Here is a 90869-nt window from a genome sequence, read left to right as displayed (position 1 = left end):
TGCTTTGCACGGTGATTTCACCCTGGTTCAAATCCACAATCTTTTTTACTATAGAAAGACCGAGACCACTACCGATGATGTTGCGGGTTTTTGGATTTTTTATCCTTACAAAATCCTTGAACAAATCCTGTTGGTCGTCGGGGTGGATTCCAATGCCGGTGTCTGCCACTTCGATGATTGTTTTGCCGCCGCTTTCCGAAATGGTCAGGTCAACCCTCCCACCACGGTTGTTGTATTTGATGGCATTTGAGATCAGGTTGTTGAACACAATCTCCATCTCCTCAGGGTCGATGTACTTGTTGAGCTTTTCGGGTGAATGGAGTTTTATTTCAACCTCCTTTTGAATGGCGTAGGGCATCATCACATCAATGGAACTGCGCACCACATCCACAAAGTTGGTATTCTGAATTTTCTGGGTTGGTTTCCCTGATTCGATTTTGGTAAGGTCGAGCAGGTTGAGGATCAGATGCCGCATCCCGTGCAGCCGCTGTATAGAGCGTTCGACCACCTGGTCGTAATCCTGAAGGGTTGTCCCCAGCTGGCGCTCTTTGATGATGTTCAGATATCCTTCAACTGCAGTAAGGGGTGCTTTGAGTTCGTGTGACAGTACCGAAAGAAACTGGAACCTGACCTGTTTGCCCTGTTCTTTCATATGACGCGCCATCCGCTTCAGGAAGAGCTGTTTGGTAATATTTTCGAATGAGGATTTCAATTCCTGCGGCGTGAAGGGTTTTGGGATAAAATCAACTGCGCCGTCGTTGGTGGCTTTCACGGCAATTTCGATGGAAGCGTAGGAGGTAATCATCACCACAACAATATCGAGGTTGTTGCTCTTGATATATTCCAACACTTCAATTCCCTGTATTCCGGGCAATTTATTGTCGAGTAAAGCAATGTCGGGTTGATCAGCATTTATCAAATCAATCGCATCTTCGCCTGTTCCTGCTTCGATAACCCTGAAATCATACATCTCATCCATGAAAGGGTAGTCCACCCTGAAGTTCCGCAGAATCCGCTCTATCCCTGATCTGATGCCGGGTTCGTCGTCAACAACCAAAACTTTTAAAGTAGCCATTTTTTAAAGTTTTAGCAGTTTCTTTATCTCCATTTCCAACTGGTCGGCTCTGATTCCCTTGTCGAGAATCAGGTCGGCCTTGATCCAGGATTTGTTGCTGTCGCGACTCATATCGAACATGATTCCGGTTTCGGCAGTAACTCCGGTTGCAAGAATGACCGGCACATCGGGATATTTCTTTTTGATTTTGTAGCTAAGGATAAAACCGCTGTCTTCGTTTTCCATCATCAGGTCGAAGATGGCAAGGTCAGGCTTTAGTGTTTCGATGATTTTTTCACCCTCGCGTTGACTATCTGCAGAGATCACCTCAAATCCGAATTTTTCGATTTTCAGCCTGAGTTGGAACAATACATCAACATCATCATCAACGATTAGGATTGTCTTTTTCATGCTTTATCAGTTGTTTATATAAAATAACGAGTTAATTGAAGAGATGGTTCGCTGACTAAAGCAAAACATCCCTTTTTTGATAGGTAGTTTTGAATTTCTCGAAAAAGGAATCTTTTTCTTTTCCGGTGTATTTGCCATACAACTCCATTACTGAGAGGTTTTTATAAGAAACTTTAATCGATTCCTTTTCATCGATATCATAGAGTGTTTTTACACGGGCTTTTACTGCTTCTTTGTCACAACCAATGGGTTGGCCTGCGCCATTGATGCAACTTCCGGGGCAGGCCATCACTTCGATGAACTGCAGGTCACTGTGACCGGATTTAATCTGTCTGATCAGTTCATGCACGTTGCCTAAACCATTCACTGCGGCAATTCCCAGCTTGTATTTCCCCAATTTAGTGCTGAACTCCTTGATATTTTTGTTGTTACGCATTGGCGCCACTTTAAAGTTAACCAAATGTTTGCCTGATAATTTATAATACAACGACCGGTAAACAGCCTCTGCCACCCCCCCGCTGGCGCCAATGATCTTGGCTGCAGAACTTCTGATGGCAAAAGGCATGTCGGCCATTTCGGGAGCAGTTTGCTGAATGTCGAGTCCGTAAAGGCGGATCATGCGGGCAAGTTCGCGTGTGGTCAACACAACGTCCACGTCAGAAATGCCTTTATTCGTAAATTCCTCCCTGCTGGCTTCAAACTTCCTGGCGGTACAGGGCATCAATGAAACGGAGAATATTTTTTCAGCTTTAATTTTCTGATCCCTCGCAAAATGATGCTTTACCAGGCTTCCCATGATCTGCTGTGGCGATTTGCACATGGAAAGGTTGGGCAGCAGATCAGGATGATATTCTTCCATAAACTTGACAAATGCAGGGCAATCGCTGGAAAACATGGGCAAAACCTCATTTTTTTCCAATCTTTCCGTCAATTCATCCACCAGTTGAAGGAGCATGATGTCAGCGGCAAAAGCGGTTTTAAACACACGGTCAAAACCCATTTTGCGCAAGGTTGCTACCAGCAATCCATCCAACTCTTTACCCGAACGTATATTAAATTCCTCAGCCAGCGAAACTGATACTGTTGGTGAAATTTGTACGATCACAAATTTATCAGGATTCTGGAGTGCTTCCTGCACCTGGCTGATGTTATCCTTTTCATGCAGGGCGCCGGTTGGGCAAGTCATAATACACTGACCGCAGGCGATGCAGTTGGAAACATTCAGCTGGTTATTGAAGGTAGGACCAACGATGGTTTTCATCCCTTTACCAATGAAATCGAATGTTGAAATTCCAATCAGGTCCTTGCAAACGCGCACACAACGGCCACAAAGAATGCATTTGGCCGGGTCGCGCACAATACTTGCGGAAGATGGATCTTTTTTAACCTTTTTCCTGACAACCGGCAATCGACGCTCGCGAATACCCAATTCTTCGGCCAGGTTCTGCAACTCGCAGTTCTTATTGCGGATACAATAGAGGCAATCGTCGGGGTGGCTCGAAAGCAGCAGTTCAACAATGGTACGGCGCGCATTGATCACACGTGGAGAGTGGGTGTGAATTTTCATCCACTCCTCCACCGGATGCGAACATGAAGGGACAAGATCGTCTGTTCCTTCCACTTCAACCACACACATTCGACATGCTCCGGTTGGGGTAAAACCCTCCATACTGCATAACGTCGGGACAGTAATCCCGTTTCGCCGCAGGGTCTCAAGGATTGTGTCGCCGCGCTTTGCCTTGATGGTTTTGTTATTTATTTCGATGTTGAAAATCATTCTGGGTCGAAATTATAAAATTTGAATATCAGATAATGTCAATGGCTGAAAACCTGCATACATCATAGCAAATACCACAGTCGTTACATTTTTGGGGGATGATAAAATGTGGTTCCCGAGCCGCTCCTACTATAGCATCAACCGGGCACTTTTTGAGGCAAACCATACAACCGGTGCAACGCTCGGCACTGATCACAAAAGTGCGCAGGTTCCTGCAGACATTCGCCCGGCATTTGCGCTCAAACACATGCTCTTCAAATTCATCACGAAAATATTCCAGGGCGCTCAGCACAGGATTGGGAGCAGTTTTGCCCAGGCCACATAAGGAGGTCTCCTTAATCACTTTTGCCAGATTCTCCAGTTGCAGCACTCCCTGAAATCTCGACAAACTCTTGTGTTCATCCGTTTGAGCCGGTCTTTGGGTGATCTCATTCAGGATCTCATACATCCTGTTGGTTCCTTCTCGGCAAGGGATGCACTTTCCGCAGCTTTCGTTTTGCAGGAAGTTGATGAAATATTTCACCATATCAATAATGCAGGTATCCTCATCCATCACCACCATGCCTCCTGAACCCATGATCAGGTGCTGATCCTGGAAAGTACCGAAATCAATCTGCAGGTCTCTTTTTTCAGCAGGCACCAATGTTCCTGAGGGTCCGCCAATCTGAACAGCCTTTAGCGATTTCTGATTTTTAATCCCACCTCCGATTTCGAAAATTATCTCTTCGAGGGTGATTCCAAATGGAACCTCAACAAGCCCTGTATTGACAATATCACCGGTTAAAGCAAAAAGTTTTGTTCCACTGCTGGATTTAGTTCCAATACTTTTAAACCAGTGAGGACCATGAAGCAGGATGAGCGGCACGTTGGTTAATGTCTCCACGTTGTTCACTACTGTTGGCTTACCGAAAAGTCCCTTTTCATAAGGGAAAGGAGGTTTAGTTCTTGGCATTCCCCGGCGCCCTTCTATGCTCTTAATCAATGCCGTTTCCTCACCACAAACAAAAGCGCCCGGCCCCTCCCGAAGGATGATCTGCAAGTTAAATCCGCTATTAAAAATATTCTCGCCCAGAAATCCAAACTCACGTGCCATTTCCAGCGCTTCATTCAATCTTTTCACCGCCAGTGCATATTCTGACCGAATGTAAATGTATGCCTTGCTCGAACCGATGGCATAAGCAGCTATGGAAAGTCCTTCGATCAACCGGAAAGGGTTTCCTTCAACCAGTGCCCGATCCATATATGCACCGGGGTCACTCTCATCGGCATTGCAAATGATATATTTCTGGTCACTGGCAGCCATCCGGACGCTGTTCCATTTGGTTGAAGTAAGAAATCCACCACCACCTCTGCCACGTAAACCACTTTGCCCGATAATGCTGCAAACCTCATCGGGAGGGTAATTCATCAACGCTTTTAAAAAAGCCTTATACCCATCGCGGGCCAAATATTCATCAAGGCTTGATGGCGAAATCTCACCACAATCAAAGAGCAAAATCCGTTGCTGCTTCTTAAAAAAAGGAAGCTCCTGAATATTGGGAACACCTTCCCACGATTCATGCATCTTGTTAGCCACCTGTCCCAAAATATCCTGTCCCGAAATGTGATTGTGAAAACATTCATCAAGGATATCGTCCACTTTATTAGCCGTGGCTTTCTGAAAACTAACCCTGGCCTTTCCCGGAACCTGAAAATCAAGCAATGGCTCTGCACTGCAAAGCCCAACGCATCCCACTTCGACCACGTCTGCATCCAGCTGATTTCGTTCGAGGTATGCATGCACAGCCTGAAGCGTTGATCCAGCACCTGCTGCAATACCACAGGTACCAGTGCCAACATAAATCAAAGGCTTTACCAGGTGCCTGCGTAAAAGCAGGTCAATCTCTTTCTGGGTTTCAGGGTTGTATTCACCGGAAAAATTCTTCAGTACATTGTCGATCAGGAAATGCGTTCTGCCAATGGCTTGTTCAGTTAGTTTCATTTAATTTCCTCCCTGGCTTTTATTGCAGCAATTAACTCAGGAACCATATCGGGGGTCACGTTTGAATAAAACACATCATTGATTTTGATCACCGGTGCATTGCCACATGCGCCAAGACATTGCACAACCTCAAGGCTGAACAACTCATTCTTTAATTCAGCTCCGGGCTCAAGTCCCATCAGTCTTTTAAACGCTTCCAACAGGTTGCCCGATCCTTCGATATGACATCCTGTACCATTGCAGACACTGATGCGATATTTTGCTTTTGGTAAAAACCTGAAACGTTCATAAAATGTAGCAACGGCATACACCTTGCTGGTTGGAATTTTTAAATGAGCCGCCACCGAAATAACGGCTTGTCGGGATAGAAAACCGCTGACACTTTGAATATCCTGCAAAATCGGTAGCAAATATTCGCGGTCACGATTTTGATATTTCTGCAAAATAGCTTCTATTTCAGTCATTCAAGTATGGATTGATAGTAAATCAACAGGTGAACAAAATTACTATATTTTTTTGTTATTCAGTTCACACTGTTATTTTAATAACGTAAAAAGTACTATGTAATTTATTTTTCAGACCTTTGTACATGCAATCTTGAGATAGAATTATAAATGACAGATCAATTGGAAGTTGTTATTTGTTTAGGAAGTTCATGTTTTGCCCGTGGCAATAAGCAGATGGTTCAGGTTGTAAAAAAGTTCATGGAAGACAACAATCTTATGCACAAACTGAAGTTCCGGGGAAAGCACTGTTTTGGAAATTGCGAAAACGGTCCCAGCATGATGATCGGGGAAAAGCGCCACGAGCATCTTAATCAGCAGTCAGTGCTGGAAATCCTGGAACGAGAATTATTATAAGAAGACAATTCATTATGCATTTGTTAACTATAAATCCTGAGAAGTGTACAAATTGCCACAACTGTGTGCGGGTTTGCCCTGTTCATGCCATCCGGATCCAGGTAGGTATGGAACATCCGGAAATCATTGACGAAAGGTGCATCGGCTGTGGGTCGTGTCTGAGCGCATGCACTTTCGGTGCAATCACCTACCAAAGTTCAACCGAACAGGTGATTGGCCTTCTGCAATCAGCCGATAAGGTGGCTGCAATTGTTGATCCGAGCATCTCCGGTGAGTTTCCGGACATTACCGATTACCGGAAATTTGTGGAGATGATCCGGTCGTTGGGTTTTGAATACGTGAATGAGGTTTCGTTCGGGGTCGATCTCGTTGCTTTGGCTTACAAAAGGTTATTCAGCGAAAAAAAAGGGAAGTACTATATCACAGCCAACTGCCCGGCAATAGTATATTACATCGAAAAATTCGTTCCTTCGCTGATCGGCAATCTTGCTCCCATCATTTCGCCAATGATGGCCACAGCCAATGCCGTAAAGCATTTATTCGGCGATGATGTCCGCATTGTGTATATCGGCCCCTGTATTGCCGCAAAACGTGAAATTGAACGTACCGGCGAACATGCCCGTCTGGATGCCGTTCTTACTTTTGAGGAATTAAGGAAGTTATTTGCTGATCAGGACATCCATGAAAGTCAGCTTGAATATTCCGATTTTGACCCACCTATAGGAAGGCTGGGGTCATTGTACCCCATCAGTTCCGGCATCCTTGAAGCCGCAAATATCGATCAAACAATAATTGATGGTGATGTTATTACTTCAGAAGGAAGTTCTCCGTCGCTGAAAGCCATCGGGACTTTCGAAAATCATATTGATAAGATCAGGAAAAATTTCAATATCTTCTACAACGAAGGCTGTGTGATGGGGCCGGGCATGACGACCGGCGATGATAAACACCGGCGCAATGCCCTTGTAGTTGATTATTCGAAAAAGCGGCTGAAAGATTTCGATCAGAAAAAGTGGGAAGCTTTCGTTGAAATGTTCAGTAAAATGGACATGAAACGATCTTACAATGCAGATGACCAGCGTTTACCTGTGCCCGATGAAGCCAAAATCAGGGAAATTCTTCAACTGATAGGTAAAGATGAAACCAATGCTTCCCAATGTGGTAATTGCGGTTTTGAATCCTGCAAGGCGTTTGCAGTTGCCGTTGGACAAGGCCTCACCCGCACAGATATCTGCTACGATTTTGCCATCAGCAGTAAAAACAAATACATTGGCACCCTGCGCGAATCCAACAAAAAATACCATGACGAGTTGCAGGCACTAAAGGAGGAATTAAAAAAACTGAGAGACGAATACTCACTGGTGAATGATAAACTGGAAACCTCCCGAGAAATCATGAACCAGATCCCTTCGGGTGTAGTGATAGTGGATGAAAAGCTAAAGGTGACTTCATCAAACAGAAGTTTTATCGAACTGCTGGGAGATGAAATCAGGGAAATTGATGAGATTATTCCCGGTTTGCGTGGCGCCGACCTTAAAACATTGGTGCCGGTGCAATTTTACAAATTGTTCCAGAACACCCTGTCCACAGGCGAAAACATCATCAGCCGCGATGTGCAGATTGAAGACGCGCTGCTCAATGTCAGCGTATTTTCGATCAAAAAGAACAAAGTTGTCGGCGGTATTGTCAGGGATATGTTTTCGCCCGAAGTACGCAACGAACAGATTATTCACCGCATTACCGAAGTGATAGACCAAAACCTGGAAATGGTTCAGCAGATCGGCTTCCTGCTCGGTGAAGGCGCCAGCAAAACTGAGGCAATGCTTAACTCCATCATTCAGTTGCATCGGACAAAAAAGAAAAGGTAAGACTTGGATAAAAATTTTTACATAGAACTTAACTGTCAGCAACGCAACCAAGACGGCGAGCGGATTTGCGGCGATGTGTTCATGCACCGTCGGGTGAAGGAGGAAAACCGCATTGTGGCAGTCCTTTCGGACGGCATGGGACATGGCGTCAAAGCGAATATGCTGGCTACACTCACCGCTACCATGGCATTGAATTTTACCGAAGAACATAAAGATTTTGGTAAAATTGCCGAGATCATCATGAAAACGTTGCCGGTTTGCAGTGTGCGGAAAATCAGCTATGCCACTTTTACTATTGTAGATATTGAAGTGGGTGGGGTGGTAAATATCCTCGAATATGATAACCCTGAAACATTTATTGTCAGAAATAATGAGGTTTTTGAACCTGGTTGGCAGTGTATAATCCTTGACTCAGAAAAAGGCAGGGGGAAGGAATTGCGCAGTTGTTCTTTTACCCCCGAAAAAGAAGACAGGATCGTTTTTTGTTCCGACGGGATCACCCAATCAGGTATGGGTAGCGAAAGTTTGCCATTTGGATGGGAACGCGAACACCTGATTGAATTTGTGCTGAACGAAACCAAACAAAATAAGTTTATCTCTGCCCGGGATCTTGGCGAACGGGTTGTGAAAAAGGCCATCCAGAACGACAACTTCATGCCCAAGGACGACACAAGTTGCGCTGTGATATATTTCAGAGAACCCCGAAAAATGCTCATTTGCACAGGGCCTCCATTCGAGGAGGAAAATGACAAGGTGTATGCCCGCAAGGTAGCCGGATTTGAAGGTAAAAAAGTGCTTTGCGGCGCTACCACCGGCGACATCATCTCCCGTGAATGGGGGAAAGAAATTGAAGACACTTTCGACTTTATTGATCCTGACCTGCCGCCGGTTTCACATATGGAGGGCGTTGACCTGGTCACCGAAGGCATTCTGACTTTGACAAAAGTCAGCAACCTGTTGAAAGATTACAATCAAAACACAGTTCTTGACAAAGGGCCGGCCGGACTGATCGTCAACATGATTTTAAAGAGCGACGAGATTGACTTTATTGTTGGAACACGCATCAACATTGCCCACCAGGACCCCAGCCTGCCGGTTGAACTTGAAATCCGCCGGACTGTAGTCAAGCGGATTGCAACAACCCTGGAGGAAAAATTTCTTAAAGAAGTTAAGATCGAATTTATCTGATTCCTTCGAAAGGCAATCAGATGCCCCGTGAATGCCATCATGAGGTTGAGACGGTCCCCAGAAGGATTCACGGGGTGATTGCATCATTCAATTATTCATTCACTTATTCATGCAACTTTATAAAGTTTATTCAAACTTGTATTGATTTGCTGGTCGCTGGTGCAAAAGTTCTTCATACTACCGCTCAGGTAGCTGTCATATGCTGCCAAATCCACTAATCCATGTCCTGAAAGATTGAAAAGTATGGATTTAGTAACCCCTTCTTCGCGGCAGCGTTCAGCTTCTCTGATTGCCTGAGCAATGGCATGGGTTGACTCAGGAGCGGGGATAATTCCTTCGGCCCTGGCAAATTTTAACCCTGCATCAAAGCACTCGAACTGATCAACTGAGGCTGCTTCGATCAAACCGTCCTTGAGCAACTGACTGACTATTGCCCCGGCGCCATGATACCGCAGTCCTCCGGCATGGATTTCCGGTGGAATAAAGTCATGACCAAGTGTGTACATCGGGATTAGTGGAGTTAGACCGGCAGTGTCGCCAAAGTCGTACTTAAACTCACCGCGTGTAAGTTTCGGGCAGGATGAAGGCTCCACTGCAATAAACCTGGTTTTGTTACCATCCAGCAAATTACCCCTTAAGAACGGGAATGTAATCCCGGCGAAGTTGGAACCACCCCCAAAGCATCCAATCACAATGTCTGGGTAATCGTTGGCTTTTTCCATCTGCAGAATGGCTTCTTCTCCGATTATTGTCTGGTGTAAAAGCACATGATTGAGCACACTGCCCAATGAATACTTGGTTTCCGGATCTCCTGCGGCCATTTCGACCGCTTCTGAAATTGCAATGCCCAGGCTTCCGGGTGAATCAGGATTGGCGGCAAGGATTTGACGTCCTGAGTTGGTGAGCATGCTCGGCGATGGAGTCACATCAGCACCCCATACGTTCATCATCGATTTGCGATAGGGCTTTTGATCGTAACTTACCCTAACCATGAACACCTTTAGTTTAATTCCGAAAAACCCGGTTGCAAAGGCAAGCGCACTGCCCCATTGTCCTGCGCCGGTTTCGGTAGTCAGTTGTTTTACCCCTTCTTTGTAATTGTAATAAGCTTGAGCCACGGCGGTGTTTGGTTTGTGTGAGCCGGAAGGACTGACACTTTCGTTTTTGTAATAAATCCTGGCGGGTGTGCCAAGAAGTTTTTCGAGATTGTGGGCTCGAACCAGGGGTGTTGATCTCCAGATTCTGTAAATATCCTGCACTTCTTCCGGAATTTCGATGAATTGTTCCATCGAAACTTCCTGCTTGATCAGTTCCATCGGGAAAAGTCCCGCGAGATCTTCCGGACCAATAGGGTTGAGGGTTCCGGGGTGCAGTGGCGGCATGGTTTTGTTGACCATATCGGCATGAACATTATACCACCTGGTTGGCATTTCGTTTTCGTTCAGGATGAATTTGTTCTGTTGTTTCATGTGTGTAAATGTTTAAAAGTTTGACAAAAAAAAGAGGCATGTTGCCGTAACAACATGCCTCTCTGGGTTTTAAATTATCTTTTACCTTAACTTACATCACACCACGGCAGCATACGGCGACTTCGTTTGTTGAAGTGCCACCACCATGTTGCTATGTTTGTAAGGTTGATCATCTGTGTTTTTCTGTGTTTTTTCGAGCGTCAAAAATAACAATAATCTGAATTGACCAAATTTTTTGTGATTTTTTTTTATGATTATTTCATGCTTGCCTGTAGTCCAGCTTCACGTTCTTTACCCTCTTTTATCCATTGCGGCAATAATTCCTCGAGGAATTGCTGCTTTTTCACCCTGAGGTCATCCATCGGCAGATTGATGTATTGCTGGGCTTTTTCCTTAGTGCTGATATCGGGCATTTCGATTGGGATTGGAACGTTGTTTTTAGTAAGAATTTCAGCCAAAAGTACCCGAGCTTCCTGGGATTTCTGAATGGAGGTACCAAGAACCCTAAGGCTTTCCACAGGTGAGTGAATCCCCATTCCATTGGCTGCAGCTACCCAGTCCCAACGCCATTGTGCATGACGGATCAGCGTGAGTACGGGTTCCATTTCCTTTTCACTGGCGCCTGCATCCCAGGCGGTTTTTGCTTCAATATGAACCCGCGCAAGGTTTGCCTCAGTGATATGACGCAGTTCGGCCACTTTATCCTGGCGGTCGTAAACATTCTGGCGCAGTTTCTCTTCGCTTTCCCGATGGCACACCTGACAGGAGCCAGAGATGTTGTTCAACGGGCTGCTGATGTGATGGTTGGTAAATTTCAAACCACCTTCTCTCATATAGGGCATGTGGCAATCAGCGCAGGAAACGCCACGATCGGCATGTACACCGGTCATATACAATTCAAAATCGGGGTGCTGAGCTTTGATCATCGGCGTGCGGCTCAAAGCATGTTTCCAATCGAAAAAAGCATATTCATCGTAATAACTTTCCATATCGTCGGCACTAAACCCTTTGTCCCATGGGAATGTAAGGTATTTTCCATCTCCTTTGAAATAATATTCCACGTGACATTGTGCACAAACCAGTGAACGCATTTCCTGGTGCGTAGCATCATTTATATTTTTTCCCTGTCGCTCATAAGCTTCCACAAGTCCAGGTCTTGTTATTCGTAGGTTCATGGTTTTAGGATCATGACAATCCTGACAACCGATATGATTCATGATTTGAGGTCCCATGTCCATCCAGGTGGATTTATAAAATTCAGCTACGCCAATTTTATTCATCACACGGGGGACATCAGTACTTTTGCATGTCCAGCAAGTAGAAGGCATTGGCTGAACTGTCCTGAGTGTATTATGTGCATCATCAACTGCATAATAGTGACCTCTTCCCTGATTATAGTCTCGCGAAAATGCGTATCCTGCCCACATGACAACCATTTCAGGATGCTTATCGAGGTAGTCGATCATCATGGAACCAAAATACTTGCTCTTGAAATCGGTCTCCGAAGTGCGTAAATAGGATTCATACTGACGCGGGAAGTTCTTGCCCCAAACTTCATTGCGCGGTTCCCAGTCAGGTATTTCGCTCACCATCTGAAAATAAAGTTGCGACTCGCTGCGCCGCTCTATAATAGAAGAGGCAAAAAGCCCTATTACAAAAACAACAATAATAGTTACAAAGAAAATCAGCCAATTTACCCACGGCTTCCGAGCCGATGTTTCAGCATTGTTTTTCATTGGATCAATTATTTAATGATTAATTATTTAAATTTTTATTTTTACCCAAATAACCTGAAAGCCAGTCTGGCAAAACCGATGGCATGCGTGGAACCAGTGAGAAAGGTGCTGAAGACAGGCTGTTTACACTGCCATGAGGCACCTCCCGGTGGCACTCCCAGCAGAGTTTCCCCTGGTCCATTCTTGCGGTTTTTCCTGTATGTTCAGCCAGTTGTGACATCTCGATCAGATCATGGTGGCACCGTTTACAATTTTCCTGTACCACATTTACCCCGGCTTGTTTGATCCGGATTACCTGCGGTTCGGCACGGGCGGTAAAAATGGTAGCATGTCGGGCGCCATCGCTGGCTTTGAAAAAGTATTTCCTGACGAAATTATCCTGCGGCACATGACAATCGCTGCAAGTAGCCCACTGACGATGACTACTGTGATTCCACGAAGCATATTGAGGGTACATCACATGACAATTGATGCAGGTTTCAGGGTTGTCGGACAAATAGGAAGTCGCTTTGCTGGTGTGAAAAATAAACAACCCCAGTCCAACCATTATACCCATCACAATTGTTGCGGCTAACCGCCATGTTGGAGGTGGAAGAAGAAAGAGAAACAGTCTTTTCATATTCTTTAATATTATAAGTAATGAATTACTTAATCGCAAAAATAAATCTTTTTTCAATTCGACCTGGCCTGGAATGAAATTTTTATTGATTCTAAATTACTCTCGTTTTATGAGCTATAATTAGCGAAAGGTTTTTAGCTTTGCACCATGAATGTAGAAGACCTTCGCACCTATTGTTTATCAAAAAAAGCTGTCACCGAATGTACTCCATTTGATGATGTTACGCTGGTTTTCAAGGTAGCCGGTAAGATGTTTGCCCTTTTACCAATAGATGAAATCGAATTGTCCATTAACCTGAAATGCGATCCCGAACGTGCCATTGTTTTACGTGAACGATATCCGGCTGTCTTGCCAGGGTATCACATGAGCAAGACACATTGGAACACAGTAATGATTGATGGAACTTTCAGCAGAGATGAAATTTTCGAAATGATTGACCACTCCTATGACCTCATCGTAAAAAGCCTGAACCGCAGGCAAAGGGAGTTGTTGGAAGGTTTCAACAGCTGATAATCTGTATTTTTAATGACTGACCGGAATTGACCCTGAGAATGGCAGGTATTGTTAATATGGACAGGACGTTTGCGTTACTTCACACGAGTTAAATTTTCTCTTTCTTTTTTTATTCTCCCTGCCCAAGTGAGTAAGCCCTTTTTCCGCCAATATTATATAGGTTTTCGGTTTTAATGAAATCCAGACCCTCCTCTTTCATTTCCTGCAGAAGTACAATAATGTCGCTGGAAGTGGCTTGGATGGCATTAGTATTCTGGTGTTCTGATTTTGGAATGAGAAAACGGCAGCGCCAGTGATCGGAACACCAGGTTTCGGGCAGGCCGCCGGGATAAACCTTCAGACCCCGATTGGTGACCATTTTCAGCCGAAGGTTGGAACGTGTAAGTTGCTCCAGTCTTTTACCAAGGATTTCAGGATTCCGGTCGTTTTCTAACCAGTCGAGGAAAATATCGACGCCAATCAGTTCCTTTTCAACCGGAATGGTTGGTGATGGTTTCACACTGATTTGTCCTTTGTTCTCACTTAATTTGGCGGGTTTAAGATCGAGGGGTTTGTGGCCAAGCCGCTTGATGATTTCATCAGCAAATTCATTGGTGCTGACCCGTTTAAAGCTAAAATCCTTCCGGAAAATATCCGCTGTATGAAATCCGTCTTCGATGGTCTTGAGCCATGCATTTTCTATGGTTTCAGCCTCCTTGTATTTGCCAATATGCAACAACATCATGATGGCTGCATTTAACAAACCGGAGGGATTCGCCAATTGTTTTCCGGCGATATCGGGAGCCGAACCATGAATGGCTTCAAACATCGCAAAGTCTTCACCGATGTTGGCTGATCCGCTTAACCCGACCGAACCAGCCACCTGCGCGGCAATGTCTGAAATAATATCACCGTAAAGGTTCATCGTAACAATCACATCAAAGGTTTCAGGTCGTTCAGCAAGCAGTGCAGAGCCGATATCAATAATCTTGTGATCGGTCTGAATTTCCGGGTACTCTTTTGAGACCTGGGTAAAAACATCGTGAAACATACCATCAGTGAGTTTCATGATATTGTCCTTGGTCATACAGGTCACCTTTTTGCGGCCATAAAGACGGGCATATTCGAAAGCATAGCGGACAATCCGCTCACTGCCAGGTCGCGAAACCAATTTAAGACACTGAATCACCTCCTGGGTTTGCTGGTGTTCTATACCGGCATAAAGGTCCTCCTCGTTTTCCCTGACGATTACCAGATCCATTTCAGGGAAATTACTTTTAATATAAGGTGTGATGGCCTTAACCGGGCGGACATTTGAAAATAGTCCAAGCGATTTCCTGATGGTCACATTTAAACTTTTGTATCCACCACCCTGGGGTGTAGTGATTGGAGCTTTCAGGAAAACTTTGTTTCGGCGTAACATTTCCCATGACTCAGGTGTAATTCCCGATTCATGTCCGGCCATATAAACTTTTTCACCGATGTCGATGATGTCGTACTCAAGGCCGACGTCAGCTGCGTCTAAGACTTTAATCACAGCATCCATGATTTCTGGACCAATACCGTCGCCTTTAGCTATTGTGATTCGATTGGAAGTTTGCATAAGAAAATGGGATTATTTACCCTTAAACAAATTTAAAAGAGAAATGGTTTCTTTGGCTGTGATTTTCTTCTACCCGAGAATTGTCCCGATGATAGTTGCCGAAAGTAGTGAAGCCAGCGTGCCGCCGATCAGCGCTTTCATTCCGTATTTTGAGAGGAACCATCGTTTGTTGGGCGCCAGGCCGCCAATGCCGCCAATCTGAATACCAATGGAGGCAAAGTTAGCGAAGCCGCAAAGCATGTATGTTGCCATAATCACCGATTTCTGGTGTGCAAATATGCCGGCTTCTTTCATCCCGGCAAGGCTGGTGTAGCCAACAAACTCGCTGGCGATCAGCTTTTCGCCAAGTAATTGTCCAACCAGGGTAATATCCTGAACATTTACACCGATGGCCCACATAAGGGGAGCAAAAGTATATCCGAGAATAAACTCCAGCGAAATGCTGCTATATTGTCCGCTGGTCCATGAACTGACGAGTTCATTCATACTTGTCCATCCGCCCAATTTCATCAGGATAAAGTTGATCATGGCAATAAAGGCAAAAAACACCAACAGCATGGCGCCAACATTGGCTGCCAGTTTCAGTCCTTCAGTGGTGCCATTGGAGAGTGCATCAAGGAAGTTTTTTCCAATTTTTTCCTGGCTGACTTCCACTTTCATATCAATTTCTTCGGTTTGTGGAATTAAAATTTTGGACATCACCACGGCTCCCGGAGCGGCCATCACAGAAGCAGTGAGCAGGTGCTTGGCAAAAAGTAAACGTTGTACCGGGTCATCTCCTCCCAGGAAACTGATATAGGCCGCCATCACACCCCCTGCAACAGTGGCCATTCCGCCAATCATCACCAGCAGCATTTCAGAATCATTCATTTTAGGTAAATAAGCTTTGATCATTAATGGAGACTCCGTTTGCCCAAGAAAAATATTTCCGGCTACCGAAAGGCTCTCGGCGCCCGAAATCTTCAATGCTTTAGTCATTAGCCAGGCAAGCGCCCAAACAACTTTTTGAATAACTCCCAAATAAAAAAGTACACTGGTTAATGCAGAAAAGAAAATGATTGTTGGGAGGATCTGCAGGGCAAAAATAAAACCAAAACTCTGGACATTCATCAGATCATTGAACAGGAAAGTGCTTCCTGTTTTTGTAAAATCGAGGATAACGACAAATATTTTCCCGATAAATTCAAACGTATGCTCAACAAAAGGGATAAAAAGTACGCCGAAAGCTAAGCCAACCTGGATGATGAGTCCGGTAAAAACCACCTTCCATGCAACCGCCCTGCGGTTTGAACTAAAAAGCCACGCCAACAGGATTAAAGAAAAAATTCCAAACAATCCACGCAACAATCCAATCAAGGAAAAACCAAGACTGCCTTTTTGCACAAATGGCTTTGTCGCCGGCTGCTGGTCAGAGGTCGTTTTTGCAGATACGCTGCTATCTGTGATGAGTTGCCCGTCAGTGGGTTCAGTTGTATATTCCGACGCTGACAGAAGGGACGAAGTATCATTGGATGGCTGATTGAAAGCAAAAAATGGGATAACAAGCAGAAAGGCAAGCAGGAAAAGAAAATTTTTCATACCGAAATTTTGATTAAAAAATCATGAATTAAAACTTCGGTGCAAATATCATTATTTTGTGCGTTCTCGGCGTTTAATCTCGTCTCTTATTTTTGAAGCTTTTTCGTATTCTTCCAATTCTACAGCTTTTTGGATCATATCTTCTAGTTCTGCAATAGAAAATCGTTCGTAAGGGCTATCCTCCTTCTCGCCAAACCACTCTTCGGCTTCCTGCTTTTCGTCTTTGTTGTCCTGAACCACAATTCCGGCTTGCGACATGATATTCTCGAAAGTATAAATCGGGCAGTTGAAGCGCAATGCAATGGCCACTGCATCCGATGTGCGCGAGTCAATTTCCATTACCTGTTTGCCATCATCGCAAATGAGCTGTGCATAAAAAACACCTTCAAAAAATTTATTGATGATCACCTCATTTACCCTGACTCCGTATGCATCAGCCACTCTTTTGAGTAAATCGTGTGTGAGCGGCCTGGCAGGTTTCATTTTTTCCAATTCGATAGCAATGGCCTGTGCTTCAAACCCACCGATAATGATCGGAAGCCGGCGTTTTCCATCCACTTCCCCCAGGATCAGTGCATAAGCGCCACTCTGTGACTGGCTGTATGACATTCCAAGAATCTCAAGTTTGATTTTATCCATAGTAATCCGGTTTTTCTTTGAAGAATACGAAAGCACAAAATTAAAATTAATGAATGAGCCCGCAAATTTTCCTTTGGCTTATGCTTCACTTAACAAACTTGCATGCTAAATCTTTGTTCAAAAGTCAGGGAATTTGTTTTTTCAGATGACCAATATTGCCGTGATGAGGAAATAAATCTGTATACTTACAATCCCAGCGCTTTGAACTTTCTATGATGCACAAATGAAATTTCTTCAAACGAAATCGAACAACCAAAAATGTGATAGCCGCTATCAAGCAATTGCTTTACAATATTCCTGGATTTGGGTGTAGTCTGTTCAAAACTGCGATCATGAAATTCAATAATGAGCTGATCAACGATGACCGGTGAGTTTAAAACATGCTTTAAAGCTACATATTCTGCACCCTCAATATCCATTTTTAATACATCAATATGCCGGTGATCCAGTTCATTTGTAATATCGCTGAATGATTTCATCAGGACAGAAATGGGTTTATCTTTTGCAACATCATTTTGCAACACAAGGCTTCCTGACACGCCTTTTTCATGTTTAGGCAGGTAAAATTCAAAATAACCTGTGTCTGCAGAGCTGATTCCAAAAGGGAAAAATCTGAAATTTACCGGTAACTTCTGCCTTTTGATCCATTCAATAGATTTTGGCGTGGGGTCAAAAGCAAACACTTTGCAATTGTGCTTTTTGATACAGGCTTTGTCGAACGAAATATCTTTCCCGACACCGATCGAGTAGATGATGGAATTTTCGTTGAGCAGTTCAGGCAGCACATAAAAACCGCCATAGCTTGTTCCATACCATGCCGGTTTGCATTCAACATCAATGTTGAAATGAGCAACAAATTCAGGATCAATTTCCTTTGCGATTGACTTCTTCCTTTTTCCGGAATGATAATTCAACAGAATTTCACTAAACTTATCCTTAAATCGTGTGATCATATACAGCTGTTCTAACCAAAAACATTGAAGTGCTTCTTAACGAATGATGAACCGAAAAATGTTGTAAGATAATATGCCAGGGTCTTAATGCTACATTCAGACCTGGCAAAAAAGAACCTGGCTAACTTCATGTTGCCCATCAGGTAATAATACCTTGCTCTTGAGCCATGAATTCTTTTGTAAGCAATGTTGACTTCTTTTGGGTACAAAGCACGATAATCTTCAATAATCATCAATGAATAATAAAAGTCTTTTCGTCGATAAGACTCATTCAGGGATAAATTCGAACTTTCGACCCACCGGTTATACAATGGTCTGCTGATTTCAACTGATCGTTGTTTATGAAAAAGTCTCAGGATCCAATCGAAATCAACCACTCCAAAAGATTCTTCAAAAAGAATGTTTTTCAGGTTGCTGTGAAAAATAAGGCTGCCGAGGTAGGCTTTCTGACCTTTATTGGTTTTTTTCAGCTTGTTCAGAAAGGTTTCATTTTCGGCATAAAAGACAGCACCATCAGGGCTTTCATCATATCGCAGAAGTTTCTTATTCGTATGAATATCAGTTACTGTGTAACCCGATGAAACAATGGGGGCTTGTTGAAGATAGGGAAGTTGATTTAATATTTTGTCCTCAACCCATTCATCATCATGGTCGGCAATGCAAAGATAATCGCCGGTAGCTGCCTTGATCCCAATATTTCTTCCGCGGTTTGGACCACCGGAATTGTAATTTGTAGATATAATTTTAATGTTGTAAGCCTTTAAAATATCCAGTGTTCTGTCATTCGAAAAATCATCAACGACAATCACTTCAAGGTTGAAATCTGTTCCAACTCCTTTTTGGTTCAGGATTGAGTTGAGCGTCCTGGCGATGAACCTTTCTGAATTAAAAGTGGTCAGAATAACGGAAACAGTTTTCATGATCACATGGTTTGATTGCTTGTGTATAAAAATTAAAATTGAACATTTACTAAAGCAACTTGCCTGTAAGCATCAGCGCAGCGACTGAAAAGTAGATCACAATCCCGGTTACATCAACAAGGGTAGCAACCAGTGGGGAAGAGGATGTTGCAGGATCTAATTTGAATTTTTTCAGGAAGATGGGAATCATCGAGCCGCTAAAAGTACCCCACATCACCACCCCGATCAATGAAAAGAAAATCGTTAGTCCAAGGAAAAGCCAGTGTTCTCCATAATCGGCAATTTCAAAATATTGCCAGGCGATTATTTTCAATAATCCAACCGAACCGAGGATCATTCCAAGGAGAAATCCCGAGAATATTTCTTTTTTCAACACGTAAAACCAGTCTTTAAACGAAAGTTCCTTCAATGCCATAGCCCTCACGATCAGTGTCGCTGCCTGCGATCCGGAGTTACCACCACTGGAAATGATAAGCGGTATGAACAATACGAGCACAACGGCAGCGGCAATTTCGCTTTCAAAAAATCCCAGCGCACTTGCGGTAAACATTTCGCCAACAAACAGGATGATAAGCCAAAAAGCACGTTTTCGCACCATACTCAGCAGCGGAGTCTCGGTGTATGACAGGTCAAGTGCTTCCACACCGCCAAGTTTCTGGAAGTCCTCGGTGTCGCGCTTTTCGATCTCGTCCATGATATCGTCGAAGGTCACAATCCCCACCAATGTTCCGTCAACAGTAGTAACCGGCAGGGCCGCACGGTCGTATTTGTCGAAATAGTGAATGGCGTCTTCTTTTGACATGGTAGTGACCAGGTTTTTGAACTCGTAGTCCATCACTGAGTCAAGGGTTTGTCTTTCATCGGCCATCAGCAAAATCCCAATCCTGATGTCATCAATCAGCTTATTGTTATCATCCACCACATAAACGAAGTTGAGCGTTTCAGCCTTCTTGCCAAATTTCTTAATATGGTCGAAAGTTTTTTTGATTGTCCAATCCTTTTTTGCCTGAACATAATACGGAGTCATCAGCCTGGCAACGCACCCTTCGGGGTAGCCCAACAGGCTAAGGGCAATATTTTTTTCTTTATCCGAAAGCAGATTGATGCTCTCTTTAATCAGTGTATCAGGGATGTTTTCGAGGATTTCGGTGCGATCGTCAGGCGCCATATTTTCAAGGATCTCAGCGGTTTGGCTTGATCCAAGTTTCTGAATCATCTCCTCCTGCATCGAAGGAGAAAAATAGGTGAACACCTCTGCTTTCAAATCCTTCGGAAGCATCAGGAAAGTGATCAGCTGTTCGTTGTCTTTTTGCGATTCAATTACCGCGGCTATATCAGTCGGGTGGAGTTTCGACAGTACGGTATGATTGGTCATGGCGCTAAATCTATGCGATGAATAAGACGGTAAAAGTAAACAAAAATAGGCACAGGCTTCATTTTACTCATCAAACAGAAAAGTGTATTTTTGAAAAAATGTAACCTTTGCTTTTTTATCACGTCAAAGAACTCGAATGACATTCAGGGACGACAACTTTTATATCGGGCAGGTACTGGAAGGCAACGCTGCAGCATACAAAATGCTGGTTGAGAAGCATAAGGATATGGTATTTACGATTGTAAATAAAATTGTGAGAAATCATCATGAGGCCGAAGAACTGGCGCAGGATGTCTTTATCAAAGCTTACCAGGCATTGCAAGGCTTTGAAGGTAAATCACGTTTTTCGACATGGCTCTACCGAATAGCCTATAACACATCCATTTCGCGGGTTCGAAGACCAAAAACCGAATTTGCAGCTATCGATGATGCGCTAATAGATAATTATACAACAGATCATGTGAGCAGAGGCATGGAAGAACTGGACAAAGAAGAGCAGATCGAAGCGCTGAACGCCGTGATGGAAAAGTTACCCGAAGAAGACAATTTGTTACTGAATTTGTTTTACAAAAACGAATGTCCCGTGGATGAGATCAGTGAAATTACAGGATTATCGCAATCCAATGTCAAAGTGAGGCTTTACAGAATTCGTAAACGTATGTACGATGAATTGAAAAAACAACTTGAACTATGAATTTACAAAATACAGAGCATATCAAAGATGATTTTCTTAAAAATCTGCTGAATAACATTGACGATGACAAACCTTCTGAGGGTTTTACCGACAAAGTGATGGCCGCCATTCCTGTGATAAAAGTGGAGAAGGAAACCGTTGAAAAATTGCCATTCAATTGGTGGCAGTGGACATTAATAGCAGCCGCATTTGTTGGAGTGGGCTACATGATTTTTTCGTTTGATGTATTTGGCCGGTTCAGCCATACCGATGTTCAGCCGGGGATTAGCCTGATGAATTATGTCAATATGTTTTCATCAATCGTCAGTATGTTTACCAATGGTTTTGCAAACATTAAGTTTTCTTCCATGCCATTGATGATCATACTAGCCTCCATAGTGTTGTTTTTGGGGGATAAATTGTTGAGAAAAAAGATAAACACCCACGTTGTGATGCTTTAATTCTGCAAACAGTGATTTCAACCTATGCTTCCTGACGAAATTAAGAAATCCCTCATCTCTCATTTGGCATTATCAGATTCGTCTGATTATAACCTGATTGCTACAACAATATCAGGAGGATCGATAAACCAGGCATTCAAAATCAAAACAGCCAGCGGTATATATTTTCTAAAATACAATAATGCCGGTCGCTATCCGGGCATGTTCGAAAAAGAGGCAGCCGGATTAAAACTATTGAAAAATCTCAATGAGATTAATGTGCCGGATGTGCTTCATTATGGAAGCAGCGGAAATTTTTCGTTTCTCTTGTTGAAATTTATCGTATCAGCAACAGAAAGAAGTGATTTCTGGGAGGATTTCGGGATTAAGCTTGCTGCCCTGCATCGTCACAAAGCCGGGCAGTTCGGGCTTGATCACGACAATTTTATGGGTTCACTATATCAAAGCAATACATTTCACGATGAATGGACAGATTTTTTTATTGAAGAAAGATTAGAGCCCCTGGTTAAAATGGCACGGGAAGAAGGAAAGATCGGCAGAGAGGATGTTTCAGCTTTCGGGCGTCTTTATTTGCGGCTTGGTGAAATTTTCCCTGAAACCAGGCCGTCACTGGTTCACGGTGATCTTTGGAGCGGTAATTATATGGTGACTGAAGATGGTCGGGTATGTTTAATTGATCCTGCAATTTACTATGGCCATCCGGAGGTAGATATTGCCATGTCAACACTTTTTGGAGGATTTTCAGGAAAGTTTTATGATGCTTACACCAGTTACAATACACTGGAAAAAGGCTGGCAACAGAGGTTGGAATATTACAATTTGTACCCGCTCATGGTTCACGTTATTCTCTTTGGTGGCGGATACCTGGGTTCAGTTCAACGTATTTTACAAAAATTCTGAGCCTCTAAAAAAGTCCGTGCAGCTCCGCGTTGATCTGATCAATTACATAACCCAGCGCCTCCGGTTTTTCTTCAAAGTCAAGCTGATCCACGTTAAAAATCAGTTTTTTTCCCTCCGTGTAATTCTCCATCCATGCTTCATAGCGATCGTTCAGGCTCTTCAGGTAATCGAGCCGGATGGATTCCTCGTAATCGCGGCCACGTTTCTGTATCTGCCTGACCAGGGTAGGCACCGAACCCCGAAGGTAAATCAGCAGGTCCGGGGGCTTTATGAAACTGATCATCAGCTCGAACAACGACCGGTAATTGTCATAGTCTCGTGTGGTCATCAGGTTCATTTCGTGTAGGTTAGGAGCAAATATGTAGGCATCTTCATAAATTGTCCTGTCCTGGATCACATTTTTCCCACTTTCCCTAATTTTGATGATCTGCCTGAAACGACTGTTGAGAAAGTAAATCTGGAGGTTGAATGACCAGCGACGCATGTCTTCATAAAAACTGTGAAGGTAGGGATTATCGTCCACAGATTCGAAGTGAGGCTCCCATTTAAAATGCCTGGAAAGCAACGTGGTGAGTGTGGTTTTTCCTGAACCAATATTTCCTGCAACTGCGATATGCATAACTCTTGCTTTTTTTGAAATTAATGTCGATAAACTGAGTGGTAAAAATACAAATAATGCACTCCCGTAAACTGAAAACATGGAATAAATTTTTCAACTGCAACCCAGCAGCGATCTGTCTGGCTTTTTAAAAGGATGCATTTTGCCTGTTCGCAAAATGAATTACTTATCATGTGATATCAATCTTTTACTGCCGAAATTTTAATCCATTCTCCGCATTGGCCTGATTTAATGAAATAGATATCATTTCAACTAAAATAATGTCGGTAATCAAATCGTTTCATCGCACAATTTGAAATTTAAAACTTTTTATTAATTATTTTAAAATTAGGAATTATGAGATTTTGGAGATTTTTTTCATTTGCCATGTTGATTTTGACTGGAGTAGCTATCGCAGGATGCAGTAAAGACGAGGATGAACCAGTGGTGGACATGGGGCCAGCACTAACCCTGAAAACCGGCGAAGGTTACACATCTGCTGATTTTGAAGTCATTGAAGGCACAACCGTGAAGTTTGGAGTAACTGCCTCGAAAAGTACAACCCACGAACATAATTTGGTAAGGTTCAACATCTTGTACAACACCTTGACACTTGTTGACACGGTATTCGATGCACCTGATTTTAATGCTGATTTCGAAATCCAGTTTGTAGGTGTGGGTGTGGGCAAGGTTACCTTTAAAATCACTGCTCATGGAGGGTTGACAGATGAAAAGGAATTGAATGCTACCGTTACAGAGCCACCTTATTTGGGTGAAGCAGTAAAAAAAGTAACCAACATTGAATTGGGTTCATTCAATGATCCTATTGGCAGTTTCTACAACACTGTTGATGATCTTGTTTATATAGTACCAGAAGCAAAACTAAACCAGGCTAAGGTTGACTTCCTATTCTTTAAAGGAGTGACTTTTATCAATTCCATCGCAGCGCCTGATGATGAAGATGCCAACACCATTCCGTCGTTTGAACTGGGTGACTGGACAACGAAAAACCAAACCCGTTTTAATGCAAGTACCATGACGGCCGCCGAGTTTGATGCAATTGGCGATTTGCATATTTTCCCTGATTACAATACTACCGATGCCACATCAAAAGTAAGTGAACTGGAAGTTGGCCAGGTGTTTATGTTCAGGACAGTTGGCGAGAAACTGGGTTACATCAAGGTTGTGGACACTTATGAAAAAGGTGATAAAATCAAAATTGACGTGATTGTAATGGAATAACGATCATTTGATAAAATTCCAGCCGGCTTAGAGGCAATAATCAGCTTCTAAGCCGGTATTTATTTACCTTTGCAGCCAAATTTTAAAAAAAATTATCTGATGGCAAAAGACAACATTTTGAGAGGTGGCGAATTTCTGATCAGAGAATCGGAAGCCAAAGATGTATTCATACCTGAAGAATTTACTGAAGAACAAAAAATGATCGCTCAAACCTGCAGCGATTTTCTGGAATCCTTTGTTTATCCCAATCTCGACCGCATTGACAGTCAGGAAGAGGGGTTGATGAAACACCTGTTGCAGAAATCCGGTGAACTGGGGTTGCTTGGTATTTCTGTACCTGCAGAATACGAGGGGTTTGACCAGTCGTTTGTAACATCCATGCTCGCCAGCGAATACATGGGCGCCGGATATTCTTTTTCAGTCGCCTATTCAGCTCATACTGGAATCGGCTCTTTGCCTATCGTTTATTATGGTAACGACGAGCAAAAACAAAAATATCTCCCCAGTCTTGCTACCGGTGCACTTACATCAGCTTATTGCCTCACTGAACCCAACTCCGGCTCGGATGCCAACTCCGGAAAAACACGTGCTGTCCTTTCGGAAGATGGTAAATTCTACATCCTTAATGGCCAGAAGATGTGGATCACTAATGGCGGTTTTGCTGATATTATGACTGTGTTTGCAAAAATCGATAACGACCGCGTATTGAGTGCATTCATCGTCGAGCGCGCTTTCCCGGGCATTGTTTTCAATCCCGAAGAGAAAAAGATGGGGATCAAGGGCTCATCAACCGTTCAGATTTTCTTCAACGACTGCAGGGTACCGGTGGAAAACCTGCTCGGAGCCAGAGGTGAAGGGTTCCGTATTGCCCTCAACATTCTTCACATGGGAAGGATAAAGCTGGGGGGAACAGTGCTCGGAGCAGCAAAACGTGCCATTACACAATCGGTGAACTATGCCAACGAGCGCAAGCAGTTCGGCAAATCAATCTCAGAATTTGGCGCTATCAAGCACAAGATGGCCGAACAGGTTATTAAAACCTGGGTAACAGAAGCATCGGTTTACCGCGTTGGCCAACTGATTGACGACACGATCGAGAAACTGCTCGAAGAAGGATACCCAAAAAGTAAAGCATCAATTGAAGGGATTGCTCAGTATGCCATCGAAGCTGCTTTCCTCAAAGTATTTGGCTCCGAAGCGTTGAGCTTCATCGTTGACGAAGCCGTTCAGATTTTCGGTGGAATGGGCTTTTCGTCCGAAACTCCGGTAGACCGGGCTTATCGCGATTCAAGGATCAACCGTATTTTTGAAGGTACCAATGAGATTAACCGAATGCTGGTAGTGGATACCACCATCAAGAAATCACTGAAAGAAGGTTTTGATGTCAGCAGGTACTCCAAATCTATACTTAAAGGTATGGAGGAACCAAAAACGGAGGTGGTTCCTGTAGACTATTTCGGAGAGAAACGGCATTTTATCATGAACTTCAAAAAAGCAGCTTTAATTCTCCTTGGCGAAGTTTCAGAAGTTTTCCAGCGCAGCTTAACCAACGAGCAGGAAATCCTGTTCAATATTTCGGACATGATCATGCAGGTTTATGCTTCAGAATCAGCGATGCTCCGCCTTGAAAAGCTTGAAAGTCTTAAAGGCGCCGGAGCTTTGAGTATTTATAAAGATATTGTGGATGTTTTCATTTACGACGCTGCCGATATCATTCACAAATGTGGGAAAGATGCCATAAACTCTTTTGCTGAAAACCAGGACTACCGCGAGAAGCTGATGTGCCATATTAGCAAACTGACATCTGTAAAACCTGTGAACACCAAAGAAGCACGCCGGCGGATTGCCAATTACCTGATCGAAGAAAACGCTTACAAATTTTAAGGAGAAGCACATTCGATACATTTACTTAACCGGGTTTACCAACCATCCTTTAAAAAATACTGGGTAATTTGTTTACAGCAAATCCAAAGCAATGACAAACTATATGCCTCCTTACCGTAAAGGTTTTGCAAGCGACAATTGGTCGGGAGTGTCGCCCGAAGTGATGCAGGCTTTATCCACCGTTAATTATGGTCATCATCCTGCCTATGGCGAAAATGATCCCCTGATGGGGCTGGCACAGCAACGGTTTCAGGAAATTTTTGGTGACGAGATCCAGGTTTTTTTCGTTTACAATGGCACCGGCGCAAACGTACTTTCGGTGCAGCAATTGCTCCGCTCTTGGGAAGCAGTGGTAACGCCTCATTCGGCACATCTGAATGAAGATGAAGCTGGTGCTCCGGAAAAATTCACAGGCGGGAAATTATTGACTGTTCACTGCGAAGACGGTAAGATTAAACCATCGCAGGTTGAGCCGTTTCTTAACAGTTTTGGCTTCCAGCACCATGTTCAGCCAAGGTTGATCAGTATCTCACAGGCGACCGAAATGGGAACACTTTACAACCTTAAAGAAATCAAAGCACTTGCTGATTTTGCACATACCAACAATATGTACCTGCATATGGACGGCGCACGTATTGCTAATGCAGCCGTAGCATTGGGTTGCAGCTTTGGCGAAATGACCGCTGATTGCGGGGTGGATGTCCTCTCATTTGGAGGCACCAAGAACGGACTGATGTTCGGAGAAGCCGTCGTTTTCCTGAACAAATCACTGGCTGAGGGATTTCAGTACAACCGCAAACAAGGCATGCAACTGGCCAGCAAAATGAGGTTTATCATCGTTCAATTCCTGGCCTATCTCGAAAACGACCTGTGGAAACGCAACGCCGAAAATGCAAACCGGATGGCAAAATTACTTGGAGAACGCCTGCCCGCAGTAAGTGGCATCACATTGAGCAGACCGGTTGAGGCCAATGGTGTATTCGCTATCATGCCCGGGGATTTGATTCCAAAATTGCAGGAAGCATATTTTTTTCATGTTTGGAACGAAGCTGAAAACGAAGTTCGTCTGATGTGTTCTTTTGACACAACCCTGCAAGATGTGGAGGGGTTTGTTCAAGCAGCGCAACAATTGATGAATCCGGTCTAAAAAAAAATTTACCCCAAAACCCCTTAAAGGGGACTTTTATAAACTGCTGATTTTTAAAGATCTCCCTTTTGGGTCAGGAGTAAAAATCAGCAGTTTGAAAGCTTTTTAGACTGGACTCATTGATAAAATGAAAACTATTTTGCGGGAAATCCCATCAAAATCAATTTGAATGGCTGAATTGAAAAAAAAAGGAGGATGCCAGGACTTGATCCAGGCATCCTCAGTATCTACTTTAATTTATGGATTATCTTGTCAATACTATCTTTCCTGATCTGACTTGTTCGTCAAATTCAATTTTGTAAACATAAAGTCCGTCATCAAGCTTAAATCCTGTATTGCTTTGCCCGTTCCAGGTGAATGAATGATTTCCGGCAGGTAATTGACCGTTGACCAATTCTTTGACAACACGTCCTGAATGATCGTAAATCCGGATATACACCTGACTGCCTTGCTGCAGATCAAAACCAATGTTGATTTGGTTGCTGAAAGGGTTCGGGTAAGCGGAAACAGCAAATTCATCAGTATTTCCAAAGGCTTCAAAGAGGCTCGTAGTAGTTCCTGATCCCATCAAATAATTGATCATCTCGGCCATAAGATAAGGCTTCATGCTTAAGCTGTCACCATCCTTAAGCGCGCCAAACACAACAGAAGATGAAATGACTTTGTACTGATCGTCGGGGTTATAAAAAAATATCCGTTGGTAGTTGTCTTCGGAGGAGTAGAGTAAAGTTGCACCGGTGGGGATCAAACGGTCAACAATGTAGTGCGGAGAGTCGCCTCCGGCATAAACATAGTTAATGTTCGCCAGCAGGTCTTGATCTTTGGATTCGATGGCCTGAACTTCATACACATCGCCATGATCCTGGAATTTTATTCCAAACTGTGCCATCATGCTTGTGCCAAAGTGGTCATATCCGAGTTTTGTACTTTCGATATAAAGATTTCCATTGTAATTGTTGAGGTAATCAACGAGCCTGGCCTGGTCTGTTGCATTTACAGTACCGGGCGGGGTCATACCTCAGCTCAGACAATAACAACCCATCGTGACCAGAATGACATCATACTGGCCAAGGTCAGCCGGAAGGTTCGAAAACTTCGAGTATTGGATACCGGCAGCCTGCAGTGCTTTTTCGATACCCATGTTGGGCTGCTCAAGCACACCTGTTTCAGGATTTGCAATGGTGGCTATACCATTGTCGTTGTCCCACAACATCACATTGAAATCCTGAGGAGGACTAATTCTTACAAACTGCCCCTTGGATGCGTTATTTTTTGAATATTGATCGGCGGTATGGTCAATTACGGCATACAAAACAGAATTATGAATCATGTCTGAATTCCAGTTTACCGGAACGTCCGCTGAGTTTCCCGGCTGAATTGTTCCGCTGTATGTAGCGCTGGCCAATTCTTCATTTTCCTTATAGCTAAAAAGCTTTAGCGAGAAATCTGATGCAGGGTTCAATCCAAGGTTCTTCACATTAAGCAACCATGTCCCGGTCTGATTGGGATTTAGGCTTCCAGGTCCGGTTAGTTGAATGGCTGCAAGATCGTGGTCAAAAAATGTCGTGAGATTTACATTAAAGATAAACCAACCCCAGAGCGCATTCGACTTGGCGCCATAAGACCTCATCTTCAGCTGAACCGTCTCACCGACAAATTCATCCAAAGGAATCAGCATATCGGTTCCGAATATGCTTCCCCAGGCGCCTTCTGTGAGTGCATATTCCCAAACAACATCTTCTTCTCCATTATGAATGATGCTGATTTCGCACTTTTCATCGGTGACATTTGTCATGTAAACATCAATGAAATGGTTGATGATTAAATCTCCACCACTTGCAGGGACATCAAATTCAGGAGATATTACCCAAAAATCGTAATCGTAGGTTATAGGATGATAGTACATAAAAATGTAGCCTGGTTCATGAAACCAGTTTCCCTCAAACTGCCAGTCGATCAGATCAGTTTCAAAATTTTCGTTGATGACGGTAGTTTGTGAAAAGGCCGGCCAATGCAGCACTAATAGCAGAATGATCAGGTAGACAAACTTTTTCATACTAAATGATTTTTTAATGAAAATATGAGCGGACAAATGTAGATAATTCCATGTATGGAAAACAAAGATTAACATATTTTTAACAAATAGGTGTTTTTTAGGCCGGTATAAAATGTACCCTCAAAAATGATACACCAATTATGTCTGCTATTGTTCAGGGCCATTTCCCAAAGTTTCAGGCAGATTTTCAACAGGTAACTTTTTTCAATTCCCCGGTTTCTTATTTATGCTCAGCAGTGCCCGATTTATTAACTTTTCCTAAAAATTGCCCATTTAAGGCCAACAATTTACTTTTAAGTAGTCCTTATTTAGAATTATTATATTTTTGGCGCTTTGTTCCACTAAATAACTAAACTAAAGATGAAGAAATTTCAATCTGTCAACCTGTTTGCGACTTTAACAGCTTTGTGCCTTTTTGCTGCAACATTTTTAACAGCTCAAAATCAGCCTGACTACCAATTGCATTTCAAAAATCAAACGTTCACTCCTGTTGAAAACGTAGTCGATTTTGCAGCATCACCTGCCATAACTGAAGATCAGCTTTTTGAAAACCAGTTTTTCGCTATTATCCAGTTTTATCAGATCCCCACTGATTCAGAGCGTCAAAACCTTTCGGCTGGCGGGATCCTCCTCCTGGATTATATTCCACATTACGGCTATTTTGCAGCTTTTCAAAGCGGGTTTGTCTCCATAGCACTCACGACAGGAAATATCAGGAGCATTGTTTCTGTTACTGATGCGATAAAGCTGGCGCCGTCACTCTTTACCCATGAGTTTCCGGAACATTCGCTTCGTGAGGATGGAAAAATTGAACTGTTGCTCAGCTATTTCTCAAATTTAGATCCTGAAAAGGTTTTGGCTGCGCTGACAAACCAGGGGTATGATGTAAAAGATCGGAATGATTTCAGCAAGTATGTGCATATAATCACCCCAATTGAAGATATTTCAATGCTTTCACAACTGCCTTTTGTTGTTTATCTCGAGCCAGTGTACCCCACTCCCGTACCGGATAATTATACAGGCAGAACATTGCATCGTTCCAATACAGTAGCCAATGATTTTTCAACTGGTCGTCATTATGACGGGTCAGGTGTAAACGTAATGCTTCAGGATGATGGGGTTATCGGTCCTCACATTGATTATGAAGGGCGGGTCTTGGCCCAATACATGGGAAACAATATTGGCGACCACGGTGATCACTGTGCAGGTATCATCATGGGAGGGGGAAACATTGACCCCACAACCCGGGGTAATGCTTTCGGAGCAAACCTCTATAATTACAGTGCTTCCAATTATGCGGGTTTCAACAATATTCCAGCACATTACGGCTCAAACCAAATCAGGGTTTCATCCACTTCCTACAGCGATGGTTGTAATGCGGGTTATACCACGTTAACCCGAACAATGGACCAGCAGATGCGCCTTTACACCAGATTATTGCATGTTTTCTCTGCTGGAAATGCCGGGGCTGATAACTGCGGATACGGCGCCGGAGCGGGCTGGGGAAATATCACAGGTGGCCACAAAGCAGCCAAAAACGTCATCGCTGTGGCTAATCTGAACTCTACCGACGGATTGTCAAGTTCCAGCAGTCGCGGCCCTGCTCATGACGGGCGTATTAAACCTGAGATTTCAGCTAAAGGAACAAGCGTGTACTCTACCATCAATCCAAACAATTATGGCTTTAAAACCGGGACTTCCATGTCATGCCCCGGGGTAGCCGGTGTGATCACACAACTCTTTCAGGCACACCGTGAATTAAATGGCGGCGCAGACCCTACGGGTGGAATGATGAAAGCTTTGGTGATGAACACCGCCGATGACCTTGGGAACCCTGGACCAGACTTCCGTTATGGCTTCGGCAGAATTAACGGTTTAAGAGCAGTTCAGGTATTGGAAGAAGGCCGATACGATTCAGCAACTATTGCAAATGGACAAACCATCGAACATCAGTTTATTGTTCCTGAAAACACAGCCGAAATGCGTGTGATGGTTTATTGGGTAGATTTCGAGTCAACAGTCAACACTAACTGGGCATTGGTTAATAATCTCGACATTAAAGTAACAGATCCCTCCTCATCCGAATGGTTGCCATGGGTGCTCAGCCATTATCCAAATCCTGACAGCCTCAATAAGACTGCTGTGCGCGGCATTGATGTTAGAAATAACCAGGAACAGGTTACGCTTACTTCGCCGGAACCAGGTCAATATACATTGTCAGTGACCGGCTCGACAGTGCCACAGGGACCACAAACCTATTATGTCATTTATGACTTTATCCCTGATGAAATTGTTCTTACTTATCCCTATGGAGGCGAAAAACTCGTTCCGGGAGCTGAAGAAATGATCCGGTGGGATGCTCCGGGGACTGAGGGTATTTTTGTGCTCGAATATTCGTTGGATAACGGCGATACGTGGCAAATGATCAGAAATGATATTGCCGGTAATGTTCGCTATTACAACTGGATCGTTCCTTCAACCATGACCGGTGAGGCGTGGGTCAGAATTTCGCGCGGTGAATCTGTCTCCCAAACAAATGCTCCTTTAACTATTGTGCCTGTACCAACCGGACTGTCTGTTGACTGGGCGTGTGAAAATGATCTGCATCTTAGCTGGAACGAGGTGTATGGCGCATCTGGATATACTATTTACAAGCTTGGACAAAAATATATGGACCCCATTGGCACAACCTCGACCAACTCTTTCATCGTCCAAGGTGTAAGCGCATCACAAATTCATTGGTTCAGCGTAAGTGCCCATGCACCAGATGGATCTGTCGGGCAACGGGCAATTGCCATCCAAAAAACCGCAGGAACTTTAAATTGCTATGGAACAGACGCGATGATGCTGGATGTCCCTTCAGTTACATGGGGATTATTCCAGTCATGCATGGAGCTCACAAGCCTTGGCGTTACCATCAAAGTAAAAAATTTCGGCCTTGAGCCCGTCATCGATCCCGATTTCAGTTACCAACTCAACGAAGGTGATATTTTTACAGAAACCTATACAGGCACAATTATGCCTGATTCCATCCTCACCTATACTTTTGCTGGAAACATCGATATTTCTCAGGTTGGTTCGTATGTCCTGAAAAGCTGGATAGTGTACGCTCCCGATCAAAATCCCGGCAATAACGAACTGATTACCAATTTTGAAGTAATCGAAGGGGTTTCGATGGCACCGGGAAACCTGCAAACAATGGAAGAATTTGAATTGTGCCTACCGGCGCCAATCTGTGAACTCTACACCTGCAATCTCGCCGATGGCTGGATAAACCTCACTAACCAGGTGCTTGACGATGTGGACTGGAGAACCTGGCGGGGTGGTACCTACTCTTTTGAAACAGGTCCATCAGCCGATCATACAACCGGTGATCCTCTCGGACAATATCTTTACCTTGAACCCTCAGTGGGTTGTTATTTCAAAGAGGCTGTTTTATCTCTTCCTTGCATTGATCTGACCAATGGGCAAAGTCCTGCACTCAGCCTCTGGTATCACGCCTACGGTTCGGATATGGGACGACTGCATGTTGACCTCTTTGACGGTACACAAATCATCCGCGACATTGTGCCACCGGTAGTTGGAAACCAGGGTGATGAATGGCATGAACTGATCGTGGACCTCGCACCCTGGAACGGGTCAGTGATTGGCCTTAGAATAAGAGGGTACACAGGCAGCGGAGAAAAAAGTGACATGGCAATTGATGATATTGCCATCACAGATATTACATCTGTCGATAATATTAGATCAACCGAAACTCAAGTGCAGGTTTATCCTAATCCGGGGAAAGGAATGTTCAATGTTTCTCTACTTGAAATCCCTGCAGGAGATTATCAACTGACAGTTACCGATATTTCAGGAAAAACCGTTCATAGTGACAACGTTAAAGTATCGGACAACCAATTCACAAAATCACTTAATCTAACAAAACTTACCTCTGGCGTTTACCTCCTCGAAGTTAAATCCGGCACAAAAAGTTATCAAACCAAATTGCAAATCAGGTAGATAAACAAACTTTAAAAAATTGAACCCCTCCTGATACATTTTCTGGCGGGGTTCAATTTTTTTAGGAAAAGTAATTGACAAAATGCAATTCAATTTGTTTACCTCAGTAAACCGTTAAATCTTTATAAACATCAAAATAAATTTTTATGCGAATTTCAATCATCATTTCATTGGTAGCAATAATGCTGGCTTCGTGCAACGAAGGAATTGACAAGTCAAAACAAAAAAGTGAAAAACTTGATGAAATCATGAACACTTTAGCTTCAGGAAATCAGCGAAAGGCCAAAGTTCTCGAAGCTACAGATGCCGGAACCTACACTTATGTTAAACTTGATGACAACGGCAAAATTTTTTGGGCTGCAATTACCGCCAGGCCGATTGAGGTCGGGCAACTTTATTCCTATGTAGAAGGAATGATGGTAAAAGATTTCGAAAGTAAACAACTGGGTACAACCTTCGACTCAGTGATGTTTATCCAGGATTTTGGAAATGAAAATGGTGGGCATAAAGATAACCTTGCCAAATCTGTTCCCCACGACCACACCAAAACTTCGGTGCAAGCGGGCTTAAAGGTTGAACCAGCAAAAAACGGAATTACCATTGCAGGAATTTTCAGCAATAAAAAAATGCTCGAGGGGACAAAAGTGGTCGTAAGAGGTCAGGTGGTGAAAATCAGTCAAAACATTATGAAACGTCACTGGATACATATTCAGGATGGGACTGAAAGTGAGGGCAGTTATGACCTGACCATTACATCAACATTGCCGGTGGATTTCGCAGTTGGCGATATTGTTACTTTTACAGGGACCTTAAGTGTTGATAAAGACTTTGGCTCAGGATACCAGTACGATGCTATCCTTGAAGATGCAACCTGGCAGTTCAACACTTCGTTATAGTCTTAAAGACGTTTGGTCAGATTTACATATACCCTGTAAAACTTCATACTTTTATCAAAGGTGCTTTCATAGTTTAATGAAGCGAACATTTTCCATTTCATTTGGAGATTTAAGTTGAGTTCCAGCAAGTCCTGGGCAAGAGAATATTCCTGGTTAAAATAATCATACTTGTTGTGCCGGTATCCGGCAGAAGCATACAATGTACCCCTTATCAGGTCCCGTGACAACCTTACACCATAAACTTTTCCCTTTAAATACCCCGTTTCCAGAAAAATTGCAGTGATATTGGCCGAAAGGCCCCAAACAGGCAGGCGGGCAAAGTTCACATAAGTATAAAGGTTTTTTGACGACCTCATATCGCCGGGTCTGTTTCTGTAACCCGCCTTCACTCCAACATCGATGTTCCTTACAGGCCTCAGGTTTGCCGAGAGTACGAATCCCTGGAGTGTTTCAGTCTCAAGCAGCTTTTCAATAAACGATTTGTACGTTTCATACAAAATCAGATTATTACGGGCACTATAAGCCAGTGATACTGAGAAATTGCTGAACATCCGGTAACGTAATTGCAAGTATAAATTACTAAGATTGAAGGTGTTTTGCTGTTGGTCGTTTAGTTTTTTGTACAAATCAAATTCTCCTGAACCGAAAAAATAAACCTTCTTTACAATCCTGCTGGAATGCTGGATGTATAAAAAACGCCTGTCGGTATTCCAGTCATTTTCCTGGTCAACGATTGCAATGGTATTTAGCATGGTGAGTTTATCCTTAGCCAGTTCGTGACTGGCATAGATTCCTGCCTGGAAAAGTTTGAAGTTGTAGCTGTAATCCGTCCAATCCGGCCTTGAACCAGCCAATGCTCCGACAGTGATCTTATTGAACTTTTTCTCAAACTGAATACCATCAACAGCTCCCAGGCTTGAAACCTTTGGGTTGATCATTCGCCCAAACCACAGATTTTTATCTTCACACACCTGATAATGAAGGCTCAGGTTGTAAATTTTTAATCCGTTATGGATGTTGCTTTTTATCTCATCCCATACATTATTTCTGTGACTGAATGAAATGTAACTCTTAAACGAAAGTCTTGATTCTCTTATGTTTTTCATATTCAGCGCCATCACATATCTCATGCGCTGACCATCATCGGCAATAGTGTTTGAAAAGTCAGAATAAGAAGAAATAGAAAACCTTCCGGAGATTTCCTGCTGTACACTTCTTGCAGGAATTTGACTTTCTATTGTATCGCTTTGAGGGGTGACAAACGGCAATAAAACAACTTCTTCCACCTCTGGTGGTATTGTGTTCTTGCCAATGGATTCAATTTTTGGAAATGTAGAAATCTTATCTCCGACAGACAAATTGATTCCTTCGATGGGTGCGCAAAGGCATGAAATGGAAGAAAGGCTTTCGACAACAAGGGCAGGGATCAACACCCCATCGCGCTGAAAATAGAGCGTATCTCCGGCTTTCACCGTTTCAGTAGATTCAAACCGGACATAAACATTGCTGGCACTTTTGTAAGTGATTGTTCCATATACTTTTCCATCATCTGCCTGCTGTCCGAAGGACTTAAAACCGCAGAAGGTGATCAGTAAAATGGTAACGATAACTTTCAAAAAATTAATCATCGATTCTGATATTTACGTCCATCTTATTCATTTGCATTGGCGCTCTGCCGTTGGGATGACATGCATAGCAGGCCAGGCTGTTGTATTGGTATCCCGGAACATCTTCATGTTCATCATCCATATCTGGCTGGTTGTGTTCATGGCAATCAATGCAGCTAAAAATGGCATAATTACCCGGGTTGATATGGCAGTCCACGCAGGCATCCCATTCATCTTTGTGCTTTCCGCTGTATATTGGAAAATACATGGCATCATGATTAAATGTTGATGGTACCCAAACACTTTGTGTATGACAGGTCTCACATTCTATCGGAAACTGAGCCGAGAGATGTGGGGGATTATTAGACTGATTGTACTGCTCTTCATGGCAACCAAAGCAACTGTTGGGAGTGTTGTTGTAGTTTCCGTTATGACATTCCGCACAATTGTTGGCAATGGCACTGTGCGCTCCTTCCAGCACATAATAATCATTATGGTTATTAAGGGTGGCAGGTTCCCATCCTGGCTGTGTGCTGTGGCATAAAGCACAATCATTGGCAAAACCGAGCTCGACATGATTTGGGTTGACTGATGTGTTGAAATCGGGTTCATGGCAGGCAAAACAATCGGTAGGTGTGCCTGCATAACTATTTTCGTGGCAATCAATGCAGCCTGCTATTATGTGTGCTCCAGTAAGGGGAAATGACGAGGTGTTGTGATTGAATGCGCCCGAGGCTTCTCCTGTCGGATGACACTCGTAACATGCGGTACTTTCATAAATATAACCTCCCACTCCCTGATGCTCCCTGTCCGTGTCGATTTGGTTGTGCTCGTGACAATCAATGCAACTGAATAAACCATAATTACCAGGAGCAGTATGGCAGTCAGTGCAGGATTCCCACTCACCGTTATGGTTGCCGCTGTAAATTGGGAAATATTGCCCGTCATGATCAAAAGTAGAAGGCTCCCAGGCTGCTGTGGAGTGGCATAGCTCACATTCGGTGGAAAATTGAACGGCTTCATGAGGAGGATCAGTAGTCTGGTTGTAATTTTCTAGATGGCAACCGACGCAAGCATTTGGCGTGTTGTTGTACTGGCCGTTATGGCAGTCGGCGCAATTGTTGGCAATTTCGGCATGTGCGCCTGTCAACACATAAACTTCGTTATGCTGGTCAAATGATGCAGGCTCCCATCCCACCTGAGTTGTGTGGCATAATGCGCAATCAGTGGCAAAACCGAGTTCAACATGATTTGGATTTATCGACTGGGTATAGTCCGGTTCGTGGCATGCAAAACATTCGAAAGGTGTACCTGCATAACCATTTTCGTGGCAATCAATGCAGCCGGTTAATATATGTGCTCCAGTGAGGGGAAATGACGAGGTGTTGTGATTGAAGGCGCCTGAGGCTTCTCCTGTCGGATGACACTCGTAACATGCGGTACTTTCATAAATATAACCTCCCACTCCCTGATGCTCCCTGTCCGTGTCGATTTGGTTGTGTTCGTGACAATCAATGCAACTGAATAAACCATAATTACCAGGAGCAGTATGACAGTCGGTGCAGGATTCCCACTCACCGTTATGATTGCCGCTGTAAATAGGGAAATATTGCCCGTCATGATCAAAAGTAGAGGGCTCCCAGGCCGCTGTGGAGTGGCAAAGATCACATTCGGTCGAAAATTGAACCGCTTCATGAGGAGGATCAGTAGTCTGGTTGTAATTTTCTAGATGGCAACCGACGCAAGCATTTGGCGTGTTGTTGTACTGGCCGTTATGGCAGTCGGCGCAATTGTTGGCAATTCCAGCATGTGCACCTGTCAAGGCATAAACTTCGTTGTGCTGGTCAAATGTTGCAGGCTCCCATCCTGCCTGGGTTGTATGGCATAAGGCGCAATCATTGTCAAAACCGAGTTCGACATGGTTTGGATTAATTGACTGGGTGTAATCAGGTTCGTGACAGGCAAAACAATCAGTTGGAGTACCGGTATATCCTGAAATATGGCACCCGCTGCAAAGTGTTTGAAGATGGAACCCAGTAAGCGGAAAAGCAGTGGCATTGTGATCGAAACTATCATCGCTCGTGCCAGTCGGGTGACATCCATAGCAAGCCATACTTTCGTATAAATAACCACTAATATCATCATGCTCGTTATCCATGTCATTTTTATTGTGTTCATGACAGTCAGTGCAAGTGAATACGGAGAAGTTGGAAAAATCGCTGTGGCAATCCGCACAATCATTCCATTCGCCATTGTGTTCTCCAGAATAAATTGGGAAGTACAGGGCATCATGTTCTCTGTAATCGGCAGGCTTCCAATCTGGAGCTAAAGTATGACAAGTGTTACATTCTGTCGAAAAACCTGAAGCAGTATGGTTGGGGTTATCCGAAGCATAATAATCTTGTTCGTGGCAGGAAAAGCAATCGTTGGAGATATTAGAGTAATCAGCCCCTGGAGTATGGCATTGAAAGCAATCGGCAATGTTGTGCCCCTGGTTGAGAGGGAAAAAACTGTGATCAATTCCAACCCCGGTCCATGTAAAAGTATAGAGGTTATGACATTCAGCACAATTTGTAGAATAGTTGTTCTCAACATGATTTGGATTAGTGGCAGCCAGATAATCATCTTCATGACAAGCGACACATTCTGTATCTAATGGTTCAAACCGAAGTAAACTTGCAGAAACGTGGCAATCAGAACAAGCGGCTGTGACATGGGGTCCAATCAAAGGAAAACGGCTCATCTGGTGAATCTCGGTTATATTGGGGACCAACCAGTTTTGAGGAGTATGACACCTTTCACATTCCATACCAACAGTTTGTTCATGAATGTCGGTATGACATGAAATACACTCCGTTTGGGCTTCATAAAAAATCAGCGAAACATGACAGCCCCGGCAATTAAAAGTCTGATGCTGCCCGGCGAGGGGAAACTGTGTGGTACTGTGATCGAAACTATAATGTTCCTTGTCCAGTTGCCATCCTTCAGGACTGTGGCATATTCCACAATCCATTTCAAACTTTTCGCCATGTGGTGATTTTGTCGCCTGGAATGCGACAAAAAGGATGGGTACCACAACCAGAAAAATTAATGACAGTCTTTGCATTGGAAACGCTCCATTTTATATTGTGTATAAACCCTGTCCCCCTGAACAACTTCTAAATGACATTTTTTACATGCCACATCTTTATGCTTTCCGTCAAGGGGGAATCTTGTATTGTTATGATCGAAATGGCTGGCTTCCCAGTTTTCGAAGGAATGACAATGCAGGCAATCTGTTTGACCACCTTCATTAAATTGGTTGAAATGAACATCTTCATGGCATTGGATGCACTCCGATGTCAAAATATTGAAGCGCTGTGCCTTAACGCCATCAAACATTGGGAAATGACACGCCCGGCAAAGCTGCTTCGCATGTTCACCCTCAAGTTCAAATTCAGTGAGTGAATGATCAAAGTTTACATCACGCCAGCGGGAAGTTTCATGGCATGTATTGCAGTCCGAATCGGGATAATATTTTTTGTCAATTAAGTCGTTATGGATATCTTCATGACAATCGTTGCATGTGATCCCGATATTTCTGAAATTCCATGTCTCATCTTTATAGTGACAGGCAAAGCAGGGTGTTGCAAGATGCGCCCCGGTGAGCGAAAAATGGGTTTCATTGTGTCTTTCGATAGTAAACGATGAACCCTGAAAACCTTGTACAGTATGGCATGAAATACAATCAGCCCGCTTGTCATCAGTCGTAAACTGGCCTTTGTGATAATCTTCATGACAATCCATGCAGGAATTGTGGGGCAATGGATCGGTATATTTTGTTTTATGGCATTTTTTGCAATCAACGCTGATATGTTTTCCCTCCAATGGGAAGGGGGTACGGTTATGATTAAAAACATTCAGGTCCGGCAAAATATGAAATGATTCTTCAGTGTGACATTGCTTGCAATTCGACCCGAATTTGTTGTTGTGAACATCCACGTGACAATTGGTGCAGTTTGCAAATGCCACCCCTTTAAATACCTGGAAAGTCTTTCCGTTCTGTTCTTCAATTTTATGACATTTAATACATTCAACCTGTTGATGTTTCCCGCGCAATTGGAATTTTGAATTTTTGTGATCGAATTTAGGCGCGGGTTTAAATCCTTCAAAATTATGGCAATCCAGGCAATTTTCCTGCAGCGTTTTCTGATGGTAGTCGTCGTGGCAGGAAAGACAGGTTGTTTCCAGACCCAGGTAAGTACTCTGTTTCTCTTTTAGTTTTGAATCCTTTATAAAATCATTGTTATGGCAATCTTTACAATCTTTATTTGCATGGGCTCCTTCCAATTTATACCCGCTCAGGTCATGATCAAACTTATTGGGATCGAACCGGATAATCTGAAAGTTCCTCCCATGATGATCGTTATGGCACTCAAAACAGTTCCTGGCTTTTACTTCTGAGGATGCATGGTAACCCCTTTTCTGTCCAATAAGCGTTTTGATCGCAACATGACAATCAAGGCATTTTTCATCCGTTACTTTATCCCCTAAGGTATGGCATTTGGTACAGTTAGACAAGCCTTCGAGATGAGCATGTACTGCGGCCAGGTCACCAGGTGAAATCTGTCCGTTGACCAGCAAGGCGAGGATCAAATGGAACACAAGGGTGATTGATATTTTTACATTCTGCTCATTCATTTCGGTATGATTACTTCATGGTTAGATCAATGCTTTAAAATGCTTTCCCCATATTTACTTGTTATTTCGATGCCGGCTTTTTTTAAAAACTCAGTGGGCAATTCACCGCCCGCAAAGATAAAAACCAGGTCGTTTTTAATTTTCAGCGATTCTCCATTTTCTTCAACTTTGAGTGTGATTGTGGCCTCCTCAATCGCTGAAACGGTTGAACTAAATTTTATATCTATTTTCCCCAACCCAATCGCTTCTTCAATTTTGATTTTATTTTTAGCCTTAATCCTGCTAAATGTTTCACCCCGATAAGAGAGTAGAACATTGTTCTGATTGGCAAGCAAAAGTGCAGATTCGATGGCAGAATCACCACCCCCCACAACCAGAATATTTTTCCCTGTAATGATTTCTGGTTCAAGCAGCCTGTAGGCGACCTTTATTGACTGTTCTCCCGGTATGTTTAGTTTTCGTGGTGTCCCGCGACGCCCGATAGCCAGCAGTACACATTTTGATGTGTAAGTTGTCCCATCAAGGGTCTTTAATTGAAAGTGATGATTAACCGGGATGATTGCATCGACTTTTTGATGTTCGCGGATAGTGATCCCGTTTTTTTTCAACACCTCCAACCAAAGTTCAAGCAATTGGGGTTTACTTGTTTCATATAGTTTGACTTTGCCGTGCAGGGGCAAATTCATGGGAGAAGTCATGACAATTTTTGAACGGGGAAAAGTAAAAACCGTTCCTCCCAGTGAATCCTGCTCTAAAGTAATGAAATTAAGGTTGTGCTTTTTAGCGGTCAGTGAAGCCGATATTCCTGCCGGACCAGCGCCAACAATAATCAGATCATAATCGGCGCCGTGTTTTTCTTTGATTTTTTTTACAATATTCTCCACTGCCTGCCTCCCCTGCTCCACAGCATTTTTGATTAATCCCATGCCTCCAAGTTCACCGGCAATGAATATACCAGGTATATTGGTCTCGAAATTTTCGTTTACGTGAGGTAGGTCAACGCCACGTTTTTCGGTGCCAATACACAAAGTTATGGCTTCGGTGGGACAGGCATGAAAGCATGCCCCATGACCTACACAGCGCGATGCATTAATGGTTGTTGCTTTCCCGTTAACAATGCCCAGAATATCTTTTTCAGGACACGCTGCAATGCATGCACCGGTTTTTATGCAACTGCCCGGATCAACTACCGGATGCAACGAAATGGGTTCAAAAAGCCCTTCCTCCTTTGCCAGTTTGATTTTCTCTTCAGTTTTTCTTGAAATACTCTTCTGCCTCCGCAGGTAAATAAACACCACGAACAGGCATAATGTAATAACAAGCGCGTAGGTCAGAATCTCTTCAATAATTACTTCCATCGTTAAAATATCCAGTGGTAACCAAATGTGACAGTGACAATAATATGAATAACCATAATAATCAGCATAACAAGGGCAAATGGCAGATGGGCTACATGCCAGTACCGGAAAAGGTTCTGCATCATATTGAGCCTTTCAATTCTGCGGTTTATTGCCATCTCATCCTTAACCAACCTGAGAATTTTCCTCATATCTCCTTTTGCAAGGTCATCCCGTTTCAGTAAGACCTTTAACTTCCTTATTTGCTTTACATCAGCTACAAAATTACTACTGAAAATAAATCCCCCGGCTTTTGTCGCATCCCGATTGGTTTTTGAAATCAAATTTTCGATACCAGCGATGCTATTATCATCCAGATTGTAATTTTCCCTTATTATGTTGTCAATATTCTTCTTCATCGTGCGAATTTCATTCAGACTTAACTCCCTGCCCTCAATACTTCGGGGGATTTGAATGTAGATAAACCTTCCGACAATGCCACTTAGAAAAACTGCTACCATACTCCAGAAACTAATAGCTACAATACCGCCGAACTTAAATGTAGTATGGCTTAGGATTAATAAAGGACCAAGCGTACAAAGGAAGATGTGAAACTCAAGCCAGTGCTTGAGAAATCCCATCCGTGATAAAAAGCGATACCTTTTTCGGGCCATGTAAGAAACCACTCCAAAAATCATGAATAATGAACCCAAAATACCCAAACCATGACCAATAATCCCGCTGGATTTTAAATTTTGGTGATCCGGGTGAAAATATCTTTCTTCAAGTGGGACCTGATAATATGACGATCCTAAAAAATACAGCATGATCATTGATCCGAGGACAATGATAGAAAGGATGAAAATGAACGCTATGTGCCCATTTTTTGTCAAAATCAGTTTTAGTTAAGTGTTCATGAGAAATTGATTCCTAAACTAAAGTAAACTATGATGATAAAATGATGTGATTGTCAAAAGAGGCAAGAAAGGAAATAATGCGTGCGAAAGTTTAATATTGAATTTATTAACAGCAATTCCCACCTCCAAAAATGCAACAACATACTTCAAATCAGTCCAGTTTTGATATTAATATTTTCCTCTTACTTAATGGTGCACGCAAGAAAACTCTTAAAATGTGATATTCAAAACAGGCGTTTTCTTGCTGACACATATTTTAAACAGGAACAAAATTAACATTTTTGAAAAACTCTCCATTCTTTCACTGAAAAATTAAACTACATGGATATTTCCCGGAAAAACAGAACCTTATTCAACTGATCATCACCGTTTCAATTTGATACTTTTACAAAACCAGTCCTTTTAGCGTTTGGTCATTGCTTGTAAAAATTAAGTTGTGCTCATGTTATTCCACAAAACCATCTCATCAAAACTATCTTTGATTATTTTTGCCAATGGATTTTTAAAAAATATTTACAGCGGGATAGTAAAATGACTGGTAGGTTGAAAATAATCAGCATCTTTCTTTTACAATTCGTGTTCGCAGATTTATTTCTGCTTGCCGAGGTAAAAATCATTGGAACACCGCCAGTAAGGAATTATGATCACTCCATCGTACAAGCGGGAACCCAGAACTGGATGATAGATATCGGCTCGTCGGGCCTTGCTTATTTTGCCAACAATGACGGGGTGCTTGAGTTTGACGGGTTGAAATGGCGTAAGTATCCGTTGCCCTTACGCACAGTTGTGCGCAGTATAAAAGCCACAGGAGATGGTCGAATTTATGCCGGTGGATACAATGAGTTAGGATTTTTTGAAGCTGATTCAACCGGCGATTTGGTATTCCATTCACTTTATCAGTTAATCCCGGAAAACCTCAGAGATTTCGGCGATATTTGGAAGATACACGAGGCAGCAGGTGGGATAGTATTTCAAACTTTCACCCAACTAATGATCTACCGCAATGATACCCTGAAAGTGATCGAAGCGCCCGGCATGTTTCATTTTTCCTTTATGGTAAACGATCAGTTATTCATCAATGATCAGATGCAGGGACTATTTTTACTTAAAGATGATCAACTGGTACAATTGAATGGCGCCGGGAAACTGGCCGGGAAACTTATTTGGGCCATGCTTCCAAAAGGTAAATCAATTTTGATCGCTACTGCAGATGAAGGCATTTTTATGTGGGACAATAACAGCATTACAGAATGGGCCACTCCAGTTTCAGAGCGGCTCAAACAATTCCAGGTGTTTTGTGCCTTACCGCTTGACGGCGCCACATGGGCGTTTGGAACTATTCAGAACGGCGTTGTAATTTGTGATACAGCGGGCAACTTGTTGCAGCACATCAACATCAATAAAGGGCTGCAGAACAATACAGTGTTGAGTTTACAAGTTGACCAGTTTTCAAATCTCTGGCTGGGACTGGACAATGGGATTGATTATGTCGAGATCAATTCGCCATTAACCTTCTTTTCCACCTATAACAATCTGAGTTCAGGGTATACGGCGGTAATGCATCAGGGGCGAATCTATTTCGGAACAAACCGGGGTGTTTTTTACCATGACTGGAAGTCCCTTATCAGGGGCGGTACAGATCAAAAGTTTAACCTGGTGCCGGGAACTCAGGGACAAGTTTGGGCATTGGAGGTTATTGATGGAACGTTATTTTGCGGGCACAATTCTGGCATTTTTGTGATCAATGAGACCCGGGCTGAGATGGTCTCCAACATCCAGGGAGGATGGTCTTTTATTCAGCCCACAGGGCAGAAGGATATTGTGATTTGCGGGACCTACACTTTTCTGGTCAAGTTTGAACGGAAGAATGGAAAATGGTCAAAAGGAACCCAGATAAAAGGATTTAAGGAATCATCAAAGTTTCTTGCCAATGCCGATTCGCAAAGCATTTGGATTAGCCATGGTTACAAGGGTGTTTTTCGTGCACATTTTAACGAAGCCTATGATAGTATTGTCCGTGTTGATTTTTTCAACAGACGGAATGGCTTCCCCTCTGATAAAGATATTAGTGTTTTCGATATCGGCAGTAAACCCGTTTTTACAACAGGCAAGGGTATTTACAGGTATTCGCCCGAAACCGACAGTTTTGTTTTGGATGAACGCCTTTCAAATCGTTTATCGCGAAGTGACATAAATATCCTGAAAGAAGACACGCAAGGAAATATCTGGTATTTTACTCTGGATGAAGTAGGCGTTTACAGGAAAAAGGAAGACGGGAATTTTGCCGAGGTCGAAATCCCTTTCAGGGAACTCAAAGGTAAGTTTATTAAATGGTTTCAGTTTGTTTACCCCCACGACGAAAAAAATGTTTTTATAAGCACACAGTCGGGATTTGCCCATTACACCCCGAATTACAGCAAGGATTACCAGCAACCTTTCAAAGCATTTATCAGAAGTATGCAGATTCTTTCTGGGATTGATTCGCTGATTTATAAAGGAACTCCTTCAGGGAATCATTTTACAGCAACCTTACCTTTTAGATACAATCATCTTCAATTTGAATTTTCAGCCAATGATTTTGAAAACCCCGATCATCTGAGGTTTTTGACACAACTTGAAGGTTTTGAAGAAGACTGGTTGGATTGGAAAAACGGATCATTGCGGCAGTTCACCAATCTGAGTCATGGGGATTACGTATTTAAAGTTAAAGCCATCAACATTTTTGGCGTTGAAAGCGAAACGGCCACACTGACCTTCACTATCCTTCCTCCTTGGTATTTAAGCAAATATGCTTATGCTTTTTATGTGATTTTGCTGATTCTGCTGATCCTGCTTTTTGGAAAATACATGCGCTACAGAATTGAGAGGGCACGAAAAGCTGCTGAAGAAGAGCAGAGACAACTCTTTATTGAGCGTGAAAAACAGTTGCAGATCGATTCGCTGCTGGCCGAGCAGGAGGTGATAAAGTTGCGCAACGAGAAACTTCAATCGGAGAAGATCCAAAAAGATAAAGAGCTGGCCAATACTACCATGCAGATCATTCAGAAAAGCAAATCACTGACAGCCATTAAAAATGATCTCCGTAAACTGATGAGAGAGTTGGGCAAACACCCTGCGGTGAATCAGATTCACGGCATCAATAAAAAGATCAACCGCAGCATTGATTCAGAAAAACAATGGGAAGTTTTTGAAAGTCATTTTGAAAATGTCCATGAAGAGTTTCTCAAACGGCTCAGGAAAAACTATCCTGACCTCTCGCCACGGGAATTAAAACTATGCGCCTACCTCAGGCTCAATATTTCGAGCAAAGAAATTGCCACTTTGATGAATATATCGTTGAGGGGAGTTGAAATCAGCCGTTACCGTCTCCGTAAAAAACTGCAACTCGATCATGATACGAACCTGACGGATTTTATTCTGAATTATTAATGATGTCAGTTGATCTATGATTACAATTGGTAAAACATAACCCACGATTTCATCCCTGACATTTGGGTAAAAAAACAGGTCTTGACTAATGGTAAAAGTCGCAGGCAAAAACTGTTGTTTTTAATTTTATATCAATTTATAATTCAACGATTTAAATCCTAATTGATGTAGTGTTGATGTAGGTTATTGTTTGTTCTGTTGAGTTTTTGAGAATGTCAAAAATTTTTATCACTAAAATATGTATATTAACTTTGTGCTCAGATTTCGGAACATAAACTTATTAAAAATCAAATGATGCCTTATGAGTAAACAATTTACAAGTTTAATGATCATCTTACTGATCATTGTGACATCCCTCAGCGCTCAACAACGCAGCCTAACGGGTGTTGTGACCTCTGCTGATGATGGCTTGCCTATCCCCGGGGTGACCGTACTTGTTAAAGGTACGTTTACCGGAACCACTACGGACATAGACGGAGCATTTACGTTAAATGATGTACCGGCTGAATCGACAATTGTCTTTTCCTTTGTTGGGATGAAAACCATGGAAGTTGTGTACAGCGGCCAGCTGATTATCAATGTATCCATGGAGTTTGAGTCCACGGGTTTGGATGAGTTGGTGGTGATTGGCTATGGTACCGTAAAGAAAAAGGATTTAACCGGTGCTGTATCTACTGTGGGATCAAGTACTATTGACAGGCTGAAACCTGTAAAAGTTGAAGAAGCCTTGCAAGGAACAGTAACAGGTGTGAACGTTACTCCGCAATCCGGGGCTCCGGGCGCAGGTCTGGATATCAGGATCAGGGGTATTTCCACTAACGGCGATGCATCACCGGTAGTGATCATCGACGGATACCAGGGAGACCTGAATACGCTCAACCCTAACGACATCGAGACTATTACAGTACTCAAAGATGCCCAGGCTGCCATTTATGGAACCGTTGGCGCCAATGGAATTATCCTTGTCACCACAAAAAACGGTAAAAGAGATATGCCCACCAAAGTGGATATCAACAGTTCGTTTGGAATCCAGGAAACCACCCGCATGCTCCCTTTGCTTAATGCGACCGAGTACGCTGTGATTTTAAATGAAAGTTATGTAGCTAATGGTCAGGCGATGCCATACCCTGATATTTCAGGCCTGGGTGAAGGTACCAATTGGCAAAGTGAACTGTTTGAATCTGCGCCTATCCTTGACAATAACATCAGGGTTTATGGCGGTTCAAGCAGTATGAATTACTCCATCAGTGCATCAGATTTGCGTCAGGAAGGTATCATTGGAGGAGACAAGTCAGGATTTGCCAGAAACACCGCCCGTATGGCAATGGGGGCAGACCTTACTGATTGGCTTAAGGTAAATACCACATTAACCTACACCTATATTAACCGTAGTTCATTTAATGATTTTGGATTAGGATCGGTGCTGTTCAATGCTGTGAATATGCCATCAACCGTGCCCATTTACAAACCGGGCGGGGATTTTAATCCGGCGCCGTCAAACCTCGGAATCGAAATTATCAATCCGTTACAGCAGGTTGCCAACACTTTCAACGATTACAATCTGAACAAATGGAACGGGAATGTTGGCCTCGATGCAAGTTTTGCTCAACATTTTACAGCTACAACCCGTATCGGGTTCAATTCGACTACGGCCAAGTACAAATCATTCTCCAAGCAAGTGGATTATGGCGGAAAAGTATTTGACGTAACCCGCAGCAGTGTTTATCAAAGCCGTGACAATTTCAATGATTACACATTCGATGCTTTTGTCACCTATGATAATACTTTGGAAGATGTTCACCATATCACTGGTACTATTGGTACAACAATATTTAAAACCTATGGAGACAATCTGAATGCAACAGGCTGGGATGTTCCCAATAATTCATGGGACTTTGCCGATATCAGCCTCGCTAACGGACTGGTAGATTCGAAAACAACGGGTTCTTACACCTATGACCAGCGCAGGCTCTCTTATTTTGCCCGTGGTCAATACGATTACATGGGCAAATACCTGGCATCGGTGATGCTAAGACGTGATGCCTCTACCAAATTCGGCCCGGACAATACCGTGGCCTATTTCCCTTCAGCAACCCTCGGATGGATCATCTCGGATGAATCATTCATGGACAAATACAAAGACATAAACCTGCTGAAATTCAGATTGAGCTACGGTATACTGGGCTCAGATAAAATTGGTGATTACCGGTTCATTTCAACCTTAAATGGCGAGGGCACCTATGTATTGGATAACCAACTTGTGAATGGCAGGGCTATTGGTCCACTGGCTAACCCCAGCATCAAATGGGAACAATCGGAACAGTTTGACCTTGGTTTTGATTTGCATTTCCTGAATGACAGGCTCGAGTTTATGGCCGACTATTTTGTTAAAACCACAGAAAACCTGCTGATCAGTAATATCCCGGTATCCGGTATTTTCGGTACCTCAGCTCCCGGTGCTGCAGCTCCTACATCCAATGCTGGAACTGTGCGTAACAGTGGCTTTGAATTTTCCACCGGTTACCGTGGTATGGTTGGAAAAGATTTTAGTTACCAGGTAAATTACAACCTGACCTTACTTAATAATGAAGTACTGGAAGTAAATAATGGAACGGGTTTCGTCGAAGGAGGAAGCTTTGGTGTCGGTCAACCGCTGCCGGCACGGATGGAAGTTGGCCTTCCTATAGGATATTTTTATGGATATCAAACGGACGGTGTTTTCCAGTCTCAGGCTGAAGTGGATGCTCATCCCTCTCAAATCGCTCTAGGCGCCGAAGCTCAACCCGGTGATATCAGGTATGTTGATACCAATGGTGATGAAATCATCAATTCAGACGACAGAACCAATATTGGAAGCCCCATACCTGCATCCCTGATGGGTTTGAACCTGACTTTGAAATATAAAAATTTCGACTTTACTGCTTATGCCTTTGCAAGCATTGGTAACGACATTGTAAGAAATTACGAACGTACACAGCCGAATGTTAACCGCATGAGCTATATCATGGACAGGTGGACAGGTGAAGGAACAAGCAACGACGTGCCCAGGGTAACCACCGCCGCCACTGCCAATAATATCTTCTCCGATTTTTATGTCGAAGACGGATCCTATGTAAGACTTCAAAGAATGGTGCTTGGTTACCGTATCCCTGAAATGACAAGCATGAAAATTGGCATACAGGAGGTTCGCTTCTATTTTGCCATCAACAACTTGTTTACACTCACAAAGTACCAGGGATTTGATCCTGCAGCTTCAAGTGGAGCTCCCATTGGTTCAGGCTTCGATGATGGTTTCTATCCTGCAGCCCGGACTTACCTTTTTGGATTTAACATTAACATATAATTCGAAAGCCATGACAAAGAATATATTTAACAAAACAGTTTTAACGGGGCTTTTTACCATCACTGCATTTTTCATTTCATGTTCTGATGATTTTGTAAAAGTATCCCCGGAGTATTCCATTGATTCGGAAAACTATTTTAACTCGCCAGACGACTATTATATGGCGCTGGTAGCTACTTACGACCTGCTGCAAACCACCTATGCCAATGCAATACTTGGCGAAATTGCATCCGACAATACCCTTTGCGGTGGGGAAAGCCCAACCGATGTCATTGGATGGCAGCAGGTTGACGATATGATCCACACATCTACCAACAGTAACCTCAAGGATATCTGGAACTGGATGTTTGCCGGTGTGCAGCGTGCGAATTATTTCATGGAGTTTAAAGATAAAATCGATTTTGACGGCAAAGAGCATATGATCGGCGAGGTCCGGTTTCTGAGAGCTTATTACTATTTTGAACTGGTAAAATGGTTTGGACCAGTTCCACTGAAAATTGATAAGCGGTTTCAACTGGGTGATGAAACCTCAATTCCGCGTTCACCTGTTGCAGATGTTTATGCTCAGATAGAAGCTGATCTGATCTATGCCTCGGAAGTTCTGACAGCCAATCCGACAACAATTGGCCAGGTTTCCAAAGGAGCAGCACAATCGTTGCTTGGCAAGGTTTATCTCTACCAGGACGAATTTACCGAAGCTGCAAATGTGCTCGAACAGGTGATAATGGATGGAAATTATTCACTAGCGACTAACTATAATGATATGTGGGAAATGGAGGGAGAAAACGGTCCCGAATCGGTTTTCGAAGTTCAATATACTGATGTTGAAGGCGCCGGATTCGGTTGCCTCCAATGCAGTGAGGGGAACATAGCTGTGGGCTTTAGCGGCGTTCGCGGTTACGACGGACCACTATTTTCGCCCGGGTTCAGTTTCAATGTGCCAGTTCAAAAGGCAGTTGATGCTTTCGAACCGGGAGACCTTCGCGTCGGGGTCACTATTCTCGACATACAGGCCTGGGCTGATACTATGGGTGCTGCCTACACTACCGGCAACGAGCATACCGGGTATTTCAACCGTAAATATCTTCCCCGTAAAAGAAGACCCGAGGCACAAAACGACCTTAATCTGACCAACCCCAATAACTACAGGGCTATCCGCTATGCCGATGTTTTACTTATGGCTGCCGAAGCACTCAACCGTGGCGGTATTGATGACACAAGGGCGCAGGATTATCTGAATTTGGTTCGCCGAAGGGCATTTGGCGACAATAATCATGACGTCACCTTAACCGGTGCTGCACTCACTGATGCCATCTGGCATGAACGCTATGTGGAACTGATGGGCGAAGGTCATCGTTTCTTCGACCTCGTGCGCACTGGCCAGGCTGCCAGCGAGATTGATGGGTTCATAACCGGAAAACATGAATTGTTTCCCGTTCCCATCGAAGAGATAAATTTTTCAAATGGAAACTGGATGCAAAATTCTGGTTACTAATCAATAAACAATAGATGTATATGAATAAGATGAAAAATATATTCCTGATTGTTGTAATCCTGTTCGCCGGCTTAGCCTGTGAAAAGGAAATTGACAACCTTGACAAAGTAAACAATGTAACTGCACCGAAAATCAATGCTGTAACCTACGATATAGCACAGGATAATTCAGGTTTGGTTTCAATCATGCCGCAGGCCGAAGGTGTTACCGGGTATAAAATTAAATTCGGCGACGTTGAAAATGAAGTACCAGCAGAATACACCGTGAATGACAAAATTACCCATACCTACGCCGAGGGGGTTTTCAAAGTTGAAATCACGGGAGTTGGTCTTACCGGCCTGACAAATACCTACCAGGAGGACCTAACCGTTTCGTTCAAGGCGCCAGAAAACCTGGTTGTTACCATCCAGGCTGACGCAGTAAATCCAAGGATCATCAATGTGTCAGCCATTGCCGATTATGCTGCGGTGATGGACATTTTTTTTGGCGATACGATTGACGAAATTCCGGTCACCGTATTACCGGGAGAGGTTGCCTCAAACTTTTACGAAGAACCAGGTGATTACGAAATTAAGGTTGTTGCCAGGAGCGGAGGAGCAGCAACCACAGAATACACTGAAATGATCACCATTTCAGCGGCATCCGACCCGGTTAATCTTCCAATCAACTTTGAATCTTTTACTGTAAACTATGCTTTTCTCGACTTTGGCGGAAATACCGCAACAGTAATTGACAATCCGGATCAAAGTGGTATCAACACCAGCGCGCGGGTTGCAAAAGCAGTGAAAGGTGCAGGTGCAGAGATTTGGGCCGGCAGCCTCCTGATTCTTGAAACCCCGATAGACTTTTCGACGAATAAACTCTTCAAACTTAAAGTCTGGTCGCCGAAATCAGGGGCGGTTGTTAAACTTAAGGTAGAAAACCTGGATAGTGGTGAGATTGCATTTGAAGCAGATGCAACGACAAGTACAAGCAATTCATGGGAAGAGCTGGAATACGATTTCTCTGCCATTGATGTGAGCCAAACCTACCAAAAGATTGTGTTTTTCTTCGATTTTGGTAATGTTGGCGATGATGCCACTTATTATTTCGATGATGTGAAACTTGTCGCCGGAAGTGCACCTTCCACACTCCCTATTCAGAATTTTGAAGGCGAACCCCCGGCATTCATAGCTTTCGGAAATATTGCCGACATCGAAATACTTGCAAATCCTGATCCCTCAGGTTTAAACACTACAGCTACTGTAGCCAAACTTACAAAAACATCCGGTGCTGAAACATGGGCCGGGGCGTTCTTTGAACATACCCAGGTACTCGATCTCGAAAACTACAAAACAATGAAAGTTGCTACGTGGTCGCCGGTGAGTGGAATTGTTGTCAAATTAAAGATTGAAAACCAGGATGCAAGCGTCACCCATGAGGTGGATGTAACCAACACAACTGCCAATGCCTGGGAAGAACTCGAGTATGACTTCTCCGGTGCACCTGCAGCTGATTATATCCGCATCGTGATTTTCTTCGATTTCGGAAATCCGGGTAATGGCAACGAGTATTACTTTGACGAAATTGAGCTGAAAGGTGAAGGTGGAGGCCCGGGTGCAGGAGTGGTTTTTGCAGATTTTGAAGGCGAACCCATCACTTTTACCGACTTCGGTAATGGTTACGCATTTGTCACCGAAAATCCTGATCCTACCGGGATCAATACATCAGGCCATGTAGCTGAATTTAACAAGCCACAGGGCGCTGAAACATGGGCCGGCAGTTTCTTCGATCTAAGTTACAATCTTGATCTTGACACTTACACCTCTATTAAAGTAAAAACCTGGTCGCCAAAAACAGGAATTATTGTCAAACTGAAACTCGAAAATTCAGCTAATGGTAATGAAGCATTCGAAGTTGATATGACAACGACTGTCTCGGATACCTGGGAAGAGCTCATTTTCAATTTCAGTGCAGCACCCGATTTTTATTACGACCGCGTGGTTATCTTCTTTGATTTTGGTAACCTGGGTGATGATACTACTTATTACATTGACGATTTAACGCTAACCAATTAATAATGATAAACATGAAAAAGCATAACCTCATTGCATTTATTACAATCATTGGCATGTTATTCATTTCCAATTCATGCCAAAAAGATGAATATGACCTGGGAGAATTGGTTGCACCAACCAATGTGACCTTAAGCTTTGAAATCGTGGGAGCCGATGCCGAAAACCCAAATGGAGACGGAAGCGGACTGGTCAATTTCACAGCTACAGCTTTAAACGCCATCACCTATACTTTTGATTTTGGGGATGGCTCAAGCCCTATGATCTCGGCAAGCGGTAAAGTTACAAAGCGTTTTTCCATCACCGGAGTAGTTGCTTACAATGTGACTGTTCATGCTGTCGGAACCGGCGGAATTACCTCTGTAAAATCTACACAACTTGAGGTATTAAGTACTTTCGAGGATGCCGAAGCAGTTCAGTATCTCACAGGAGGCAGCTCCAAAACCTGGTATTGGGCTTATGATCAACCCGGATTTACCGGCTTAGGACCAACAGCTGAAGATTATGGTAATGCCGAATTCACCTGGGCAGCCTGGTGGAGCATCTCGGCCAACGATCCAGCCAAAGCCTGCATGTACGATGCAGAATTCGTTTTTACCAAAACAGCAACAGGGATGACCTTCGAGCAAACAATCGGCCCGGCCTTCATTCCTGGAACTTATGCCGGAAAAATCGGCGTTGAGGGTGATGTGTGTCACGACGAAACAGTGGCTTATCCACTTTACGGTGTGAAAAATATCTCACTTTCCCCGTCTTCTTCCAATGCCTCAGTTGTCGGGCAATACCGTGGTACTACCATGACTTTTTCCAATGAAGGATTTATGTGCTGGTGGGTGGGCGCAAGCGAATATGACATCATCGAAGTGACCGATAATATCCTCAGGGTGAGGATTAAAGAAGATGATACTTACGCCTGGTATCACACTTTCACCAGTGTTAAACCCGAATAATCAGAACAATTAAAAACTTTATTGTAGTGGCTTTCTCATATTTCATAAGGTTAGTTAAGTAATAAGTAAGCGTTGCAGGCAGGATAAAAAATTATCCTGTTTGCAACCAACTTACACTCAGACTATGAAGAGGCCACTCTTTATCAATTTAAAAATAAAGACATTCAGTATGAGACAGATAACTAAAATTTTTCGCAAAAGCCTACGCTGGTACTTATTTCCGGTTTTAGCTTTATTCATGATCCTTGGCATCAACAGTTGTGATAAGAATGATGAACCGGATTTCAATGCCGATTTTAGCTTTGAATACATCGACGATAATCATGTCAGGTTTATCAACAATTCATCAGGCGAGTATTACTGGCTGGTTTGGAATTATGATAACGGAACTGTTGACACCCTTACAGACAAGAAACAATCGCCGGAGGTTTACTTTTCACTTGCAGGCAATTATGATGTGATGCTGCAGCTTACCAATTATTATGGTTCGCAAAAATCGGTTACAAAAACTGTGAGCATAACAAAAGATGACTTGCTGGTAAACTTCACTGCTGAAATTGACCCGGCCAATCCAAACTATGTTTTGCTTACCAATACCACCCTTGGTACTTATGATTCCTTCGTGTGGAAATACCTTGACCAGGAGGTGGAGAATGAGATGGAACATACCGCCTATTTCCCTTACGCAGGGGATTATACGATCCAACTGGTAGTTACACTTAACAATACCGACTTTTCCCATTCCCAACCTGTAACCATTACAGAGGACGACCCGAACTACAATCCAAATCTTATTTGGGCTGAAGAGTTCAATTACACCGGCAAACCTGATCCGGCAAAATGGAATACAGAAACCGGAGGCACCGGCTGGGGTAATGAAGAGTTGCAATATTATACCGATTCCGAAAGCAATGCCTATGTGGAAAACGGTGTCCTCACCATTACAGCCAGGGAAGAACAGGTTGGAGGAAGAGACTACACCTCGGCACGAATAACGACCCAGGGCAAATTTGATGTAAAATACGGCAAGATTGAAGCCCGTATTAAACTTCCCTATGGTCAGGGCTTATGGCCGGCATTCTGGATGCTTGGCGCTAACTTCGATCAGGTGGGCTGGCCGGCATGTGGCGAAATTGACATCATGGAGATGGTTGGTGGTACAAATGGAGACAATACCTGCCATGCAACCCTGCACTGGGACAATGACGGTGAGCATGCGCAATATGGTCTGTCATACACTTTGACTTCCGGTATTTTTGCTGACAATTTCCATGTATTTGCCGTTGAATGGGATGATCAGGAAATAAGAGCCTATGTGGATGATATTCAATATTATGTCGCAGATATCACACCTGCAGGGCTGAGCGAATTTCAAAATAATTTTTTCATTATTCTGAATTTAGCCGTTGGTGGCAACTGGCCTGGTCCGCCCAACGCCAGTACAGAATTCCCGCAAACCATGCAGATTGACTGGGTCAGGGTTTATCAGGAATAAGTGATAAGGTATTTTGGTGTTTAGTTATGTTTGTTCAAAGTGGATAGATTGAAATCCTCCGGACTTCAATAAACGATTTGACAGCATATGAGGCAGCCGGTTCTTTTTTTAATGAATTATTTTACCATAGTTTTAATTAATATTTTGCCAGGCTGCCTCATTTTTTTATTGTTCCGGCCATCAGCTTACACCGGAAACAAATTTCTTTTCCTTAATTAGCTAAAACAAGATGAAGCAGGGACGTTGGATTGTCAGTTCCAGTGTCATGCTTTTGTCCACAAGGTTGATACAACAAAGATGAGCAAAGAACAAAAATATACAGTTAAGATTTCTCTCATCGTTGCGTTGGGCGGCTTTCTGATGGGTTTTGACGCTTCCGTCATCTCCGGGGTTGTCAGGTTTATCGAACCGGAGTTCAGCCTCACCAAGCTGCAACTGGGATGGGCTGTGAGTTCGCTTACCCTTACTTCAACGTTGGGGATGATGATAGCAGGTCCGCTGAGCAATGCTTTCGGACGGAGGTATGTCCTGCGATGGGCTGCCGTTTTTTATGCCGTGTCAGCGCTTGCTTCAGCCTTCGCCCCGGATTTCACCACACTGGTCTTCGCCCGCATGCTTGGAGGTTTTGGTGTTGGCGCTTCGCTCATAATTGCTCCGATGTACATTGCCGAAATAGCCCCTTCCAACCTGCGGGGAAGGCTTGTTTCGTTCAATCAGCTCAATATTGTTCTCGGCATCTCCGTGGCTTTCTTCACCAACTACATCATTCTTCGCCTGAGTCAGTCCGATTTGGCTTGGGTCAATAACATGGGTATTGACCTGCATCAATGGCGTTGGATGTTGGGGATTGAAACGTTGCCCGCAATTTTGTATTTCGGGTTTTTGTTCTTTGTTCCGCGCAGCCCGCGCTGGCTGATGATGAAAGGATGGGACTCCGAAGCGTTACAAGTATTGAAGAAAGTTTCAACCGTGGAACAGGCACTCAAAGATATGGAAGCAGTGAAGGCGAGCTTTGTAAATGCTGCGCCGGAGAAAAAAGTTCCATTATCTGAACTATTCAAACCTGCTCTGCGCATTGTGGTGCTGATTGGCATTGTGGTGGCAATATTGCAACAAATAACCGGCATCAATTCGGTGTTCTTTTATGCTCCAATGATCTTTGAACAATCGGGGATCGGTGCTGATGCTTCATTTTCCCAGGCCATACTGGTTGGACTTACAAATGTTGTTTTTACCATTTTGGCCATCCTTTTCATTGACCGGTTTGGACGGAAAGTGTTGTTGATCTTCGGATTATCGGGAATTGCCATCAGCATGTTGATCCTTTCGTGGGGTTTTTACAATGCCACCTATACGTTAACAGATGAGGACATTAGCAGCCTGCCCTCACATATTGACCTCGGCAAGATAGAGCCATTCAAGGGAAAAACTTTCACCAGCGACGTGGAGTTCAAACGCGAAATTGATCAGGTGTTTGGAACTGTTGAAGCAAAAAAAATTGAATCCGATCTGATAGCTGCCGCTACCAGCATGAACTCCTGGTTGATTCTGCTGGGGATTATCGGTTTTGTGGCCTCCTTTGCCATATCTTTAGGACCTGTCATGTGGGTCTTATTCTCCGAAATCTTCCCAAATTATATCCGCGGCCTCGCCATTTCGTTTGTCGGGTTTATCAACTCGGGAGTGAGTTTCCTGGTGCAATTGGTTTTCCCCTGGGAGCTTGCCACCCTGGGTAATTCTTTCACTTTCCTCATCTACGGGCTTTTTGCCGTAGTTGGACTGGTAATTATTTCGATCATTCTTCCCGAAACAAAAAATAAATCCCTTGAAGAACTTGAAGGTATTCTGATCAGGGAAAAGAAAATTAGATAGAGCCATGAAATTTTACATCCTAATATTGATGTCCATACTTTACACAGCAATCGCCACTTCCTGCGGACGCAGCGCAGATCCGAATTCAACAGTGCCGAAAAAAGTGGAATTGAAGAAAGAGTCATACGGCTTTCAGATTTATGTGAATGGAGAGCCATATTACATGAAAGGTGCAGGAACCGACGGCCACGATCCAGCATCTGTGGCAAAGTACGGCGGAAATACCATGAGAACATGGAGTACCGGAAATGAGCATTTTTCGGGAAAAGAATTACTGGATGGCGCCCACGCCAATGGACTGATGGTGGTGATGGGGCTGAACATTGCCCGCGAACGTCATGGGTTTGATTATGATGATGAAGCCGCTGTAAAAAAGCAACTTGAGTTTGTCAGAGAAGAAGTAATGAAATACAAGGATCACCCGGCGCTGCTTGCATGGGGGATCGGCAACGAGCTTAATCTGCGCTACACCAACAAAAAGGTGTGGAATGCCGTGAATGAGATTTCGGAAATGATAAAAAAAGTTGACCCAAACCATCTGACAACAACCATGATTGCCGGCGCCAGTCCAGAAGTCATCCAGGCCGTTTCCGAACGTGGTAAATCGCTCGATTTCCTCAGTTTTCAATTGTATGGCAGCATCAATAAACTCCCGGGTTACATTGCCGAAAGTGCTTATGAAGGTGCTTACGCAATGACCGAATGGGGTGTGACCGGTCACTGGGAGGTTCCGCTGACAGCCTGGCATCGCCCCATCGAAGAAAACAGTCACATCAAAGCCATGGCTTACAAAGAACGATATGAAAAGTTCATTGCCGCCGACACCTACCACTGCATCGGTTCATTTGTTTTCCTTTGGGGGCAAAAACAGGAGCGCACACCCACCTGGTATGGCATGTTCCTCAAATCGGGTGAGAAAACCGAATCGGTAGATGTGATGCAATACCTCTGGACTGGCGCCTGGCCCGAAAACCGCGCTCCGCAATTGCAACATTTTCTGATTAATGGACTAACGGCCTACGACGATGTCTATCTTTCCCCTGACGGGCAATTAGAAGCCGAAGTGCTGGCCACTGATCCCGACGGCGACAAGCTGAACTATTTTTGGGAAATATTACCGGAAGTGCCCGTAGATCAGCAAAGCGATGGCGGCGATTTCGAACCGCGTCCAACAACACTGCTTGGTATGGATTCAACCGATTACCGCATCTTCATCAATGCACCCGAAGCACCCGGCGAATACAGGCTGTTTGTTTATGTTTTCGATGGCAATAACAATGCAGCCACTGCCAATATTCCTTTTTATGTGAATTAGAAAAATGATCATGAAAAAGAAAAATAGCTATAAACTCCTGCTGCTGTTCGCCCTGTTTGGTTTTCTGGCCTGCAATCCGGCACAGCAACGCGATAACAAATCCGAAACCAAACCCATGCAAACAGAAATCATGCTGCTCAGCAGTGTTTCCGAAGCGGTCTGCTACTCAGGCTTTCGCAGCGGCCAGCACCCTGACCGCGGCAATGGCGCTATAAATCCAACCTACGAAGAAATCCTCGAAGACCTGCAAATCCTTGCCGATCAAACGCCATTCAGACTCTTCCGCCTTTACGATTGCGGGGAAAACAGCCGGATGGTGCTCGAAGTGATCAGGGAGAATAACCTCGATTTCAAGGTGATGCTCGGGATTTGGCTGCGCGCCGAACTCAGCGCCCACCAAACCTGTGAATGGCTCACTGAACCTATTCCACAGGAAACCCTCGATGAAAATAAAAAACTCAACGACAGCGAAATTGCCGCAGGGATCAAACTGGCGAAAGAATACAGCGATATCATCGTGGCCGTGAATGTAGGCAATGAAGCGCTGGTTGAATGGAACGACCACAAAGTTTCGGTGGATTCGGTGATCGCTTACGTGAAAAGGGTGCAACAAGCCATCGAACAACCGGTTACGGTAGCCGACAACTACAAGTGGTGGGCCGATCATGGAAAAGAACTCGCAGGCGTTGTGGATTTTGTGGCCATTCATACTTACCCCGTTTGGGAAGAAAGAGATATTGACGCAGGGATGAGCTATACCTTGGAGAATGTAGAAGAGGTGAAGGCGGCACTTCCCGGGGCGAAAATCGTGATTGCTGAGGCAGGATGGCCATCCGTCGCCTCCGAGTTTGGCGAGCGGGCAAGCCAGGAAAAACAACAAAGATACGTCAGCGAACTGATGGGGTGGTCAAAAGAGAACAATATCACCACATTCATTTTCGAGGCTTTTGACGAAGACTGGAAAGGTGACCCGGGCAACCCGCTGGGCGCCGAAAAGCACTGGGGGCTGTTTACTGTGGATCGGCAACCCAAGATGACAATCGGAATTTTAACAAACCCAATAGTTGATTAAAATAACCTAAGCTGGACAAATTAAAAAATTACAAAAAGCAAAAGACAAATTTCAAATAAATCACAATATTCAAAGTATCAAAGATTCAACCTGAAAATGTGTATGAAGATCTGAAACAGTTTTGTATTTTAATTTTTTAAAGTTCGAATTTATTTGTGTTTTGACATTTGACATTTGAAAATTCTGCCAAAAAAGTAAGAAACTCAATGAGCAAGACCGGAGCAAAACTATCAGTCGGCGAAAAAGTGGGGTATGGCCTGGGCGATACCGCTTCGCACTTTGTGTGGGACATGGTAGGGTTCTGGATTTTGATCTTTTACACCGATACGTTCGGGATTTCGGCTGCTGCTGCCGGAACCATCATGCTCATTGCGCGTGTGTGGGACATGGTGAGCGACCCACTGATGGGCGTCATTGCTGACCGCACCAACACCCGCTGGGGGAAATTCCGCCCCTACCTGCTCTGGATGGCGCTCCCCTACAGCGTGCTGGCCGTCCTCACCTTTACCACCCCCGACTTTGGAACCACCGGAAAAGTAATTTACGCCGGAGTAACCTACTTCCTGCTGATGACCGTCTTCACAGCCATCAACCTGCCATATTCATCCCTGGGTGCGGTAATGACCTCCGACTCCTACGAACGAGCCGGTTTAAATTCCTATCGTTTCATCTTTGCCTTTGTCGGACAGTTTATTGTAACCGGCGCCGCCCTCTATCTGGCCGGCTATTTCGGTGGCGGCGACACTGCCAAAGGCTACCAATACACGCTGACACTCTTTGGCGCCATAAGTTTCGTGTTGTTCATGATCACCTTTAAAACCACCCGTGAAAGGGTAAGCCCACCGCCGGCGCAGCAAAAAAATCTCAAGGAAGACATCCGAAACCTTTTCCGCAACCGTCCCTGGGTGATCCTGTTTTTTGTTGGCATTATCTCTTTCGTGATGTTTGCCATCCAAAATCTTTCCATTGCCTATTATTTCAAATACTACATCGGCAAGGAGGAGAGTGTGCAGTTGTTCAACATAGTCAGCACCATAGCGCTCATCCTCGGCATACCGTTGTCGAAACCCTTGGCAAAGCGTTTTGGCAAGCGAAATGTTTACATCGCCAGCTCATTGCTCTCCGGCTTCTTTTTCATTTTGCTTTACCTTCCCGGCAACGAAAATATTTACTCCATTTACATCATCAACATTCTGGCAAAATTTACCTATGCCCCAGCTGTACCACTACTTTGGACCATGCTTGCCGATACTGCCGATTTTTCAGAATGGCAATTTGGCCGACGCGCCACCGGCCTGGTTTTTTCGGCAGCAACTTTTGCCCAAAAAGCAGGATGGGGAATCGGCGGCGCACTTGCCGGATGGCTGCTTGCACTCTATAAATTTGTGCCCAATATTGAGCAAACAGCCACTTCGCTCAACGGAATAAAGTTAATGATCTCTGTGTACCCGGGGATTCTATATATGTCCTGCGCTATCCTGCTTTATTTCTATGCTATTGATCACAAAACCTGCCTGGCGATGGAGCGCGATCTGGAAAAACGCAGGGAAAGTTTAAGCCATTCAAATTGATATGAAAAGATTTATTACTACTTGTTTCATCCTGATTTTCTTCATCTCATCATGTGTTCAAAGCAACAAGGTGGAGACAGAGCTAAAGGATAACGGCTGGCGGCTTCTGGTCAACGGAGAAGCTTTGATGGTAAACGGCATGAACTGGGATTACTTTCCCATTGGCACAAATTACATGTACAGCTTATGGAACCAGCCCGATGACTTCATCCGGAAAGCGCTTGACGATGAGATGACAATGTTCAGCAACATGGGTGTGAATGTCATCCGCGTTTACACTGGCATTCCGCAAAAGTGGATACAATACATCTACGAGAACTACGGGATTTATACCATGCTGAATCACTCTTTTGGCCGCTACGGCCTTACCCTCGATGGCGGATGGGTGGGAAACACGGAGTACAACGATCCCCGCGTGAAAGCTTTGCTTTTAAATGAAGTGAAAACCCTTGCGGCTCAATACAAAGATACCCCCGGACTTTTACTTTTTCTTTTAGGAAATGAGAACAACTACGGACTTTTCTGGGGAGGCCCCGAAACGGAGGATATTCCGATGGTTGACAGGCAATCCACCATCAGGGCGAGGCACATGTACAAGCTCTTCAACGAAGCCGCATTAACCATGAAAGCCATTAACCAAAACCATCCGGTTGCCATTTGTAACGGAGACCTTTTGTTCCTCGACATCATTGCTGAGGAGTGCCAGGATGTGGATATCCTCGGTATAAATGTTTACCGGGGAGTTTCATTTAACGACATGTTCGACAGGGTCAAAAATGAATACGGTAAACCCATTCTGCTCACCGAGCTTGGCGCCGATGCTTTTAACGATATCAAACAACAGGAGGACCAATGCGCGCAGGCGTATTACCTGCATGGAAACTGGAGGGAAATTTACGAAAATGCTGCCGGATTGGGCAAAGCAGAAAATTCCCTCGGTGGGTTTACTTTCCAGTCGGGCGACGGATGGTGGAAATATGACCAAACCTTAAACCTCAATCTTCATGATAACCACGCCTCCTGGTCAAACGGCGGCTACCTGCACGACTATGTTGATAGCATAAACAACATGAATGAAGAATGGTTTGGCATCTGTGCCAAAGGACCGACGGATGAAAATGGCCATTACCCACTGATCCCGCGTGCAGCCTATTATGTCCTTATGGAGGCTCACCGGATTGATCCTTACGCTGCCGGAGCCTCCCTGAAATCCATTCAGCGCCATTTTGAAGAGATCAGCATTTCGGAAGCCTACAAAAATGCTCTTGGCGAGGAGGCGGGAGATTGCTTTGTGGGAGATATCAAATTAGATTAATCGAAACTTTGACTGTGTGATTTAATATGAAAAGACTTTTACCATACCTGATTGCATTTTTTGCGGCATCGTTGACGATCTCCTGCTCTCAAAGTACGGAAATCACGGATAAAACTGCAGCCGAAATATTGGGCAACCCTCACTATCAGTCTATCTCTTACGGAGGATACCGGGAGAATACCAGGGATATTCAGCCGACAATCCCCCAATTGAAGGAAGACATGAAAATTTTGTCGGTAATGGGGATCAAATTACTGCGCACATACAATGTTCATCTTGATGAAGCTGCCAATCTGCTGGAGGCCATCAAACAATTGAAACAGGAAGACCCCGGTTTTGAAATGTATGTGATGCTTGGCGCCTGGATTGACTGCAAAAATGCCTGGACCGACCTTCCCGACCGCATCCGCAACGAAGAGAGCGGGCGCAATGCCGTGGAAATTGCGAGAGCCGTTGAACTGACCAAACAATACCCTGACATCGTCAAAATAATTGCCGTCGGCAACGAAGCTATGGTACACTGGGCATGGAATTATTATGTGGAACCTGCCATCATCCTGAAATGGGTGAATCATTTACAAAATCTGAAAAAAGCCGGCGAATTGTCCGAAACGCTTTGGATTACAAGCTCGGATAATTTTGCTTCGTGGGGTGGCGGCGGATCGGAGTACCATAAAGATGACCTCAACGAGTTGATCAGGGCGGTGGATTACATTTCGATGCACACTTACCCCATGCACGACACGCACTATAATCCCGATTTCTGGGGAGTGCCGGAGGAAGAAGAAATGTTATCCGATCTGGAAAAAATTCATGCTGCCATGGACAGGTCAATGAATTACGCCGTCATGCAGTACGAAAGCGTGGTGAATTATATGCAAAGCCTTGGAGTGAACAAACCTGTGCATATCGGCGAAACCGGCTGGTCAACAAAGTCAGACGAATTATATGGCGATGAGGACTCACGGGCAGTGGATGAGTACAAAGCAGCACTTTTCTATTGGCAATTGAGGGAATGGACAAACAGCAACGGCATTGCCTGTTTCTATTTTGAAGCCTTCGACGAGCAATGGAAAGATGCCGCCAACCCCCACGGATCAGAAAACCATTTCGGACTGATCAACCTGCAATCGCAGGCAAAATACGTCCTGTGGGATATGTTGGATGAAGGGGTTTTCGACGGGTTGACCCGCAACGGAAAACCGATCACCAAAACCTACAACGGCGACAGGGAAGCAATGATGAAAGAGGTGAAGGCGCCGCCAACAGTTTGGGAAATCAAGCAACGAACAAAACAAAACTGATTTATAATATGAAATCAATTATTTACTATCTAATGCTTGCAAGAAAACGATTATACTATGATTTTCAACAGTTTATTTACCCCTACCCTAAAGGGAGTAAACTGTTGAAAATCAGTGCTCCCTTTAGGGTTGGGGTATTCACTGATTTTCAACTATTAAAGTTTTCTTGCAAGCAGCACCTAACAGGTATTTTTCTAATAATGATACTTATGAACAGTTGCATGAAACCGGAAAAATTGAATGTGGAAATTTACGAAACCTCCCAAAGCGGGAACCGGATGACCAGATTGGTTGAATTTCCTACTGCTGAAGACCTTGTTGAAATTTATATTTTACCTGAAGAGAGATTTCAAAAAATTACCGGCTTTGGCGGCTCATTTACCGAAACCTCGGCTTACCTGCTCAACCAGCTAAGCCCTGAAAACCGCAACAAAATCCTCGAAGCCTACTTCGGCGAATCGGGCGCACAGTATTCGCTGACAAGAACCCACATGAACTCCAGTGATTTTTCCATTGGCAATTATTCCTATGCACCGGTTCCGGATGATTTGGAACTGGAATACTTTTCCATTGAAGAAGATATGGACGACATCATTCCCATGATCAAAGATGCCATGGCCATTTCAAAAGAGGGCTTCAAAATCATCTCATCGCCCTGGACAGCTCCACCGTGGATGAAAGACAACAACGACTGGCGCGGCGGAAAGCTTTTGCCAAAATACTATGACACCTGGGCTTTATTTTTTTCGAAATACCTTGAAGCTTACCGCGCTGAAGGCATTGACATCTGGGCTTTTACTGTGGAAAATGAACCGCTGGGCAACGACAGCAACTGGGAAAGCATGCACTTCACCCCGGAAGAGATGAACGAGTTTGTAAAAAATCATTTAGGCCCAAAACTGAAAGCTGAAGGACAGAAGGTGAAGATTTTCGGATTTGATCAGAACCGCGACGAAGAAATGATACATTGGGTGGATGCGATGTATGACGATGCAGAAGCAGCGCAATATTTCGACGGAACCGCTGTGCATTGGTACGCCAGCACCTACGATTATTTCCCCGAAGCCTTGCAATATGCCCATCAAAAAGCGCCCGACAAACACCTGATCAACACCGAAGCGTGTGTGGATGCTGAAGTTCCAAAGTGGAAGGATGATGCCTGGTACTGGTCGAAGGAAGCTACCGACTGGGGCTGGGACTGGGCGCCGGAAGAGCACAAATACCTTCATCCTAAATACGTACCGGTGTTCAGATATGCCCGCGACATCATCGGCTGTTTAAATAACCAAGTGGATGGCTGGGTTGACTGGAACATGGTACTCGACAGGCAGGGCGGCCCCAACTGGGCAAAAAACTGGTGTGTAGCCCCCGTGATCGTTGATCAGGAGCAGGATGAGGTTTATTTTACCCCGCTGTACTACACCCTCGCACATTTCAGCAGGTTTATCCGACCAGGCGCCACAAGGATTGGGTTCGATAATCCATCCGAAGACCTGATGGTTACTGCCGCTGAAAATCCAGATGGAACGATCGCTGTAATCCTCTTCAACCCAAATGACGCTGAAAAAGCAATAAAACTTTCACTTTTCGGCAAATCCATCGAATTTACCATTCAAGGCAAGGCAATACAAACCATACTAATACCGACAGCAGGCTAACAACCAACTAATAAATTTGCAAGCTATGACAACTTATGAAACACCGCTAAAAGACCGTGTGCCGCTGATACAGAAGGCAGCTTTCGGAGCAGGCAATCTGGTCAATAATTTATTGCCGGGATCACTTGGAGTATTCATGTTCTTTTTGCTCACGGCTTATGGCATGGATCCATTTTTGGCGGGATTGCTCGGCGGATTGCCCCGCTTTTTCGATGCGATTACCGACCCGATCATGGGCTATATCACCGACAACACCAAGTCGCGCTTTGGTCGCCGAAGGCCGTACATTTTTATCGGCGCTATTTTAAGTGGTATTTTGTTTGCCGTTCTGTGGCAGATGAACCCGGAAGACTCCCAGATGTACAACTTCTGGTATTTCCTTATCTTGTCCATCGTTTATATCATTGGCAACACCATTTACTCCACTCCGCTCATCGGACTGGGTTACGAAATGACCTCTGATTACAACGAGCGCACACGCCTGATGGGATTCTCACAAACTATCGGACAGGTGGCCTGGATGATCGTCCCCTGGTTTTGGGTGATCATTGCCAGCCCCGACTTGTTTGCAAACCAGGCTATGGGCGTACGCAAATTGTCTATTATCGTAGGTGCAATATGTCTGATATTAGGTTTATTGCCGGCTATTTTTTGTAAAGAGATTGACCAGGCCAACCTTTCTAACAGAGACGATATCACATTTAAAAATCTTGCAAAAAACTTTAAAAGCTTGATTAAAAATATGGGACTGATCTTTAAAAACATCCCATTTGTAAGGCTTTGCGGTGCAACGTTTTTAGTTTTTAACGGCTATCAGATGGTGGCCTCATTCAGCTATTTCATCATTGTTTTCTATATGTTCAGAGGCGATTATGGCGCTGCCGGCACATGGCCTGCCTGGTTTTCGACAATAAGTGCCATATCCACAGCATTCCTGATCATACCTATCATCACCTGGATGTCGAACAAATGGGGTAAAAGAAACGCCTTTATTGTTTCAACTTTCATTTCGATAGTCGGGTATGCCCTCAAATGGTGGGGGTTCAATCCTGCCAATCACTGGCTGCTTTTTATGCCCGTTCCGTTGATGGTGTTTGGTATTGGAGGACTTTTCACATTAATGATGAGCATGACTGCCGATGTTTGCGACCTCGACGAACTGAACAACGGCATGCCGCGAAAAGAGGGAACATTCGGAGCAATCTACTGGTGGATGGTCAAATTGGGACAGGCACTTGCACTCGTATTGGGCGGCCTGGTGTTGAAGATGGTAGGGTTCGACCAGAATGCATCGCTACAAAATGCCGAAACACTCACTAATCTTAGAATTGCCGATATTGTTATTCCGGCGCTAACAGCCGGTTTGGCTATTCTCGTGATGTGGAAATATGATCTGACCGAAGAAAAAGCAAGGGAAATAAAAAATGAATTGGTCAGGCGGCGGGGCGAACTGTAGCGCTAAATTTTTTCACAGTCAAATATTAGGAACTTCCAGGCAAATAAATAATAATCAATATTTTACACTATGTCCTACAGAGCAGAAAGGTTTTTAAAGTTTAAAGAATCAGGAATGATTCAAAGCGAAAGCTTCTTTGATGATAAAACAAATGACGACATCCGCAGCATGTTTGTTGAAGTGTTGGATGGCGGGGTTCATGGCTTTTGTTTCAGCATTTATGAGGATGGCCAGAAACCCGGCGATATCATTTCGGCGGGGCAGATCAGGCGGAGGATGGAAATCCTGAAGCCTTACACGGGCTGGGTGAGGTCGTTTTCCTGCATTCAGGGAAATGAATTGGTTCCCAAAATTGCCAAAGAGCTCGGCCTCAAAACACTTGTTGGCGCCTGGCTGGGCAAAGAGGAAGATAAAAACCGCGAGGAGATCGAAAATCTGATTCAACTGGCTAAAGAGGGCTTTGTGGATATTGCCGCAGTGGGTAACGAAGTGCTCTACCGTAAGGATATGGACGAAACTGAGCTTATAAATTACATCAAACTGGTGAAAAATCAGATTCCCGGCGTGCCTGTCGGCTATGTGGATGCTTACTACGAGTTTTCGAAAAGACCCGCTATAACCGAAGCCTGCGATGTCGTTTTGTGCAACTGCTATCCATTTTGGGAAGGCACAGATTTCAGGTGGGCGCTCCAGCACATGCAGCAGATGTATAACCAGGCCAAAGCAGCCGGAAATGGTAAAAGGGTCATCATTACCGAAACAGGCTGGCCAAACAAAGGCGCTAGCCTCGGCAATGCTGCGCCTGATGAATTGAGCGCCATGAAATATTTCATCAACACACAGCTTTGGGCTAAAGATGAAGAGATTGAAGTGTTTTACTTTTCCTCCTTTGACGAATCGTGGAAAGTGGGCGTTGAAGGGGATGTTGGTGCATTCTGGGGCATTTGGGACCGCTTTGAAAAATTGAAATATGTCGGTTAATCTGTTTGAAAAATTGAAAATCGAACCCGGCCGCGCCATTTGCTATTCTGGGTTCAGAGAAGGGCAGCATCCCGGCCACATCTACCCTACTTATGATGAGATCAGGGAAGACCTGTTGATCCTGCACGGCCATTGGAAATACCTCCGCCTGTTTGATTGCGACCAACACGCCGAAACAGTTTTAGAAGTTATTCGCCATGAAAAACTCGATTTCCGGCTGATGCTCGGGGCTTATATTGGCGCCGAGATGAACAACTTCAATTGCCCCTGGAATGGAGGGGTTTATTCGGAAGAGCAATTGGAATTCAACATGGTGTACAATCAAAAACGCATAGAATGTTTAATCGGGCTGGCGAAAAAATACCCGGAGATCATCTTTTCGGTTTCAGTGGGAAATGAAGCCTGTGTGGAGTGGACCGATCATTATGTCCCCGAAAGCAAAGTGATGGATTATGTGCAACAGGTAAAAGCCAAAATCGCCCAACCGGTTACTTTTTGCGAAAACTATGTGCCGTGGCTGATCAAATTGCAAAATCTGGCCGAAGCAGTGGACTTTATCTCCATACACACCTATCCCGTTTGGGAATACAGGCACATCAGCGAGGCGCTCAACTACACCAGGGAAAATTACTACGCGGTAGCAAATAAATATCCACAAAAGCAGGTCGCAATCACTGAGGCAGGCTGGGCAACAAGTTCGAATGGCAGGGGTATCCATCCTGAAAATGTGAATGAAGAATTTCAGAAGATCTACTTCGAAAAGCTGATGGAGTGGACAGCAAAAGAAAACATCCTGGCCTTTTTCTTCGAGGCTTTCGATGAATCGTGGAAAGGCTCTCCTGAACCCCTTGAGCCCGAAAAACACTGGGGTTTATTCAAGGTTGACCGGACACCGAAGGTTGCGGTGAAGCAGGTGAATGGGAAATGATCAAGCAATATTCAATATAACTGGGTAAGACTTTCAGCTTATTCTTCGGGATCAAAAATTCTCCCCGTGAGAAGACCTTTGGGGATTAGTCGGCAGTAAACAGTCTGCACCAGGCAGTTGGGCATTACCATCACCCCATTCCCCCATCAATTTCAACCGGAATCGCATCTCAGCCTAACATTAGGTTGATCAGTATATTAGCCTAAGCAACTAAAATTTGGCAGTAAAAGTTGAAAACTGCCGGTAATTTGAAAATATTCACCAATAATCCCTGGCCAAAGATGATAACTCATGACCAACTTGTTTCTGATGCTGTAATGAATGAAAAATGATATTTCTTTATCTTATCCATTACATAATCAATTATTTAACTTTTGATTGATGAAGTTTTGATGTAGTGAGATATTGTTTTTGCTGCAACTTTGACGTACAGGAAAATTTGGTGTCGTTTTAAAGGTGAATTAACTTTGCATCAGTTATTTCAAATAGGCTTTGTCAACCTTACAATAAGTTTAGTTCAAAATTTTCGGGTAACATGATTATCAAAATCAAATAGATCAACAAAATTCAATATTTCAATTATTAATGAAAAACCAAGCCATATTTCTGGGAAACAGTGAGATCAATTTTAAACCAATGCCTGTTACAGGGCAATTTGTAGAAATTGATGGGGAGGAATTCTACCAGATAAGGAATTATCATGAAATGCCTGATTTTTTTATCAGCATTGTGAGTGATTCAGACCACTGGATGTTTATCTCAAGCAACGGCTCGGTGTCGGCTGGGCGAAAAGATCGCGATAATGCGCTATTTCCGTATTATACCGACGACAAAATCCATGACTACAAAGGAAAAACCGGAAGCAGGTCTTACTTTCTGGTAAAAAAGGACGGTAAAACATCGCTGTGGGAACCTTTCACCGATAACTCGCTGAGATTTTACAACACTGCCAGAAACATTTACAAGAGTAGTTACGGCAATAAAATCATTTTCGAAGAGATCAATAATGATCTTGGGTTGCGTTTCAGATATGGATGGTACAACAGTGAGCGGTTTGGGTTTGTAAAAGAATCCATACTTGTCAATATTTCGGAGAAACCGGTTTCTGTTGACCTACTGGATGGGCTGAAGAATGTGCTTCCCAGCGGTGTAGGCTACGCATTTCAAAATGAATACAGCAACCTGGTTGACGCCTACAAAAAGAGTGAAAAGGCCGAGGATAGTTCGTTAGGACTGTTTATGCTCAGCGCCATTCCGGTTGACCGCGCCGAACCCAGTGAAGCGCTTTTTGCAACCTCTGTTTGGACAACCGGGTTGGGAGAGATGGTTAATGTTCTGGTTTCGGAACACCAGGTCAATAATTTTATCAGAGGCGAAGCTGTCGAAACTGAAGAAAATATCCGAGGCGCCCGCGGCGCTTATTTTGTCAATTCAAAGATCAGCCTGAAGGCAAACGACCAAAGACGTTGGTTTACAATAGCTGAAATCAACCAGAGCAATACTGATGTGGCCAATCTGGATCATTTTATCCTCAACACCAGGAATCCCGTTGAACTGATCCTTGCTAACATCCTGAAGGGAACAGAAAACCTGAAGCGTATGGTTTCGCTGGCTGATGGTTTTCAGGTAACCAATACCGAGATGTGCTGTGCCCGTCATTATACCAATACCCTCTTTAACATCATGAGGGGTGGTGTTTTTGTAAACAATTATCAGGTAGATAAGGCTGATTTTAAACTCTATCTCTCGCAGATCAATCGTTTACTGAGTAAAGAATTCCAAAACTGGCTCGAAAAACTTCCCGAGAGCTTTACTTATTACGATTTGACAAAACATGCCGAAAAAACCAATAATGCCGATTTGATCAGAATTGCAGGTGAATACCTCCCCCTGACCTTCAGCCGTCGCCATGGCGATCCGAGCCGCCCCTGGAACAGGTTTTCCATCGAAACCAAAAACGAAGATGGTTCGGTGAAATATTACTACGAGGGCAATTGGCGCGACATTTTCCAAAACTGGGAAGCCCTTTGCTACTCATTCCCCGAATTTACTGAAGGCATCATCTCCAAATTCGTAAATTCCTCAACCATTGACGGATACAACCCTTACCGCATTATGCGCGACGGTATTGACTGGGAAGTACCCGAACCCGATGACCCTTGGGCTTATATCGGCTACTGGGGGGATCATCAGATCATATACCTTCAGAAATTGCTCGAACTATCGTTCAATTTCCATCCGGGTAAACTGGAGCGTCTCCTTACAAGCGATATTTACGCCTACGCCAATGTGCCTTACCGGATCAAACCGTTTGAAGATATCATGCGCAACCCAAAGGACACTGTAGTGTTTGATTTCGATCTCAACCATAAGATCAAAACCGAAGCGGCCTACCTCGGCGCAGATGCCAGTTTGCTCAAAAACAAACAGGATAACCAAATCTATAGGGTAAACCTCACCGAAAAAATCCTGGTTCCCCTGCTATCAAAATTGAGCAATTTTATTCCGGAAGCAGGTATTTGGCTCAACACCCAGCGCCCGGAATGGAACGATGCCAACAATGCTTTGGTCGGAAATGGAACATCAATGGTAACACTATATTACCTGCGCCGGTTTCTGCATTTCTGGGATGATAAGCTTAGCAGTGTGTCGTTCAGCAGTGTGAGCATTTCGGAAGAGGTTGCCTCCCTGCTCGAAAATATTCACCAGTTCCTCGATGAAAACACAAAACTGCTCAATGCTAATTTTTCAGGTGCTGACCGCCTTCGCTTTATCGAATTCCTTGGAAAAGCGCATGCAAAGTACCGCAACGAAATCTATACCTACTCTTTTTCAGGTGTGAGACGCCAGATCCCGGTAAAAAATATAGTAGCCTTTTTCAAGGTTTGCCTCCATTACATTGATCATTCCATCAGAGCCAACAGACGTAAAGATGCACTTTATCACGCGTACAATTTAATTTCGGTAAAACAGGATGGAATCGAAATACGCCACCTTTATGAAATGCTCGAAGGACAGGTGGCCGTGCTCAGCTCGGGACTTCTCAGCAGCGAAGAGAACCTCGAAGTACTCAACGCGTTGAAAAAAAGTAACATGTTCAGAGAGGATCAGTACAGCTACATGCTATATCCCAACAGAATTTTGCATAGTTTCATGGAGAAAAACTGGATACCTGAGGAGCTGGTTGAATCATCTGCGTTGCTGAAAAAATTATTAGCTGATAAAAACGCCGACATCATCCAACAGGACGCTCTGGGCGAGTATCACTTCAACAGTACTTTTCGTAATGCCGGTGTGCTTGAGCTGTCTCTGGGAAATTTGAAAGCAAGTGGTTATAGTCAACTGGTTGAGGAGGAAAAGGAGAAAATTCTGGCCATTTACGAAGAAGTTTTCGATCATCAATCATTCACCGGACGATCGGGGACATTTTTCGGTTACGAAGGACTGGGTTCGATATACTGGCACATGGTTTCAAAGCTGCTGCTGGCTGCACAGGAATGTTTTTTCCAGGCCGTGGCTGAAGGCGCCAGTTCTAAAATCATCGGTCAGTTGAAACAGCACTATTACGAAATTAAAGCCGGTATCGGGTTGTATAAAAACCCGGAATTATATGGCGCATTCCCAACGGATGCCCATTCGCACACGCCTGCGAATTCAGGTGCAAAACAACCGGGTCTTACCGGCCAGGTAAAAGAGGATGTGATTGCCCGGCTTGGTGAGCTTGCACTTTCCATTAGCAATGGAAGTATTGTTTTTGAGCCGGCTTTGGTGAATGAGGAAGAAATTCTCGAAAAGAACCAGAAATTTGAATTTTATTCTATAAATGGCGAGCCGGTGCAGTTATCGCTCATCAAAGGACAGATTGGATTTACTTTCTGCCTCACACCAATATTGCTCAACTTTTCAGCAAAAGACACAATCACTGTATTTTATGCCGATGGAAGTACCGAGGAAGTTGCCGGCCGCAAATTGAACCCCCGGATCAGCAGCATGGTCTTCAGCCGAAATGGCGAGATTGAAAGGGTGGAAGTGTCATTAAAAACTAAGAAATAATTTTAGCATAACGTATAATTAAAAACTCAAACAAATTCATTTACTAACTTTAAATTTTAAACCTATGAAGAAGATTCACTTAATCTTAGCCATTGTGTTCTTTGCTGTAACAGCTCAGGCACAATACATTTACAACGATTTTGATGCAAATCAAAACGAAACTTTCCTTGGTTGGCCAAATGCGCCAACTGTTGTAGCCAACCCCAATCCATCCGGCATTAACACCAGTGCCAATGTTGGCCAATGGGTGCGTACCACCGAGCAATGGGCACATGCCTATTTACTTCTTGATGGTAAAATTGATTTTACCACAGGTCAGACTTTTTCGTTAAAAGTATGGTCGCCAATTGCATGCGTCGTCCTTTTTAAGCTGGAAGACAAAAACAATGGCGCCATCTTCGTTGAAGTACCTCAAAACATCACTACTCCCAATCAATGGGTGCAACTGAACTTCAATTTTGCCACTGCTTCTTCAGGAGTTTATGACAAGATTGTCATCTTTTTTGATTTTGCTACCACCACTGATAACACTTTCTTTTTTGATGATGTTACAGGTCCTGAGTACAGCGGAGGTGGTCCTTCCAATCCGGTTGTTCTGCCTGTAACCTTTGAAGATCCTTTGATTAATTACGGCCTGATTGACTTTGGTGGAAATTTCTCTGAGATTGTTACTGATCCAACCAATCCGTCGAATACAGTTGCAAAAACCATCAAAACTGCTCTTGCTGAGCCTTGGGCAGGCACCACTGTCGGCGGTACTGCCGGTTTCCCCACCCCAATTCCCTTTGTTCCCGGCTCAACCTTAATGACTGTGGACGTTTGGTCGCCGACTGCCGGAACGCCGATCCGTTTGAAAGTGGAAGCATACAACGATCCCAACATCAGTGTTGAGACTGAAACAAACACCACAGTTGCCAACGCGTGGGAAACGATTACGTTCGACTTTATGAATGAAGCCCCCGGAACAGCCGAGATCAACTTTGGTTACAGCTACAACAAAGCCTCCATCTTTTTTAACTTTGATACACCTGGCTCAGTTGCCGGCGAACAAACTTATTACTGGGACAACATGGCCTTTGCCGGTGAAAACCCCGAAAAGCCTCTTATGGCAGCAGATGTACAGGACAATTTTGAAAATGACGGCTGGGGAACAATCCCTTCATGGAAATTTCAAGATCCGGAGCTCGTGGATCTTACCATCGTTAATGACCCGTTAAACGCAGCGAACCATGTAGCCAACTATACGCGTTCAGGCTCATTTGAATGGACAAATGCGCAGTTTATCCTTGAACACCGTATGGATTTGACCGTAAGGAATATCTTTCAAATCAGGGTGTTATTCCCTTCTACTAACAATTATACAGGCGGCCTTACCCAAAAAGCAGCAATCAAACTGCAAAACAGCCTTTTGGGTGGAAATGCCTGGACTACACAAACTGAAATATTACAGGACGTCACTGCTCTTGATGAATGGGTAACGTTGCAATTTGACTTCAGCTCCGTTTCCGACAGAACTGATTACGACCAGGTTGTGGTGCAATTTGGCGGTGAAGGACATTTTGTTCCGGCACAATTCTATTTTGATGATATCGAACTGCTCAACCCGGTTGGGATTTCAAGTAATGAAATCTCAAAACTTGATATCAGTCCAAATCCTGCGAATACCTACTTTAGGATAACCAATTCTGATCACCTGAAAACGGTGGAAGTTTTTAATATCACCGGACAAAGGGTGATGAACTTCAACGATGTACCGCAACAGATTTCGGTGAGTAGTTTGCCAAAAGGTATTTATTCGATCAAAGCCACTGGATATGATGGTTTGCAGTATGTTAACAAAGTAGTTGTACAATAAATGGATTATTCCGGCTCAGCAATTAATCACTGAGCCGGAATATTACCTTGTTTTACGGTCAAATCCGGTTTTTAAATCATTATTACATACAAAAGAAATATTATCGAAAATGAAAAATCTGATACTTTCTATCATCATGCTTTTTACGTATGGTGCTTATGCGCAGCAAATTACACATACGATTAACTTCGAGCCCTCAGGCGTAGGGGCAGACTGGCTTTGGGTTGTAGGAGAAAACCTTACTAATCCTCCTTTGGAATTTATCGCCAACCCGGTAATGGGAGGAATCAATACTTCACCTACTGTTGCCAAATTTATTGCCAAGCAAGGTGGAGCCAACTGGGCTCTTTGTTATACCAACGATGACGGCCAGTTTACTTTCGATGCTTCCAATGCTATAGTTAAGATCATGGTTTTCAAACCTAACATCAGCAATATCGGGATGAAATTTGAAGGAGTGAGCCCTGCAGTTGAAATACAAATACCCAATACGCTGATCAATCAATGGCAGGAGATCACTTTTAACTTTTCGGCACACATAGGGAAGACCTTTAACAGGATTGTGATTATCCCTGATTTTGTCACTACGCCGCGCCCAGCCGATCGTATCATATACTTCGACAACATCCAGGTTCCTGATGGCGTAGTGCAGGGGCCACTGCCTGAACCTACCACCGTTCCTCCGCTACCTCCCCACAGCCAGGAAAATGTAATATCCATCTACAGCGAGGCCTATACCAACATTCCGGGAACAAATTTTAACCCAAACTGGGGGCAATCAACCACTGTAACTGTGGACTATCTTGCTGCCGGCAACAAAACGCTGAGATACCAAAACCTGAACTATCAGGGCACCCAATACACCAATCAGGATGTTTCGTTGTACGAATTCCTGCACGTGGATTTCTGGACACCCAATGCAACAGCGTTGGCCTTCAATCTGATCAGTGCCAATCCTACCTCAGAAAAGCCCTTTCCATTAACCATAACCCAGGAAAACTGGGTGAGTGTGGACATTCCGTTGAGTTTTTTCACCCCACCGGTGAATCTTGCCAATGTCTTTCAATTTAAAGTTGTTGGAAACGGTACGGTCTATTTTGACAATTGGTATTTCTGGAAAAACCCGACAGGATTTGCCTCAGATGCTACATTGAGCGACCTGAAGGTGGATGATGTCACTGTGCCTGGCTTTGCTCCTACCGTGTTGAACTACAATGTGGCTTTGCCCTATGGAACCACTATCGTACCTGAAGTTACTGCAACTACAACCAATCCTGCAGCAGCCCTTGTGATTAACCCCGCTCCGGCCCTTCCCGGAACAACTTCGTTGGTTGTTACTTCACAAGATGAAACAACAACGCTGACGTACAATGTCCACTTCACCGTCATGAGTCCTGAGCCCTCAACAGCTCCGCCCATACCGACCCATGCTGCAGAAGACGTGATTTCGATCTACAGCGATGCATACGATGATCAGCCGGGAACCAATTTCAATCCCTTCTGGGGGCAGCAAACCATTGTTACCCTTGATTACTCCATTGCAGGAAACAATACATTAAGATATCAGGGTTTGGATTTCCAGGGAACGGAATTGGTAAGTCTGGATGTTTCTGAATATGAAAATTTCCACCTTGATTTCTGGACTTCCAACTCCACCAGCCTCGAATTCTTTCTGATCAGCCCAGGCCCAATGGAAGAAGGATTTGTTCTGGATATCACCCCCGAAACCTGGGTTAGTATTGACATTCCTTTAGAATCATTCAGTCCGCCTGTTAACCTTTCAGAAATATTTCAATTTAAAGTAGTGGGGAATGGTGATGTATGGTTTGATAACTGGTATTTCTGGAAAAGTCCCGCCGGACCGGGATTCGATGCCACGTTAAGTGATCTTCAGGTAGATGGGGAGACCGTCGAAGGGTTTTCACCTGCTGTTCTAAACTATTCGGTTGTGTTGCCCGAAGGAACAACTGAAGTCCCTGAGGTTACAGCTACAACAACCGACCCATTGGCCAGCCATGTGGTGAACAATGCGGCAGCATTGCCCGGAACAACTGATGTTGTGGTAACATCAGCCAATGGAAGTGTGAATAAAACTTACTCCATTGCCTTCACTGTGGCTGGCGCCGTTCCTTTGTCAGACTATTGCGAAACCGAAGTGTGGCACTTTGGCAATCCCGCCGAACTGGCTTCTGCCATTTATCTCACCATAGCCAATACAGGCGTTGCATCAATGATTGTGGAAATAGAATCTGCAAATGATGATCCCGTTGATCTGCTAATTGTTGAAGGTGGCAGTGGTGCTACTATTTCAGAGGAGAATTTTTCTGTACCTGGAAAAATTAGCAGGACGCTGACCTGGGCAGGAACTCCTCCTGAGGATGTGATCTTAAATGTGTTGTGGAGCAAGGTATCTTTTGGTGGCAACTGGCAATTGAACCAGGCAAATATCACTGTTCCTTTTGCAGCAGTTTGTGAGATTGTAGAGCCTAAGCCTTACCTGGCACTGGATGTTCAGGATAATTTTGAAAACGATGGCTATGCAACTGTTTCTGGCTGGAAATTCCAGGATGCAGACACTCCAACCGATCTGACCATAACCCAGGATCCGGTAAATGCTTCAAACAATGTGGCTGATTATAACCGTTCAGGAAATTTCCTATACACAAATGCCAAAGTCGAACTCGACCATCGAATGGATCTTACTGCCCGCCGCAAGTTTTCGATGAAAGTATATTTCCCTTCCTCGAATAATTACCAGGGTGATCTGACTCCAACGGCAGCCATTAAATTGCAGAACAGCTTACTTGGTGCAAATGCCTGGACAACCCAGACTGAGATTATTCAACCGGTGACTCTTTTTGACCAGTGGGTGACGCTTACCTTTAATTTCATTGAAGCCAAAGATATTGAGGATTATGACCAGATCGTGATTCAACTTGGCGGCGAAGGCCACAACATACCGGCACAGTTTTATTTTGATGATTTCAGACTTTTGGGTCCCATCACAGGTATTGAAGCTAACTTTTCTGCCGAACCTCTCTCCGGATATTCACCCTTGACTGTGCAGTTTACCGATCTCTCAACAGGTTCGCCAACCGGATGGAGATGGGATTTTAATGGTGATGGTGTTATTGACTCACAATTGAAAAATCCTACATACACCTACGAATCACCAGGCAATTACACCGTTTACCTAAAAGCCCAGACAACTTTCCTGTCGGATCAAATCACTAAATACCATTACATCAGCGTTTCTGAACTGGTGCTGCCCGATTATATATACATCGATTTTGATGACAACGTAAATGTTGAATTTTCAGGCTGGCCGAATGACCCGGCAGCAGTTGCAAACCCAGATATTTCAGGGATCAACACCAGCCCGACTGTTGGCTCATGGGAGAGATCGGGCGAGGCCTTTGCCAATATTTATACTTTGCTCGATGCAACGGTGAATTTCAGCAATTCCAGCATCTTCCTGCTGAAAGTTCATGCACCGGTGGCCTGCGAGGTGTTGCTCAAACTGGAGAACTCTACAAATCCTGCCCTTTTCCAGGAACGTACCGCTTCAGTTACAACGCCTGATGTATGGCAGCAACTGATTTTCGACTTTGCCGGTGCTGAGTCTGATCTGTACGATCGTATCATCGTCTTCTTCGATTTTGGCAGCAATACCAACAACACCTTTTTCTTCGATGAACTGATGGGGCCGCCTCCAACCGGCATTGCCCTCTACAAGCCTTTACTTGCGCTTGACGTTCAGGATAATTTCGAAGACGACGGCTATGCTACCATCAGCGAATGGTTTTTCCAGGATCCGGGTCTGATGCCGTTGGTTGTGGTTGCTGATCCTGTTAATGCCGGTAACAATGTGGCTGAATACGACAGATCAGGCACTTTTCAATACACTAATGCGCAGTTTATCCTCGAACACAGGATGGATCTGACGGAGCGGAACAAGTTTGAGATGAAAGTATATTTTCCTTCATCCAACAATTATACCGGCGCTCTTTTACCAAAAATTGAGCTTAAATTGCAAAACAGCCTACTTGGAGCATTAGCCTACACTACACAGTCAGTATTTTATCATGAAGTGAATGATTTTGATCAATGGCTGACCCTTGTTTTCGACTTCAGCTTTGTAGCCGATAGCGTGAATTACGACCAGGTTGTGGTTCAATTTGGGGGCGAAGGTCACCTGGAACCCGGCTTGTTTTATTTTGATGACATCAATTTGCTGGATGTTCCGGTTGAGCAGGCTATTCAGCTCAATGCCGGCTGGAGTGGTATTTCAAGTTATGTGATCCCTGCCAATCCCGCGTTGGAAGATTTACTGGCGCCATTTGAGGATGAATTAATTATCCTTGTTGGCCAGAATGGCTTCTATTATCCCGAAATCGGAACCAACACCCTAATCAATTGGGAACCGCAAAATGGATATGCTGTCAAAATGAACGCTCCTGCACAGATTACTTTCTCAGGCGCAGAAATGGCTGGTTCTACCATAAGTGTTCCATCGGGCTGGTCTTATCTGCCGGTATTGAGCGCCTGCGAAGTTTCGGTGCAGGATTTAACTGATGCCCACAGTGAGATCATCATGATCAAGGAGATCGCCGGATACAATCTTGCATGGCCTGAAAACGGAATCACAACTCTCGGGCAACTTGTCCCCGGCAAAGCATATTATATTTATTCAACTGCCGGTTTCACGCTTACATTCCCGGTTTGTGCTCCTTAATATTGGAACCAATTGATATTTAATATTTTTTAGATAAATAATTTAATTTGAACTAACAAACCTTTAACCTGCAGCAATGCAAAACACAGAAAGGATTTAACAATGAAAAAAACAATAATAATTATCCTGAGCATTCTGCTTATTGCATTGGTGCAGCAAGGGTTTGGACAATTTGTCCAGGTCGGGAACGGTAGCTATACTACCGTTTTCCCCGGCGTGGATCCGGCTGGCAGGAACACTTATCCTTCAGGCACTCCGCACCTGAGCGGAAATGCTGTGGGTAAACCCGTTCCAACCAACGACTGGTGGTCGGCAGTGGCAAAGACCGGCCAGGCCTCCAATCTTTTTAATTATCCTTTTACTATGAAAACGACCCCGCAGGGGCTTTTGGTAACCTACATTCCCTTTGGCCCGATTGACGACATTCAGCCGGTGATTGTGGGCGTTTCAGGTTTGTCAGCCACCACTACCAAGGTTTCTGATTATTCCGACTGGACGGTAACGTTTGACTGGAACGATGGAACGCGTCGTTTCCAGGCTACTGCAGGAGTTGGAATGCCATTTTTGTATTTTACCAAAAATCAGAGCGACGTGGCCCGGGTAACAGTGAATCAGGGTACAGTGACCGTTTCCAATGAAATGATCCTCGTGGTGGATGCGCGCAACGGCGCCGATTTCGCCATTTACGCTCCCACCGGCAGTACATGGACACAAACGGGTAACGTTTACACTTCAGACCTGAACGGTAAAAATTACTGGTCGCTCGCTTTTATTCCGCTCACTGCCTCTAACGTTGCTGCAGTGGCCAATGAATACAAGCAATACGCTTATGTGTTTCCGGTAAATACCACAGCCAATTACAGTTACAATGAAAGCACTTCGGTGATGCGAACCGATTTTGAGGTTGAGACCGACATAAAAGAGGGCGCCAACACCAACATGCTGCTCGGACTCTTGCCGCACCAGTGGGCTAACCTGGCTGCCGACTCGCCGGTTCCTGACCGATACAGTTATGCGGTAATTCGTGGTGAAATGAAAACTATGGCCGGCAACAGTTTCAGTGTGGAAAATACATTTAATGGTGTCCTCCCCACTATGCCTTATGTTGATTTTTACAGCGAAGGATTCTCTCCCCTTGAATTAACCGAGAAAGTTGAAAGTCTCGAAAATTCGGTAATGGCCACCTGGACTGACTCTTACAACGAAGGCCAGATTTTTAACCAACTTCTGCAAACAGCCCGCATTGCCGATTTGATGGGAAATCTCGAATCGCGAAACAAAATGCTGAATACCATCAAAACACGTTTGGAGGACTGGTTCAAGGCAGAGCCGGGTGAAGTGGCTTTTTTGTTTTACTACAATTCCACCTGGTCGGCAATGATTGGCTATCCGGCGGGGCACGGACAGGACGGCGGGTTGAATGATCACCATTTCCACTGGGGTTATTTTATCCAGGCCTGCGCTTTTGTAGAACAATACGAGCCGGGTTGGGCTGAGGGCTGGGGCGGTATGGTGAATTTGCTTGTTCGCGATGCAGCTGCGGCTGACCGAAACGATCCGATGTTTCCTTACCTGCGAAACTTTAATCCTTATACCGGCCACAGTTGGGCCGATGGTTTTGCCATTTACCCGCAGGGGAATAACCAGGAGTCAAGTTCCGAAGCGATGGTCTTCGCTTCAGCGCTGATCAACTGGGGTGCTGCAATTGGGGATGACGCCATACGCGACCTGGGAATTTATATTTACACCACCGAATACACCGGCATTGAAGAATACTACATGGACATGAATCACCGAAACTTCCCCCCAACTCAGCAATATGCCCTAATCTCCCGTCTTTGGGGGAATGCTTACGACAACCAGACTTTTTGGACCGGGGATATTGCCGCTTCTTACGGTATCGAAATTTATCCAATTCAGGGTGGCTCGCTTTACCTTGGGCTGAATGCTGCTTATGCCCTGGAGCTGTGGAGCGAAGTGGCAGCCAACACCGGCATCCTGAATAACGAACCCAATCCAAACCTCTGGCACGACGAGTGGTGGAAATTCCTGGCTTTCATTGACCCTTCTCAGGCCATTGAAATGTACAATTCGTATCCCGATCGACAATTAAAATTCGGCGTTTCCGATGCCCAGACCTATCACTGGGTGCATGCCATGAATGCTTTAGGGAAAGTAAATGCCGGAATAACTGCTGATTACCCCATCGCTGCTGCATTTCACCTGGATGGAAACACAAACTACGTGGCCAACAATTATTCAGGATCGCCCATCACTGTGACTTTTTCCGACGGATACCAACTGGCAGTCCCGGCAAGAAAAATGGTGACCAGTCTCGATTGCGCCCTCACCGGGGTCATTGCTACTCCTTTTCAGCAGGCTTATATTGGTGGATCGGTTGAACTGAATTTAACAGTTTCGGGTGGTACACCAACAAAAGTTGAATTTATGGATGGCGCCAATTCTATCGGAATTATTACCTCGCCACCCTTCAACTTTAACGCCACCAATCTACAATTTGGGATTCATAGCTTTTATGCTAAAATATATGATGGAGACCGGTTCAACATCACCAATATGGTAAAAGTACAGGTTGGCGATCAATACCCTTATGGCGGAACCGCTTCAACCATTCCAGGCGTCATCCAGCCCGGGAACTACGATTTTTACATTGGCGGGAAAGGACAGAATATTGCTTACTTCGATGCAACAGCCAACAATGAGGGCGATTACAGAACCGACGAATCTGTGGATGCTTTTTTAGATCCCAATGAAGGGGCAACTGTAGAATATATTATATCCGGAGAATGGCTTGAATACACCGTGAACGTTGCCCAATCGGGTCTTTATTCACTCGCATTCCGCTATGCCTCCAACAATTCGGCGGGTGGCGGTCCATTTCACCTCGAGTTGGATGGCCAGGCCATTACCGGTCCGATCGCCGTTACATCAACATCGGGATGGGATATCTGGGCTACCAAAACAGTTACCGGAATTCCGTTTACACCAGGCGAACACCTGCTTCGGGTTGCGTTTTCAAATGGAGAGTTTAATTTTGGAAAAATGACCTTTACCCGAACAGGAGACCTTAATTTTACCTATCCGATTGCCCATGCCGGGGATGATTTTAAGGTCGTTCTCCCATTAAATTCAGCAACGCTCGATGGCTCTGCAAGTACCGAGTCGGGCGGAAATCCACTCACTTTTGAATGGTCGCAGAATTATGGCCCATCTGTTGTAATTTTTTCAGATCCAACTGCAGTAAATCCAACAATCAATGGGCTTGTGGAGGGCGTTTACAGTTTCAGGCTTCAGGTTGCGAACCCCGATTTACGCACCGATTTTGATGACGTTCTTGTCATGGTAACGCCATTCGAGAATACTCCACCAACTGTAGCGTTGATTTCTCCTGCGAATAACGCAGTTTTTACCGAAGGAAAACCTGTTACCATCACCGCTATGGCCAGCGATTTTGACGGAACAGTTCAGAAAGTTGAGTTCTTTGCCAATGATGTGCTGATCAGCACGATAACTTCTGCACCATACACTTATCAGTGGTTCCCCTATGAAGGCGATTATGTACTTGTAGCTAAAGCCACCGATAACGAAGGGGCAGAAAGTACCTCACAACCGGTGAACATCACCGTTGATCCGCTGATGCTTTGTTCGGGAACTTCCACCGCAGCATCGCAGGGCACATTCACCGACGGCTACAAATGGACTTACGAAACCGTCGGAACCAATGTGGTCATCCATTTTGAATTGTTTGATAACAAAATCGGCGTTGTGGCTTACTTGTGGAAACAAAATCCATTCACCGAAATCCCAATGACCCATGTAAGCGGAAGACTTTTCGTAGCAACGATCAGCGGCCAGACAATAGGCGAAACCATCAGCTATGCCTGTAAGTTTGCCTACCAGGGTGGAATGTCTGTAACAACTTACATCCAATACGTAGTCGGATCGAATTGCACGGCGGTGGGTGTTGAAAATCCATCGGCATCGCCATTATCATTTTATCCAAACCCGGTTACCAATGAATTGTATTTCAGTAATATCAATGATGTAGCTCAGATTTCAATTTACGATTTGTGGGGAAAACTGGTTTTAACCAAAAACAATATTGCCACTGGTGAAAAACTGGATGTCAGTATGTTGGGCAAAGGAGTTTATTTCATTAGGGTCGAAGACGAATTTACGATCAGAACAGGCAAATTAGTGAAACAATAGAACGCCGGCGTCAATTTTATTAAATCAATTCAGAGAGAAAGTTTACTTTTGATAAATTTACAGGTAATTTAGTTTAATCAATTTATTTTCAATCAATTAAAATTTAAAGCTTATGAAAAATGTATTACTTGCATTAATGATGCTATTTGCGCTTCACACGTTTGCGCAAAGCACGCACACCATTGACTTTGAACCGGGTGGTACCGGTGCAGACTGGACGTGGAATGTGGGAGAGAATGCCGACAATCCACCACTTGAGTTTACTGCTAATCCGGATAACTCAGGCCTCAACACAAGCGCTACGGCAGCTAAATTTACAGTACGTCAATTTGGAAATCCCTGGGCATTGTGCTTGACCAGTGGCGATGGAGAGTTCACTTTTGACGCAACCAACTCCATTGTCAAGATCATGGTTTACAAACCCAACATCAGCAACGTTGGGATGAAGTTCGAAGGGTTAAGCGGCGCCATCGAGATACAGGTGCCCAACACGCTGATTAATCAATGGGAAGAAATTACGTTCGACTTCTCTGGAAAAATCGGAAGCACTTACAGCCTCATTGTAATAATTCCCGATTTTGATTTTACAGCTCGTCCGGGCGACCGTATTATCTACTTTGACAATATCCAGGTACCTGACGGTTTTCTTGCCCCTCCTCCGCCCGAGCCAACAACTGCTCCTCTAATCCCGCCTCACGCTCAGGAAAATGTACTTTCGATTTATTCTGATGCTTATGCCAATCTGCCCGGGACCAACTTCAATCCTAACTGGTCGCAGGTCACACAAGTGACAGTTGATTATGTTGCAGCAGGAAATAATACTTTACGTTACATGAATCTCAACTACCAGGGAACTCAATTCGGATCCAATCAGGATGTTTCGGGTTATGAGTATATCCATGTGGACTTTTGGACGCCAAATTCAACGCTGTTGAGATTTTTCGTGATCAGCCCGGGCGCTGAAACTTTCTATACACTTCCAATTACAGCTGAAACATGGGTAAGTGTGGATATCCCATTGACCCATTTCGTCCCACCGGTGAACCTTGCCGACGTTTTCCAATTTAAGGTAGATGGAAACGGAACCGTATTTTTCGACAACTGGTATTTCTGGAAAAATCCGTCCAACACGCTGGCAGATGCTACCCTCAGCGATCTCCAGGTGGATGGAACTACCGTTCCGGGATTTGCCCCGAATATTTTCAGCTACGATGTTGAGTTGCCATTCGGTACAACCGAAGTACCTGTAGTCACCGCAACAACCACCAATCCTGCTGCAAGTCATGTTGTGAATCCCGCAGCAGCATTACCCGGCACTACCGAAGTAGTTGTTACTGCTGAGGATGAAGAAACTATGCAGACCTATGCAGTCAATTTCACCGTGGCCGGACCCGTTCCAACATCCGCTTATTGCGAAACATTGGTTTATCATTTTGGAATTACAGCAGAATTGCCATCGGCAGTCTTTTTGACCATTACAAATCTGGATGCTTCATCTATGCTTGTAGAGGTTTCATCTGCAAATGCCGATCCGGTAGATTTGTTAATCGTAACCGGTGGAAGCGGCGCCGCTGTTTCGGGCGAAAATACTTCTGTTCCGGGAAAAATCAGCCGGACATTGTCATGGGTAGGTACTCCTCCCTCCGATGTTACACTGAACGTCTTATGGAGCAAAGTTTCTTTTGAAGGGAACTGGATGTTAAGTCAGGGCGACATCACCGTGCCGTTTGAAGCAGTTTGTGAGCCTGCCGGTCCTGCTGCAATCACCTTCCGGGTCGACATGTCGGAATATGCCGGAGAGTTCACCAATGTTTATGTCAGTGGCTCCTTCAACGGCTGGTCGGGCGATGCCAATCAACTGCTTGACCCTGATATGGATGATGTTTATGAAGCCGAGCTTTTATTGGAAAATGGAAATTATGAATATAAATTTACCCTTGACAACTGGAACGTTCAGGAAGAGTTTCAGGGAGGTGAGCCTTGTGTGATTACATCAGGTGGATACCACAACAGAGCCCTCACAGTGACCGGGAGCACCGCTCTGCCATTGGTTTGCTGGAACAGTTGCTATGCCTGCGGCGAAGAACCCCAACCAAAAAATGTCACCTTCAGGGTTGATTTGGCTTATTTCAGCGGAAATTATTCAAATGTTTATGTCAGTGGAAACTTTAATGGATGGTGCGGCGACTGCAACCAAATGACCGACCCGGATATGGACGGAGTTTATGAAACCACCCTCTCGTTGATGGATGGCATGTATGAATATAAATTTACCATGGACAACTGGGCCATTCAGGAAGAATTTATGCCCGGCGAACCATGTACGATGACAACTGGCCCTTACACCAACCGCGTGCTGACGGTTGATGCTGATGTTGTTCTGACGGCTGTTTGCTGGAACAGTTGCGACATCTGCCCCGACTACACCGCAGGCTGGCATGGCATTTCGAGCAATGTAATCCCTGAAGAAAGAGTAGCTTTGGAAGATCTCTTTGCACCAATCATCGATGATATGGTTATCCTGCTTTCAAACACCGGGATTTTCTGGCCATCACAAAACATCAACACCATTGGCGAATGGGATACCTATAAAGGATACAAAGTGAAATTCTCCTCAGGTGTTAATTTTGAATTTACCGGCGCTGAACTTACCGACAGAACGGTTAGCTTTGAACCAGGAACCCATTTTGTGCCTGTTCTGAGCGAAGGACCTGCCAGCGTCAACGACGTGGTTGTGCCGCTCGGCGCTGCTGTTGACTTTATGTTCGACATCACCAACGCTCTGATTTACTGGCCTTATGGCGGTATTGTTCCCGGAGTTCCGTCCGCACTCGAAACGCTTTATCCTGGTTTTGCTTACCTGACAAAATTTGCCCAACCTGCTACACTCGACTTCGGAACTGTGCCGCCAAAATCGGCAGTTCATCCAACATTGTCTAAAACGATCAACATAACTACCTGGAATGACGCCAGATCAACCGGCATGCAGCACATCATTTCGGTAAATGCTACACAACTTCTTTCCGGTGATTTTGTCGGCGTATTTGATGCTTTCGGAACCTGTGTCGGTTTGGCTCAATACAAAGGCGAAGGACAAGTATTGCCCCTGGTGGTTTATGGCAATGACATCACAACCGAAGCAAAAGATGGTCTGATGCAAAATGAGCAGATGTCGTTCAGGATTTTCAGAAATGGAACTGAAATGGCTGTTACTCCCATATTTGATCAAAGCCTTGCCAACTGTGATGGAACCTTTGCCGAAAACGGCCTTTCTGTCATTACCGGATTCAAGATGGGTGCAACCGGAATTAATGAAGTTCAAACCGCTTCATTTGCCGTTTATCCAAACCCGGGAACAGGAGTCTTTACCCTGGCAACCGATATCGAAGGCAACTATGACGTGATGGTTACCAACATTCAGGGACAACAGGTGTATTCAGCTAAAATGAACGGAACCGCAACGATCAATCTTACCGATCAGGCTAAAGGGATTTACTTCGTCCGCCTCTCGAACGCAGTAAATACGCTTGTGAAGAAGATTGTGATTGAATAATCATTGGATTTTTGAATAAGTGATGGAGTGTGCGCCTGCCAGGTGCATGCTCCATTTTTTTTGTTTCTGTTTATTAATCAATACATTAGACACAATAGAAAATAATTAGTATCTGCCAGAAAACTCCATAAATTTGATTTTCAACGATTTATTTACCCCGCCCTTCCCATAGGGATCCCTTCGGGAAAAGGGAGTAAATCGTTGAAAATCATTGCTCCCGGAGTTTATCCCGAGACTTCGGGAGGGTTGGGGTAAAAAATGATTTTCAACTTTAATAGTTTTCTGGCAGAGACTAATTACAAAAGGGATACTAATGTGCCCTATTGTGCCTATTGTGGTGTGGTTTTATACCTCATTTTCAGGTACTCATTATTGTCAAGAGCCTGATTTTTAAAAAGATCAAACCGTTTAAGTTTAAATGAATGACAAGAAATTTTATCACAGCGATACTTTTGGTGATTGCCTTTCAGCCGATTTTATCCGCACAAACTATCGAAATTAGCTCATTTCCTGAATTTAGTCAACAAGGGCTGCTTCATGGTAAAACAGATGTGACCAATCCCGGTAATTACTTTATTGTTTGTTATGTATTTGTCCAGGAGGCCGGCGGCTGGTGGGGGCCAAAGCCTTCGACAGCAAACCCGTTGACACCGGTAAACCCAGATGGGACGTTTTCCATACAGTTTATCTCGGGTGGAAACGATCACTATTGCACACGTTTTTTTGTTTGTCTCTGGCAAAATGGCACCCCCAATCCGCCCTTTGTCGGCGGTGGAAATCTTCCGGGTTTCCTGTTCGGTTTGCCTTATGATGTTGTCGCCCGACCGCACGGCAGCCGCCGGATCACCTGGCCAGACAGCAGGTATAACTGGGTGGTAAAAGAAACTTTTGATAACAATCCGGTTGGTCCGGGTAACAATTTATTTTCTGCCGGCGCCCAAAATGTCTGGATTGATGCCAACAACCAGTTGCATCTGAAAATCACCAAACAAAATGGGGCGTATTACAGCTCCGAAATCATTGCCGACACTGCGTTGGGTTACGGAAAATACCATTTTGTATACAACAGCAATCCCAATGTACTTGATCCGAAAACCGTTTTTGGTTTTTTTACCTGGGACGATGTCAGCCCATTGTCGCAAAACCCAAACAGCTACTACCGCGAGATTGACTTTGAGTTTTCCCGTTGGGGCAATGCCGGTGACCCCACCAATGCCCAGTTTGTGATACAGCCCTGGGAGCCGGCCGGGAACCTGCTGCGCTACAATGCCGGAACCAATTTCGGCACAATTCACTCCTTCAGTTGGTACAGGGATTCAGTGGTTTTTGTCAGCCTCAATCCCGACTCATCATTAATCAAGAAGTGGGTTTATACCGGGAATTATCTGCCGGAACCGGGAAAAGAAAACCTCAGGATCAACCTGTGGCTGACCGCTCAAAACCCAACAATACAGGACGAAATCATCCTCTCCGATTATGGTTTCAGCTACCTGCTGGATGCGCCTGCGAATTTTGCAGCTTCGAAGTGTTCGGGAGAGAAAATAACTTTGTCCTGGCAGGCGAATGAAAATCACTATTACAAGGTTTATAGGTCGGAAAGCCCGGATTTATCCAATTCATTGCCTCTTTCCCCAGGTTGGTTCCAGGGCAATACTTTTGATGATGTAAATATTGAATCAGAGAAATGGTATTACTACGCCGTCCGTAGCGCCGATAACCCCGACGGCTCAAATATTTCGGGCTATCTGTCCGAACTCTCCATTCCCGACTCAGGGATTGTTTGCGCCAGCCAAACCATTCAGCTTTCAGCCAACTGGTCGGGGATTTCAAGTAACATCAACCCGGTGTATAACAATCTCGATACCCTTTTCACACAACTGGGCAACGACCTGATCATTTTGCAGACTCAAAACGGCGTCTATTATCCTGCAACCGGCCAGAACTCAATAGGAAACTGGGATTACAAGAAGGGATATTTTATCAAAACAACCAACCCGGGTCAGTTGCATTTTTCCGGCTTTTCGGCTATTGACAAAACCCTCACGCTTCAACCGGGCTGGAACCTGATTCCGGTGCTTTCGGAGTGCCCGGTGGAAATTGAGGAACTCTTTGCAGGTTCAGGACTCGTGATGGTCAAACAAATTGCCGGCAATGAACTTTACTGGCCCGATTATGAAATTTTTACCCTGACAAACCTACAGCCTGGCAGCGCCTATTTTGTGTTGATGAACGAAGAAACTTTGATCACTTTTCCTGAGTGTGCAAAATGAAAATGATTTGAATTAAAACCTGTTACCTCCGATTCAGAGATAAAACTACCGGCCGCGTTGAATTTCGATTAAAAACTATCTTTGACCCAAAAAAAATCAGCATAAAAGCGAAGACCATAATCAGGAGAAAGATGAAGAGTGAAAATGAGAACAGAGGGCTAATTAAAAACGATGATTTGAGACCAGGCAATCGTTTAGCGAAGCAGTTGCATTTTTCCTTTGCAGTTTTGACCTTGTGTTTGTCCGCCACAAATCAAACAACAGATTATTTGCCATGAAACGGATAACCTATATGAGCCGCCTGGCCGCTCCTTTGCCGGATGCCGAGTTGGAGGAAATCGGGGCTATTTCCGGTCGAAATAACCAACAGAAAAATATTACGGGCGTCCTGATTTATTTTGGGGAGCTTTTCTTCCAGATCATCGAAGGGGAGGATGAAACCCTGGCTGAGTTGTATGAGAAAATTTTGGCTGACCCGCGGCATACTGATATTGTTTGTCTTAAAACCGAGCCGGATATTGAAGATCGGCATTTTCCTGAATGGTCAATGACTACCATCAATCTGGATCATTCCGCGAATGCGCTCATCCGCCCGGTTCGGATTTTGCTCAACAGCCTGGTGGAATCCCACGGGGTTATCGAAAAATACACCCAATCAGCCGTGCTTCGTATGATCAATGCAGGGCTCAATCCCTTACATGTTCAGCCCCGGAAAGTAGAGAAGATTGTTCTGTTGAGCGATATCTTCTCTTTTTCATTAATGAGTGAAAAGTTGCCGGTGGAGGATCTCAGCAAACTGGTAAATCAATATTTTGAGATTTGTACGCAGGTACTTAGCCGGCAAGGGGGCGAGGTTACCAAATTCATTGGCGACAGTGTGTTGGCCTATTTTGAGCCGGATCAGGCAGATGTGGCTGTTCAGGCCAGCCTGGAGATATTGGAAGAACTTGAGCGCTTGCGGCAAGCGGCGCCTTCCGATAGTGTGCTGCGCCTGCTCTATTGTGGCATT

General features: G+C 44.2%; 57 protein-coding genes. 35 read left to right on the top strand and 22 right to left on the bottom strand.

What is annotated here, in order from left to right:
• The 5 genes from IH598_03100 to IH598_03080 form a co-directional block, all read right to left on the bottom strand.
• A partial coding sequence (locus IH598_03100; GenBank protein ID MBE0637487.1) for a hybrid sensor histidine kinase/response regulator occupies positions 1 to 1075 on the bottom strand: 1075 nt, incomplete at its 3' end.
• A gap of 3 nt (positions 1076 to 1078) precedes the next feature.
• Positions 1079 to 1465, bottom strand: a complete 387-nt coding sequence (locus IH598_03095) for a response regulator (protein MBE0637486.1) — start codon at positions 1463 to 1465, stop codon at positions 1079 to 1081.
• A gap of 55 nt (positions 1466 to 1520) precedes the next feature.
• Complete coding sequence (locus tag IH598_03090) at positions 1521 to 3242, bottom strand: (2Fe-2S)-binding protein (GenBank protein ID MBE0637485.1); 1722 nt, start codon at positions 3240 to 3242, stop codon at positions 1521 to 1523.
• Positions 3243 to 3270: 28 nt separating this feature from the next.
• Positions 3271 to 5223, bottom strand: coding sequence for a 4Fe-4S binding protein (locus IH598_03085; protein MBE0637484.1), 1953 nt, complete (start codon positions 5221 to 5223; stop codon positions 3271 to 3273).
• On the bottom strand, positions 5220 to 5687 hold the full coding sequence (locus IH598_03080) for an NAD(P)H-dependent oxidoreductase subunit E (GenBank protein ID MBE0637483.1): 468 nt from the start codon (positions 5685 to 5687) through the stop codon (positions 5220 to 5222). Before IH598_03080 ends, IH598_03085 begins: the two co-directional genes overlap by 4 nt.
• Before the next feature lie 150 nt (positions 5688 to 5837).
• Between IH598_03080 and IH598_03075 the strand changes: the two genes are divergently transcribed.
• From IH598_03075 to IH598_03065, 3 genes are all read left to right on the top strand, one after another.
• Complete coding sequence (locus IH598_03075) at positions 5838 to 6083, top strand: (2Fe-2S) ferredoxin domain-containing protein (protein ID MBE0637482.1); 246 nt, start codon at positions 5838 to 5840, stop codon at positions 6081 to 6083.
• 14 nt (positions 6084 to 6097) lie between these two features.
• Entirely contained in the window at positions 6098 to 7951 is a 1854-nt protein-coding gene (locus tag IH598_03070; GenBank protein ID MBE0637481.1) for a 4Fe-4S binding protein, read from the top strand.
• 81 nt (positions 7952 to 8032) lie between these two features.
• A complete protein-coding gene (locus IH598_03065; protein MBE0637480.1) occupies positions 8033 to 9139 on the top strand; it encodes a SpoIIE family protein phosphatase in 1107 nt (368 codons plus the stop codon).
• Between the two features lie 107 nt (positions 9140 to 9246).
• Here the strand turns inward: IH598_03065 and IH598_03060 are convergent, their stop codons facing one another.
• The 3 genes from IH598_03060 to nrfH form a co-directional block, all read right to left on the bottom strand.
• Positions 9247 to 10608 (bottom strand): TrpB-like pyridoxal phosphate-dependent enzyme, encoded by a 1362-nt coding sequence (locus tag IH598_03060; GenBank protein ID MBE0637479.1) that lies wholly within the window; start codon positions 10606 to 10608, stop codon positions 9247 to 9249.
• 254 nt (positions 10609 to 10862) lie between these two features.
• On the bottom strand, positions 10863 to 12344 hold the full coding sequence (gene nrfA / locus IH598_03055; GenBank protein ID MBE0637478.1) for an ammonia-forming cytochrome c nitrite reductase: 1482 nt from the start codon (positions 12342 to 12344) through the stop codon (positions 10863 to 10865).
• A gap of 19 nt (positions 12345 to 12363) precedes the next feature.
• Complete coding sequence (nrfH, locus tag IH598_03050; GenBank protein ID MBE0637477.1) at positions 12364 to 12963, bottom strand: cytochrome c nitrite reductase small subunit; 600 nt, start codon at positions 12961 to 12963, stop codon at positions 12364 to 12366.
• Positions 12964 to 13110: 147 nt separating this feature from the next.
• On the opposite strand from nrfH, the gene IH598_03045 reads away from it, so the two are divergent.
• Positions 13111 to 13473, top strand: a complete 363-nt coding sequence (locus tag IH598_03045) for an MmcQ/YjbR family DNA-binding protein (protein ID MBE0637476.1) — start codon at positions 13111 to 13113, stop codon at positions 13471 to 13473.
• A gap of 112 nt (positions 13474 to 13585) precedes the next feature.
• Here IH598_03045 and IH598_03040 read toward each other — a convergent pair whose 3' ends face one another.
• From IH598_03040 to mgtE, 6 genes are all read right to left on the bottom strand, one after another.
• The gene (locus tag IH598_03040; protein ID MBE0637475.1) at positions 13586 to 15058 is read right to left on the bottom strand and encodes an NADP-dependent isocitrate dehydrogenase; all 1473 of its coding nucleotides are present in this window, start codon (positions 15056 to 15058) and stop codon (positions 13586 to 13588) included.
• 69 nt (positions 15059 to 15127) lie between these two features.
• Complete coding sequence (locus tag IH598_03035; GenBank protein MBE0637474.1) at positions 15128 to 16636, bottom strand: Na+ dependent nucleoside transporter; 1509 nt, start codon at positions 16634 to 16636, stop codon at positions 15128 to 15130.
• A gap of 51 nt (positions 16637 to 16687) precedes the next feature.
• Positions 16688 to 17275 carry a bifunctional nuclease family protein gene (locus tag IH598_03030; protein ID MBE0637473.1) on the bottom strand — a complete coding sequence of 196 codons (588 nt, stop codon included), beginning with the start codon at positions 17273 to 17275 and terminating at the stop codon, positions 16688 to 16690.
• A gap of 185 nt (positions 17276 to 17460) precedes the next feature.
• Complete coding sequence (locus tag IH598_03025) at positions 17461 to 18228, bottom strand: FkbM family methyltransferase (protein ID MBE0637472.1); 768 nt, start codon at positions 18226 to 18228, stop codon at positions 17461 to 17463.
• An 11-nt stretch (positions 18229 to 18239) separates the two neighbouring features.
• Complete coding sequence (locus tag IH598_03020; protein MBE0637471.1) at positions 18240 to 19148, bottom strand: glycosyltransferase family 2 protein; 909 nt, start codon at positions 19146 to 19148, stop codon at positions 18240 to 18242.
• Positions 19149 to 19197: 49 nt separating this feature from the next.
• Positions 19198 to 20523 carry a magnesium transporter gene (gene mgtE, locus IH598_03015; protein MBE0637470.1) on the bottom strand — a complete coding sequence of 442 codons (1326 nt, stop codon included), beginning with the start codon at positions 20521 to 20523 and terminating at the stop codon, positions 19198 to 19200.
• A gap of 136 nt (positions 20524 to 20659) precedes the next feature.
• Between mgtE and IH598_03010 the strand changes: the two genes are divergently transcribed.
• From IH598_03010 to IH598_03000, 3 genes are read left to right on the top strand one after another with little or no spacing between them, the layout of a single operon-like run.
• A complete protein-coding gene (locus IH598_03010; GenBank protein MBE0637469.1) occupies positions 20660 to 21217 on the top strand; it encodes a sigma-70 family RNA polymerase sigma factor in 558 nt (185 codons plus the stop codon).
• Positions 21214 to 21657, top strand: a complete 444-nt coding sequence (locus IH598_03005) for a hypothetical protein (GenBank protein ID MBE0637468.1) — start codon at positions 21214 to 21216, stop codon at positions 21655 to 21657. Before IH598_03010 ends, IH598_03005 begins: the two co-directional genes overlap by 4 nt.
• Positions 21658 to 21681: 24 nt before the next feature.
• The gene (locus IH598_03000) at positions 21682 to 22557 is read left to right on the top strand and encodes a fructosamine kinase family protein (GenBank protein MBE0637467.1); all 876 of its coding nucleotides are present in this window, start codon (positions 21682 to 21684) and stop codon (positions 22555 to 22557) included.
• A 4-nt stretch (positions 22558 to 22561) separates the two neighbouring features.
• Here the strand turns inward: IH598_03000 and IH598_02995 are convergent, their stop codons facing one another.
• Positions 22562 to 23176 carry a deoxynucleoside kinase gene (locus tag IH598_02995; GenBank protein MBE0637466.1) on the bottom strand — a complete coding sequence of 205 codons (615 nt, stop codon included), beginning with the start codon at positions 23174 to 23176 and terminating at the stop codon, positions 22562 to 22564.
• Positions 23177 to 23512: 336 nt separating this feature from the next.
• Here IH598_02995 and IH598_02990 point away from each other — a divergent pair, with 336 nt between their 5' ends.
• From IH598_02990 to IH598_02980, 3 genes are all read left to right on the top strand, one after another.
• On the top strand, positions 23513 to 24397 hold the full coding sequence (locus tag IH598_02990) for a hypothetical protein (GenBank protein ID MBE0637465.1): 885 nt from the start codon (positions 23513 to 23515) through the stop codon (positions 24395 to 24397).
• A gap of 99 nt (positions 24398 to 24496) precedes the next feature.
• A complete protein-coding gene (locus IH598_02985; protein MBE0637464.1) occupies positions 24497 to 26281 on the top strand; it encodes an acyl-CoA dehydrogenase family protein in 1785 nt (594 codons plus the stop codon).
• Positions 26282 to 26384: 103 nt separating this feature from the next.
• On the top strand, positions 26385 to 27428 hold the full coding sequence (locus IH598_02980; protein ID MBE0637463.1) for a low specificity L-threonine aldolase: 1044 nt from the start codon (positions 26385 to 26387) through the stop codon (positions 27426 to 27428).
• A gap of 244 nt (positions 27429 to 27672) precedes the next feature.
• Here the strand turns inward: IH598_02980 and IH598_02975 are convergent, their stop codons facing one another.
• Together IH598_02975 and IH598_02970 are read right to left on the bottom strand one after the other, a co-directional pair.
• Positions 27673 to 28443 (bottom strand): T9SS type A sorting domain-containing protein, encoded by a 771-nt coding sequence (locus IH598_02975; GenBank protein ID MBE0637462.1) that lies wholly within the window; start codon positions 28441 to 28443, stop codon positions 27673 to 27675.
• 3 nt (positions 28444 to 28446) lie between these two features.
• Entirely contained in the window at positions 28447 to 29484 is a 1038-nt protein-coding gene (locus tag IH598_02970; GenBank protein MBE0637461.1) for a hypothetical protein, read from the bottom strand.
• Between the two features lie 360 nt (positions 29485 to 29844).
• Between IH598_02970 and IH598_02965 the strand changes: the two genes are divergently transcribed.
• Both IH598_02965 and IH598_02960 read left to right on the top strand, forming a co-directional pair.
• A complete protein-coding gene (locus IH598_02965) occupies positions 29845 to 33489 on the top strand; it encodes a S8 family serine peptidase (protein MBE0637460.1) in 3645 nt (1214 codons plus the stop codon).
• 146 nt (positions 33490 to 33635) lie between these two features.
• Positions 33636 to 34385, top strand: a complete 750-nt coding sequence (locus IH598_02960; GenBank protein ID MBE0637459.1) for a DNA-binding protein — start codon at positions 33636 to 33638, stop codon at positions 34383 to 34385.
• Between the two features lie 2 nt (positions 34386 to 34387).
• Here the strand turns inward: IH598_02960 and IH598_02955 are convergent, their stop codons facing one another.
• The 5 genes from IH598_02955 to IH598_02935 are packed head-to-tail and all read right to left on the bottom strand — an operon-like array spanning position 34388 to position 42902.
• On the bottom strand, positions 34388 to 36013 hold the full coding sequence (locus IH598_02955) for a hypothetical protein (protein MBE0637458.1): 1626 nt from the start codon (positions 36011 to 36013) through the stop codon (positions 34388 to 34390).
• Entirely contained in the window at positions 36006 to 39098 is a 3093-nt protein-coding gene (locus IH598_02950) for a hypothetical protein (protein ID MBE0637457.1), read from the bottom strand. Before IH598_02950 ends, IH598_02955 begins: the two co-directional genes overlap by 8 nt.
• Complete coding sequence (locus IH598_02945; protein ID MBE0637456.1) at positions 39080 to 40672, bottom strand: cytochrome C; 1593 nt, start codon at positions 40670 to 40672, stop codon at positions 39080 to 39082. Before IH598_02945 ends, IH598_02950 begins: the two co-directional genes overlap by 19 nt.
• A 26-nt stretch (positions 40673 to 40698) precedes the next feature.
• A complete protein-coding gene (locus IH598_02940; protein MBE0637455.1) occupies positions 40699 to 42030 on the bottom strand; it encodes an NAD(P)-binding domain-containing protein in 1332 nt (443 codons plus the stop codon).
• A gap of 2 nt (positions 42031 to 42032) precedes the next feature.
• Complete coding sequence (locus tag IH598_02935; GenBank protein ID MBE0637454.1) at positions 42033 to 42902, bottom strand: hypothetical protein; 870 nt, start codon at positions 42900 to 42902, stop codon at positions 42033 to 42035.
• 567 nt (positions 42903 to 43469) lie between these two features.
• Here IH598_02935 and IH598_02930 point away from each other — a divergent pair.
• From IH598_02930 to IH598_02820, 23 genes are all read left to right on the top strand, one after another.
• Positions 43470 to 46355 (top strand): hypothetical protein, encoded by a 2886-nt coding sequence (locus IH598_02930; protein MBE0637453.1) that lies wholly within the window; start codon positions 43470 to 43472, stop codon positions 46353 to 46355.
• A gap of 301 nt (positions 46356 to 46656) precedes the next feature.
• A complete protein-coding gene (locus IH598_02925) occupies positions 46657 to 49698 on the top strand; it encodes a TonB-dependent receptor (GenBank protein MBE0637452.1) in 3042 nt (1013 codons plus the stop codon).
• A 10-nt stretch (positions 49699 to 49708) separates the two neighbouring features.
• Positions 49709 to 51193: a RagB/SusD family nutrient uptake outer membrane protein gene (locus tag IH598_02920; protein MBE0637451.1), complete on the top strand. Its 1485-nt coding sequence runs from the start codon at positions 49709 to 49711 to the stop codon at positions 51191 to 51193.
• 20 nt (positions 51194 to 51213) lie between these two features.
• Positions 51214 to 53250, top strand: a complete 2037-nt coding sequence (locus IH598_02915) for a hypothetical protein (GenBank protein ID MBE0637450.1) — start codon at positions 51214 to 51216, stop codon at positions 53248 to 53250.
• Positions 53251 to 53261: 11 nt separating this feature from the next.
• Positions 53262 to 54197 carry a PKD domain-containing protein gene (locus IH598_02910; GenBank protein ID MBE0637449.1) on the top strand — a complete coding sequence of 312 codons (936 nt, stop codon included), beginning with the start codon at positions 53262 to 53264 and terminating at the stop codon, positions 54195 to 54197.
• Between the two features lie 658 nt (positions 54198 to 54855).
• On the top strand, positions 54856 to 55692 hold the full coding sequence (locus tag IH598_02905; GenBank protein MBE0637448.1) for a glycoside hydrolase family 16 protein: 837 nt from the start codon (positions 54856 to 54858) through the stop codon (positions 55690 to 55692).
• Positions 55693 to 55989: 297 nt separating this feature from the next.
• Entirely contained in the window at positions 55990 to 57564 is a 1575-nt protein-coding gene (locus IH598_02900; protein ID MBE0637447.1) for a sugar porter family MFS transporter, read from the top strand.
• Between the two features lie 28 nt (positions 57565 to 57592).
• Positions 57593 to 58879, top strand: coding sequence for a DUF4434 domain-containing protein (locus IH598_02895; protein ID MBE0637446.1), 1287 nt, complete (start codon positions 57593 to 57595; stop codon positions 58877 to 58879).
• Between the two features lie 10 nt (positions 58880 to 58889).
• Positions 58890 to 59951, top strand: a complete 1062-nt coding sequence (locus tag IH598_02890) for a glycosyl hydrolase (GenBank protein MBE0637445.1) — start codon at positions 58890 to 58892, stop codon at positions 59949 to 59951.
• A 206-nt stretch (positions 59952 to 60157) separates the two neighbouring features.
• Entirely contained in the window at positions 60158 to 61522 is a 1365-nt protein-coding gene (locus IH598_02885) for an MFS transporter (GenBank protein MBE0637444.1), read from the top strand.
• 1 nt (position 61523) lies between these two features.
• The gene (locus IH598_02880; protein MBE0637443.1) at positions 61524 to 62837 is read left to right on the top strand and encodes a hypothetical protein; all 1314 of its coding nucleotides are present in this window, start codon (positions 61524 to 61526) and stop codon (positions 62835 to 62837) included.
• Positions 62838 to 62863: 26 nt separating this feature from the next.
• Positions 62864 to 64141: a glycosyl hydrolase family 17 gene (locus IH598_02875; GenBank protein MBE0637442.1), complete on the top strand. Its 1278-nt coding sequence runs from the start codon at positions 62864 to 62866 to the stop codon at positions 64139 to 64141.
• Between the two features lie 209 nt (positions 64142 to 64350).
• Positions 64351 to 65799 (top strand): glycoside hydrolase family 30 protein, encoded by a 1449-nt coding sequence (locus IH598_02870; GenBank protein ID MBE0637441.1) that lies wholly within the window; start codon positions 64351 to 64353, stop codon positions 65797 to 65799.
• A gap of 25 nt (positions 65800 to 65824) precedes the next feature.
• Positions 65825 to 67255, top strand: a complete 1431-nt coding sequence (locus tag IH598_02865) for an MFS transporter (GenBank protein ID MBE0637440.1) — start codon at positions 65825 to 65827, stop codon at positions 67253 to 67255.
• Positions 67256 to 67324: 69 nt separating this feature from the next.
• Positions 67325 to 68236 carry a glycosyl hydrolase gene (locus IH598_02860; GenBank protein MBE0637439.1) on the top strand — a complete coding sequence of 304 codons (912 nt, stop codon included), beginning with the start codon at positions 67325 to 67327 and terminating at the stop codon, positions 68234 to 68236.
• Between the two features lie 19 nt (positions 68237 to 68255).
• The gene (locus tag IH598_02855) at positions 68256 to 69164 is read left to right on the top strand and encodes a glycosyl hydrolase (GenBank protein ID MBE0637438.1); all 909 of its coding nucleotides are present in this window, start codon (positions 68256 to 68258) and stop codon (positions 69162 to 69164) included.
• Between the two features lie 585 nt (positions 69165 to 69749).
• On the top strand, positions 69750 to 73217 hold the full coding sequence (locus IH598_02850) for a hypothetical protein (GenBank protein ID MBE0637437.1): 3468 nt from the start codon (positions 69750 to 69752) through the stop codon (positions 73215 to 73217).
• 64 nt (positions 73218 to 73281) lie between these two features.
• The gene (locus tag IH598_02845; protein MBE0637436.1) at positions 73282 to 75072 is read left to right on the top strand and encodes a T9SS type A sorting domain-containing protein; all 1791 of its coding nucleotides are present in this window, start codon (positions 73282 to 73284) and stop codon (positions 75070 to 75072) included.
• A 2230-nt stretch (positions 75073 to 77302) separates the two neighbouring features.
• Positions 77303 to 79807, top strand: a complete 2505-nt coding sequence (locus tag IH598_02840) for a PKD domain-containing protein (protein ID MBE0637435.1) — start codon at positions 77303 to 77305, stop codon at positions 79805 to 79807.
• A gap of 102 nt (positions 79808 to 79909) precedes the next feature.
• Complete coding sequence (locus tag IH598_02835) at positions 79910 to 84037, top strand: T9SS type A sorting domain-containing protein (GenBank protein MBE0637434.1); 4128 nt, start codon at positions 79910 to 79912, stop codon at positions 84035 to 84037.
• Between the two features lie 112 nt (positions 84038 to 84149).
• The gene (locus IH598_02830; protein ID MBE0637433.1) at positions 84150 to 87590 is read left to right on the top strand and encodes a T9SS type A sorting domain-containing protein; all 3441 of its coding nucleotides are present in this window, start codon (positions 84150 to 84152) and stop codon (positions 87588 to 87590) included.
• Positions 87591 to 88012: 422 nt separating this feature from the next.
• Positions 88013 to 89860: a hypothetical protein gene (locus IH598_02825; protein ID MBE0637432.1), complete on the top strand. Its 1848-nt coding sequence runs from the start codon at positions 88013 to 88015 to the stop codon at positions 89858 to 89860.
• 274 nt (positions 89861 to 90134) lie between these two features.
• The coding region (locus IH598_02820) for a BLUF domain-containing protein (protein MBE0637431.1) at positions 90135 to 90869 on the top strand (735 nt) is incomplete at its 3' end.

Source organism: Bacteroidales bacterium, from assembly GCA_014860585.1.
In the GTDB taxonomy this organism is placed as follows: domain Bacteria; phylum Bacteroidota; class Bacteroidia; order Bacteroidales; family 4484-276; genus RZYY01.
This window is presented reverse-complemented; position numbering and strand designations above follow the sequence as displayed.

Coding starts and splice junctions, on each gene's coding strand:
- IH598_03095 (MBE0637486.1), bottom strand. CDS start 1,465: ATGAAAAAGACAATCCTAATCGTTGATGATGATGTTGATGTATTGTTC.
- IH598_03090 (MBE0637485.1), bottom strand. CDS start 3,242: ATGATTTTCAACATCGAAATAAATAACAAAACCATCAAGGCAAAGCGC.
- IH598_03085 (MBE0637484.1), bottom strand. CDS start 5,223: ATGAAACTAACTGAACAAGCCATTGGCAGAACGCATTTCCTGATCGAC.
- IH598_03080 (MBE0637483.1), bottom strand. CDS start 5,687: ATGACTGAAATAGAAGCTATTTTGCAGAAATATCAAAATCGTGACCGC.
- IH598_03075 (MBE0637482.1), top strand. CDS start 5,838: ATGACAGATCAATTGGAAGTTGTTATTTGTTTAGGAAGTTCATGTTTT.
- IH598_03070 (MBE0637481.1), top strand. CDS start 6,098: ATGCATTTGTTAACTATAAATCCTGAGAAGTGTACAAATTGCCACAAC.
- IH598_03065 (MBE0637480.1), top strand. CDS start 8,033: ATGCACCGTCGGGTGAAGGAGGAAAACCGCATTGTGGCAGTCCTTTCG.
- IH598_03060 (MBE0637479.1), bottom strand. CDS start 10,608: ATGAAACAACAGAACAAATTCATCCTGAACGAAAACGAAATGCCAACC.
- nrfA (MBE0637478.1), bottom strand. CDS start 12,344: ATGAAAAACAATGCTGAAACATCGGCTCGGAAGCCGTGGGTAAATTGG.
- nrfH (MBE0637477.1), bottom strand. CDS start 12,963: ATGAAAAGACTGTTTCTCTTTCTTCTTCCACCTCCAACATGGCGGTTA.
- IH598_03045 (MBE0637476.1), top strand. CDS start 13,111: ATGAATGTAGAAGACCTTCGCACCTATTGTTTATCAAAAAAAGCTGTC.
- IH598_03040 (MBE0637475.1), bottom strand. CDS start 15,058: ATGCAAACTTCCAATCGAATCACAATAGCTAAAGGCGACGGTATTGGT.
- IH598_03035 (MBE0637474.1), bottom strand. CDS start 16,636: ATGAAAAATTTTCTTTTCCTGCTTGCCTTTCTGCTTGTTATCCCATTT.
- IH598_03030 (MBE0637473.1), bottom strand. CDS start 17,275: ATGGATAAAATCAAACTTGAGATTCTTGGAATGTCATACAGCCAGTCA.
- IH598_03025 (MBE0637472.1), bottom strand. CDS start 18,228: ATGATCACACGATTTAAGGATAAGTTTAGTGAAATTCTGTTGAATTAT.
- IH598_03020 (MBE0637471.1), bottom strand. CDS start 19,148: ATGAAAACTGTTTCCGTTATTCTGACCACTTTTAATTCAGAAAGGTTC.
- mgtE (MBE0637470.1), bottom strand. CDS start 20,523: ATGACCAATCATACCGTACTGTCGAAACTCCACCCGACTGATATAGCC.
- IH598_03010 (MBE0637469.1), top strand. CDS start 20,660: ATGACATTCAGGGACGACAACTTTTATATCGGGCAGGTACTGGAAGGC.
- IH598_03005 (MBE0637468.1), top strand. CDS start 21,214: ATGAATTTACAAAATACAGAGCATATCAAAGATGATTTTCTTAAAAAT.
- IH598_03000 (MBE0637467.1), top strand. CDS start 21,682: ATGCTTCCTGACGAAATTAAGAAATCCCTCATCTCTCATTTGGCATTA.
- IH598_02995 (MBE0637466.1), bottom strand. CDS start 23,176: ATGCATATCGCAGTTGCAGGAAATATTGGTTCAGGAAAAACCACACTC.
- IH598_02990 (MBE0637465.1), top strand. CDS start 23,513: ATGAGATTTTGGAGATTTTTTTCATTTGCCATGTTGATTTTGACTGGA.
- IH598_02985 (MBE0637464.1), top strand. CDS start 24,497: ATGGCAAAAGACAACATTTTGAGAGGTGGCGAATTTCTGATCAGAGAA.
- IH598_02980 (MBE0637463.1), top strand. CDS start 26,385: ATGCCTCCTTACCGTAAAGGTTTTGCAAGCGACAATTGGTCGGGAGTG.
- IH598_02975 (MBE0637462.1), bottom strand. CDS start 28,443: ATGACCCCGCCCGGTACTGTAAATGCAACAGACCAGGCCAGGCTCGTT.
- IH598_02970 (MBE0637461.1), bottom strand. CDS start 29,484: ATGAAAAAGTTTGTCTACCTGATCATTCTGCTATTAGTGCTGCATTGG.
- IH598_02965 (MBE0637460.1), top strand. CDS start 29,845: ATGAAGAAATTTCAATCTGTCAACCTGTTTGCGACTTTAACAGCTTTG.
- IH598_02960 (MBE0637459.1), top strand. CDS start 33,636: ATGCGAATTTCAATCATCATTTCATTGGTAGCAATAATGCTGGCTTCG.
- IH598_02955 (MBE0637458.1), bottom strand. CDS start 36,013: ATGATTAATTTTTTGAAAGTTATCGTTACCATTTTACTGATCACCTTC.
- IH598_02950 (MBE0637457.1), bottom strand. CDS start 39,098: ATGCAAAGACTGTCATTAATTTTTCTGGTTGTGGTACCCATCCTTTTT.
- IH598_02945 (MBE0637456.1), bottom strand. CDS start 40,672: ATGAATGAGCAGAATGTAAAAATATCAATCACCCTTGTGTTCCATTTG.
- IH598_02940 (MBE0637455.1), bottom strand. CDS start 42,030: ATGGAAGTAATTATTGAAGAGATTCTGACCTACGCGCTTGTTATTACA.
- IH598_02925 (MBE0637452.1), top strand. CDS start 46,657: ATGAGTAAACAATTTACAAGTTTAATGATCATCTTACTGATCATTGTG.
- IH598_02920 (MBE0637451.1), top strand. CDS start 49,709: ATGACAAAGAATATATTTAACAAAACAGTTTTAACGGGGCTTTTTACC.
- IH598_02915 (MBE0637450.1), top strand. CDS start 51,214: ATGAATAAGATGAAAAATATATTCCTGATTGTTGTAATCCTGTTCGCC.
- IH598_02910 (MBE0637449.1), top strand. CDS start 53,262: ATGAAAAAGCATAACCTCATTGCATTTATTACAATCATTGGCATGTTA.
- IH598_02905 (MBE0637448.1), top strand. CDS start 54,856: ATGGAACATACCGCCTATTTCCCTTACGCAGGGGATTATACGATCCAA.
- IH598_02900 (MBE0637447.1), top strand. CDS start 55,990: ATGAGCAAAGAACAAAAATATACAGTTAAGATTTCTCTCATCGTTGCG.
- IH598_02895 (MBE0637446.1), top strand. CDS start 57,593: ATGTCCATACTTTACACAGCAATCGCCACTTCCTGCGGACGCAGCGCA.
- IH598_02890 (MBE0637445.1), top strand. CDS start 58,890: ATGAAAAAGAAAAATAGCTATAAACTCCTGCTGCTGTTCGCCCTGTTT.
- IH598_02885 (MBE0637444.1), top strand. CDS start 60,158: ATGAGCAAGACCGGAGCAAAACTATCAGTCGGCGAAAAAGTGGGGTAT.
- IH598_02880 (MBE0637443.1), top strand. CDS start 61,524: ATGAAAAGATTTATTACTACTTGTTTCATCCTGATTTTCTTCATCTCA.
- IH598_02875 (MBE0637442.1), top strand. CDS start 62,864: ATGAAAAGACTTTTACCATACCTGATTGCATTTTTTGCGGCATCGTTG.
- IH598_02870 (MBE0637441.1), top strand. CDS start 64,351: ATGAACAGTTGCATGAAACCGGAAAAATTGAATGTGGAAATTTACGAA.
- IH598_02865 (MBE0637440.1), top strand. CDS start 65,825: ATGACAACTTATGAAACACCGCTAAAAGACCGTGTGCCGCTGATACAG.
- IH598_02860 (MBE0637439.1), top strand. CDS start 67,325: ATGTCCTACAGAGCAGAAAGGTTTTTAAAGTTTAAAGAATCAGGAATG.
- IH598_02850 (MBE0637437.1), top strand. CDS start 69,750: ATGAAAAACCAAGCCATATTTCTGGGAAACAGTGAGATCAATTTTAAA.
- IH598_02845 (MBE0637436.1), top strand. CDS start 73,282: ATGAAGAAGATTCACTTAATCTTAGCCATTGTGTTCTTTGCTGTAACA.
- IH598_02840 (MBE0637435.1), top strand. CDS start 77,303: ATGATTGTGGAAATAGAATCTGCAAATGATGATCCCGTTGATCTGCTA.
- IH598_02835 (MBE0637434.1), top strand. CDS start 79,910: ATGAAAAAAACAATAATAATTATCCTGAGCATTCTGCTTATTGCATTG.
- IH598_02830 (MBE0637433.1), top strand. CDS start 84,150: ATGAAAAATGTATTACTTGCATTAATGATGCTATTTGCGCTTCACACG.
- IH598_02825 (MBE0637432.1), top strand. CDS start 88,013: ATGACAAGAAATTTTATCACAGCGATACTTTTGGTGATTGCCTTTCAG.